Below are 93,175 nucleotides of genomic sequence, written 5' to 3'. Positions count from 1 at the left end.
CCGGCGGCGGCGGGGGCCGGAGCCTTGGTACCGCCGGTGGCTCCGGCGGGGGTCCCGTTGGTGGTGGCGGTGGAGTCGCCGAGCAGTCCTAGTGAAGTCGCGCCGAGTGTTACCGGTGCGGTGACCGGGGCGATGACCTGGGTGCCGGAGGCGATGCCGTCGTTCCCGCTGGTGCTGGTCCCGGCGGCGGCGGGGGCCGGAGCCTTGGTACCGCCGGTGGCTCCGGCGGGGGTCCCGTTGGTGGTGGCGGTGGAGTCGCCGAGCAGTCCTAGTGAGGTCGCGCCGAGTGTTACCGGTGCGGTGACCGGGGCGATGACCTGGGTGCCGGAAGCGATGCCGTCGTTCCCGCTGGTATGGTCTGCCGCGGACGCGACGGAGGTTCCGAGGGTCAGCAGGCCGCCGGCAAAGAGGGTGCCGAGCAGCCCTCTGCGCAAATTGGTATTCATGATGTCTTCTCCTGAAAATGTTGGGGTGGCGGGCCGCCAACGGCAGCCCGATAGGCCATGGCCCGCCCTGTTTCCGGGCAGGCGGGCACCAACTAGTCGGGAGAGGATCCTGGGTCGAAGGACACCGGTGGGGCGGCGCTGTGAAGCGGCTCGCCAGCCTGGCATCGTCCCAGCGGCGGACGAAGCTCGAAGGCTGTCGTTTCGCAAGCGAACCCCGCGCCCGGGCCGGCTGCGGCTGGGCCGCTGCCGGTCCCCGAACCCGGCCCTGCCGGGACAGCATCGGAGAGACCGTTGCCGGGCAGTTCGCCGTTTGGCTGAAGGGGAGATGCCGGGCTGGTCATAGCGGACGGCCGGGGGAGCGGATGCTGCGTCATGTGGAGCTGCAATCCGACTCGCGTCGCCGTCCCCGCGGCGACGTCGACTGCGCCGATTGGGCCGCCGTCGACGGCGGGATCTTGGGCAGGCAACAAGTCAGCCTGATCCGGTCCCGTGGACGTGGGCGGTGGGTCAGTGACGGGTGGCGCCGGCGGAAGGGACAGTGCGCCGCTCAGGGCATCGTCCAGCGGGTCCAGTACGGCCCCGGCGCCAGGCAACGGACCGGACGCGGCCGGAAGAACGATCCCGGCCGGCTCCGCCACCGCGGAGTCCACCAAGCCGGCCACCGGAGACGCCAAATCTGCCACCGGGTTAGCCGAAACAAGCTGGGACACGGGCACTGAGGCGACAAACTGCGCAACGGAGCCGGTGAGGCTGCCGGGTACCGGGGGCAACAGCCCGGGGCTGCTGCCCCCGGTACCCGGCAGTACAGCGCCGGGCGGCACTACCGGCGAGGAAGATATCGGTACGGGCATGGGAGAGGAGACCGTCGAAAAAGTCCAGGTCAGGCCGCCGGCCGACGAATCCGCGCCCGCACCGGTCTCGGCGCTCGCGGCAGTCGCGGAGAGTGCCAGCCACACCGCCGTCGAAGCGAAGGCCAGCAAGACGGGTCTCAACAGACGCGAGGCGCGTCCGGACTGTGGTTCGTGCTTCACGTGCAACACCCCCCAGGTGCGGCGCAGATACCGGGACGAATCGTCTGACAACTGCTGTCACCCTAATCACAGCAGCATCATGAAGTCTAGAGAATCGAAGCCAAATCGTAGATATAGATCGGCCTACTTATTCTCTGTTTTCCTAGGATTGAGTTCGTAAGGCCCGGAATTCCCTCGTGGGACCCCAAGAGCGGAAGGCTGCAGGGCTACGACCGCACCGAAAAGGATGATACTTTCGACGTCGAACTGACCGCGGACCACGCCAACGCTTCCGACTTCCATGCCCTCGTTATTCGAGGCGGCGTCGTGAACGATGACCATCTTGGGGGCGATATGGGAGCCCAAACTTTCGTCCGCGGCTTCTTCAAACAGCGCAAGCCGGTGGCCTCGATCTGCTTCACGCTGGCCAGACCGCTTAGCCGTTCTTTGGGCGGCCGCCCGCAGGCCGGGGCACCCTATGAAGGGCGCTTGATTTCCGGCAGGATATGCCGTGTAAGTGCGGCGGGGCTGGCACTCCTGTTCCGCCGCCTCCAGCTACCAAGGAGTCCCGGATATGACCACGCTCAACCCCTACCTTGGCTTTCGCGACAACGCGAGGGACGCCATGACCTTCTACCAGTCCGTATTTGGTGGAGAGCTAAACATGAGCACCTTCAGCGAGTTCAATGCCAGCGAGGATCCCGCCGAGCAGGACAAGATCATGCACGGCATACTGACCGGTGGAACGGGACTGGTGCTCATGGGGGCTGACACGCCCAACGGCATGGAATACACCGCTGGCAACAACTACTCCGTGTCCCTTAGCGGCGCCGACGAGGCCGAGCTTCGCGGCTACTGGGACAAGCTCTCCGACGGCGGCACCGTGACCGTGCCGCTGGAGAAAGCCCCGTGGGGCGACACCTTCGGCATGTGCAAGGACAAGTTCGGGGTGGACTGGCTCGTCAACATCACGCCCGCCGCCGGCTAACCGAGGTCCTCGGCGCTGAACGGCACTCGCGGAATTCCGTCAGTTCGACGGTTCCGTGCGCACCCGACGATGCCGGCCCAGCGTCAATCCGGCAGGGTGCCGTCGAGATGGCGGGCCGTCCCCGTTCGGGACTAGAGTCTGGCTATGAGCCATGATCCGGTGGAGACAAACCCCGGCTTCTACCGGGCTGCCGCCGGGACTGGCGAGCTGGTTGCCCGCGCAGACCCATTCCGGCAGAAATACCGGCGACACCGAGACACGAGCGATCTTCGTCGAACTTAGGGAATCGGGCGCGGAGCCATCGGCCGCGCCCGCGCCACTCGGACCGGCCGCCGGCTAGTCCCACCGACTGCTCCTGTTTCCGCGGTTCCCGGCACCAACGATCTTCCCTGGCGTCGAACCGGAAGGGAACCGCGGCGACGGCGGCCCGCTCCCGGGGCCAACCTCAGTATGCTTGCTACACGCCAATCAGAGGCGCCGAGCAGAATCGAGTTCCCCATGAGCAGCCCCGTGCGCATCGAGGTTGAGGCCGCAGGCAACCTGGGCCATGTCTTTGCCTCCCGCCGGACACCCGGCCGGACACCCGGCCGGACACCCGGCCAGGCGGAGGGACCCGCTGTCGTCCTAATCCATGGGATCGGCGCCTCGCACCGCTACCTTGAACGGCTCCACGGGGTCCTGGCTGAGTCCGTCGACACCTATTCGATCGACTTGCCGGGCTTCGGCGCCACGCCCCGGCCGCCGCAGACGCTCACCGTCGCGGAGCAGGCCACCTACCTCCTCGGCGCCCTTGAGCAGCTAGGAGTGCTGGAGTTCGTCGTCGTCGGCCATTCGATGGGCACGCAGTTCGCGGTCGAAGCCGCGCGGCAGCAGCCGCAGCGGATTCCGCACCTGGTCCTGATGGGCCCGGTGGTCAACGACCAGCGGCGCACCGTGGCGCAGCAGGCCTTGGCGCTGGGCCGCGACTGCTTGTTTTTCGAGAGTCCGTCCTCGAACGCCCTGGTTTTCAACGACTATCTCCGCTGCGGGCCGAGCTGGTACCTCAAGAACCTGCGGCTCATGATGGACTACAACATTGAAGAAATGATCGCCGGAGTCAGGGCACCCGTCCTGGTGCTGCGGGGCGAACACGATCCCGTGGCTCCGGCGGCCTGGTGTCGCCGGCTCGCTGCCCGGACAGCCACCGCCCAGTTCCTGGAAATCGAGGGGACCGGACACGTCGTCCAGCACAACCGCTCCGTCGAGGTGGCCGACTCCATCCTCGCCTTCGCTTTTGTCACGGCGGCCGGAAGCGAAGCGCCCCAGGATCTCAGCACGTGAGCACGATGTTCCAGGTCGCGGGCTGGTGGGCCCTGGACTACGTCTACGCCGTCGGCCGGCAACTGCGCAGTGCGGTCTCCCGGGTCAGCCCGGATGAGTTCCTTAGCGGCACCGGCCGGCCCGTCCTCGTTATTCCAGGCATCTTCGAAGACTGGCGCTTCATGCTCCCGCTGATCCGGAACCTGCATGAAGCGGGGCACCCGGTGCACGTCGTCACCGTGCTGCAACGCAACCGGCTTGCCGTCCCGAAGGCTGCGGCCCTGATTGCCGACTACCTCCGTGACCGGGATCTCACGGACACCCTGATTGTGGCCCACAGCAAGGGAGGTCTGATCGGCAAGTTTGCGATGACGTCGCTCGATCCGAAGCTGCGCATTGCCCAAATGGTGGCTGTCGCCTCGCCGTTCTCCGGCTCCCGCTACGCGGGCCTCATGCTACTCCCGAGCCTGCGGGCACTGTCGCCACGCGACGCCGTCACCCTGCAACTGTCCCGCGAACAGCGCATCAACGAGCGCATTACGTCCATCTACGGACTTTTCGATCCGCATATCCCGGAGGGTAGCGTGCTTCCGGGAGCCCGGAACGTGCAGTTGGACACCGGGGGCCACTTTCGGATCCTCGCCCATGGTGTCACGCTCCGCACAGTCCTCGCAGAAGCGGCCGCTCCGGCCAGGTAGCCCGTCCTTCATGTGCCGTCACGTCCCCCCGATGACTCCCGGCACGGCCCGACGTAGTCTTAGCGTTAACTTGGGGTTTTCGGACGGATTTTGCATGCCACAGCTCGACGTGAGGGAGTCTGCCTCCCCGCCATTGACCATCGCCGACGCCGCCGGAACCGAGGCGGACACGGTGCTTGCCCGTTTGGGCTCGGCACCGGGCGGCCTTGCCGCGGACGAAGCGGCGGAGCGGCTCGCCCAGCTGGGTCCGAACGCGGTTCGCACGCACGAGGCCAGCGGCTGGTCCGTGCTCGGGCGGCAGTTCCGCAGCCCCATCCTGATCCTGCTGCTCGTCACGGCCGCGCTCTCGCTCTCCCTGGGCGACGCCACCAACTCGATCGTGATCGGCGTGATCATGCTCGTCAGCGTGGGCCTGGGGTTCAGTAACGAATTCCGGGCGGAACGCGCGGCTGAGGCGCTGCATTCACGCGTCACGCACACCGTCGTCGTGCTCCGCGACGGGACCACCCGCGAGGTGGACGTGACCGCACTGGTGCCCGGCGACGTCGTGCAACTGGGGCTCGGTGCGATCATCCCGGCCGATCTTCGCGTGCTGACGGCCACGGACCTGCTCTGCGACGAGAGCATCCTGACCGGCGAGTCTCTACCGGTCGGCAAGGATCCCGCCCCGGTGGCGGGCGGCGCCGCGCTGGGTGACCTGACCTCCTGCCTGTTCATGGGAACCGTGATCCAGTCCGGCAACTGCACCGGGGTGGTAGTGGCCACCGGCGGCCAGGCGGAGTTCGGCCGGATCGCGCTCGGCCTGGGCGACCGGCAGCCGCAGACCGAATTCCAGCTCGGGCTCAAGCGCTTCTCCTTCCTCCTGCTTCAGGTCGCCATCGGACTGACCTCTCTCATCTTCATCGCAAACCTGCTCCTGCATCGCCCCCTGATCGAGTCGCTGCTGTTCTCCCTGGCCATCGCGGTGGGGATTACGCCGCAGCTGCTGCCCGCCGTCGTCAGCACGAGCCTGGCCACGGGCACCCGGCAGCTGGCCAAGCGCAAGGTGCTGGTCAAGCGGCTGGTCTGCATCGAGGACCTCGGCGACATGGACATCCTCGTAACTGATAAGACCGGGACGCTCACTGAAGGGCGGATCAGCTTTACCGCCGCCCTGCCGGTGACTGACGCCGTGTCCGCGGACGAGCTGCTCACCCTCGGCCTGCTCGCCACCGAGGCGGACTACACCGGTGCGAAGCGTTCCGTCCTGGGGCAGAACCCGCTGGACGCTGCGCTCTGGGAGTCGACGCAAGCCGCCGCGTTCGAACCCTCGCGTTACCAGCGGCTCGACGTCATCGATTTCGACCATCAGCGCCGGCGGACCAGCGTCCTGGTCCGCGACGCCGGCGGCCCCGCTCGGATCATCACCAAAGGCTCGCCGGAGGACGTCCTGGCGCTGTGCGGCGCCACGGCGGCCAGGGTGCAGGCCCTGCTGGACGAACAGTTCGACGCGGGTTCCCGCGTGGTGGCCGTCGCCACCCGGGCCGCCGCCGGAACGGAAGACATCTCGCCGGCCGACGAGAAGGATTTGACGCTGGCCGGCTTCCTGGTCTTCCTCGACCGGCCCAAGGCCAAAGCGAAGGAGTCCCTGGATCGGCTGAACGCGTTGGGCATCAAGGTCAAGATCGCCACCGGGGACAACGCCAAGGTGGCCGAGAAGGTTTGCGAGCAGCTGGGCGTATTGTCCGGCGGGACCATCACCGGCGTGGAAGCGGAGGCCATGTCCGACCCGGAGCTGAGCGCCGCCGCCCGAGAGGCCAGCATCTTCGCCCGCGTCTCGCCGGAGCAGAAGGCCAGGATTATCCGGCTGCTGCGCCAGAGCGGCGGAGCGGTCGGGTTCATGGGCGACGGCGTCAACGACGCACTCGCGCTGCACCAGGCGGACATCGGTATCTCCGTGGACAGCGCCACCGACGTCGCCAAGGACGCCGCCGACGTCGTGCTGCTGGACAAGGACCTCGGCGTGCTGGCCGACGGCGTGATGGAAGGGCGGCGGATCTTCGCCAACACCATCAAGTACGTCCTGATGGGCACCTCCAGCAACTTCGGCAACATGTTCAGCGCTGCGACGGCGTCCGTCGTGTTGAGTTTCCTGCCGATGCTGCCGGGACAGATCCTGCTCAACAACCTGCTCTACGACAGCGGCCAGCTGGCCATCCCGGGCGACCGGGTGGACAAGGAGCAATTGCTGGCACCGGCCCACTGGGACATCGCCTTCATCCGGCGCTTCATGTTTCTCTTCGGCCCCATCAGCTCGGTCTTCGACTTCGCTACGTTCGCCCTCATGCTGTTTGTCTTCAACGCCGTCCCGGGGGAGTTCCGGGCCGGCTGGTTCATCGAGTCGATCGCGACCCAGACGCTGATCATTTTCGTGATCCGGACCCGCCGGGTGCCGTTCCTGCGCAGCCGCCCGTCCCTCGGATTGCTGTGCGCCTCGCTGGGCGTAGTGGCCCTGGGCGTCTACCTTCCGTTGTCCCCGCTGGCCGGCGTCCTCGGCTTTGACCCGCTGCCGGTCCCCTTCTTCCTGGCCCTGCTGGGCATGACAGTGGTCTATCTGGTGCTGGTGGAGCTGGCCAAGCAATGGTTCTTCTCCCGTTCCGCCCAGCAGCAGGCCGCCGCGCCGGCACTCCCGGGGGTCCGACGGCGGGGAACGGACCACCACGTGGCCCGCCGTGCCGCCCGCTTCAGTTCCACGGGCTCCAGGACCCGGCATTCACGACGGGGTCCGCTGGTACCACGGCGGGGCAGGCCTGGCCGGCGCACGGCAAACCGGGTACAAGGGCCCTCACGTCCCCGGAACTCCTGACGGATAGTGGGAGGAGGCAGCCACCCGGTCCGATCCCCGGCCTGCGGAGCGCATCGCGGGACCGGACCGTGGGCGGCGCCCGACGGGAAGCCAAGACAATGAGCGTTTTTGAAGACAGGATCGACGCCGGACGGCAACTGGGACGGCGCCTTTCAGACCTCCGCGGCAAGGACGTCGTGGTCCTCGGCATCCCGCGCGGCGGAGTTCCGGTCGCGTTCGAGGTCGCCGCGGCCCTGGACGCACCCTTGGACGTGATCGTGGTGCGCAAACTCGGCCTCCCGTACCAGCCCGAACTCGCCATGGGGGCGATTGGCGAGGACGGCGCCAAGGTGTTGGAAAAGCAAGTGCTGGCGCAGGCCAGAGTAGGCGACAAGGAACTGGCGGCCGTCGAGGACCACGAACGGGCCGTGCTTGAGGACCGGGTGGCGCGGTTCCGGAAGGGCCGCGCCCGCCAGGACCTGACCGGGCGTATCGCGGTGATTGTCGACGACGGCATCGCCACCGGATCCACCGCCCGTGTAGCCTGCCGGATAGCCCGGAAATTGGGCGCCGCACGGGTGATCCTTGCCGTACCCGTCGGCCCGGCCGACACCCTGGCGAGCCTGAGCGAACCCGACGAGGTGGTCTGCCTGGCAACTCCCCGGGTCTTCTCCGCCGTCGGCTATCACTATCGTGACTTCTCGCCGACCGAGGACGATGAGGTGATCCAGCTTCTTGACGCTGCAGCCCGGCGCCTGAAGGATTCACCGCCGCCGGCGGGGTCAGCGACGGCCGCAGACGCCGTGGAATTCGACGAAGAGGTGGAGATCCCGTCCCGGAGCGTCCGGCTGCACGGCCACCTGCACCTGACAGTGCCGGCCCGCGGCGTTGTCCTCTTCGCCCACGGGAGCGGCAGCAGCCGGCACAGTCCGCGGAGCCGCCTCGTGGCCGGCCTGCTTCAGCGCGCCGGGCTGGGCACCCTGCTGCTTGACCTCCTTACGCCGGCGGAGGAACGCAACCGTGCCAACGTCTTCGACATCGAGTTACTGGCGCGCCGGCTCTCCTCGGCCGTCGCCTGGCTGGGCGGCCGAGAGGACACCGCCGGCAGCGCGATCGGCTGTTTAGGGGCGAGCACGGGGGCGGGTGCCGCGCTGTGGTCCGCGTCCGAACCCTCCGCCCGGATCGCCGCCGTAGTATCCCGCGGCGGACGTCCAGACCTGGCGGGCCCCAGGCTGTCCGCTGTCCGGGCGCCGACGCTGCTGATTGTGGGTAGCCTCGACTACGAGGTGCTGGAGCTCAACCGCAAGGCCAAGGCCATGATGCGATGTCCCAATCAGCTCGCTGTGGTCCAGGGCGCCGCCCACCTTTTCGAAGAACCCGGCACGCTGGCGGCGGCAGCCATTCTGGCCCGCGACTGGTTTATCGAATACCTGCTCCCCGCGACCGAACCGGGCCGTCAAGAACCGAGGAGTGCCGGCGGCTCTTGACCCCCGACGCCTCGGGGGACAAGATGAGAACGGTTCGTCTCGCGGCCAGAAACTGCAGATGCGAAGAAGTGTCCACGGTTTCCTCCGGCGCTCCGAGGTAACGGAAGGCATTGGCCCAGGGCCCAGCCGGGGTCCTCGTTCTCACAACCGGACAGCCCGCGTTTAGCGGTGCTCTTAGATCGAAGGAAAGGATATTGGCCATGAGTGAAACGCCGGAATCCAACGAGCGCCGCCACTCCGAGGCACCTGCCGAGGGCGAAGATACCGACGCCGACGAGACGCGATCGACGGGGCGGATCCACTCAGACGAGCCAGCGGAAGGCGCCTCGGAGAAGGACGGCACCGCCACGCCTTCCCAAAACGACGGGCCCTCACAAGGAACCCAGGATGACGAACCGGAGCAAGACCATTGATTAGCGAACGGGTCCCTGCGGCTAAGCGGAAGCGGCGCACGCCGAGGGCGCGCTGACCCCCTCCCGGCCGATCCCGTTACTCGCTGTGCCCCTGATCGCGGCTCATCTGGTCCGCCGCGGGAGGCGTCTCCCCTGGAGGCACGCCCCCGCCCGGTTCCAGTCCGGTGATCTTGCCATCGAGCGGATCCGGGTTGGCAGAGGCGCCAGAGTCGCCCGCTCCATCACCGCGCTGTGCCTTAAGACCCGGATTTCCGGCCTCGTCCGACGGCCGCGGCGGGTCGGGGTTGGCCGGGTCATTCTCAGGATGATAGGTGCTCATGGTGATACCTCCCGTGGTGTGACAACCTTGGACGTTAAGTAAGTATGCTGATAATTCTAGCGGTTTTGGCGACATCGGCGGCGGGTTGCCGAAATTCCGGAAGAAGCCGGTCCGGGTGAGTCGCTGCAGGGCGCGGGTGCACCGTCGCGTTGTCCGTTCTAGGGTGGGAACGGCAGCCGCCCGACCACCAAGGAGAGCCTGATGAGAATTGCAGTTACCGGAGGAAACGGAAAGCTCGGCAGGAACGTGGTGCGCCGGCTCGTCGACGACGGCCACCAGGTGACGAACCTGGACCAAACCGGCGAACGCGGGCCGGGGTTCACCCGCGTTGACCTGCGCGACTACGGACAGGTTGTGGACGTCATCCTCGGCCTGGACGACCGGCATAAGGGATTCGACGCAATCGTCCACCTGGCCGCAATTCCGGCCCCCGGACTCGCCCCCGACGCCGCGACCTTCGAGAACAACATGCAGGCCACCTACAACGTGTTCCAGGCGGCACGCCGGGCAGGCATCAAGAAGATTGTCTACGCCTCCAGTGAGACGGTGTTGGGACTGCCGTTCGACGTCGACCCTCCGTACCTCCCGGTGGACGAGGAGTACCCGGCCCGGCCGGAAAGCACCTATTCACTGGTCAAACACCTTGAAGAGCAGATGGCGATCCAGCTGACCCGCTGGGACCCGGAACTGAGCATCACCGGCCTGCGGTTCTCCAATGTGATGGACCCGGAGGATTACGAGGAGTTCCCGTCATTTGACGCCGACGCCAGGCTGCGCAAGTGGAATCTGTGGGGCTACATTGACGGCCGCGACGGCGCGCAGGCGGTGGCACGCGCGCTAGAGCACGGCCGACCCGGCTTCGAGGCTTTCATCATCGCCGGCCAGGACACCGTGATGAGCCGCTCCAGCAGTGAGCTTGCCGCCGAGGTGTTCCCCGACGTCAAGGTGGTGAAGGACCTCGGTGAGCACGAGACTCTGCTCTCGATCGACAAGGCCACGCGGCTCCTGGGCTACGCCCCGGAGCACAGCTGGCGCACCTACCACTCGAACCGGACGACGCCGACGGAAGACTAGAACGTCCACGGCCAATCCACCGACCACTGAGGAGTTCCATGCTGTATCGCACCCTGGGCAACAGCGGCGCCGTTGTCTCCAGCTATGCGCTGGGCACCATGACGTTCGGCGCTGAGGCCACCGAGGAGCAGTCCCGCGCCATCCTGGACGCCTTCTTTGACGCTGGCGGCAACTTCATCGACACTGCGGACGTCTACAGTTCGGGGGCCTCGGAGGAAATCGTTGGCCGGTGGCTGGCGGACCGGGCTGACGTCCGGGACCGGGCCGTGGTGGCCACGAAAGGACGGTTCCCGATGGGCGCGGCCCCCAACGACGTCGGCACCTCCCGCCGTCACCTGGTCAGGGCGCTGGATGATTCGCTGCGCAGGCTGGGCGTGGAACAGATCGACCTCTACCAGCTGCACGCGTGGGATCCGGTCACGCCCTTGGAAGAGTCCCTTCGGTTCCTGCACGACGCCGTCACCAGCGGCAAAATCGCCTACTACGGATTCTCCAACTTCCTGGGCTGGCAGCTGACCAAGGCGGTCCACGTGGCCAAGGCGCAGGGCTGGAGCGCCCCGGTCACACTCCAGCCGCAGTACAGCCTGCTGGTCCGAGAGATCGAGTCGGAGATTGTCCCGGCCTCGCTCGACGCCGGGATAGGACTGCTGCCGTGGTCCCCTTTGGGCGGCGGCTGGCTGTCCGGCAAGTACAACCGAGACCAGCCGCCCGCCGGCGCCACCCGCCTCGGCGAAAATCCGAACCGCGGGATGGAGGCGTGGGAGGCCCGCAACGGCGACCCGCGTACCTGGGACGTCATCGCGGAGGTTCAGGAAACGGCCGGGCGGCATGGTGTGAGCCCGTCCCAGGTGGCGTTGGCCTGGCTGGCGGACCGGCCGGCCGTCACCGCGGTGATCCTGGGCGCCCGGAGCGTCGAGCAGCTTGCGGACAACCTGGCGGCAACGGACCTTCGGCTTACCGCGGCGGAGACGGAACGGCTGACCGAGGTCAGCCAGCCGCGCGTCGGCGTCTATCCATACGGGCCGATGGCCCAGGAGCAGCGCGGCCGGAAGCTCGAGGGCGGCCGCTAACGGGCCGTCGCCGGGTCACGTCGCGCGCCCATCCGACGGCCCGGGATGGGCGCTAGCTCCCCCCGAGTTGCGGTGGCTGAGAGGCCGAGGAGACATCTTGGTGGCTGGACCAGATGTCCCCGATTTCCTCGGTGGACTGTTCCACGATCCGGCGCATCGCCGCATGGGCGGTGTTCATCTCGCCGCGCTGGATGGCGCTGGCCACGTCCACGTGCAGCTGGAGCGCCTCGTGCTGCGGCAGCTGCGGCATCAGGCCGTGCTCGGTCCGGCCCGTGAGGACCTCCGCGACGAGGTTGTGCAACTGCGAAAACATCGGGTTTCCGGAGGCGCGCAGCACGGCGGCGTGGAACTCGATGTCCAGCCGCAGGAACTCGTCCTGGTCGCTGCGCTGCCCCGCCGCCCACAGCCGCGCGGCCTGGGAGACCAGGTCGCTGGCGGCGTCCAGGGACGCCCGTTCGGCGGCCAGCCGTGCGGCCTGCGGCTCGATCGCGCCGCGGAGTTCGTTCAGGGCGCGTAGTTGGTCCACCCGCCGCGAGGAGGCCAGGCGCCAGCGGATCACCTGCGGGTCGTAAAGGTTCCAGGATTCCTCCGGCTGCACCACGGTGCCCAGCCGGCGCCGAGATTCCAGCATGCCCATCGAGGAAAGAACCCGTGTTGCCTCCCGCACGACGGAGCGCGACACGCCGTGCTGTGCCTCGAGCTTGTCCAGTCGCAGGATCGAGTGCGGTGCCAGGTTCCCCTCGGCAATAGCGAGCCCCAGGGTCTGGACGAGCGCGGAGTGCAGGTCAGCTGAAGACTCCGCCTTTGGGGTTTGCATAAATAAATCATACGGATGAGCGCAAGGGGGTTGTATATGTCTGCTTTATTTCTCTAAGATCACTCCAGAGCAGATGTAACGATGCATCCGCGGGCGGCTGGAGGATGATCCGGCCCTAAAGACAAGGGAGTCGTAATGAAGCGGCGTTCAATTGTGAAGTACGCGGCCGTGGCCGCCGCGCTGTCGCTCGGCGTCACCGCCTGTGGCGGCGGCAGCGGCAGCAGCGATGCCAAGACCTCCGGCACGGTCCGGGTCACGCTGGCCAACCATGTGTGGACCGACGGCATCAAGACGGCCATTCCTGAATTTGAAAAGGCCACCGGACTCAAGGTCGAGCTCACCCAGCTCGGCGAGGACCAGCTGTCCGACCAGTACAACGTCAAGCTCAATGCCGGCAGCGACGAAATCGACGTTATGATGTACCGCCCGCTCCAGGAAGGCAAGGCGTTCGCCAAGAACGGCTACCTCGCTGACCTGACCAGCAAGGTCTCCTCGGACTCGAACTGGGACTGGAAGGACTACCAGGACGGCCCCGTCAAGGCCAGCACCGTCGACGGCAAGGTCGTCGGCGTCCCGATCATCACTGAACGCGAAGTGCTGTACTACCGCAAGGACCTGCTGGCGGCTGCCGGCGTCCAGGTCCCCACGACCATGGATGAGCTTGAGGCCGCCGCCAAGAAGATCTCCGCGTCCAACCCGGATACCGCCGGCTTCGTGGCACGCACCGGCAAATCCGCCGCGGTAACCCAGTTCTCCAGCTTCCTCTACAGCTTCGGCGGCGACTTCACCGACGCCAGCGGCAAGTCCGCCGTCGGCAGCGACGCGGCGAAGAAGGCCTACGCCTTCTACGGCGGCCTGATCAAGAACTACGGCCCGAAGAACGTCAGCACCGACATGAGCTGGCCCGAGGCAATGGCAATCTTCACCCAGGGCAAGGCCGCCTTCTACACCGAGGCCGACTCGCTCTACAAGAACGCCACTGACCCGGCCAAATCCAAGGTTTCGGACAAGGTCGGATTCGCTGCACTGCCTGCCGGCCCGGCCGGTTCCAAGCCGTACAACATCCCGTCGTGGGGCCTGGCCGTCAACAAGGCGTCCAGCAACCAGGACAATGCCTGGAAGTTCATCCAGTGGGCCACCAGCAAGGACCGCACCCTGGCAGCGCAGAAGGCCGGCGTCCCCGGTCCGCGTGCCTCGGTCTGGGCCGACCCGGCCGGAACGTCGACCTACCCGAAGGACCTGGCCGAGGCCATCGCCGCCAGCGCCAAGTCCGGCGTGGGCCACGACCGTCCCGAGGTTGTCACCGTGGGCAAGGCCCGCGAGATCGTCGGCGCCCCGATCGTGGCCACCATCACCGGGGCCGACGCGTCGGCAGCGGCTGATACGGCCAACGAGGCGTTCCAGAAGTTCCTGGACAGCGAAAAGAAGTAGCGTCCCCGGCGCCCCACGCTTGCCGCAAACGGCCTGCCGCAAACGGCCTGCCGCAAACGGCCTGACGCAACACCAGCCCGGCGGGACGGCTGCCCGGCCGCCGTCCCGCCGCGGCCACGCTCTTACTTCACCCCCAAACTCTTTAGGTGAACCATGTCTGTACTGAACAACTCCCGCGGCGACACCGCCCGGGACGCCTCCCGCGGGGAATCCCGCGGCGCGTTCCGCACGCCCGGGCCGCGGAAGAATTTCTCCTCCTGGGCCAACCGGCACCGCAAGTGGCTTTTCGCCGCGCCGGCCATGATCTTCGTGGGTGTCCTGATCGTCTTCCCGCTGGCCTGGACGATCTACCTCAGCCTGACCGATTCACAGGGCTCGGTCCGCGCCGCGTCGGAGTTCGTCGGCCTGGAGAACTATCTGACGGTGCTTTCCGACGTCGAACGGTTCTGGCCTGCTGTCGGGCGCACGCTGACCTTCACCGGCGTCGCGCTGGTCTGCGAAGTTGTTCTGGGCATGGGCATCGCGCTGCTGTTGTGGCGGCCCTTCCGCGGCGAAAAGTGGGTGCGGGTGGCCATCCTGCTGCCCCTCGTCGCCACCCCCGTGGCGGTTGGCATGATGTGGCGGCTGATCTTTGACCCCAACATCGGCTTCGTCAACCAGCTGCTGGGCATGATCGGCATCCCGCCGCAGCCGTGGCTTTCCGGCCAGGACACCGCGCTGGGCACCACCATCTTCATGGACATCTGGCAGTGGACCCCCATGGTGGTGCTGATCCTGCTCGCCGGCCTGACCTCGCTCTCCGAGGAACCGGACGAGGCCGCCCGGATGGACGGCGCCAACGCCTTCCAGCGCTTCTTCTTCATCACCCTGCCGCTCATGATGCCTACGGTGATCGTCGCCATCCTGCTGCGCGGCATCGACGCCCTGAAGACCTTCGACATCCTCTACGCCACCAAAGGCAAGGGCGGCGGTTCCTTCCACGAGGTGGAGACGCTCAACGTCTACGCTTACGGGCTGAGCTTCGACTACAACCAGTACGGGCTGTCCTCCGCGGTGCTGATCCTGTTCTTCATGATCATCATCATCACCATGTGGCTGCTGACCATGCGCAAGAAAGCGGTAAGCAAATGACCGTCCTGAACCAAAGCACCGATTCCCGGACCTCCGCTGCGCCGGCGCCCGCCGCTCGCCGCCGCAAGCCGCTGGCCACCCGCGCCTACAAGGTCTTCCGGGTCGTCGCGCTGATCGCGGTGGTGCTGTTCCTGGTGGCCCCGCTGTTCTGGATGCTCCTGGCCTCCTTCAAGACCAACGTGGACATCTATGACACGGGAAAGTCGTTCCTCTTCACCCCCACCGGCGAGAACTACGCCAACGTGCTGCAGCGGAACAACTACTTCGTCTTCATCTTCAACAGCCTCTGGGTGGCGTTCGTCTCCACCGCGCTGTCGCTGGTCCTCGGCGTCCCGGCGGCCTACGCGATGAGCCGCTTCACCATGCACCGTTCGGCCCTGGTCGTCCTGATGGCCCGAGTCATTCCGGGCGTCTCGCTGCTGGTGCCCTGGTACTACGTCTTCTCCAACCTGAAGATGGTGGGTGGCTTCGAGGTTCTGATCCTCAGCCACATGTTCGTCGCGCTGCCGCTGATCGTCTACATCATGATGAGCTACTTCGATTCGATGCCGCTGGAGCTCGAGGAATCGGCCCAGGTGGACGGGCTCACGCCGATCGGCGCTTTCCGCCGGATCACCCTGCCGCTGTCGGTCGCCGGCATCGCCACCGCAGGCATCCTGTCCTTCATCTTCTCGTGGAACAACTTCATGTTCGCCCTGGTGCTCTCCGGATCCAAGACCAAGACCCTCCCGGTCGCGATCTTCGATTTCGTCTCCTACGCCAGCATCGACTGGGGCGGCCTGATGGCGGCCGCCACCGTGGTCACCATCCCGATTATGATCATCGCGCTGTTCACGCAGAAGTACATCGTCTCCGGCCTCACCGCCGGAGCGACCAAGGGCTAGGCCGCTAATGACACGCATCAGCAGGATTGAAACCTTCCTCGTCGCCCCGCGCTGGCTCTTCGTCCGCATCGAGACCGACAGCGGGATCGTCGGCTGGGGCGAGGCCAGCTGCGAGGGCCGCAGCGAAACCGTGCGCACCGCCGTCGACCAGCTCTCCGAGCTGCTGATCGGCAACGACGCGCTGCGGATCGAGGACCACTGGCAGGTCATGACCAAGGGCTCGTTCTACCGCGGCGGACCCATCCTGGCCAGTGCCGTCTCCGGGCTGGACCAGGCCCTGTGGGACATCGCGGGCAAACACTTCAACACCCCCGTGCACCAGCTCCTGGGCGGCCACGTCCGCGACCGGATCCGGATGTACGGCTGGGTGGGCGGCGACGAGCCTAACGAGGTGGCGGACCAGATCAGCGCGCAGCTGGAGGTCGGACTCACCGCGGTGAAGATGAACGCCAGCGGCCGGATGAGCCCGATTGCGTCGGTGGCCGAGCTCGACGGCGTCGTCCGCCGGGTCGCCGCCGCCCGCGAGGTCCTCGGGGACCACCGCGACGTCGCCGTCGACTTCCACGGCCGCTTCAGCCTGGCCAACGCCCGGCGCGTGGCGCCGCTGCTGGAACCGTACCGGCCGTTCTTCCTGGAAGAACCGGTGGTCCCGGAAAACACCCACCTGCTGCGCGAGTTCACCTCCTCGACCACGACGCCGGTCTCCACCGGCGAGCGTCTCTACAGCCGGCAGGAATTCCTGCCCGCGCTGCAGGCAGGCATCGCCGTGGCGCAGCCGGACCTTTCGCACGCCGGCGGCATCACCGAGGTCCGCAAGATCGCCTCGCTGGCCGAAATCTACGAGGTCCAGCTGGCCCCGCACTGCCCGCTCGGTCCGCTGGCGCTGGCCGCCTGCCTGCAGGTCGGCTTCGCCACACCCAACTTCCTGATCCAGGAACAAAGCATCGGCATCCACTACAACCAGGGCGCCGAAGTCCTGGACTACGTGCTGGACAAGACGCCGCTGAAATTTGTGGACGGACACATCGAACGCCTGACCGGCCCGGGCCTCGGCATCGAGATCGACGAGGCCGTGGTCCGCGCCGCAGACAAACGCGGCCATGCCTGGCGCGGACCCGTCTGGCGCCACTCCGACGGCGCCTTCGCAGAATGGTGAATGACATGACACCCGAACTGACCCCCGGCGTCCTGCTGGACGGCATCCGCGAGGCCCGCCTCGTGGCGATCGTCCGCGGCACCGACGGCGGGGCCGCCGCCAATGCCGCCCTCGCCGCGATGGAGGAAGGCTTCCGCTACGTCGAAATCGCCCTCACCACCCCGGACGCGCTGACGGCGATCCGTGCGGTCCGGGCCGCGGCCCCCGCCGGCTGTTTCGTGGGGGCGGGCACGGTCCTCACCGCGGCGGATGTAGCGGACGTGGCCGGGGCCGGCGGCCAGTTCATGGTGACGCCCTCGCTGGCAAGCTCCATCCAGGAATCCGCCCGCCTGGGAATCCCCATCCTCGCCGGGGCGCTGACACCCAGCGAGGCCTACGAGGCGATGAACCGGGGTGCCACCGCGGTGAAGCTCTTCCCCGCATCCATCGGCGGCCCCGGCTACCTCAAGGCACTCCGCGACCCCTTCCCGGGCATTCCGTTCATCGCGGTCGGCGGCGTGGGCCTGGACGGGGCTGCCGGGTACTGGGACGCCGGAGCGATCGCCGTCGGGCTCGGCGGGCCGCTGTTCGGCGACGCCGGCTCGGGCGGCGACCTTACCCCGATGCGCGAACGGGCCCGCGCTTTCAGTGAACTGGCCGCCGGTTTCGGCCGGCGGGCGGCCGTGGAGCCCCAGCGTTGAGCGTGGACCTGCTGACCCTGGGCGAATCGATGGTCTCGCTCCGGTCGGCGGGCCCGCTGTCCGCCGGCGGCAGCCTCGGCATGCACGTGGCCGGGGCGGAGTCCAACGTCGCCGTCGGCGTCGCCCGACTGGGCCACAGCGTCGCCTGGGCGGGGGTGGTGGGCGCGGACCCGCACGGTGAATTCATCCTGCGGCAGCTGCGGAGCGAGGGCATCGCGGTGCAGCACCGGGTGGACGCCCAGCGCGCCACCGGGGTGATGTTCCTCGAACGGCGCACGGCGGACATCAGCCGCGCCTACTACTACCGGGCCGGGTCCGCCGGCTCCACGATCAGCCGCGAGGACGTGGACCGGGCCTTCGCTGCCAGCCCCCGGGCCCTGCACCTGACCGGCATCACCGCGGCCCTCAGTCCGGAGGCCCGGCGGACCGTCGAATACGCGGCCGCGCGCGGCGCAGCCGAGGGGCTGGTGGTGTCCCTTGACGTCAATTACCGCAGCAAGCTGTGGTCCCGCGACGAGGCCCGCGCCGTCCTCACCCCGCTCGCCCGGCACGCCGTAGTCCTGATCGCGTCCGACGACGAACTCGGACTGGTCGCTGCCGGCACCGGGGCAGACGCCGCCGCCGGGAAGCCGGGGGCAGGCACGGACGCCGCCGAACTGGCGATGGCCGCCGATCTCCTGGACCGCGGCGTCCGGGAAGTCGTGGTCAAGCGCGGCGCCGCGGGCGCCGGGGTTCACACCGCCGCCGGCCGCTGGGAAGCCCCCGCCATTCGGGTGACCAGCATCGACACCGTCGGAGCCGGAGACGCGTTCACCGCCGGCTACCTTTCCGCGCTGCTCGACGGCGGCGACGTCGCCGCGCGACTGCAGCGCGGCACCCTCGCGGGCGCCTTCGCGGTCAGTACATCGGGCGATTGCGAGGGCCTGCCCAGCGCCGCGGAACTGGCGCTGCTGGCGGCAACCCCGGACGGAAGCACCCAGCGCTAAGCAGCCCCCGCACGACCCCGTATCCGACCGACGCAGAAAGCTGGACCAGACTGTGAAAATTATTGCCGCGGAAGTGTTCGTGACCAGCCCCTCCCGGAACTTCGTGACCCTCCGGATCACCACAGATGATGGTGTGACCGGTATCGGGGATGCCACGTTGAACGGCCGTGAACTGGCCGTCGCGGCGTACCTGAAGGAGCACGTCGCGCAGTTGCTGATCGGGAAGGATCCGCACCGGATCGAGGACACCTGGCAGTTCCTGTACCGCAGCTCCTATTGGCGCCGGGGTCCGGTGACGATGGCCGCGATCGCGGCGGTAGATATGGCGCTGTGGGACATCAAGGGGAAGCTGGCCGGGATGCCGGTGTACCAGCTGTTGGGCGGGGCGTCCCGGAACGGGCTGCGCGCCTACGGGCACGCCTCGGGCGCGGATCTGGAGTCGTTGTTTGATTCGGTCCGGGAGCACCTGGAGCTGGGCTACAAGTCGATCCGGATCCAGACCGCGATCCCGGGTATCAAGGCCGTGTACGGGGTCGCGGCGCAGGCGCAGGCCTCGGGGGAGCGGTACGACTACGAGCCCGCCGGCCGCGGCGCGTTTCCGCAGGAGGAGGACTGGGACACCCGGGCCTACCTGCGGCACCTGCCGACAGTGTTTGAGGCGGTCCGGAACGAGTTCGGCCCGGAGCTTCCGTTGCTCCATGACGGGCACCACCGGATGACGCCGATCCAGGCCGCGAAGCTGGGCAAGGCGCTGGAACCCTATGACTTGTTCTGGTTGGAGGACTGCACCCCGGCGGAGAACCAGGAGGCGCTGCGCCTGGTCCGGTCCCACACCACCACGCCGTTGGCGATCGGTGAAATTTTCAACACCGTGTATGACTTCCAGGCCCTGATCAAGGAGCAGCTGATCGATTACGTCCGGGCCGCGTCCACGCACTTCGGCGGGATCTCGCCGCTGAAGAAGGTGATGGACTTCGCCGCGCAGTACCAGGTGAAGTCCGGTTTCCACGGGCCCACGGATATTTCCCCGGTCGGGTTCGCCGCGCAGCTGCACGTGGGCCTGGCGATCCATAACTACGGGATCCAGGAATACATGCAGCACTCGGACGCGACCAACGAGGTCTTCGAGCAGTCCATGACGTTCGTGGACGGCTACCTGCACCCGGGCGAGGCCCCCGGCATCGGCGTCGAATTCAACGCCGAAGCCGCCGCCGCCTACCCGTACCAGCAGGCGTACCTGCCCTACAACCGCCTCGTCGACGGAACGGTCCACGACTGGTGAACGGCATCTGAACCGAAAAAAGGTCCCGGGCGGCGAGTCAGAGCTCAGCAGCCCGGGACCTGGCCTGTTAAGGCCCGGGCGTGTCAGCCCGGGCCCGCGGTGCGGCCGCCTAGTGGACGAGTTCCCGGGTCATCCCGAAGGGGACCTGGTCCGAGAGTGCCGCGGTGTAGCGGCCGGGCTGGTGCCGGGTCAGCAAGATGCCGTGGGTGCCCGTGAGCATGGCGACGCGCTGCAGTCCCAGGACCGCGTCGTTGATCCGGTCATCCAGCAGCCGGCGGCTGTCTACCCGGATCTCAATGCACTCGCTTGCCATCGTCATCGCACTGTCCTTCTGGAATGGGCTGCCGGGGCGCGCCCGGCTACCTCGAGAGTAATGTCTGATTTAAATGTGAGTCAACTCACCACGCGCGGGGACGCCCATCAATTGCGTTCGGATGAGGGTTTGTCGATCCGGCGCCCTGGACTGCGGGTCGAACGGCGCCGGAACCACGGTAATCTTCACGGAGGAAATATCAACCCACTGTGCAGAGGCGGACCCGGGCAATGGCTCACGACCAATCAGGAAAATCATCCGGCTGGTGGCGTGTCTTCCACGACAAGTTCGTGGTCGAAGAGCGCTTCATGAGTGTGGATGTGCGAAGGAATCTCTATCGGGTCGGCGTCGGGCTGATGGTCATCGGCGCCGTGTTGTTCACCTTTATCCTGATCAGCGTCCTTCAGCATGACGGCATCAGCGTAGTCGACGAGCCGGTGCGCTCCGGGCTCGTCGCGCTGCGGGGAGAGCCCGCGACGACCATCATGATCGTCTTGGCCATCGTCTTCGGGCCGATCGGGCTGCCGATCATCATCCTCGTGGTCACCGTTGCCTGGGGACTCCTGGCCAGGCACGCCTGGCGGCCAATAGTGCTTGCCAGCGCCATGCTGACCGGGGTCATCCTGGCGCAAATCATCGGCCGGACCGTGGGCCGGCAGCGGCCGCCGGTGGATCTCATGCTGTTCGGTGCGGACTCCACATTCTCCTTCCCCTCCGGGCACGTCCTCGGTGCGTGTGACTTCCTCCTGGTCACGACGTTCCTGGTGTTCTCACGCCGCAAGAACCCGACGGCCGCCGTCGTTGGCTTCGTGCTGGCGGGCGTCGGGATCTTTTTCGCCGCCGTGAGCCGGCTCTACCTCGGTTACCACTGGACCACCGACGCCCTCGCCTCGCTGTCCCTCTCCTTCGTGATTCTGGGCGCCGTGATATTGCTGGACACCTGGCGGACCGCCCGGATTCCTGGAGAAGGGGTTACCGGCAAACTTTCCAGGCAGGAAACCGGCACCGAGTAAGTGGCAGGCGTTCGACGCCGTCGGCACCGCGGGGCGGCACGGCCCGCCGCTAGGGCGATTGGCGTCGTTTGAGCTCCGCGCGGAGCCCGGCGTTGGCGGCCTCCAGTTCCAGCACCTTGGCCACCCCGGCGAGATTCAGGCCATCCTCGAGGAGTTCGCTGATCCGCCGCAGTATCGCCAGATCGGCATTGCTGTACTGGCGGGTTCCCCCGGCGGTCCTGTCCGGCGTGAGCAGGCCCCTCCGTTCGTAGAGCCGGATGTTCTGCTGCCCGGTCCCGACCAACTGGGCCACCACGGAAATAGCGTAGCGGCCCAACTCCTGCCCGCCTTCCGTCACGGTACTCCTTAGCTGTTCGTTGCAGGCCGACCCGATGCGCCCCGGTGGCTCCCCCGTTTTCTCTTGCATCAGTGTGGCACTGGTGCTATAAAAAATCTATATTTGCCACCACAGATAATGACTGGACTGCACAGGTAGAAGGTACTCAGCGCTCATGTACGAAGGAGGGGGAAATGGTGCTGATGCGTACGGACCCGTTCCGTGAACTGGACATGTTGACCCAGCAAGTATTGGAACCCCGGCAAGGCCTGCGACCACGCCGATGGACGCCCGGCAGGAGGACGATACCGGGTGCAAAGCAACCCAACAACAGCACAAGAAAGGGAGCGCAACCATGAGCGCGTGGCGGCGTTACGATTCGCACCTGATGCCTGCCTTCCACGAACGGTTCGAGGAGCGGTGGGGCGAGGGAACGGCACCGTTCCTTGACCCGGAAGCGCACGAAATGCCACTTCCTCGGGCCCAGTGGATCAACGCGGATACCGGCGCGGCGCTGGCGGTGGTGCCCATCTGGGTAGACGAGGACAGGCAACACCGCTCGTTTGGGGTATTTTACTTGCCGCCGGCGGGGGACATCTGGGTGCTCAGGCCCGGCTTCACCGATTACCTTGAACCTTCGGCGGACGAGGCGGATCAGCTCCCGAGTCTGAGGAACGACGCCTTCCATAAGGCCGTGGCCCACGCCAAGGAGTTCCTCTTCGGCCCGGAGGCGCCCAGGTACTGAAGCGCCCATTGTGGCGCAGGCACGCGCCGGGGCCTAAAATCGACCAACTACCAGCAACTGCATAGGGGATCCGCCACATGAACGCCTCCGCCCACGATCTGGCCGCCACGCTGCCGCCCGGCTTCACCATGGGCGTGGCCACCGCTGCCTTCCAGATCGAGGGGGCGCTGGACGAGGACGGGCGCGGGCCCTCAGGCTGGGATGTTTTTGCGGCAACGCCTGGCTCGATCGTCAATGACCACACCCCTGTCATCGCCTGCGACCACTACCACCGGATGCCCGAAGATGTGGCGCTAATGAAGGAACTGGGGATCGATTCGTACCGGTTCTCGCTGTCCTGGCCCCGCATCCAGCCCGGCGGAAGCGGCCCGGTGAATCCCAAGGGCCTGGACTTCTATGACCGGTTGATCGACCTGCTGCTGGCCAACGGAATCTCGCCGATGGCCACCCTCTACCACTGGGACACGCCGCTGGAGCTGGACGAGGCCGGCGGCTGGATGAACCGGGACACCGCTTACCGGCTGGGCGAATTCGCGGCCATCGCGGCCGCCGCCTACGGGGACCGGGTGACGCGCTGGGTGACCATCAACGAACCGGCCACGGTGAGTGTCAACGGCTACATGCTGGGCGTCCACTCCCCGGGGAAAGACCACATGCTCGATGCCCTCCCGAGCGTCCACCACCAACTGCTGGGCCACGGCCTGGCGATGCAGGCGTTGCGGGCCGCGAAGGTGCCCGGTGAAATCGGGCTCACGAACGTCTATTCGCCGATGGTTCCGGCCTCCGCCAACCCGCTGGACAAGGTCAGTGCGGGGCTCATGGACATGGCGCAGAACCGCATCTACGCGGACCCGGTGCTGCTGGGCAAGTACCCGGACGCGATCAGGGCCGTCACGTTCTTCTCCGCATTCAGCCCGTCCAGCGAAGACCTGGAGCTGATCTCGCAGCCCTTGGACTTCTATGGGCTGAATTACTACATGCCCACCCGCGTGGCCGCAGGGCCGGGCGAGGGCCCCGTGCCCAAGGGCATGGCCGAGGCCATGGGAAACGACCTGATCGGAGGCGGAGCCGGAACCCCGTTCCACATCCAGAGCTTCCCGGACACCGAGACCACGGCGTACGGCTGGCCGATTAAGCCGGACTATATGGCTGTTGCACTCGCGGAGATGGCCGAACGCTACCCGGAACTGCCGCCGGTTTACATCACCGAAGGCGGCGCAAGCTTCGAGGACCTCGAGATCCACGACGCCGACGGCCAGTTGATCGTCCCGGATGAACGCCGGGTGCGGTACATTGCCGAGCACCTCGAGGCCGCCATCGAGGCGACCTCGCCCGGCGGCGCCGCCGCATCGATCGATTTGCGCGGCTACTACGTGTGGTCGCTGCTGGACAACTTTGAATGGTCTGCCGGCTATAAGCAGCAGTTTGGCCTGCTGCACGTGGACCGGGACACGATGGTCCGTACGCCGAAGGCCTCCTACCACTGGCTGCGGGAACTCCTCGCGGCCCGGAACCGGCCCGAGTCCCCAGCTGCTGCGGAGGCGGCTGGTGCAGCGGCCGACGGCGCCACGGCGGTGGGCACCGGCGTCGAACCGCCCGCCGCCGAAGCCGGCACGGCAGCCCGAACCGAAACCCCGGCCGGCGGCTAGAGGATTTCCAGCTCCTGCAGGCCCTTGGCCATGCCGGCGCCGTCGGGCGAGTAGACCCACGGGACGGTAGAGCCGCTGTGATCGCCGCTCTCGGAATGGCCGCCGGCCAGCACGGACTCCCCGGCGGAGAGCTGGCGGATGCCGATCGCGGCCACCCGGGCGCCGTGCCGGCGGGAGAACTGCGAATAGATGGCCTCGTCATGCTGGCCATTGTCGCCGAACAGGAGCCACCGCATGTTGGGGAACTCCCGCGCCAACAGCTCCAGATTCCGGCGTTTGTGGTCCTGCCCGCTTCGGAACCAGCGGTCGTTGGTGAGACCCCAGTCAGTCAGGAGCAGGGTTCCGGACGGGTACATGTTGCGCGTGATGAAGCGTGCCAGCGTCGGGGCGGCGTTCCACGGCCCGGTGGACAGATAGATGACCGGCGCGTCGGGGTGTTCCACCAGCAGCCGGTCCAGCAGAACGGCCATGCCGGGGGTCGCCATCCTGGCCCGTTCGTTGAGCACGAAGGTGTTCCACAGAGCCAGGAACGGCCGGGGGAGGGCCGTGACCATAATTGTGTCGTCAATGTCGGAGACGATGCCGAGGGTAGTGTCCGGGCTGATGACGTAGATCATCGCCTGGGCCGGTTCGGTGCCTTCGGCCCGCAGCACCGCGCTGTGCCAGCCGGGCGTAAGGGACACCGGGACCACCGTGTCCACGATGCCGCCCCGGTCCGCGTGTACGCGGGTGGTGGTGCCGCCGATCTCGATGTCCACCTCCACGAACGGGATCGGCACGGATGTGAAGGCGCGCCAGCCGCGGACGTTCTGGTTCCCGTTCTGGGCCGCCTGCTCCGTCCGGCTGCCGGGAACCGGCCTGCTCGTGAGCAGCACGCGACCCAGCACGCGGACCCGCTCGGTGGAGCCGTAGCCCTGATAGGCGATGGTTTGCGGGCCGAACTTCCAACGCCGGGCTGCCTTCAGACGCAGGCGATTGACCGTGTCGGAGACCAGGTGGGCCAGCCGGAAGGCGTGGCTGCCCGTGACCTTCGTGTCCTGCGGTGGTTCCTGCGATGGTTCCTGCGACACCAATTCCATAGCCCCACTCTCCCACAGCGCCGTGGCCGGCCGGCGATTGCGTCAGCAGGTCAGGGCGTCGCCCGGCAGCTCGCGCGGCGTGGTGGCGGTGCGCAGGATGTTGCCGCCGCCACTCGGGGCGCCGTCGCCGGCCGGCGTCGTGCGGGCCGCTGTTTTGTGGCACTGTAGGACCCATGGCTCGCATCGAGGATTACGCAATAGTCGGCGACCTGCACACCGCCGCCTTGATCAGCACCGAAGGTTCCATCGACTGGCTCTGCCTTCCCCGGTTCGACTCACCGGCCTGCTTCAGCGCCCTGCTGGGCGGCCCGGAGGCGGGCCGTTGGCTGCTGGCGCCCGAGGCCGGCGGCGAATGCACCCGGCGGCGCTACCGCGAGGACAGCCTCATCCTTGAAACGGACTGGGAAACCCCCGACGGCGCGGTCACCGTCATCGATTTTATGTCCCCCCGCGACGGCGCGGCGGACATTGTGCGGATCGTGGTGGGGGTCCGCGGGGCGGTACGGATGCGCGGTGAACTGGGGCTGCGGTTCGACTACGGGCACATCGTTCCCTGGGTCCGCCACGACAACCACGGGATCCACGCCGTGGCCGGCCCCGACGCCGCTTACCTGGTCACCGACGTGCCGCTGCGCGGCGAACACATGCAGACCTCCAGCGATTTCACGGTTACGGCCGGACAGCGCATCCCGTTTGTGCTGACGTGGGCCCCCAGCCACCTTGGGCGGCCCCGCGCCGTGGACCCCGAGGTTGTCCTCACGGCGACCGAATCGTTCTGGCGGCAGTGGTCGGCCAAATGCACGGCGTCCGGCCCGTACCGCGACGCCGTAATGCGCTCGCTGATCACCCTCAAAGCCCTGACGTATGCCCCCACCGGCGGCTTAGTCGCCGCGGTCACCACCTCGCTGCCCGAGGAACTCGGCGGGGAACGAAACTGGGACTACCGTTATTGCTGGCTCCGGGACGCGACGCTGACACTGCAGGCCTTGCTCGCCTCGGGCTATTCGGAGGAGGCCGCGGCGTGGCGTCACTGGCTGCTGCGAGCCGTGGCCGGGGACCCCGCCGACCTGCAGATCATGTACGGACTGCACGGTGAGCGCCGGCTTCCGGAGATGACCCTCGACTGGCTGGCCGGCTATGAGGGTTCGACGCCCGTGCGGATCGGCAATGGCGCGGCCGGGCAGTTGCAACTCGACGTCTGGGGCGAGGTGCTGGACGGCCTGGCCTTGACCCGGACCTCGCTGCTCCGGCGAAAGGACGACTCCTGGGACGTCCAGGTGGCACTGATGGAACATCTGGAGACCGCCTGGGACAGCCCGGACAACGGTTTGTGGGAAATGCGCGGCCCGCGCCGCCATTTCACCCACTCCAAGGTGATGGCCTGGGTGGCCGCGGACCGGATGGTCAAGGGTGTCCGGGACTTCGGCCTCCCCGGCCCGGCGGACCGGTGGGAAGCCCTCCGCGACAAGATCCACGCGGACGTTATGGCCAACGGGTTCGACGTCGAACGCAACACTTTCGTGCAGTCCTACGGCCGGCCCGAACTCGACGCCAGTCTGCTGCTCATCCCGCGCGTGGGCTTCCTGGCCCCGGATGACCCGCGGGTCATCGGCACCATCGACGCTGTGCAGCGGGAACTCACCCGGGACGGCTTCCTGCTGCGTTACCGGCAGGAGCAAAGCGACGACGGGGTCCGGGGCGGAGAGGGCGTCTTCCTCGCGTGTTCCTTCTGGCTCGTGGACGCGCTGTTCGGAGCGGGCCGCCGTCGGGAAGCCAGGGAGTTGTTCGAACGGTTGCTGGCGCTGCGCAACGACGTCGGGCTCCTTAGCGAGGAGTGGGGGGTCGCCGAGGCGCGGCAACTGGGGAACACGCCCCAGGCGTTCAGCCACTTCGCCCTCGTGCACAGCGCGCTCAAACTGGAGGCGGACGGCTAGTAGGTCGCGCACCGGCAAGCCGCCGGACGCGTCCGCGCCGGGCCGGACTTTTGTCCAAGGCTTAGATAAGTATACTTACTAATACCCCGCATGGGGCAAAATTAAGGAGTATGCGATGGCTGGCTATTTCGAGCTCGTGGATGCGCCCGACGGCGGGTACCGGATCCGGATGATGGACGGTGCCGGTGCCCTGATAGCCATCTCGGTAACCTTCCCGACAAAGCGGGCGGCCGTTGCAGGCATTGCCCAGACCCGCGAAATCGCCGGAACGGGCCTGATTCGAGACCGCAGCGGCGACAGCCAGTCCGCGGTCATGTCCTCGCTGGCCAGACGGAGGAGCAGCGGCGGGGCGGGGCGAGGCTCGTCACTCACCGGAGGCACCCTGGCGGCGGTGAAGCGGACCCGTGCCCACATCTGAACCTGTGGCAGTGCAGCACCGGGCCGCTGTCCTCTTCGACGTCGACGGGACGCTGGTCGATTCTTCCTACATCCATACCCTCGCGTGGTGGCAGGCTTTCCGGCAGGCCGGCCATGACGTGCCGATGGCGAGCATCCACCGCTTGGTGGGCATGGGCGGGGACAAGATCCTCGACCGACTGTTGCCGGGGGACCGCGACACGGCCGCCGACGACACCATCATGATCTCCCATGCGGCCGTGTTCTCCACCTTCTGGCCGTCCCTGCGCCGGCTCGACGGCGCCCGGGAACTGCTGGCGCAGTGCTTCGACAGCGGACTGGCCGTGGCGCTCGCCTCCTCGGCCCGGGACCGCGACCTTGGAATGCTCCGCACCACGATCGGCGCGGATGCCTACATCCACGCCGCCACGAGCTCGGCCGATGCGAAGGAAAGCAAGCCCTCGCCGGACATCCTTGTCGCGGCCCTCAAGGCCGTCGGCGTTCCTGCCGGGAACGCCGTGTACGTCGGCGATTCCGTCTGGGACATTTATGCCGCCGGCGCGCTGGACATCCCGGCGATCGGCCTCACCTGCGGCGGCACCAGCGAAGCCGAACTCCGCGACGCCGGAGCCGCGGAAGTCTATGAAAGCCCGCGCGCCCTGCTCAACAGCCTCGGCGGCAGCGCCATCGGGAGGCTCGCCGCGCGCGTCCGCAGCAACTGACTGCCCGCTGGCGTCGTCCGCTGCGGTTTATGACGCCCGCAACCTCGCGGCCTCATGACGAAGGGAGTTTCCGCCAGAGCTTCAGGAACGCCCGCTCGGCGTCGGCAGCCAGGCTTTCCTCCCTGGCATGCAGCCGGCCGTAGCTGAAGCCGTTCTCCCCGCTGCGCAGCGCCCGGCCGCCCAGCTCGGCCAGCCGCGCCCGCGCCATGACACTGTCCTGGTGCCGGCCCAGGAGCTGCTGGATCTTGGCCGCCATCGCCGCCGTTTTCTTGGCGCGCCGGTGCTGCTTCCCGCCTGCCGTCTGTCCGGCCCCGGATCCCCTTGGAAATAAGACGGCGTACTCCGCGAACTCCGCGGAGTACCGCAGCCGCTTTGCGGCCTTCCGGACCTCGTGGAGGCCGGCGTCCCTGGCGGCGCCGCCGTCGTCTGCCGGAAGAGGAAGGGCGGCCACAGTGCGCCGGAGCCGGCGTTCGTCCCCGGCCATGAGCTGGCGGATCGTCGAGCCGGCGGCGCCTGCAGCTTTCGGCGAGAGCGGGGCGCCGGCGAACAACTTGTCCAGGGCCGCCAGCAAATCTGTGAAGCGCTCGCCCTCAAGCGCCTCGATGGCAGCTTCGAACCCCGCGGCCGCCAGGGCGTTGAGCTCCTCGTCGATCCGCTCGGCGGCCGGGCCAAAGCGCAGCGACTCGGGCTCCCGGGCGAGCAGCGAGGCCAGCCTGTCGTGGACCACCCCCGGGTCGCGGGCCGCCCCGAGCATCTCGGAGAGCCAGCGCAGTTCGGCGCGGACCGGGTCCACGGCGCCGTCATCGAAGAGCGGCCGGCCCGAAGCCAGCAGCGAGCGGAGGCGGCGCGACGCGACGCGCATGTGATGGATCTCCGCAGGCCGCCGGGCCCGGACTCCCGGCGCGTGCCGGCGCAATTCGGAAATCTGTTCCTCAAGATAGACCAGCAAGACCTGGCCCGCAGTGGTTGCCACGTTTCACTCTACGTCGTCGGAACGAGCCTGAGCAGTGCCGCGAGAACGCAATTTGCCGTGTTTTGCGGCGAATACTGCCTCGACATGTCGTACCGGCATAGGCTGGCCGGGAGCATATTCCAGCCGTCACACCAGGAGCCCCACATGTCGCACCAGCATCACCTTGGCCCGGTCGCCGTCGTCACCGGAGCGGGTTCCGGCATCGGGAGGGCGGTGGCCCGGCTTATGCTGACCGAAGGCTACCGGGTGGTGCTGGCCGGCCGGCGGGAGGCGCCGCTGCTGGAAACCGGGGCGGGCCACGCGCAGGCGCTCGCGGTCCCCTGCGACGTCACCAGGGACGACGACGTCGAGCGGCTTTTCGCCGTGGTGCTCGAACACTGGGGCCGCGTGGACGTGCTGTTCAATAATGCCGGCGTCGTCGGCCCCGCCGGCTCGGTGGACGAGATCAGCGTCGCGGACTGGGACGCCACGGTGGCGGTAAATCTGACCGGATCCCTGCTGTGCGCCGCAGCCGCCGTGCGGGCGATGAAGGCGCAGTCCCCGCAGGGCGGCCGGATTATCAACAACGGGTCCATCGCAGCGCACTCACCACGGCCGCGCACCGTCGCGTACACGGTCACCAAGCACGCCATCACCGGCCTGACCAAGAGCATCGACCTCGACGGACGCGGCTTCGGGATCAGCTGCGGGCAAATCGACATCGGCAACACCGCGACGGTTCTAATGGAAGAGCTCGGCGTGAGTGACGGAGCGTTGCAGGCCGACGGCAGCCGCCGGGTGGAACCGACGTTTCCGGTCGAGGACGCGGCCCGCGCCGTGCTGCTGATGGCCGGCATGCCCGCCTCCGCGAGTGTCGGATCGCTGGTGATCACGGCCGCCGGGATGCCGTTCATCGGCCGCGGCTAAAAAGTCTGCTGCCCGGGTGACAGGTGCCGCCGCTAGAGCGGCAGCAGCCCGGACAGGTCAGCACGCAGCCCGGAGGCGGCCACCCGGCCGGCATCGACCGCATCCGCCCAGCTGAGCCTGCCGGTGACCATCGCGAGCCAGGTGCCGGCGTCGCACTCGATCACGTTCGGCGGAGTGCCGCGGGTGTGTCGCGGGCCCTCGACGCACTGCGTGACCCCGAACGGCGGGACTCGGACCTCCACCGAATTGCCGGGAGCCCGGGCGGTGACCTCCTCGAGGGAGTAACGCACCGCCGTCGCGAGCGTAGTGCGGGACACCGGGACTGCGGCGTCCGGCGCTGCGACGTCCGGTGCCGGGTCGGTCGCGTCCCAGGCGGCGGCGTCCCGCCAGGCGGCCATCGCCGCGCGGCCCTCGTCCAGCGGGATCCGGCGCCGTGAAACTGCCACGGCCTAGTCCAGCAGTGCCGAGACGGCGTGGCCGAGGCGGATCTTGCCGACCGGGCGGCCGCCGCCCAGCACCGGGTCGACCACCTTTTCCAGCACGCTGGAGACCTCCGGGATCTCCACGGCCCCCGCGGCGGCGAGCAGGGTCAGGCCCACCAGCGTCGTGGCGCGGATGTTGCCGTCGAGGATCTTGATGGCCACCGAGACGCCCTGCGGGGTGGCCATCACCAGCACCCCCTCGGCGCCGATCTTGGCGATGATGCCGAGCTCGTCCATCACAATCGTGTTAGCCTGCCCCCGGCCCTGCACGGCCCACGGATAGTCAAGCATGGAGGTGGAGATCGTGGCGGCCCGGGCGTTGGAGTTGTTGTCGCCCGGAGCCTTGGCCAGCCGGGAGAAGGCGCGGGCCAGGCCGGTGAGGGACACGGCGGCCACGGGGGCGCCGCAGCCGTCGATGCCGAGGTGAGCGATCCGTTCGCCGCAATATTCCTCGATCACGGAGCGGATGCGCTGCTGCAGGGGATGGTTGGGCTCGAGGTAGCTGTGCGTGTCCCAGCCGTTTTCCGTGCAGGCCCAGAGAAACGCCGCATGCTTTCCCGAGCAGTTGAAGGCCAGCCGGGATTTTCCGCGTTCGGTCTGGACCAGCCAGGTCCGGGCCGTCTCGTCCTCGGGCCAGGCCGCAGGGCACTGCAGCTGGTCTTCCTTGACACCTGCGGCCTTGAGCATTCCCTCCACCACGTCCATGTGGTCGAGGGAACCGACATGGCTGCCGCAGGCTATCGCCACCTGCGCGCCGCGCAACGCAACGCCGGACTGCATCGAGGCGAGGGCCTGCAACGGCTTGAGCGTGGAGCGCGCGAAGATGGGGGTGGTGATGTCTCCGAGTTCAGTGACGACGTTGCCGTCCGCGGAAAGGACGACGGCGGAGCCGATGTGCCGGGACTCGACGAAGCCGCTGCGTTCAACGACTGCCAGCTCGACGGCGGACTCAACGGTGAAGGTGGCATGCGGGTTCAAGGGCATGCAGCAAGTCTAGGGTGCATTGCCGGTTCAGCCCGGTTACTCCACGGTGACCATCACCGACTGCCAGCCCGAGGCGCCGTCGGGCACCGGGTCGGCGCGCTTCTCCGTCTGGACCTCGCCGGTGCCGTCCGTAGCGCGGACCTTGATGTAGTGCGGTCCCGGGGTAGCCTCCCAGTCGAAGGACCACTGTCGCCAGGTCACCACCGAGGCCTCGGCAGAGAGCACTGCCGCGGTCCAGGGGCCGTTGTCGATCTGGACTTCCACCTTGGTGATGCCGCGGGTTTGTGCCCAGGCAGTGCCGCCGATCGCGACTCGGCCGGCCGGAACCCTGGCGAACGACTTGGGGACTTCCACCCGGGCCATGGTCTTGATCGGGCCGCGCTCGGACCAGCCGCGCTGGGTCCAGTAGGCCTTGTTGTCCGCGAACCGGGTGACTTCCAGGTCAACCACCCATTTGGTGGCGGACACGAAGCCGTACAGGCCGGGAACCACCATCCGCACCGGGTAACCGTGTTCAAGTGGCAGTGCTTCGCCGTTCATGCCAATTGCGAGCATGGCGTCGCGGTCGTCCTGGAGGACTTCCAGTGGCGTGGAGGCGCTGAAGCCGTCGACGGAGGTGGAGAGCACCATGTCCGCGCCCTGTTTCGGCCGGGCCATCTTGAGTACGTCACGGATGGGCATGCCCAGCCATTTGGCGTTGCCGGCCAGGTTGCCGCCGACGGGGTTGGAGACGCAGGTCAGGGAGACGTGCGATTCGATCAGTTTCGCGTCGAGCAAGTCCTGGAAGCTGAGCCGCACTTCCTGCTCGACCAGGCCGTGGACCCGCAGTTCCCAGTCCTGGGCGTTGATTTCCGGCACGCTGAGGGCTGTGTCGATCCGGTAGAAGTCCTTGTTCGGCGTCAGCCAGGGGGTGACGCCGGCAGCCTTGGACTGGACGCCGGCGGGCACCGGTGCGGCGGCCTTAGCCGGGGCCGGCAGTTTCAGGGCGTCGCGTGCCTGTGCCACGTTGCTGCGGGCGGCGCTCAGGAGCCGTCCGCCGGTGGCCGCGACTGCCGCTGCGGCCGCGGTGATGCCGGCGGCGGCGAAGAAGGAGCGGCGGGATGCGGCGGGGCGGTCCGGCTCTTCGGCTCCTCGGTCCGACGCAACCTCCGGCCATTTCCGCATCCGCCACAGCCTGGTGGTCAGGAGTCGGAGCACGATGAGGCCGGCCGCGGTGCCGATCAGCGAGGGGATGGCATCCAACGGTTTCACGCCGGCCCGAGTCACCACGCTGACCACGATCACCGTCCCCATCAGCAATACCCCTGCCACGCCCAGAGCCCACTTTCGGTAGGCGACGATGCCCAGCACACAGGCCAGGAGCAGGATGGTCACGGCCATTCCTACGAACAGGGCTGCCTTGTCATTCGTGCCGAAGGTGGCGACGGCGAAGTCCTTCATCCAGGGCGGGGTGAAGTCGATGAAGGTCGAGCCCAGGGCAATCAGCGGTGTCGCGCGGGCCGTGAAGAAGGCGCCCACCAACTCCGCAACGGCCAGCACGACGGCGGCCGAAACCACCCCGGCCAGCGCGGCAAGGGCCGTGGAAGCTGACCGCAGCGCGGACAGCTTCCTGGGCTGCATGGTGTTGCCGGGCTTCGGGGTGCTTAACGTCTTCATACAGAGTGTTCGGAGCGGCGGGGTCCCGGGATTGTCCGGTGGTTTGCCTGGCGCTTCGGGTGGGCTTCGCGGTGGACATGCTCTCCCCTGGGTGGCTGGGATGGGCATGTGGGCATGATGTCCAGTGGCTGCGGCGAGGACCGGGCATGTCCGGTGGGGAGTGGGCGAGACCTGCGGCGAGGACCGGGCAAGTCCCGCGGGTGGTCTCAGCTTAGGAGCCTGCCGGGTACACAAAGTACCCTTGGGAATTGTGAAGGTACTTGTCATCGGCCCCGGCGGCCGCGAACACGCCATTGTCCGCTCCCTGCTCGCCGACCCGAATGTTTCCGAGGTCCACGCGGCCCCGGGCAACGCCGGCATCGCCAAGCTGGTCCCCAGCTACCCCCTCGACGCGAACGACCCCGACGCCGTCGCCGCCTTGGCGACCAGGCTCGCCGTCGATCTCGTGGTGGTGGGACCTGAAGCTCCGCTTGCCGCCGGAGTGTCGGACGCTGTCCGCGACGCCGGGATCCCGGTGTTCGGGCCCAGCAAAGCCGCCGCGCAGCTGGAGGCCTCCAAGGCCTTCGCCAAGGAAGTGATGGCCGAGGCCGGAGTGCCCACGGCGATGGCGCGCGTGGCGTCCAACGCCGAGGAGGCAGCGGACGCCCTCGATACCTTCGGCGCCCCCTACGTAGTTAAGGATGACGGGCTGGCCGCCGGCAAGGGCGTCGTCGTCACCCACAACCGGGACGAGGCGCTGGCGCACGCCCAGAGCTGCTTCGACGCCGGCGGCACCGTAGTGATCGAGGAGTTCCTCGACGGCCCGGAGGTCTCCGTGTTCGTCCTGTGCGACGGCAGCAGCACCGTGGCGCTGTCCCCGGCCCAGGATTTCAAGCGCATCTTCGACAACGACGAGGGCCCCAACACCGGCGGCATGGGCGCCTACACCCCGCTGGACTGGGCCCCCGAAGGCCTAGTCCAGGAGGTCATCGACCGGGTCGCGCAACCCACCGTCAACCAGATGGCCCACCGCGGCACCCCGTTCGTCGGCGTGCTCTTCGTCGGCCTCGCCCTGACCTCCCGCGGCACCCGCGTCATCGAGTTCAACGTCCGCTTCGGCGACCCTGAGACCCAGGCCGTCCTGGCCCGGCTCAAGACACCCCTGGGCGGCCTGCTGATGGCCGCCGCGAAGGGCACACTGGACAAGGTCCAGCCGCTGCGCTGGTCCAAGGAGTCCGCGGTCGCCGTCGTCGTCGCCGCCGAAAACTATCCGGGCACACCCCGCACGGGGGACCGGATCCGCGGCCTCAAGAAGGCCGAAGCGATCGAGGGCGTGCACGTGATCCATGCCGGTACCAGGCTCGACGAGAACGGCAAGGTCGTCTCCGCGGGCGGCCGCGTCCTGGCCGTGGTGGCGCTCGGCACCGACCTCGTGGAGGCCCGCGAACGGGCGTACGACGGCGTCGAACTGGTCCGGTTCGACGGCGCCCAGTTCCGCACCGACATCGGCGGCAAGGCCTCCCGCGGCGAAATCAAGGTGACGGCGCCCGGCACAGCCGCTGCCGGCGCGAAAGCGAAGGCCTGACCGTGAACGCAAGCGAATCCGCACTGCCCGCCGGCGGCCTGGACACCGAAACACTGGACCTCCCGGGCTGGAAACACGTCTACTCCGGCAAGGTCCGCGACCTGTATATCCCGGCGGACGCCGCGATCACGGAACGCATCGGCCACGAGTGCGTCCTGGTGGTGGCCAGCGACCGGATCAGCGCCTACGACCACGTCCTGGCGAGCGAGATCCCGGACAAGGGCCGTATCCTCACCCAGCTGAGCCTGTGGTGGTTTGAACAGCTGGGCGTGCAGCACCACGTCCTCGCGGCCACGGTCGACGGCGGCGTTCCCGCCGCGGTCCAGGGCCGCGCCATGATCTGCAAGAAACTTGAGATGTTCCCGGTGGAATGCATCGCCCGCGGCTACCTGACCGGCTCAGGACTGGCCGAATACCGGGAGTCGGGCACGGTGTGCGGCATTCCACTGCCGCCGGGGCTAGTGGACGGGTCCAGACTCGACCAGGCCATCTTCACTCCCTCGGCAAAGGCTGAAGTGGGGGAGCACGACGAGAACATTACCTACGGCGCCGTCGTCGGGCTGGTCGGCGAGGAAAGTGCCGGCCGGCTACGCGAACTGACCCTGGAAATCTACACCAAGGCCGAGGAAATTGCCCGCGGCCGCGGAATTATCCTGGCCGACACCAAGGTGGAGTTCGGCCTCGATCCCGCAACCGGCGTCATCACCCTCGGCGACGAAGTCCTCACGCCGGACTCCTCGCGCTTCTGGGACGCCGCCACCTACCAGCCCGGCCAGGCGCAGCCGTCCTACGACAAGCAGTTCGTCCGTGACTGGCTGACCTCCGCGGAATCGGGTTGGGACAAGTCCTCCGACGCGAAGCCCCCGGCGTTACCGGCCGACGTCGTCGCCCGCACCCGCAGCCGCTACGTCGAAGCGTTCGAGTTACTCACCGGGCGCACCTTCGCCTAGCGGGCCCTGCGCCGCGGCCCGGCGCGGCTAACTGCCGGCGGCGCTAACTGCCGGCGGCAGCAGCGGCTTCGGCGCGGCGCTGGGCCAGCCGGATTTCCAGCACGGCGTCCATCGCCTGCTGGACCCGGTCCGAGGCCCCGGCGGCGCTGAACTCCTTCTGCGCTTCGTCCAGGTAGATCAGGGCCTCCTCGGCTTCGCCGGCAGCCTTGAGCGCCCGGCCCAACAGGAGGGCCACTTCGCCGGCTATGTGCTTGGCCAGCGAATCCCGTTCCGCGTGGATGTCGCGCAGCTTCTGCACGGCGCCGACGATGTCGCCGGTGAGGTAGAGCCAGCGGGCCCGGATAAAGGCGACTTCCAAGTGGTCCGTCTTGTTGCCGCCTACAATCGAGAGGGCCAGTTCGGCACGCTCGATCGAGGACAGGGTTTCCGGTTCGACGATTCCGGAGGACAGGCGGACCGCGGCGGTGGCCTTGTTGAACCTGGCCCAGAGGTCGATGTCGTTCGCGGGGGAGAGCAGTTTGGCGGCCTTCTCGTGGTGCTTGATGCCTTCCGCGTAGTCGTGGCGCATAAACGCGACGTTCCCGATGACCCAGGCCACTTCGCCGGCGAGCTGGGACATTGACTGATCGTTCATTTGCGCGTTCATGTCCTGGCAGTATTGCCAGGCTTCGTCCAACCGGCCGCTTTCCGCCAGGGCGCCGATCAGCGCGCGCAGCGCGCCGATGATGAGCGTGGAGCCCTTTGGCAACTGGTCGCAGAGCCGCACCGCTTCCTGGGCGTGTTCGACGGCGACCGCCAGTTGACCCTGGCCGTGGCACACAGCGGCCAGCATCTGGCGGGCCCTTACCCCCAGGCCGGCCGACTCGGCGGCCATCGGGTGGTCCAGCAGCCGCTGGACCAGGTCCTGGCATTCCTTAAGCTGCCCCTCCTTCATGAGGCATTCGGCCTGCATGTAGGTCATGTTCCACCAGGCGCTGGTGTTCTTTCCCTCGATCGCTATCCGGGCGGCCGTGGCAGCGTGGCTGGCGGCCAGCGGGTAGTCGCGAAGGTCCCAAGCCTGCCGGGCGTACAGCCCCGCCAGGACATACTCGGCGTCGCTGACCGAAACGGGCTGGCTCCAGGCCTCCAGCGCTTTTGGCGCGAGCTCAAGCCGGCGGGCGAGTTCCTCTATGACGTCCGCGGTCGGTTCACGGCGTCCGGTTTCGAGCAGCGAGATGTAGCTGGGCGAGTACTTGTCCCTGCCCAGTTCCGCCTGGGTGAGGCCGCGCTCCAGCCGTTCCGCTCGGAGTTTCTCCCCGAATCCGTTCCCCACGGGTTCCTCCTGATTCCGGACAGTCTTTGTACTAAATGCTTGACAGTCTCTGTGCAAGTAATTTTACAATGTATGTCAACAAGGGCTCGTGCTGGCTTTGTAACTATCCGACTCGTATTGAGGAACCCACATGTTTAAGAAGATTGCCGCCTCCGTCGCCCTGGCTGGCGCACTGGCGTTTTCCGCAACGGCTCCCGCAGTGCTGTCAGTAAGTGCCATCGGTAACTGGCCCGACCCCATGGGCACCAGCACCCAGGCGATCGGCAACTGGCCGGACCCGATGCGCTCGACCCAGGGCAGCCTTTCAGCGATCGGCAACTGGCCGGACCCGATGACCTATTCAACCAACATCGGTAACTGGCCCGACCCGATGTAAACAACGCGCCGATAAACAGTCCCGGGATCCGCGAGAGGTGTCCCGGGACTGTTTTTTGCGACCAACGCTCACCGATTGCTCCGTAACCGCCCTTCTCAGGGCTTAAAACGGCAGGTACGGAGCAGTCGCCGGGAGTTCGACCGGGGTATGACGCGGGCACGTGACAAAAAAGAGGGCCTTCCGACTGGAAGACCCTCTTTTGACTGGTCGAGGTCCTTGCACGTTACTCCAAGCATGGTTGCCACAAAATGGATCAGCTCACGACGATCGCAGCTGCCCTCGAGCGCATGGATGCTGGCCACACCAAGCCACGCCCGCTGCAAGCTAGTCCGAAGACACAGCGCTACCGGATCGCCGATCGCTTCAGTTCGGATGAACTCGCTCAGCTCGTTGCTCGCTACCAAGCTGGCGAAATGAGTACCACCTTGGCTCGCGAGTGCGGCATCGCCAAGTCGACCTTCCTGCGTCTGCTTGCGGAGCGTGGCGTAGATGCCAGACCTCGTGGTCTGACGCCGGCCAAAGAGAAGGAGATCCTCCGGCTCCGTCAGCAGGGGTTGATCATCCGCGACATCGCCAAGCGGGTCGGCTGCAGCTACGACAGTGCCCGGGAGTTCTTGTTATCAAGGGATGTGGTTCGGGGCGGGCATGAAATCAGCCGGTTGGAGTGAGTTCTCGGGGCTGCGAAGCATCACCATCAGATGAGAGATCGCTCGTGTTGTAGACGTGGTCACTGCCGAACATGCGCTCGGCACCGGCCACAGCTGCATCGCTGAGGTTGGATTGTGCAAGAACGGCCAGTCTGCGGGTTGGTCTTGAGCATGCCACGTAAAAGAGGTTCAGACTTCGCAGATATTGTGTCTTTGCTGTATCTCCAGCTAGGACGCTCTCAAATTTGTATTGATTCCAAAGCGCGTCGTCAACCACAACGAGCACGTTTTCATACTCCTCTCCCTTTACTCCGTGATTCGTTGAGAAGGGGGTTTCATCATTTAAATACTTCTCGAACTCGACAACTTGGGTGTATTCGGTTGCTCGAAGAGACTCCAAGAACTCACGGTCCTTGCCCGCCTTGACTTGGTCCTGCGGGTTTTCAAGCGACTGTTCGAGAGCAGAAAGTCGCTTGGGCTTCCGGAGTAGACTTCTACCGAATACGTAATCTAGCACCTGGCCTATTGAACCATTTTCGCGGAGCTCATTGAGTCGATCGATTGAGCCCGCGACGACTGACTTCTGGGAATGCCGTTCTATGCGAGTACCGGAAGCCGCATAGAGATCCAGGAATTTGCCAAAGTCACCTGACATGTAGGCGGAACACAAGAGCTCGATATCAGCAAACAACTGACCAAACTCGTCGTCCCGTGCCATCAGGTTGTCTGGCCCAAACGATGAGCGTTTTTGATAGATACCAAGCAATCCATCCCAGGCCTGTTGGCTAGCTATACCTTTTCGCGTCAGCATGAGAATCTTGGATGTTTCTCTTTCCCATCCTTTAGAGACTAGTCGATTCCAGACCTTTGTGAAGGTGTCGGAAGAATCTCCATTAGACGAGAAGAAGAGAGCCTCGCCGGTCGCATTCCAAAGACCAGGTGTCTGGAGCAGTTCGGGACGCAGCTTATTGAGAACCGAAATGACAGCAATAGGGCATCTGTAGTTCTCGGTTTTCTGTATAGTCAGCAGAGATGCATGCTCTACCTTCCCAACGCCGGTGTTGTAGATCTTTTGCATATGATCTCCAAACAACCCGATAGTTATTCTTCCATTTGCGTTTGCGGCCAAATAGTCAAGTAAAAGACTGATCGTTTTCGGACTCGTGTCTTGGTACTCGTCGACGAAGATGGTTGGAAACCTATCCGCAACCAGATGCGCGATCTTGGGATACTTCGAGAAAAGTCGCTCCGAGATGATAATTATGTCGTCGTGTCCGAGTTTTCCCTTCGCGTATTTGCGAGGGTATTGCCAGTAATCTATCCGCAGATCCGATAAATCGATTCCGGCATATTCTGCCTTTCCAGACTCCTTGGCGAGTAGATGAACTTCAGTTTTCAGTTCTGACTGGAACGGTTCAATAAGAGACCACAGGAACTCGTGAATCGTTGAGACTCGAACGAGTGGGTCGTTGTTGATGCGGCTCTTGATTTCGTTGACCGCCACGTTGGTGTACGTGATGCAAACGATCTGTTGGCCACTGGCAGCGAGCTCCCCGGCGGATAGGGCTATGAGCCGGGCTAGCGCATGGACAAGGGTACTTGTCTTTCCAGCGCCGGCACCAGCGTCTACCAAGAAGCTCTGGCGAGCTGCGATTTGCTCAAGGACTAGTTCGTTGACGTCAACCATTCCAGGCCTTCCGCAATGTACTTCGGCGTGTCCGACTCACCCAGGGTTACCACGTCGAATGCGAAGTCGGCTTTGCTCTCGATTTGGTCTGCAATGTTGTAAGAGTCTTCTCGAATCTCATCGGTGCTCATCCGACGGCTCTCGGTCTCAAACAGGTGTATGTTCGCAAGATTCTGCTGCGTTGAACTGAACTTTGCGGCGTTTGCGAGAATAAAGGATTCTTCGAAGCTGCGACCACATTTCAGGCCAGGTCCTTCCGGGACTTGGTAGGCGACTCGGATGTTTCCACTGGACTTGGATTCGGCGCTGGCGGCCAAGAGTTCGGAAATCTTGGATTTGCCTGGTAACCACGTTTTCAGCGTGTTGTTGCTTGTGATTGCGGCTTGCGTGCTAACTTCAGTCTTTTTGTGGCGACCCGTGTGTTCCACGGCATCAATATCCGTAATTACCAAAGTCGGAACTCCGATAAACTCAAGCAAACTCTTGAATTTCACCGCATAAGCACCACCTACTTCGATCACAGATATGTACTGGTGGATTAGTTCAGGCGCGCCGTTCTTGATCATCGATGGAAGAACGAGGCGCTCAGAGGTCCCCTCTATCAAGACTATTTTGTCGGCAAAGAACATGTCGCACCTGTGCAGTACAAGATATTGTTCCAAGAACTTTAGCGTGCTTACGGAAGCCTCGGCCTCCAACTCTTCTGCACTCTTTTCCTCTTTATCCTTGGCCTTCGCCGACGCTTTAGCTTTGGACTCGAGGTCTGCCTTGAACTTCCGCAGGTCCCTGACTTCGGCGCCCTGTGATGTCTTTTTGAGGTATCGGATGCACGAGAATCCGCTTTCGGCGATGATGTGCGAGGAATGTGTTGTCACGACGATCTGGACATTCCATCCGTCTTTCGATAGAACATAGTCTCGTATGTTCTTGATGAAAACTGCCTGCATCTGCGGGTGGAGGTGCGCCTCAGGCTCTTCAATAAAGAGAATTTGCATTCCAGCTCGCGGGGTTCGTTTTCGATACTCTTCGAAGAAGGCTACGAACTGAAGGATGATGAATATCAGTTTGGAATAGCCAAGTCCGTTGTGCGATTCGGGCAGCATGGCGTCTTCATGTGCGTACACGACGCGTGTATTGCCAGAAAGGAGATCCGCCGCGTTGAACTTCGATACGACTTGAAGCTCTTGTACCAGTGGGGTCGTGTTCACTCCGAAGCTCCGCAAGTCTGTGAAGACGCCATCGAAGAGGGTCTTATATTCTCCATCTAGCTGTTCAGCAAATGATCCAAGCACACCTTCCAGATTCTCGATAGATTGCTCGGTGTCGCTGATAGCCTTGTAATAGGCCTCGAATCCCCTTGATAATCCTTTACTTGTATCTTGCGATGTGTCGTCAAATTGGTTCTGCGCATATATGAACTCAGTTGTCACCGCATTGCGCGCCTGCGTACGGTCAATCTCCTTGTAGTTTCTTGCATCTTGTCTATCTACCGCTTGAAATAGCAGTGAGTATGCGCTTCCAAATTTCTTCCTGAGGAACTCAAGGAGCGTGAGCGTTGCCTTCTTGGTTTTCGCGGCTTGGAACTGCTTGAGTAGCTCGAGTGGCCGTGTGGGTTGAAGTTTGCACGAGATGACCGCGTCCTTACGTGTCGGATCGAGGTCCCGGATGAGCCCTGAAATAGGGGTCAGGAGGTCACTCTCTTCGTACTCGATCTCGATGCGCAGTTCAATCGACGGCAAATCAGCTACCGCTGCGGTTTCAGTCTCCAGGGCACTTTCGTCGAGACCCTGTTGTTTCTCATCCTGAGCAGCTAACCACTTTTTCTCTGCCTCGATAATCTGCTTCTGGGCGCTAAAACTGAAGTCGTCGAGAGTGAAGAGGTTGCGATCGGTGCCGAGGAACTTGTAGAAGATCTCTACTACAGAAGTCTTCCCACTATTATTTCGACCCACGATCATCGTGGCATCGGTTTCCAACTCCATTGATACCGATTCGAGCAATCGGAAGTTCTCGATTGATATTTTTGCTACTCTCACTTCATCCCCCAAATTTCTTCTGCCAAAGGTGCGGCATTTAGTTCGTCCCGACGCGCCCGCCAGTCGGGCAAAAATCCGTCCATAAGCTCTGTAAATCGCTCGTTATGGTTCCGTTCCAGAAGATGCGCCATCTCATGCACGACGATGTACTCCAGGCAGTTTGGGTGCTTCTTGCCGAGCTCCAGATTGAACCAGATGTGGGCGGACTCGCGGTTGCAGCTGCCCCATTTGGTCTTCATGCGGCGCACAGTCCACTTCGCCACATCGCGACCGATGATCGGCTGCCACTTGGCTATGAGTTCAGGGATCTCGTGCTTGAGAGAAGCGCGGTACCACTCATCCAGAGCTGCGCGACGATTGTCTGGAGTGCTGTCATCCGGGGCATGTATCGTCAATCGCTTGCCGGTGATATCAAACCGAATCCGACCCGGTTCGTTTACGACCTTGAGTCGGTATCGCTGGCCCCAAACATAGTGGGATTCTCCTGTGACCATTTCGCGTTCGGTCTGGCGCACGGCACTGCGAAGCTGCTCACGTTGTCTCTTGATCCACGGCAGTCGCTGCACGACAGCAAGCCTGATGGCATCGTCATCGAGTCGTTCAGGCGCCGCAACGCGCACCCGGCCGAGGGGAGGGTAGACGGCGATATGCAGGTTCTTGATGTTCTTGTAGATGACATCGACATCGATCCCGGAGACGGTGAGGTAAGCGCTAGCGGTACTCATTTCGGGCCTTTACCAAATCAAAGAGTTCATCGAAACGGTCGAAGTCAGCCGGTAGGACACGACGAATTGCTCGTGCCACTTCCTTCTCCTTGAACGTGTTGCCAACCCAACCGTGCGGTTTGCTCGTCATGATGGCGGTGTCGACCTGGATCGGAGTGGCTTGATCTGCCCAGCCGAAGTCGACGATGGCACGCTGCGCGCCGTTTGATGCCCAAGCAGGGTAGACAGTGTCAGACTCTTTTGAGCCGACCTTCTTGGCGTGGGCGATCAACTGCTCAAGATATTCCTTGTAATCGATGGCACCCTTGCGGCGTTGCTCGATGATGGCGTCAAGCAGGCTGGACATGCTGTCGTAGTACTTCGGATTCATCGCGTTCTCATCGATGATGACCTTGCGGATGTTGTTCGCGATGGTTTCGGCGACAGCTTCAGGATCCTTTTTGATCCCGGCAGGGAGCTTGTCGACCGCAGCCGCTCCTTGTTCAACGATCAGGTCGACTAGCCCAACGTTCTGGAAGTCAGCGACGACTTCGGATGCATCGGCCCGGATGTAAGTATCGAGCAGGAATCGCATACCTGCTTCATATTGTTTGAAGTCCACATTCTCGCCAGCACCGAGTTTCACTTCATCACGTACGGCGACGTAGTGGGTCACTTCCTTGGCAATAGCTGCGGTTTCACTCGCGCTGTATCCAGCCTCCGCCATGTCGTTTGCGATTGCTCCGTAGGTACGAACTAATGCGGCCACGGATTTGTAGAGTTCGACGCGCCTGGCTTCGTTGTTCTTGATCTGCTGGGCGTTGCCCTGTTCGATGGCGCAGAAGTAGCGCTGGTACTGAAGTGTTCCCTGGGGTGGTTCGACCGCTTCGCAGAGCGCGCGGATGCGTTCGAGGGCTTCGTCGAGGTCTTCACGTGCTTGTTGGACGCGGTCTTTGAGCAACCCCTCGATGTCGGACTTCTCGTAACCGTCGAGAGCCCCAGACGTGTAGTCCGTGATGGCGTCTTCCAGGGAGTTGAAGAGGTCCTGATAGTCAACGATGTAGCCGTAATCCTTGTCGTCACCGTCGAGACGGTTGACGCGACAGATGGCTTGGAAGAGTCCGTGATCGCGCATCTTCTTGTCGATGTACAGGTAAGTTGCCGCTGGTGCGTCGAAGCCAGTCAGCAGCTTGTCGACAACGATCAGAAGGCGCATCTGACCGGGCTCGTTGATGAAGCGGTCTTTGACTTCCTTCTCGAATTGCTCGATCTTCGTCACCGCTTGGTCAGCCGGTTCATCGAAGTGATCTGCCAGCATTTGCCGGTAGATGTCGTATTGGCGCAGTTTTTCCGTCGCACCGTGGCCAGAATCTTCTTTAGATATGTCGCTGGCCTGAGGGACGTAGCTCGTGACGATGGCGCACTTGCCCTTGAATCCGGCCTGGCAGAACATCTCGTAGAACTTGCACGCTTGATAGATGCTGGATCCAACGAGCATGGCATTGCCCTGGTTGTCCATGAGACGCGGCTTCGTCTCCATGTCGAGCAGGATGTCGTTAACGATCTGCTTGGATCGCGGCTCGGAGCTGACGACTTTTTGCATCGTGCCCCAACGCTTCTTGAGTTCAGCCTTGGAAAGATCAGTCATGCCCTTGGTCTTTGCCTCGAACCACTGATCGATTTTGGCCGACGAGATGAGATCTTGGTCGATGTTGCGGGCCTCGTAACGCAGGTCGAGCACGACGCCGTCTTCGACCGCTTCGTTGAACTTGTACGTGTGGATGAAGCTTCCGAAAGTCTCAATGCTGGTTGCTTTGTCGGCTTTGAGCAGCGGAGTACCGGTGAAACCGATGAACATTGCCCCAGGCAGCAATTGCTTCATGGCCTTGTGCATTTTGCCCGACTGGGTGCGGTGGGCTTCGTCGACGAAGACGAATAGATTGCCCTTAGCTGAGAAGCCTGCTGGAATCTTGGAGTTCAGCTCGGCAATGAAGTCGCCGTCGCCGTCATTCGGAGCTTGATCGTCGTCGCTGCTGCGGAACTTGTGAACGAGCGAACACATCAGCCATGGGTCGTTGCTGTTTAGGGATCCGATAAGATCGGCGCCGCTCTTCGTGCGGTAGATATCCTCGTTGACACCGCTGAAGACTCGCTTTATCTGATCGTCCAGCTCAGTACGGTCGGTGATAATGAGGACTCGCGCCTGGCTGTCGCCGCGAGTCTGATGTTCGCGGATCCACTTAGCCAGCCACACCATTGTGAGGGATTTACCCGAACCTTGGGTGTGCCAGATAATGCCGCCTTCGCGCTTGGCGATGCGCTCCTGGGCGGCCTTGACGCCGAAGAACTGGTTGTGACGGCAAGTCTTCTTCGTACCGCCGTCAAACACCATGAAGTCGTGGATAATCTCCAGGAATCGGCTTTTTGAACACATCTGGACGAGCGCACGATCGAGCGGTTCCTCGATGTCGGACGGCTCTTTCCATTCAAGCCAGTACTTCTCAGCCGTGTCGATGACTCCGTAGCGCAGTCCCTCGACATCATTGCCGGCCATGACCAGCTGCACCGTGCTAAAGAACGGACGGATGAAGTCCTTCTTCTGGTTGCCGATATTCTGGCGGATACCTTCGGAGACAGCGACCTTTGAGCGCTTGAGTTCGATGACGCCGAGCGCCATGCCGTTGACGTAGAGAACGACATCCGGTCGCTTGTTGTGCTCACCCTTGATCGATACTTCTTCGGCGACAACGAAGTGGTTTGCCTCGGGGTTGTGCCAGTCCACTAGCCAGACCGTCTCGGTCTGTTCGCCGATACCGGGCTTAACCTTCACGCCGTAGCGTAGAAGGTTGTAGACCTCGTGGTTAGCTTCGTAGAGGTTGCGGCCGCCGCCCAGCGACGCGGTCTTCTTGAACTGCTCAACGGCTTTGTTGATCAGATTGGCGGCGTAGCCACGGACCTGTAGATTCTGCTCAAGCAGGCTGACTTCGATGTGCGAATTGTTTTCGCGATACTCCCAGTTGCCCAGGTACTCGTATCCAAGTTCATTTTGGAACAGGTCGACAACACGGTCCTGTGTCTTGCGTTCAATCTGTCCAACTGTGCTCATGATTCATTTCCCCCAAAATTACTTTCAACATCCTGATTCTGCCAGCTTCCGAAGCTTATGCCCGTTCCTGGAATGCGCCATTCGACTCGGCCGTTTGCCGCTCTCCCAGCTACGATTGCCGCCGCCGCGGATGGGCTGCGGAACACGATGTCTTGGGCAAAGACCGCGGTGTCTTCTCCGTCCTGAACAAGCTGCCCGCTCTTGAGGAGCTCGTCATGGAGAAGTTCGTAATTGCTTGAATTCTCGGTGAAGGAGAGTCGGGCCATTGAACCCTTCCTTATCGTGAACTCGCCATCGACTTCTTGCGCCATTGCTCGGATGCCGTACTTCTTGACGAACATCTCGAAGATCGGCGAGATGGAAGGATCGGTCGGAGCTACTACATCTGTGGGGCCTGATGGCTGTCTGGTTGTCGTCGTCGTTCGAAAGATGTTGACGCCCAGCACAGGTAGGACGATCTTGGCCTGCGTCACAAAATACTCCATGTCCGAGACATCGGACTCTGGAAGTGGCAGCAGTGGGGGTGCAGTGCCGTTGGTTAGACGCGAACGGTTAGCCTCTATCGCCAATGAGATGAACCGTGACTCCAAATAGCGGGCGTGCGCTTTGGTTAGGTTCGTGTCCTTGCTGGTGAGGACGATCGCCCGATCCCAGAAGTCTTTTCCACCCTGATCTTCATTGCGAGAGTGATGATAGAGACGCTTGGCGACATCATCACCTTCGCCGATGTAAGCGAGCGATCCACCCATACTTTCTGGATCGTCTCCAAGAAGAATATAGATGCCCGTCCGTGACGCTTCGGGGCGTTTCAACAGAGCACCAAGGTCTGATCGTGGGGCAGCAGCAACGTGACCAGTCCAGTTCATGATTTCAGCTGTCAGAAGGCCGCCTGGCGTACCATCTGCCAGGAAGAGTCGAACCGATTTGCCGACACTCATGCCTTAGCCTCAGCGAACTGCGGAAGGTCGCGATCAGCCAACATTTCTTGCAACATGCCTTCCTTGACAGACCTCAATTTGAGTAGCCGCGTGCGAAGGACTTCAATCTCTGAGTCGACATCGGAGAGAAAAGCGCCAATGGCCGTCTGCTCCGTCACGCCGGGGACCTTGAATGTTAGGGCTCGAACATCCCCGCTTGAGACTGCCGGGTAGTTCGATCCCGCAATGATTCGCTCGATTTGAGCTGTGGCTAAGTGACTCATGAGGATATTGAACAAGAAGTCTGGATCAGATTTGCTAGTGTTCGCACGAATTACAGCAAAGCCCGTGGATGCAATGGGCCGAGGCAGTCCACCGCGATACAACATGTGCGACTGAAGATTAGGGCGAACCGTGCCAAACAGTACGTCCATCTTGCGAACAATTCGACGAGCACGTGATGGTGCGTGCTGGAATGTTATGCGAGAGGAGCCGAGTAGCGCTCCACGACTAACATCCTCTAGTGAGATGTAGTCCAAAGGTTCGTTTGGATCTGTATCAGATGACAGCGCTTCGGGGTCGACGGTCGCCAGCTTGTCCAGCGAGTGACTCTCCCAGTCCCCGGTGAATCCTAGTAGTCGGGTCTCGCCGGTCAGCAGTTGTTGCATAAGGCCTTGCTTGACCGACTGCTTCTTGGCAATCAATCGTTCTAACGAGGTAACGAGGCAATCAGCATCCCGGATAGCTGCGGCAACTTTTGTTTGTGTTTCTATCGAGGGCAATGAGACGTCAAGGTCTGCGAGCGATCGAGCGCTGATGTGAACAACCGCATCACCTTGGCCTCGGGATGCTTTTTGTCGAGCGACGGTCGGTGTGTTCAATAACGTTGCCAAATATACTGGGTCCTGGCCATGGCCTCTCAGAATAATCGTGTCGCCACCCACTACGGCTTCGGCATTTCCAACCCAAGCCGTGCACTTTCCGATGTCGGCCTTCGTCTCGCCTGAGCCCGCGAACACGATATCGCCGTAGCGGAGCCTAACAGCCGAACTCGCAATTTCTGCGGACACGTGAGAGACAAGACGATCGGTGTAGTCGTCGAACTTCGTGTAGATCTCGCCATAGCGTAAGCACAATGTACCCGTACTCTGGACATCGGTGCGCCTGATACCTTGGCCCTTCAGAAAGGCTCCTGACCTTCCCAGCTTTGTAACCGTTGTCAGCGACGTGGTCATCGGATTCCGATCTCAGCAAGGTGTTCGGCGACCTTCGCACTAAGTTGCTGGAGCTCCGATTCAAGGTCACCGACCGTCTCGTCATATCGCTCACCGAGTTCTCTGATGCGGGCAACGAGGGTGTGGGTCAGTTTGGTAATTTCGCTCGTGATTCCGGCAGCGATCGCCTTCTGCCACTTGTCGTCAAGAACAAGTTCCTGGATTTCAATTTCAGAGAGCTTTCCGTAATGGGCAAGCGTTGCAGCGTCGAGCTTGGCCTGAGCATCCTTGGCAAGCTTCTTGGCTGATGCTTCGCGGTTGTAGAGACCGACCAGATGTTCGAGCGCGGCGATCTCGTCAGCATCTGCGTGCTCTCGCTTGGCATCTTTGAGGCGGGAACTTGCGAGTACCTTGCTGATCTTTCCGTCGTCCATAGCCCCGGAGAGGAGACCTTCCTCGACACAGTGTTCCTCGGTGTACTCCTCAATTTCTAGAGCAGCTTGCTCGGCGAGCGAAGTGAGATTGTCGATGAAGGACTGATCTTTGGCGAAGTAGCGGTCGACTATGAGTGCGGGTGGAATGAGATCCGTCTTGTACTTGGCGCTACCGCGGCCCGAACCTATAACGAGATCTGGGGTTTCTGTGATCTTCCGGTCTTTGTCCTCGATGGCTACGCGGGGCCTTGCGGCATTGAGCCAGCCTTCGTTCATGATGAGGAAGACGTCGTCGTGCATGGTGCTGTGCCAAAAGGTCATTAGCTGCTCGTAGACGTCGTACTCGTCAAGCAGCGGAGTGTCTTTGAAGCGAGCGAGGAGATCATCACCAATACGGGCGATCAAATCGTTGGGCTTCGAGTTCTCGTCTATGGCTTCCAGTGAAGCTCGGTGGGCGGAAAACCATTCGGCGACCTGCGCATTCTCTCTCGCTGAGAACTCAGCAAATTCTGACGAGTCTAGGATGGCCTGCTGCACCCCGGAGATGTTAACGGCCAGTTGGCTGTAGCCACTTCGAGGTGTGCTCGTGAATAGAGATTGGCGAAGTGTCGGAAAAGCCCTCCAGCTTGCCTCCAATGCATCTATGTCGCGGTCCGGGATACCTCCGTGAAAATGGGCATGGAGATCCTGGACGTCTTCCGGCTCAGACGAATCAATATAGCGCGGAATGTTTAGGTTGAAATCGTTGGCAGCGTTGCTGACCTCGCTCATAGGGACCATGCGCGAATAACGCTCGACTTCCTGTTGCCGAGTGAAGACGTCGAAAATCTTGTGCATGTCCTGGGATCGAAGGCGGTTCTTGTTGCCATCTTTCAGGAAACCCTTGGATGCGTCGATCATGAAGACGCCGGTTCGGCTTTGGGCGTTTTCCTTGTCGAGCACGATGATGCAGGCCGGGATACCGGTGCCATAGAACAAGTTAGCAGGTAGGCCGATAATGCCCTTGATGAAGCCACGCTTGAGGAGCTGCTTGCGGATGGCGCCTTCAGCGTTGCCGCGGAACAGGACGCCGTGGGGAAGGATGACAGCGGCTTTACCGGTGCTCTTCATTGATTTCAGGATGTGGAGAAGAAACGCGTAGTCGCCATTCTTTTCAGGGGGTGTGCCATATTCAAATCGCCCGAAGTCGTTCTCAAGACCGTTGCTCCAGCTTTTGATGGAAAACGGGGGGTTGGCGACGATGAAATCGAAAGTATCCAGGCTATTGCCATTGCTGAACTGCGGGCTCGTGATCGTATCCCCTTTGCGGATGTCAGCGATCTCGTTGCCGTGCAGGATCATGTTCATCTTGGACAGTGCCCATGTGGCGTTATCCTTCTCCTGCCCGTAGATGCTTAGGCCATGGCGGGACTCAGCGGCAACCTTCAGAAGAAGAGATCCCGACCCGCATGTTGGGTCATAGACAGTGGCTGATCGAGGAGTCTCGGTAGTGACGCCGATCAGCTTGGCTAGTACACGTGAGACCTCAGCCGGCGTGTAGAACTGACCCTTGGACTTGCCGGACTCGGTGGCGAAATGACGCATGAGATATTCGTAAGCATCGCCCAGTAGGTCGTCGCCCTCAGCACGCGAACCGCGGAAGTCGAGTTCCTGGAAGATAGTAACCAGCTTCGAGAGTCGGTCCTGCATCTCCTTGCCCTTGCCGAGCTTTTCCTCATCATTGAAGTCGGCCAGGTCAATGACCTTTTGCAGGTCATTGGCCTCGGCGAGGTTGGCAATGATCTTGTTGATCTTGTCGCCGATCTCCTTATCACCCTTGACGGCGACCATCTCATCGAAGGATCCGGCTGTAGGCACATCAATAAGAGAGTTGGGGTCTGTCTTCGCCTTGTCGGAGACGTATTTCACGAACAGCATAGTCAGGATGTAGTCCTTGTACTGGCTGGCGTCCATCCCGCCACGCAGCTCGTCACAGCTCTTCCAAAGCGAGCTGTAGAGATCTGATTTCTTGAGCGCCACGGTGCGTACCCCTTGTGTTGATCCTGATTCAGTCGAAGTTGTCATGCGGCAGTCTCCAGCCACACGACGGCAGCCACTTTAGTGTTGATTTCAATCTACCGGGGAGCTGCGACAAATCATGTGAGGTCGGGCTGTGCCAGGTGGGTTTGCGGGTGGGGAGAGCCCTCAACCACGGCCCGCTAACTGGCCTAAAGTATACCACAATCGGCATATATCTTATAGGTCCCTGAGGCTCTCGACTACTGTCTTATCGCCACGAGGTCGATGGTTGCGATCGTGCGATAGATGGCGAAGCGGAACGTCGAAGCCATGGGGGAGCTTGGCGTGGTTTTCGAGCGTGACGGTGCGCAAAGATGCGCCCCGTCCTTCAATGGACGCTCAGCTGGACGTTATCGGTCAGCTCACCCGTCGCAGTGTCCGCAGCTTCAACAACTACTGGCGCAAAATGATTACTCTCAATAGGCGGCCACGGACTAGGAAGGAGGAGCCCGGCCACGCTTAGAACTAAAGGGCCAGGCATTTCAGGGGTGGTCGCCGTCTCCGTCGGAGCTTCCGCTGTCACTTCCCCCGTCGGTATCTCCCTCGCCACCGCGAAGAAGCGCCCGAATGGCAAGGTTGCCTCGGATGAGTTCCATGGTGTCTCCTGCGTGCTTGACCCCGGTGGCTGCGCTCAGTCTATGTGTTTGGGCCAGTACCAAACAATGCCGCCAGCACGGCCCAACGTGACGTCCTCCCATTTCGCCTGAACACGGTCGTGACTCGGAGTGAGATTTTCGCCTCGGGCGTGGGCTTGGCGGATGTTCTGAGGCGGAACATTGTCGATACGCCAGATTTCTTCTGGGACCTCCGGCGGACTGAAGCGGACGCCGATTGAAAGCTTCCCGATTGGCACGGTTGGAGTCAGCTGCACATGATGTACGGCACCCGGTCGCCACTGATCCTCATAAGTGAGTCGGTGGGTGAGCAGCCAGGCAACTTCGAGGGGTACCCCACGTTGGAGCGGTGGGAAAGCAATCACAATGTGGTAGCGGTATCCGGGGACGCCATTCTCATCGTAGGCGCGGAGGTTCTCGATCGTGAGCTGGCCTTGTCCGACGTTCTGGACTTCCGGCATCGCCCCACCCGGGGTGCGGTCAGTGTACGTCTGTCGAAACTCCGTGAGGGCGGGAACCGTCGATCGGATCGTGCGCCTGCGGATGACCGTGCGGATCTGCCCCTCGGCGCTGGCGGGATAGACGTAGTCATCCTGCGCATCGACAATCTCGTAGGTCCAGGGGGTTTTTGAGCCGACTGTAGCGACCGGAGCTTGCGGGCTCTCGAGCATCTCGACCACGATGCCGGCGACGCCCGCGAGAACATCCTCGCGTTCGACTCGCCTCACATCCCGGTAGCTGTCTCTGAACTGATGGATACCCTCGGGAGGCTTCCTTCCTGGTGGAACATACACACGGTAGGTGCGTGCAAGTGCCAGCCGGCGTTCATCCGAAGTGAGGTATCGGGCCTCCCCAAGCCCCAACAACAGCGTGGCACGAAGCTTGAGAAGCTCAGAGGGCTCCAAAGCAAGTGTGGCGATCCTGCCCTGGTAAAGCTCAAGAACATATGACGAGATGTCTTTCCTGCTCTGTGCGCTGACAGCACCCTCAATGAACTGGACATCGAGCAGGCGCCCGTTGCCGAGGTCCACCGCTGTCTTCGGACGGTTCGACACGTGCAGGCCATTCCTAGTACTCGCGCCAAGGAAGTCGATAATTCGTGCTTTCAGCTGGTTCTCGTTGTCGGCGTCCCTCATATGCCTCCTTTGCCGTGCATTATGCGACTCCCTTTTACCGCAGTCAAGGTCTCCGCAATAGATCGCAAGCGCTTGCTGTTGCGCGGCACGACTCCGCGACAGCGCAACAGCAGCCCTGTGTTTCCGTCGCTCCGTCAGCTTCAGCCTTAGTTACAGGACCGCAAAGGCGGCCTCTCGCAACATTCAGAAAGGCAAGGATATGTCCGATCTAATTCCCCGTCCGAGCGGGAAGGTGACACCCTTCAGCAGCCCAGAGGGCTTCTCACGCTCCGAAGGTAAGTCGCTCCAGCGGCGTCAGAACGCCGAGGTGGCCAATGGCCTCGTGACGGCGACGCGTGTCCAGGCCGCCGGCTATGTCGCCGCAACAGGTATGCACCTGACCGGCATGTTGAGCCGGGAAGCGCAGTTTCAGTCCGACGGCGACCCGCGCACATCGGAGCGGCTCAACTACATCGCAGATTCCTTCGCCGAGTACGCGGCGTGGGAAGTGCGCCGATTCCAGCGGTAGCGGGGGCCGGCCATGAAGCACGAATTTGTAAATCCACTGAAGCCCATTGGCTACATGGAGCCCGAAGTGCTGCAGCACGAGGCCGCTGTCCGTCTCTTTATCGGGCGGGTTGCGACACTGGTGGATGAGCTGGACTCCGCAGCGAGGACCGTCAAAGCTGACTCGCCAGCGACAGCGCGGCATCTGCGCCTGGTTGCGCAGCAGATGTCGGCCATGGCTCTGACGGCGCTGGAAACCTGGCCGAAGGGACCGCGGCGGTCATGACTGCCATCTACTGGATTGCCATCATGATCACCTGCGCAGCTTCCATTGCTGCCGCATACCTGGTCGTTGCTGACTATTGGCGCGGCCGGACGCCCCATTCTCGGGATCAGATCTTCGGCATCACCGAGGATGCTCGCGAAACGGTAAGCCGCCTCGATGCGGCCTATCAACAAGCCCTGCGGGACATGCGCCGCCGCCAATAGCGGCTGGCCCCTAAGTTCACCAGATCGGCACTCCCCGATTCAAACATGCCTCTAGAAAGGGGTTATTTGTCATGCCCGAATCCTTTACCTCAACGGAGCTGGTCGCAGCGCAAAAGCGACTCTCTGACTACGTCCTTGACCAGGCCCACCAGATTGAGCGCCGTCTGTACTTCGGATGGGAGCCGGCCGGTGACGCGCCGGACAAGTACAAGGATCTGTGCGAAGCCTTTGCCGCCTCGCAGAACGATGGACGCCCGCTACCTGTCTCCAACGAGAACAGCAGCAGCGTGGTTTTCGGTTCACCAGACGTCAATGTGGCCTACCGCTACGTTCACGATGTTGCCCACGTTGAGCAGGGGTTGAGCTTTTCGTCGCCCGATGAATTCGTGTTGGCGCGCTGGCTGATGCGGCGCTTCGAACGCGCAGGCTTCAGCCGGAATGATCTCGAATGGCATCTCTTCGAAGCTGACGCGGTAGGCCAAGTCATGTTCTATGCCGTCACGAAGCAGTACGTGGGGGACCAGCTGCAGTTTGCACTTGACTGCGTGCGGCACGGTTTGAACACCGGCATTTACTTGGAGATGGAGCGCCATCGGTGAGCGTCGATCCTGGTCCCAGGTCCTGGTTTGAGCGGGCGATTGGAGCATGCATGTCCGTCCTGCTGGCCGTTGTGGCCCTCTACTGCGCGACTCAAGTGCTGCAATCGATCCTGCCGTTTCTGATCGCCTGCGTCGGTGTCGCTGCCATCATCTGGGCGGTATGGGCAGTCATCCAATATCGCCGAGATAGGTACTAAATCCATCGCCGCAGCGCGGCAACTACAGCTCTTCCAGTCGGTGTTGTGGTTTGCGCAAAAACGCTTGAACGTTCAACATATTGAACGCATACTAAGCCTCAGACATCGTTCAATACGTTGAACGTTTGCCGCAAATCACAACACCGAAGGAAGGAGGGAATCAACTATGTCTACTAGCAACAAACGTCCGAGTCGTAGCCGCCAGGGGCGACCACGAAGGGACGGCCGGATCATCGTCAGGGGAGTCGAGCGCGATCGTCCTGACCTCCGTAAGCTGAGTCGCGCCGTCATCGCCATGGCTCAGGCTGACGCTGAGCGGGAAGCCCAAATTCAGCACGAGCAGAAAGACGTCAAGGGCGCTGCGGAGGACGCGAGCGATGAATAATTCCGCTCCTATCCTTCGACAATTGGTGTGGCAGGAGATTTTCTGGCCCCGCCCACTCGACGACGAGCAGGCCATCAACCTGCTGCGGGTATGGAGCTCGCAGAGCCACGCACCGCAAATCATTCTGGAAGCCCGATCGGATAAACACGGCATCCGCTACATTGTCGGCACGCAGCGACGCCATGCATCGGCGGTCCGCCGCGACATCGAACGTCTGGTCGTTGGGGCTATCGTTGTCGCCGATGATGCTGGCCGGCTACCCGCCCAGTCCGCCCGCCGGGTTTCCGTCAACACGCCTGCGCAACCTCTGGAGCCTCGGCATCCGGAAGGGTCAACACGAGCTCTCTTGGCCAGCCTGACGGCGGTCCGCGGAAATGAAAACCTGGTGGTCCAGATCATATTGGGGCCGAGGTTCATACCTCAGCTGGCTCCTCATGCTGTTGCCCAAGTCGATCAGGGAATCATCTCGCTTATCCTCACTGGCGTGCAGCCGGAGCGGCGTCGGGCGATCAGCCGGCGAATCGAAGAAAAGCAAGGCAACCATGGGTTCGCGACCTATGTTCGAGTAGGAGTCAGTGCCTCCGAGGAAGATCGTCGGCGCGCCCTAATCGGCGGTGTGGTCAATGCCTTCCGCTCGATGGTGGCACCGGGGCTCCGCTTTCGTGTCCACTTTGATCAGACCCATAAGCTGAACAATCCTAGTCCTGAGTGGCCATGGTTCGCGGCCGGCCAGCGACTGTCCGCGGTCGAAGTGGGCATGCTCAGTGCTTGGCCGGTTGGCGAGGGTACGGCTGCCTATCCGGGGCAGCCGCCGGCTCATCCGCGGCAGATCCGGCCGTCGTTTACGGCGTCGGACGCAGATCGCATTGTGGGTCGGGCAACGGCGCCCGGTGCTGGCAACGCCCGGCTGGGCTTAGCACCAGAGGATAGCTGCCACCATTTGTGGACAATGGGACCGACCGGCGTGGGCAAGAGCTCCATGCTCCTCTCACTCATCATCGGAGACATGAAAGCTGGGCGCAGCTGTGTCGTCGTCGAGCCCAAAGATCTGATTGGCGATGTACTAAAGCACGTTCCTCCGGAGCGTCAGGGTGACGTCATCGTGCTGGATCCGCTGGATGACGTGCCTGTGGGGATCAATCCATTTGATGGTCACGGGCGGAGCCCGGCTCTCATCGCTGATCAGCTGTTCGGTACGTTCCATGCGCTTTATGGCGACCAGCTCGGGCCCCGAAGCTCGGACATTCTGCGGCACTCCCTCCTGGCTCTCGCTCAGCGGGAGGACGCCAGCTTGGCCATGCTGCCCATTCTGCTCAATAACAGAAAGTTTCGGCAGTCGGTCATCCGCCAGATCGCGGGCGATGATCCATTTTCAGCTGGACCTTTCTGGCACTGGTACGACCAACTATCCCCGGAGGCCAGTGCGCAGGTGACAGCACCGCTGATGAATAAGCTGCGTCCATTGCTTGATCCGCATCTTCGTCACGTTTTGGCACAACCCACTCCACATTTCAATCTTCGACAGGTGCTGACGGAGCGGAAGATTCTGCTCGTCCCACTCCAGAAAGGGGTGCTCGGACCCAAGGCCGCTCAACTATTAGGAGCCATGGTCGTCGCGGAACTGTGGCAGGCAATCCAGGAGCGCGCCAGCATTGCAGCCATGAACCGCCATCCGGTCATGATCTACCTCGATGAGGTGCAGGAGTACCTGCGTCTACCGACCGATATAGGCGATGCGCTGGCAACTTCGCGCAGTCTTGGCGCTGGGTTCCATGTGGCGCACCAGTACCTCGACCAATTGCCCCAAAGCATGCGCACGGCGTTCGAGGCCAACTGTCGGTCCCGGGTCTTCTTTCAACTCGCATCCAGGGACGCCAGGGCGGCCGCCGCCATGGCACCTGGTCTTGAACCGGAAGACTTCATGGCGTTGCCCTCGCGTCACATCTACGCGCAGCTCGTCCGCAAGAGCGCGGTGACTGACTGGGCGTCCGGCGTCACTTTAGACATCCCGAAGCAGACCTCGTCACCGGACAAGATCCGGGCCCTGAGCCGCAGCCAGTTCGGTCAATCAAAAGACGTCATCGAACGTGGGCTTCGAAGCATTCTGACTCCTTCTCCTGAAACCGGTGCAGCTGATGGTCGCCGCAGAAGGAGCCTGTCATGACTGTCGAGCGGACTCTACCGACCGGCTACCCGCCCGCGTCGAAGCTAGCGGATGCATCTGCGCAGGTCAGCGACGAATTAGCACCAATTGGGGCGCCGAATACCGGTGCTGTGCCTAGCACCGGAGCCCATACTGGCCCGCGGATAAGTCGGCGCCGATTGAACGATATTGAAGGCCGGCTCAGTGAACGCGATCGAGCTGTCCTGTCGTCTGTGGCCCGCTATCGATTCTTGACGGCACGTCACATTGAAACCTTGCATTTTGCAGAGCACGCGACGGCAGAATCGGGTGCTCGAACCTGCCGCCGAGTCTTGGCAAGACTACGAAGCCATCGAATTTTGGGCGTCCTAAATCGGCGGATCGGTGGTGTCCGGGCGGGTTCGGAGGGGCTGGTCTACTTCATCGATACAGCCGGCGAACGCATTCAACGGAACCAGGAGTCTAGTCGCCGACGTAAGCACTTCGACGAGCCATCGTCACGATTCCTTGATCACACTCTGGCCATAGCCGACGTTGCTATCAGCATCATCGCCGCTGCATCCGAGTCGGGTGCAGAGGTCGTGAAGCTGGCCCCGGAAGGCGAGGCTCGTCGCCACTACACGGATCGACTTGGTGTCGGTCAAGTGCTTCGACCAGACCTGTATGTTGAGCTCGCTGCCCATCCCGGGGATCAGGATGTTGAGGCGTACTTCGTTGAAGTGGATCTTGGTCACGAGAGCCTGCCTACCGTCCTCGGCAAGTGCCTGTTATACGAGGAATATCTCGAAACCGGCATCGAACAGCGTGAGTTCGGCGGATTTCCAAAGGTCATCTGGGCTATGGATGCCTACCGCCCAAACGTGGCCGAGCGCCGCCGCCAAGCATTTCTGGCGGCAGTGCAACGGAACGCGAGGGTGAGCCCTGGGCTCTACGGCATCAGTGCCTTGGAGGAGGCTGCGGCTCAGCTTGTCCGGGAGGTTCGCCATGACTGAGCCGGTCAATGTGTTGTACGTCGGGGACGCTTTGGACCAGCTCCGAAAGCTCCCGGCCGGATCGGTGGATATGTGCCTGACGAGCCCACCGTACTTCCGATTGCGTGACTATGACGCCGACGGTCAGATGGGGCTCGAAGCAGATGTGGGGGCGTGGGCTGGCCTGATTCGGGCCGTTGCACGCGAGATTGACCGCGTACTAGTCCCGACCGGCACTTTCTGGCTTAATCTCGGCGATACGTACGCCAACCATCCCCGCCAAGGCGCGCCGTCCAAGAGCCTGCTTCTGGCGCCGGAACGCGTAGCTCAGCTGCTGCAGGAAGATGGGTGGATAGTCCGCAACAAGATCATCTGGGCCAAGCCGAACCCCATGCCAACCAGCGTGCGCGACCGGCTGACAGCGGCCCACGAGGTGATTTACCTGTTCGCGAAGCAGGAACGCTACTACTTCGACCTCGACGCCATCCGCGTGCCGCATCTGTCGAAGCCTGGTCGCCCGCCTCGTGTCTCATCGCGACGTCCCGCCAAGGAAGGATGGCGGGGGCCCAATGCCGATTCGACGACCGGTCTCGCGGCCATGAAAGCTCGTGGAATTGTCGGCCATCCGCTCGGCAAGAACCCTGGGGACGTGTGGACAATCGCCACAGCGGCTGGCAAGGGCAGCCACCACGCCACATTTCCTGAGCCGCTTGCAAGCCGATGTATTCAAGCCGGCACCCCCGAAGCACGCTGCGCCATCTGCCGCGCCCCTTGGCGACGACCAATCCGCAGGCTAGGGCAGACCGCCACGCGGCTGGCACTTCAAGCGAGCTGCAGTCATAAAGGGGATCCAGAGCCCGGCATCGTCCTCGACCCCTTTATCGGCAGTGGCTCGACCGCCGTAGTCGCTGAATCACTCGGCCGTAACTGGTTAGGTATAGAGCTAAACCCCACCTTTGCCTGGGAAGCGCAAGAGCGGATCACGGTAGCTCGTCCGCGTTCGCCACCAAACGGATAGCACTCCGACAGCTCGTCGGTGCGCTGCGGCCGGTGACGAGGATTCCATTCCGGAATCTCGCCGGTCGCACAATCCGAGGAGTTGTCATGACGACACCCACGACTGGCGGGGACCGCCAGAATCCGGCAGGAGTGAAGACTCTTGCTATCCGACTCGAACCGGACGTCCACACCCAGCTGACGCTCATTGCGCAGCTGCGGGGAAGCACTATCACCGACGAGATCAGAAAGGCCTTGATGGCGCACATCGCCAGCATCAAGGAAAACACTGATCTGGCATCTCAAGCCGAATTCGCCATCGCGGAAATCGACCGAGAAGCTGCTGCCCGGCGCGAGGCTATCGCTCATCTGTTCGGCAACGATCAGGAAGCGGCCAAGCCCCGCACGGCACGCGGACGCTAGTTCGAGCACCACCGGCAGGGACGGCGTGAGCAGCGCTCTATCGAGCGCCTCCGCTGTCCTTGCCGCCCGTCCATCCGCATAAACGAAAGGAGGACATATGAACCACGAACAATTACCCGAGCCCACGCCAGAACGAGACAGGGGCACTGCCCCCGCCATCTACGTCGCATCGCTGGCTGACTACAACAATGGGAGACTGCTCGGCACCTGGATAGACGCCACCATAGGCGCAGACGTCATTTACGAGCAGATCCACGCCATGCTGGCGCAATCTCGTGAACCCGCGCCGGAAGAATGGGCCATCCATGACTACGAAGGCTTCGGCGGTAAACAGCTCAGTGAATTCGAACGTATCGAGGAAGTCGCTGCACTGGCCGAAGGCATCGCCAAATATGGTCCCGCCTTCGCCGCATGGGTGGATTACTCCGGCCTAGACGCCGAAGATTGGCGCTACTTCGAGGAGGCCTACCTTGGCGAATACCCCACGCTGGAGGCGTACGCCGAGCGGATCATCGATGATATGGGATGGCAGCAGGAAGTTGACGCGCACCTGCCAGAGTCACTCAAGCCGTACGCCAAGATTGACGCGGAAGCGATGGGTGAGGACTTGCGACTCAACGGTGAGATTTACGTGATCGAATCTGACTCCGGAATCTACGTCTTCAATAGCCGTATTTGACCTTCCGGAATATTAGGAAGGCCTTCCTGCCTTGACGAAATTTCTGTTGTGGAATTCGCTTAAATCGTTGAAGGAATTGAACGATCGATTCATAATACAAACAGAAATTGGAGACAGAACAAATGCAGGAAAAAGACATTCAAGGCTTAGCCGAAACAATCCGGAAGCAGCGGCAGAAGCTGGGTCTTTCCGCGAGCGAAGTCGCCCGACAAGCAGGGGTCGCGAAGGGAACGATCACCCGGCTAGAGCTGGGGCAGATTGCCAATCCCCGCATGGACAATCTTCGCGCCATCGCCGACGTTCTCCAGCTTCCACTGACCGACATCCTGGCCGAATCGAGCATGCTGCGCGGCTCCGACCTACCAACGCTCAATCCTTACCTGCGCACGAAATTCAAAGGCATGCCGGACAGCGCAGTCCGTGAGATTGAAGAGCACTTTCGCGATGTCGCCGCCCGGCACGGCATCAATATAAACACCGGCCCCGCCCCCGGCGAGGACGAATAACCAACGACTTCTCAGAGAAAGGAGAAAGCCATGACCAACGAACATATCACTACATATATCGAACGGAGCGTCCTGGCTACTCTCCGTGCGCTCATCCCGAACCGAGAGGTTCGTTCCCACTCTGAGGCAAAGCAAGTAGCCGAGCACCAAGCCATCCGACTCTTGGAGCTGCACGGCATCGAGGACGGGCCAGTGCCAGTTGAATTCATCGCCGACCTGCCCAAGATTGAAATTGAGATGGTCGACGCTCCGGTCTCAGGGGCTAGCTTCTGGAACGGGAGCAATTGGATCATCCAGCTGAACAAGCATGAGAGTTACAGCCGTCAGCGGTTCACGCTTGCCCACGAGTACAAGCACATCATCGACCACAACCGTGCCGACGCTTTGTATATCGGAAGTCGTGACGCATCTCCCGCTGAACAGGCGGAACAAGCTGCTGACTACTTCGCCGGATGCCTACTCGTTCCGAAAAAGCTTCTCAAGCGCGCCTACTACGGTGGCATGCAGCGAACGGCTGATCTCGCAGCGCACTTTCAAGTATCCGAAGCTGCGATGACCGTGCGACTGCGCCAAACAGGCATCGCCGAGCCCGTCCCGCGTTGCACACCCCAAAGTACGCCGTTCTCCCGTTCATGGCAGTACCGCACGAATCACCGCACCCAAACACAAGGAGTATGACTATGACCATCGAGGAAATCGAGGCATTGAAACCGCGTAAGGCAGTTCTGTATCTACGGGTATCGAGCAAGAAGCAGACCCAAACAGCTGTTGATATCGATAAGGACGGGAACTCCATCGCGACGCAGCGTGACATCTGCGGGCAGAAGGCCGAAGCGGTCAACGCCGACATCGTGGAGGAATTCGTGGAGCCCGGTGTGTCGGCCCAAACGATCGAGAAGCGACCCGTTTTCCAGGCTCTGCTGAAATTCCTGCAGGATAACCGCGACGTTGACTATGTCATCGTGTATGCCCGCTCGCGTGCGTTTCGTAACTTCACCGATGCGGCCATCACGCGGCGACATCTCGACAAGCTGGGCGTGCGCTTACTTTCCGCCCGAGAGGACTTCGGTGAGGGCACGTACGCGGAAGCGATGGAAGCCGTCACCGACATCATGAACCAGGTGCAGAACCAGCTCAGCGGTGAAGACATCCGGATCAAGATGCGCAACAAGGCTATCAACGGCGGCACAGTCGGTAAGGCCAAGATTGGGTACCTCAACATCCGCAAGGATATCGACGGGCGCATGATCAACAGCGTCGGGCTCGATGAAACGAGAGCGCCGCTCGTGCTCAAGGCCTTTGAGCTGTACGCCACCGGGAAATACTCCATCGAGCGGCTGGAAGCGACGATGGCGGACCTCGGTTTGTCGAGCCGTCGGACAGCTCGATACCCGGAGAAGCCAGTCTCCGCCAGCCGGCTGCATCAGATGCTCAAAGATCCGTACTACGTCGGTTACGTCGTCTACAAGGGCGATGCCTATCCGGGACGCCACGAGCCGATCATCGGGCAAGACCTTTTCGATGAGGTCCAGGAGATCATGAGCTTGCGCAGCGGATCGGGCACCAGGGATCGCATTCACAATCACTACCTCAAGGGCATGCTCTACTGCGGTAAGTGCTTCAGGCTTGGCCGGGAGAGTCGCGTCGTTTACACCCAAGCGAAAGGGCGCGGGGGAACTATGCATGAGTACTTCTTCTGCCGTGCCCGCCAGGAAGGCCAGTGCGACCTTCCGTATCTACCGGCCTATCTCATCGAGGACAGTGTGGCCGAATCCTACGGTCGGCTTGTGCTGGACAAGGACTTCGAGGTGGACATTCGCGCCAGACTCGAAGAGGCGCTTGTTGGCGAGCAACAGGACATAAAGGCCATGTACGCGAAGTACAGGAATCAGCTCAAAGAAGTTGAGGCCAAGGAGAGTCGGCTCGTTGACATTGCGGCGGACGGCATGCTGCCGCAGTCGAAGGTCCGGGAGAAAATGCATGAGCTGCGCGTCCAACGTTCCCGCATCGAAGACAGCCTGGCGAACATCGGCGAGCAGATCGCGGTGGGGGGTCAGCTTCTTGTCAAGGCGATTGATCAGATCACCGACCCGAAGTCATACTACGAGAAGGCAACAGATAAGGTCCGGCGCCTACTCAACGAATCCTTTTATCACCGTTTCTTTGTAGACCAGGAAGGATCCGTAGGCACGGACCTGAATCAACCCTTTGTCGACATCTTCGCGGCCCAGGTGGCCTACCGGTCGATCAAGCCCGCGTTGGCGATGTCCGGCCATGGATCGACCCAATCGTCCGAGCAAGGGGCCATTTTGGGCGTTTCAGGCGTACTTTCCACCCAGTTCCCGGATACCAAAAATGGCGCCGATTTCTCGACGCCATCTCTGTTGTGTCAACTAAAGTCGATCTATTTGAACCATGGTTCAAATAAAGCGACTCTGGTCGGGATGACAGGATTTGAACCTGCGACCTCGTCGTCCCGAACGACGCGCGCTACCAAGCTGCGCCACATCCCGATCCGTTACTTCAAAAGCAACTTCACAAGAGTATCCGATTCCGGCCTCGGATGCGAATTCGGGGCCGGAATCGGCGAACCCGGATACGACGCCACCGCACGGCCGGACGAGGACGAACTCAGACCAGCGAGTCTTTCCATGCCCCGTGCAGCGTGGCGAAACGCCCGCCGCCGCCGATGAGCTCCGCCGGTGTGCCGTCCTCCACCACCCTGCCGTCATGGACCACCAGCACACGGTCTGCGGTCTCCACGGTGGAGAGCCGGTGCGCGATGATCAGCGCTGTGCGGCCCGCTGCTCCAGAGCCTGAGCCGGAGCCGGAGCCGCGCAGCAGGCTCGCCAGTCCGGCCTGGACCAGGCGCTCGGACGGGATATCCAGCGAGGAGGTGGCCTCGTCGAGGATCAGGACGGCAGGCCTGGCCAGGAAGGCCCGGGCGAAGCTGATCAGCTGGCGCTGCCCGGCCGAGACGCGGCCGCCGCGTTTGTTGACGTCGGTGTCGTAGCCGTCCGGCAACGCCGTGATGAACCCGTCGGCGCCCACGGCCTTGGCGGCGTCCTCGATCTCCTGCCGGGAGGCCCCGGGTCGGCCCAGAGCAATGTTGTCCGCCACCGAGCCGCTGAAAAGGAAGGCTTCCTGCGTGACCATGACAATGTTCCGGCGGAGGTCCGCCGTCGTGAGCTGGCGCAGGTCCACGCCGTCGAGCGTCAGCGAGCCGGACGAAACGTCGTAGAAGCGGGCGATCAGCTTGGCCAGCGTCGACTTCCCGGCGCCTGTCTGCCCCACCAGGGCGACCGTCTGGCCGGCGGGGATCTGCAGGTCCATGGCCGGGATGACGACCGGGCCGTCGCCGTAACGGAACTCGACGTTCCGGAAATCGATGCGGCCCTTCGCCTCGCGCAGGGGGACCGGGTCGACCGGCGGCCGGACGGTGGGAACTTCCTCCAGCAACCCGGAGACTTTCTCCAGCGCCGCCTGAGCACTCTGGAAAGAGTTGTAGAACATCGCCATCTGGTCCACCGGCTGGAAGAAGCGCTTGGCGGAGAGGATCAGCGCCAGCATCACCCCCACGGCGAGCTCGCCGTTGAGCACCCGGAAGCCGCCGGAGAGCAGTACGACGGCGACGCAGACGTTCCCGATCAGCACCAGGCCGGGCTGGAATATGCCGTTGAGGTTGATGGAGCGGACGGTGACCTTGCGGTAGTCCTCGGAGAGCTCCGCGAAGCGCTCGGCGTTCTGGCGCTCCTTGCGGAAGGCCTTGACGGCACGGATGCCGGTCATGGTCTCGATGAAGTGCACAATCAGCCGGGCCGAGACCACGCGGGATTCGCGGAACGCGATCTGGGAGTGCTTCTGATACCAGCGGGCCAGCAAATACATCGGCACGCCGGCGGCGAGCACCAGCAGCCCGCTGCTCCAGTCCAGGGCGAACACCGTGACGGCGGTGAAAAACATGAAAACTATCCCGGACGCGAGCGAGCTGACCCCGGAATCGAGCAGGTCGCGGAGGGCTTCGAGATCCGAGGTCTGCCGGGCGATGATGCGGCCCGAGGTGTATTTCTCGTGGAACTCCAGGCTCAGCCGCTGGGTCTGCCGGAAAACCCGGACGCGAAGGTCCAGCAGCATGGCCTGGCTCAGGCGCGCCGTCGAGGTCACGTACACGGCGGTGAGCCCCGCCGTCGAGACGGCCGCGGCAAGGTACGCGACGCCGGCAAGGACGAGCGGGACGTTGTCGCCCGCGCGCAGGGACGGCAGGGCGTGGTCGATACCGAAGGCGATCAGCGCCGGGCCGGCCACGCGGGCGGCCTGCGAGAGCACGACGGCGGCGATGGTCAGCCAGAAGCGCAGGCGGACGGGATGGATCAGCGAACCGAGCAGCGCCAGGGAGCGGCGGCGGACGGCCCTGCTCTCGGACTTGGACAGGTGTGCGTTGTCCTCGTTGGAGGTGCCGAAGGTGCCAGTGCTCATCGGGACACCTCCTCGGCCTCGAGCGCGGACAGCTCGGAGTCCAGATCCCGGGGCTCCGGATCCAGGCTGGCGATGACGTAGCGGTAGTGGCTGTTCTCGGCGAGAAGTGCGCTGTGGGTGCCGACGGCGGCGATCCGGCCGTCCTGGAGCAGGGCCACCCGGTCGGCCAGGGCCACGGTGGAGGGCCGGTGAGCGACGATCAGGGTGGTGGTGTCGGCGAGCACCACGCGCAGCCTGGCCTCGACGAGTTCCTCGGTGTTGACGTCCAGCGCGGACAGCGGATCGTCCAGGACCAGTACCTTCGGCTGCGCGGCCACGGCACGGGCCAGGGCGATGCGCTGCCGCTGGCCGCCGGACAGGCTCAGGCCCTCCTCGCCGATCAGCGTGTCCAGACCCTGCGGCAGCGAGTAGGCAAAGTGGGCCTGAGCCGTGTCCAACGCCTCGGCCAGGATCTGCTCCCGGCGCTCCGCCGGCTCGTTCCCCGGCACGCCAAGCAGCACGTTGTCCCGGACGGAACTGGAAAACAGTATGGTGTCCTCGAAGGCCACGGCGACAATGCTCCGCAGCTCCTCCACGCTGAAGTCGCGCAGGTCCACGCCGTCGATCGTGACCGAGCCCGCAGTGACGTCGAACAGGCGCGGCACGAGCTGCAGCAGGGCGCTCTTGCCGCTGCCGGTGATGCCCACCAGGGCCATTGTCTCGCCGGGGCGGATGTCCAGGCAGATGTCCTTGAGGATCGGCTTTTCCGGTACGTCCTCGAAGGCGAAGATGACGTTGTGGAAGCCCAGAGCGCCCTTGAGAGGTGCGGGGCGGTGCGGCTCCGGCGGGCTCGTGATGGTGTTGACCGAGTCGATCACTTCGAAATGCCGGTCCACCGCGGTCTTGGCGGTGAGCGCCATGGCGAGCAGCATGCCGCAGGCCTCCACCGGCGCGGCGATGACGGCCGCGGTGGCGAAGAACGCCACCAGCGAGCCGATGCTCAGTTGGCCGCCGGCCGTCAGCATGACGCCGACGACGAGGCCGGCGCCGAGGGCCAGCTCCGGCAGCAGCGTGACGACCAGGCTGAAGCCGGCCAGGTGCTTGGCCTTCGCGATCTCGGTAAGACGCAGCTCCTGGGCCTGTTCGTTGAAGTTTTCCAGCGCCTCTTGGCTGCGGCCGAAGGCCTTGAGTACGCGGATGCCGTGCACGGATTCCTCGACCGTGGTGGCGAGGTCCCCGGCCTGGTCCTGGCTACGGCGGGCCACCTTGCCGAACCGGGTGCGGAAACGGAAGCCGTAAAGCATGATCGGCACGGCGGCGGCCAGGAAGATCAGCGCCAGCTGCCAGCTCATTGAGAACATCACGACGACGCCGATCACCACGGTCAGCGTGGTGACCACGAGCATGATGGCGCCGAACGCCATCCAGCGGCGGAGGAAGTTCAGGTCCGTCATGGCGCGTGAGAGCAGCTGCCCGGAACCCCAGCGGTCATGGAAGGAAACTGTGAGGTCCTGCAGATGGCCGTAGAGCGAGACCCGCATCCGGGTTTCCACCGCGGTGGCCGGGTTGATGACGAACTGGCGGCGCAGCGCCACGAGCCCGGCCTCGGCGATGCCCAGTACCAGAATCACCGCTGAAGCGACCCAGACCGCCTGGCTGCTCCCGCCGGGGCCCAGCCAGTTGTTGACGAGCACCCGCAGCACCTGGGGGACGGCTAGGGCGACGATGCTGGCCAGTAAGGCGCACAGCAGGCCCATGACCAGCCGCGGCATGATCGGCCTGACGTGCGGATAAAGGCGACTGATGGAAGAGAAGAACGGGATCTGCTTAGCCATGACTGCTTCTTAGCTGCAACTGCGAAATGGATGACGCATCAGTATGTAGTTTCCTATAGCAACTACCCTAGGGCATAGGGTGACCCGATTCACAGGCGGTCGGGCTGTTTTGGAATCCGGCCGCGGGACATGCCCGTTCTTCAGCCCGGCCGACGTGGGACATGCTCGTTCTTCAGTCCGGCCCACATGGGACATGCTCACTCCTCGGCGCGAGGATTGGGCATCACCCCATCATGTCCACCCGCGGAACCCGGGGGAGGGCATGTCCGGTAGTGCGGAGTGCGGAATGCGGGTGCTCGGGCCACTCGGGAGTGGGCACGCGGGCGCGGGCGGTCAGGCTCAGGGCGGGCGGTGAGCGTGAGTAGGACGGCCTCGGGCTTGCAGGCGATCCGGACAGGGGCGAAGCGGGAGGTGCCGATTCCGCCGGAGACGTTGACCGGCGTCGTCCGTCCGTTGCTTTCCCAGTCGTGCAGGCCCTTGGCCCGCCAGGTGGGGAGGTCGCAGTTGGACACGAGCGCCCCGTAGCCCGGCACGCAGATCTGTCCGCCATGGGTGTGCCCGGCCAGCAGAAGGTCCGCGGCATCCTCGGTGAAGTGGTCCAGTACGCGCTGGTAGGGGGCATGGGCGACGGCGATCCGCAGATGCGGTACGGAATCCTGACCCCTGGTTCCGCGCGGCCAGCCGGCGTACCGTTCGAGGCGCAGATGCGGATCGTCCACGCCGGAGAAGTCCATTCGCAGCCCCTTGAGCGCAAGGGACTGGCAGCGGTTGGTGAGGTCCAGCCAGCCCGCCATCCCGAAGCCGGACCGGAGCCGGGGCCAGTCGAGCGCCACGGGACTCTTCGGCCGTTTGGAGGGGCTGAAGAAGTAGGATGCGGGGTTCTTGAATTTGGGTGCGTAGTAGTCGTTTGACCCGGGAACGAAGACGCCGGGAAACTCCAGCAGCGGACCCAGGGCTTCGAGGACCGGCCCCACAGCATTGGGGTGGCTGAGATTGTCTCCGGTGTTGACCACCAGGTCCGGGCTCAGCTCTGCCAGGGAGGCGAGCCAGGCGGCCTTGCGGCGTTGTCCAGGCACGAAGTGGATGTCGCTCAGGTGCAGCAGGCGGAGCGGCCCGAAACCGGGTGGCAGGATCCGGAGGGTTTCTTCCCGCAGGACGAACTGGTTCTTCTCCCACAAACCGTAGCCGGTCGCAGCGGCGCCCGCGGCTACCCCCGCTGCTCCGGCCACGGCAAAGCCGCGCCCGATACTCCGCGCGCGGCTTGCCAGCGAGTTACCCGCGGTCATCGGCTACCCCTGTCATGGAGTTTTGACAGGGGACGGGGTGCCTTTGTCCACGGCAGCCGGCGCAGGGCTGTCACTGGGTGCCGGTACCGGTGCCGGTGCCGACGTTGGCGGTGCCGACGGTGCCGGCGCTGCAGGCGCCGCTGGCGTCGTCGCCCTTGGTGCCGGAGGAGCGGTGAAGGGACCCGAGACCATGTTTGACGGCGGCGCCGGAAACGGGTTGGTCCCGTATGCCGGGGCAACCTGGGCCATGAAGTTGGAGAACGCAGGCCCGGCGATCATGTAACCGTCGATGCCCTTATAGAACTGGCCATTGAAGGTGATGTTCTGGCCCGAGCGGCCCTGGTCACCCAGCGCGTCGCCGAACCAGGACGCGGTGGCCAGGCCGCTGGTGTGGCCCACCACCCAAGTGGAGCCGTTGTTGTTCGAAGTACCGGTCTTGCCCGCGATCGGGAAGCTGGTCCGGGTGGAAATGCGGGGCCGGATGAGCGATCCCGAGCCCTTGTTTAGGACTTCCTGGAGCGCGTAGTTCACGCCGCGCGCCACCTCGGGCTTGAGGGCGTCCCGGCAGTTGGTGGCCTGGGCCGGGAGCTGGGCGCCGGTCGCATCGGTCACGGAGGTGATCGCGATCGGCTCGCAGTACTTGCCGTCGTTGGCGAAGGTGGCGAAGGCGCTGGCCATGGTCAGCGGCGACGTCTGGGTGGAGCCCAGCAGGTTGGCGGTCGTGAACATGTTGATCTTCGGGTTCGCCTCAATGATCTTTCCGTCCTTGTCCACGGCGGGCAGGCCGGAGTGCAGACCGACGGCGTCGACGGTCTTCTGGATGCCGCAAAAATCCAGTTGGGCAGCGGACGCGAAGGTGATGGTGTTGATGGAGTTGTAGAGACCCTCGAGCACGGTCAGGGGACGGTACCAGGTTTCTTCGGCGTTCTGCAGGTCGTCGGCCGCGCCGAGGCCTTTCTCCGCGGTGTTGTACGCGCCGGTGGTAACGCCGCAGGAGTTTCGCCAGGGGAAGTTCAACGGGTACCTCCGCACGGCGCCGTTGAGTACCGTGTTCATCGACTTGCCCTCGTTGAGCCATTCCGCGAAGGTGAAGGGCTTCATGGTCGAGCCCGGCTGGGCGCCGCCGAGGCCGCCCAGGTCGTTGCCCCTCTCGTCGAGCTTGTCGACGCTGAAGTTGATCTGGGTGTTGAACTTGCCCTCGCCGGGCAACCAGACGGTGTTTTGGGCCATGTTGGTGATCTTGCCGGTTCCGGGCTGGACCGAGACCAGAGCCGCGCCCCACTTGTCCGGGTTCGCCCCGGCCGAGGCATCCACCTGCGCCTGGGCAACTGCCTGCGCCTTGGGGTCCAGCGTGGTTTTGATGGTCAGACCGCCGCGGACGATCTTCCGCATGCGGGTGGCCTCGTCCGCGCCGTACGCCGGGTTGTTCTGCAGCAGGTGCAGAACATAGTCGCAGAAGTACGGCGCCGTCGCCGCGTACTGGCAGCCCTGCTTGGCCTGAGTCACCTTGGTTTCCACCGGAGTGGCGACGGCGGCGTCATAATCCTGCTGCTTGATCTTGCCCTGGTTTAGCATCGCCTTAAGCACCAGGTCCCGGCGGACCTTGGCGTTGTCCGGGTGGGTGATCGGGTCGTAGAAGGTCGGGCTGTTGACCAGGCCGGCCAGCAGCGCGGCCTGTGGCAGGGAAAGGTCCTTGGCGGTGGTGCTGAAGAAGAACTTCGATGCCGCCTCGATGCCGTAGGCGTCGCGGTTGAAGAAAACGATGTTTAGGTAGCCCTCTAGGATCTGCTCCTTGGTGAACTTCTTCTCCAGGGCGATCGCGAGCTTCATTTCCCGCAGTTTGTCCCCGACGCCCTTGTTGACCCCGTTGAGGAGGATCTGGTCGTTCTTGCCCGCGGCCTCCAGCGAGGAGTTGATCACATTGTTGACGTACTGCTGCGTGATGGTCGACGCGCCCTGCTTGTTGCCGCGGGCGGTGCTGACGAGGGCGCGCAGAATGCCGGTGGTGTCCACGCCGCCGTGCTCGTAGAAGCGGCTGTCCTCGATGGAGATGACGGCGTCCTTCACGTACGGCGACATCTGGTCCAGTGACACCCGGGTACGGTTCTCCGAGAAGATGCTGGCGATCACGCTGCCGTCGGCGGCCAGGATTGTGGTCGACTGGCTCGGCGGATCGACCTGCAGCTCGGCCGGCAGGGTCTCAAAGAATTTGATTGACCCGCTGGCCGTGTTGCCGGAGAGGGCGGCGGCCGGGACCAGCAGTCCCGCCACGAGCACACCACAAATGGCGCTCACGCCAAGGAAGAGAATGAGCTTTCCGAGGGTGGTGGCCGTGTCGAATAAAGGGTTCTTGCCAGTCGCCATGTTTTCCACTTTACCGGCAAGGACTAGGCTTCACTTCATGACCAAATGGGAGTACGCCACGATTCCGCTCATTATCCACGCGACCAAGCAGATTCTGGATCAGTGGGGCGACGACGGCTGGGAGCTTGTCCAGGTTGTTCCGGGCCCCGACGGAAACGGCCTCGTTGCCTACCTGAAGCGGGAGAAGAACTAGCCATGAGCACCCCCGAAGCATCCGTTTCAGCCGCGGCCGCGAGCCCCGCCAGCAGTGCCGACACTGCCCCCGGTGTCGACATAAATGCCGCCTCCACCGGCGCGTCGTCCGCCGTCGAACAGCGCCTCGCGGAGCTCGGACTGACTCTTCCCGCAGTTGCCGCCCCGGTGGCCGCATACGTCCCCGCCGTCATCTCCGGCAACCATGTCTACACCGCCGGCCAGCTGCCCTTCATCGACGGCAAGCTCGAAGCCACGGGCAAGGTCTCGTCCGGGGCCGAAGGCGCCTCGGATGAGCCGACGGTGTCCCCGGAAGCAGCCAAACGCTACGCCGAGGTCTGCGCCGTCAACGCTCTGGCCGCCGTGAAAAGCGTGATCGGCGACCTGGACCGCATCACGCGGATAGTTAAAGTGGTCGGCTTTGTCTCCTCCGATCCCACGTTCACCGGCCAGCCCGGTGTGATCAACGGCGCCTCCGAGCTCCTGGGCAAGGTCCTCGGAGACGCCGGGCAGCACGCACGTTCCGCCGTCGGCGTTTCGGTGCTCCCGCTCGACTCGCCTGTCGAGGTCGAACTAATAGCTGAATTCACCTAGAGGGCCGGTCGTTTCCATTGCCACACCTAGCACGACGCCTGTTTGTGCTCCCCCCGGATCTAGAGGGAGCAGCCCGCAGCTGGCTTGAAAACGGCGAGCGGACCCCGCGAGCCCCCCGCCACGCCTCGTCCGTGATCCTGCTGCGGGATTCGCCCACCGGTCTGGAAACCTGGCTGGGCTACCGGCCCGGCACCTCGCCCCTGGGCGTGCTCGCCTTTCCGGGCGGATCGCTGGAGGAGTCCGACGACGCCGCCATCGGCTGGCTGGGCCCCACGCCGCAGCATTGGGCCGAGAAGCTGGGGTCATCCGACGTCGGGCTGGTACGCCGGCACGTGGTGGGTGCAATCCGTGAGCTCTTCGAAGAGACCGGAATTCTGCTGGCCGGCCCGGACTTGTCCAGCACAGTGGAGGGAACCACATCGGCCGAGTGGATGCGCGCCCGGGAAGCCGTGGCCGATCAGGAGAAATCGTTCGCCGACGTGCTGGCCAGGCGGGGGCTCTTGTTGCGGACCGACCTGCTCAAACCGCTGGTGAACTGGCTCAGCCCGGACTTTTCACACCGACGTTTTAACACCAGGTATTTTGCCGCGACCGTGCCGATGAACCAGCAGCCCTCGATGCTGGCCAGCAAGGGCGTGTGGGCGCGCTGGGTCTGCGTCCGCAACGTGGTCGCCGAACGCGACACCACGGCCTTGGGCGACGAAGTGGGCCAGCCGAACACCGTGGGACTGAAACTTGGCCAACTCCTGGTGCCGGGCTCCGAGATCATGCTGGAGAAAATGGCCGCCGCGAACGGTTGCATCGCCTACCTCAGCCACAAGCGCACCGCGCATCCTTACCAGCCGACCCTGGTGGAGGAGGGCGGCCAGCTCATGCTGCAGGTCGAGGCCGCCAAGACCGTGGCCGCAAAGACCGTGGCCGGGGAACCCCCGCGGCTGCGGTAGGCCCAGTCCTGCGGCCTGCCGCTGGACATGCCCTTGGGCGCTCGCAGCCATTGGACATGCTCTCCGCTCGCCCTGACCGGCCATCGGACATGCCCTCCGTTCGCCGGCGGCAGTGGACATAGCGTGTATATGCCCATTCCTCGCCGGGGAGACTGGACATGTCCGGGGCCCAGTGGCGCGAAGGATGGGCATGCTCGCAGCGTCGGAGACTTGGCGGCCGGAGTGGTTTGAGGCCCCCGATGCCCGACTGCACACCACCAACCCGCGTGAGTTCCCGGTCCCGACGCCACCAACCCGCGTGAGTTCCCGGTCCCGACGCCACCAACCCGCCGCCAGCGTAACCACCGAAGGCCGGTCCGTAGTGACGGGCCGGCCTTTGGTGGTTAGTAACGCTTAGCGCGAGCGCTGGCGGAGCCGCTGCATGTCGAGGATGACGACGGCCCGGGCCTCCAGCCGTAGCCAGCCGCGCTGGACGAATTCGGCGAGGGCCTTGTTGACCGTCTCGCGGGAAGCGCCCACAAGTTGGGCCAACTCTTCCTGCGTGAGTTCGTGGGCCACGAGGACGCCATCGGTCGCGGGGCGGCCGAAGCGGTCGGCCAGGTCAAGCAGCGCCTTGGCCACGCGGCCCGGGACGTCGGAGAAGACCAGGTCGGAGAGCGAGTCGTTGGTGCGGCGCAGACGCCGGGCGAGGGCCTGCAGCAACTGGGCCGAGACCTCCGGGCGGGTCCGCAGGAGCGCGTTGAGGCTCTCGTTCCTCAGGCCGGCCAGCCGGGTTTCGGAGACGGCGGTGGCCGTGGCGGTGCGCGGGCTGGGATCGAACAGCGCCATTTCGCCGAAGAGTTCGCCCGGGCCGAGAATGGCGAGCAGGGACTCGCGGCCGTCGGGGGACGTGCGGCCGAGCTTCACTTTGCCGGAGACGATGAAGTAGAGCTGGTCACCCTGGTCGCCTTCCCGGAAAACCGAGGCTCCGCGTGAGAGGTCCACTTCGGTGAGTTCGTCCGTCAACAGACGGAACGCCTCGTCGTCGAGCGTGGCGAAAAGGGGTGCGCGGCGCAGTACCTCGATATCCATGAAAAACTCCTGACTTGCTGTGTCGGCTGGGGCGCTTCAGCCATTGTTTCAGAATTTTGCCGCTTCTGTGACGTAGTTGGCACCATAACGCGCGAAACGCCGCCGGAACACGCCGCAGCAGCACGCCGCCGGAACACGCCGCAGCAGCAGGCCCAGCAGTCCGACGCAGCTGCACGCCGCCGGAGCCGGCCGACGTTCAGCCTCGGCGTCGGACCCCGCTGCAGGCAGCCGTCAAACTGTCGGCCCGCGCCGGTAGAATGTGGGTCTGACAAGTGTTTAAGGAGCCCCGTGTTCGGCTTGACCATCTTGGATCTCGCGTTGATCCTGACGCTGCTGTCCTACCTGATCTACGGCTTGCGCAACGGCTTCCTGGTGACGCTCGGCGGGATCGCAGGGTTCGCTGCCGGCGCAGTGGCCGCCTTCCTGTCCGTGCCGATCGTCAGCAAGCTGGTCGATAACCCCACCTGGCGGCTCACCGCGATCATCGCCGCGGCAGTGGTGCTCATGATGTTGGGGCATGGGCTGGGCACCGCGATCGGACGACGCCTCCGGAGCGTGGTCAAGATCAGTCCGCTCCGGCTGGCCGACCGGGTGGCGGGCGGCGGGGTCAACGTCGCCGTGTCCGCCCTCGTCATGTCCATGCTTGCCTTCAGCATCAGCGCCCTCGGCGTCCCTTTTGTTTCCCAGCAGCTTGCCGACTCCAGAGTGATCGGATTCATCGACGGCGTCACGCCCACCCCGCTGAAGACATCCATGGCGCAATTGCGCTCTGCCGTCATCGGTGACGGGATTCCCACCCTGTTCGAAGGCGTCGGCGATCAGCCCGTCCCGGTTCCGGATGCCAGCACCGACACCCCGGCGCTGAACAAGGCGGCCGCTTCGGTGCTGAAAATCACCGGTACCGCGTACCAGTGCGGACAGAACCAGACCGGTACCGGCTTTGTGGTTTCGCCCGGACGGGTGGTCACCAACGCCCACGTGGTGGCCGGCGTCCCGGAACCCGTCGTCGAGGTTCCGGGCGGGGGAGCCCTCCCGGGCCGGGTCGTCTACTTCGACAGCCGCCACGACCTTGCTGTTCTGGCCGTCAACGGGCTGCCCTCCGCCCCTCTGCCGCTGAGCGCCAACCTTTCCTCCGGCAGCCCGGCGGCGTTTGCGGGCTACCCGCACGGTGGCCCGTTCCAGTCAAAACCCGCCGCGGTTCGGGACATCACCACCGTCCTGGTCCCCGACATCTACGGCAATAACGCCGCTGCCGAGGACGTCTACCGGATCGCCGGCGACGTCCAGCCGGGGAACTCCGGCGGACCACTGCTCACCGTAGACGGGCAGGTGGCGGGCGTGGTGTTCGCCAAATCCACGTCCGAGAACTCGCTCGGCTTCGCCATCACCATGAACGACCTCGGCCCGGTGGCCTCGCAGGCCCCGGGGCTGGGCGACGCCGTCTCACCCGGGCAGTGCATCAAGAAGTAAGCGCCTAGTTCCGGCCGGCGTGCAGTTCGGCGAGATATTCGACGGCGAAACGGTACCCGAGGATGCCCGCGCCAGCGATCACGGCCTCGCTGATGTCCGACAGGTAGGAGTGGTGCCGGAACGCTTCCCTGGCGTGGACGTTGGTGATATGGACCTCGACGGCGGGCAGCTCCACCGCCGTGATCGCATCCCGAATCGCCACCGAGGTGTGCGTATAGGCGCCCGCGTTCAGAACGATCCCGAGTGCCTTCCCGCGGGCAGCGTGGATCGCGTCCACGAGGGCACCCTCATGGTTGGACTGGAAGCACTCGACGTCGAGTCCGTGCGCCGCGGCGGCGTCCCTGGCGAGCTGCTCGACGTCGGCCAGCGTAGCCGTGCCGTACTTTTCAGGCTCCCGGGTGCCCAGCAGATTCAGGTTGGGCCCGTTGAGGACCAGGATGGTGCCGCGCCGGGCATCCGAGGGGGTGGCTTCGCTCATGCCTGCCAATGTATCGCGTCTGTCCCGGTCGGCATGCCGCTGTATCCTGCGAAGTCGTTCAATCTTGGCCAGGCCGGCGGCGGACAGGAGTCACCGAACCTGTCGCGAGCCGTTCTATCCTCCGCAGCGCCAGGGCGCAGACCGGAAGATAGGCAGCCGCCCACCACGGGACGCTGAAGGTCACGAGGCAGCCGCCGTCCTGTGGAGTCACCCGGTGACCGGTGGCCCGGATTCCCGCAACCGACCACGACCAGGAGCGTCCGGGTTCAAACGCTGTGACGACATACGGCAGGGCCACACCCAGGACGGTGCGGACCTTGCCTCGGCTGCCGAACGTGAGTTCTGTGCCGGAGGCCTCGCCCGCGGCCGGCGTGACGCCGGTGATTGACGGTCCCCAAGCAGGCCACTGGCGCCTGTCTGTCAGCAGCCCCCACACCACGTCGGCGGACGTGCCAACCCGGCGCGTAACGGAGAACTTCATCGGGTCCGGCCGAGGATCGCGCCAGCGGCCCGGTGGCCGCTGACGAGGGCGCCCTGGATGGAAGCTGTCTCCCGGTAGTCGCCGCACACGATGAGTCCGGACGTGCCTGTCTGGGGCAGACGGGCCCGCAGCGGCGGTGGCTGGACGGGCAGGGCCCTCCGGACCTCCTGCCGCGCCACCAGTTCCCAGCCGGCCGTGGAGGTGCCGAAAATCTCCCCGGCGTGGCGGACGACGTCTTCGTCAGTCGGAACCGGCCGGCCGGGGCCCAGCAAGGCAGAGGTCTGGACCAGGTGACGGCCGGCGGGCGCGTAGCTCGGTGCCGCGTTTGAGATGACGGCCGCGTTGATCAGCGGTCCGCCGGGGCGGGTGCGGCCGTCAAGGTAGATCATGTGCGCGTCGCTGGGCGATGAGTCGGAGGCGAACCAGTGCGTGAGCACACCCTTCATCGCTGGCGCGTCGCCTCCGGCGAGCCTGGCGGCGCCGACCGGATCTGCGGCCAGAACGACGTGTCGGGCCCGGATCGCGGATCCTGCGGCGGTGACCAACGTCGCCTCACCGTCCGGCGCGATCGACTCTACCCGGGTCGAGGTGCGGACCGGGCCGGCAAGGCCGTCGGCCAACTGCTGCGGGAGCGCCTGCATACCCTCGCGCGGCAGTCCCGGAACCCCGGTCGCGAAGACGCGGAGCAGTTGCTGGGCGAAGTCGTTGGAGCTGCTGCCCTCATCCTCCAGCAACACGCCGGCGAAAAACCGGTCAACGACCGTGCGGATTTCGCCGGAGCAGCCGGCACGGTCGAGGGCCTCGCGCAACGCCACATCCGCGCCGTGCGGCCGCCGGTGACCGGCAATGGCCGGAACGGCCCACCGCAGCAGGCCCGCCAGGGATCGGGGGCCGAGGAGCCCGCTGCGCAAGGTCTGCAGGGTGAGGGCCGCCTCGCGCAGCGGGTGGGCGAGCACCGTAAGGGAATCCTCCCGCCGGACCCTGATGCCGGCGCCGAAGGCCTGCAGCCCGAGGGCCGCGACGTCGACCCACCGGCGGACCGCGGGATATGCGGGATTCAGCACCTGAAAACCGCGGTCCACGAGGAAACCGTCGATCCGGTCAGTCCGGATCCTGCCTCCAACAGCGTCGGAGGCTTCCCACAACAGCACCTCGCGCCCGGCGTCCTCCAGTTCCCGGGCGCACTGCAACCCGGCGAGGCCGGCGCCGATCACCAAAACCTCACACGAATCTGTCACCGCTGTGTCCCGCGCAGCCGAACCGGATCGCTCACTACTTCTTGAGCGACTGCGCGATCTGCGCCATCACGGTGTTGTCGGCCAGGGTGCTGGCATCGCCCACCTCGCGGCCTTCCGCGACGTCCTTAAGCAGGCGGCGCATGATTTTGCCGGAGCGGGTCTTGGGCAGTTCCGGGACGATCAGGATGGTCTTGGGCTTGGCGATCGGGCCGATCTCCTTGCCCACATGGTTGCGGAGCTCCTGGACCATCGCCTCGCCCGAGTCAACCGCGTCCCCGCGCAGGATGACGAACGCCACGACTGCCTGGCCGGTGGTCTCGTCCGCCGCACCCACAACGGCGGCTTCCGCCACGGCAGAGTGGGACACGAGCGCGGATTCGATCTCGGCGGTGGAGAGCCGGTGACCGGAGATGTTCATGACATCGTCCACCCGGCCGAGCAGCCAGATGTCACCATCCTCGTCCCGCTTGGCGCCGTCCCCGGCGAAGTACATCGTCTCGAAACGCGACCAGTATGTTTCCTTGAAGCGTTCCGGATCGCCCCAGATGCCGCGCAGCATGGCCGGCCACGGTTCGCGGATCACGAGGAAGCCGCCGTGGCCATTGGGCACGGACTCGCCGGCCTCATCGACGACATCCACGGCGATGCCGGGCAGCGGGACCTGCGCGGAGCCCGGCTTGGTGGCCGTCACACCGGGCAGCGGAGCGATCATCTGCGCGCCGGTCTCGGTCTGCCACCAGGTGTCCACGATCGGGGCCGGGTGATCCTTCTTCTCCCCGTGTGCTCCGGCGTTGGCGCCAATGACCTCCCGGTACCACATCCACGCTTCGGGGTTGATGGGTTCGCCCACCGAGCCCAGGACCCGGATGGAGGACAGGTCGGACTTCGCCGGGATCTCCTTCCCCCATTTCATGAAGGTGCGGATCGCGGTGGGGGCGGTGTAGAGGATGGAGACCTTGTATTTCTCAATGATCTCCCACCAGCGGCCCTGGTGCGGGAAATCCGGGGTGCCTTCATAAATGACCTGGGTTGCCCCGTTGATCAGCGGCGCGTAGGCGACGTAGGAGTGCCCGGTGATCCAGCCGACGTCGGCGGTGCACCAGTAGACGTCCGTCTCCGGGTGCAGGTCGAAGACCGCCTTGTGGGTGTAGGCGCCCTGCGTGAGGTAGCCGCCGGTGGTGTGCAGGATGCCCTTGGGCTTGCCGGTGGTGCCTGAGGTGTACAGGATGAACAGCGGGTGTTCGGAGTCGTGGCCGACGGCGGTGTGCTCCGCGGAGGCGACCTCGACGGTATCGGACCACCAGTGGTCCCGGCCGTCGTGCCAGTCCACGTCCTGGCCGTTGCGTTTGACCACGACGACGTTCTGGACAGTGTGGCCCTCACCGTCCCCCTCGTGGGCCAGCGCCTCGTCAACGGCGTGCTTAAGCGAACTGGGCTTCCCGCGCCGGTAGGTGCCGTCGGCCGTGACCACAAGCTTTGCCTCGGCGTCGTCGATCCGGGAACGGAGCGCCTCGGCGGAGAAACCGCCAAAGACCACCGAGTGGATGGCACCGATCCGGGCGCAGGCCAGCAGGGTAATGACGGCCTCGGGGATCATCGGCAGGTACACGGCGACGCGGTCGCCCTTGGCGACGCCGAGGGATTCGAAGGCGTTGGCTGCCTTCTTGACCTCGTCGGTGAGCTGCGCGTAGGTGTAGCTGCGGGTGTCGCCGGGCTCGCCCTCGAAGTAGATGGCGACACGGTCCCCGTTGCCGGCCTCGACGTGCCGGTCCAAGGCGTTATACGCGGCATTGATTTTGCCGCCGACGAACCATTTGGCAAACGGTGCGTTGGACCAGTCCAGCGTTTCGGTGAAGTCCGTGCTCCAGTTCAGCAGCCCGCGGGCCTGCTTGGCCCAAAAGGCCGGCCGGTCGGCGTCGGCCTCGGCGTAGTCGGCAGCGGTGACCACAGCGTTCGCGGCGAACTCCGCCGAGGGAGCGAACTTGCGGTTCTCCTGCGACAGGTTTTCGAAGGCATCGCCCTGCGGGGGCGTCGTCGCGGTGGGGCCTGGTGCCTGCTGGGACATGGTGAACCTCATCATTCATCGATCCGTGTTGCACGGACGTCCGATTTCGCCGCTGTACCGGGCCGCATTCGCGGCGTCGGGTAACGGCTGGTCACGGGCGTACCGCAAAGAGCTGTATCGAAGTACACCCTAACCCCCGGCTCGGACAGAACGTGCGCCGCGTCACAAAGGGAGCCGTGAGCGGTGTTTATTAAGCGCCGAATGGTGGTCGATAAAATCCGGACCGGTCTGGTGGAGCGGCGCCGGAACAACGACACTGGTTCCACGACTCGTATTGACTTGGGGGAGCATGTGAGACTTTGGGACCAAATGCCGCACAACCCGTGGCCGCGGGGAATGGCCATCCGGGTGGACGCCACACCGCACCATCTGGCAGTCCTGCTGTTCATCCGGCATGCCTGGGGTATCGCCGCCGACGCCGATGTTCCCCGGCTGGACCCCTTGCCTGCGGTTGGCGGCTCCGCGATTCCTGACACGGCGCCGCGGGCCGAGTGGGACGCCCGCTGGCGGCGGGCCTGGGTGCGGGCGTGGGACTGGTATTCCGTGCAGGAGCCCGATCCGACCGTCCACCCGACGCCGGGCTACATCCGGGCTGTATCGCGGCCCGGGCAGGATCTGGATCCCCTGATCCCGCCCTTCTGGCAGGCCGACTATGGCTGGGAGGGAATCGACCCGCACGCCTATAACGCCTGGGAGCAGCGATGCAGCCCGGACGCGTTCGCTGTGCCGCGCAGGAGAGCTGCGGCCTCGCCGGAGGCCCAAAGTTTGCCTGCGCTGACCGCCGCCTGGCAGGGCGGAGTGGACAGTGTCATTGTGCTCCCCTACGAGGGGTACTTTGCGCGCCGCGTCACGTCCCGGCATCTGGCCGTCTCGGCCGCCACCCGGGACGACCCGGGGGCTTACAGTCGCGCCTTGCGGACTGCCGTAGGCGACGGCTGGCCGCAGTGAACTGGCACGTGGTGGATCCGCCCCGGCGCCAACGCCAGGGGCGAAGGCCCCGGATCCGGGCCGTGGCAACCGCCCGCGCTGTGGCGGCCGCCGCGCTCGCCGTCGTCGTCGGGATGCTGACCGCCTGCGCCGGCCCGTCCAGCGCGGCTGACCGCAGCTATCGGGGCATGATCTCGACGCCGTCTGTTTCGCGGATTGCGCCGCCGGGTGCGCCGCCGGGTGCGCCGCCGGCGCCGCCGGGTGCCCCGCCGGGTGCTACTCCCGCGCCGAGTGCCCCGCCGGGTGCGCCGCCCGGCGCCACTCCCGCGCCGCGACTGAAGCTGGGAACACCGGTGGCGGGGTGGGTCGACAGGCCTCGGAGGTTCGGCGTCACCCTGTGGGGGAGTTCCAGCTGCCCGGCCGTCCCGACCAGGATTGAAGCCACGGCGCCGGACCGGGTGGCTATCCGCCTCGAAGCGTCCGCGCAGAACCCGTGCACCGCCGACCTGGCGCCGACCACGCACGAATTCAGCGTCCCGGCCGGCGCGGGCACGCTCCCGCTGACAATCACACTGGTTTATGCGGAGGGCGAAGGATCCACCACACTGGTGCTGGAGTGACGGCCGGTCAGCTAGTGATCACTCCCGCACTTGACTAGGCTGAGATGGAGTTGTGACATCCGATGGGGGCGACGGGACCGCTGGCGGTCCTGTCTTGCCTGCCGTTAGGCGGCACTGTCCGGAGTGCGGCCAAGCTAAGGAGAACAGAATGAACGAGCAAAGCAACGGGCAGCTCCACGCGCCCTCCCGAAACGAAAGTCCGTCGGGGACGGCGCAGGCCCACGGGGGCGGGGAACAGCCACGCTTCACCGTGGATAAGCCGAATGTGAAGAACAACGAAGCAGTCCTGGGGCCGTTCACCGTCCGCGACCTCACCGTCTTCGGCTCCACCCTGATTCTCTTCATCGCCTCCCTGATCCCCATGTTCGCCATCCGGTACAACCTTTGGAACCTGGGCAGCCTGTTCTTCCTGGGCCTGGGTGTCCTGCTCCCGCTGATCGTCGCCGCCCTCTTTGTGGCACGCCGGGTCAGCCCGGGCACGAAGCTCCGGATCGGTTCCCTCTCGATTGACCAGTTCGCCTCCGTCGTGGCGTCCTTTAGCCTGGCGTTCTTCTTCCTGGCGGCCGCCGGAGCGTTCGTGCCGAGCATGTTGCTGGGCCTCGTGGGCGCGCTGGGGCTTTTCACCGCCACCGTGCTTGCGCGGCTGGTCCCGGCCCTCGCCGGTGATTTCCTGCACCGCGCCGAAACGCCGGCCCATGTCGTGGCGCGGGAAGCCGCGGAACCGGTCCGCAAGCCCCGCGCGCCCAAGGCGGCCAGGGCTTCGGGCGAAGCTAAGCCTGCCAAGGTGGGCGGCAGCCCGCTGGCCGGTTGGGCCAAGCGTGTGGTCCCCGGAAAGCAGTCAGGCACTGCCCAGTCCGCTCCCCGCGGCTACGAATCCCACGGGGCACCAGCGGTTGCCGGCGGTGCCGCCGGCGCCGCTGCGGGGGACGTTTCCGGCACGGACTACGTCCGCCCGGCGGCTGACGAGCCGGCCACTCAGGCGCACGGCGTAGTTCCTACCGCCTCCCCGGCCCCGACGCCGACGGCGGCCTACGCTCCGGCCGCCGGCGCCGGTGTGGCGGCTCCTCGCGCCGAACAGACCCGTGGGTCTGCCACAGCAGCACCCGCCGCAGCGGCTGCCTCGGCAGCAGAACCGGCCGCGCCAGCCGCCGGCCCGGAAGAAACCCAGGCGTCCGGCGTTCCTGTGGGGGCCGCAGCATCCCCGGCCCAACGCCACGAGGCTCCCACCGCACTCACCCCAAGGGTCCGCTCACAGGAGCCGATCGGTGCCACTGTGGACCCTGCGAGCCGGCCCGAGACCGCCGCCCCGCAGCCTGCCTATGAGGCTTTCTGGTTCGCAGTGGCGCAGCCCCGCACCGCGGTGGACGAGCACACCGGTGCCCCAGCGTTCGTCGTCGAACCCGGCGGCTGGGTCCTGGCCCTTGAAGATCGCGGCCACGAGTTCCTGGTCCAGCACACGGATGGCCGCGTCGGCGTCCTCCGTGACCTCAGCAACATCGAACGCGGCTAGCCGGACCGTGGCCACCGAGCCCGGCAGGGCGAAACGCGGCAGTAACGTCCCCAGCCGGAGAACCCTCCGCCCGGAACCCGTCCCGCGGGCCGGCGGCGAGACCCTGCTGGGGCTCAAGCGCCGCGCCCGCCGGATCAACAAGGCGCTGGCAGAGCAATACCCGTACGCGCACGCCGAGCTGGATTTCCGTAGCCCGTTCGAGCTGCTGGTGGCCACGGTTCTCTCGGCGCAGACCACTGACGTGCTGGTCAACCAGATCACCCCGCTGCTCTTCGCCCGCTATCCGGATGCCCGGAGCATGGCGGAGGCCGGGGCCGCCGCACTGGAAGCCATCATCAAACCGACCGGGTTCTTCCGCGCCAAAACGCGGAATCTGATGGCGCTGTGCAACAAGCTCGTCGACGACTACGACGGCGTGGTACCCGGCCGGCTCGAAGACCTGGTGAAGTTGCCCGGCGTCGGACGGAAGACCGCCAACGTCGTCCTCGGCAACGCCTTCGGAGTCCCGGGCATCACCGTGGACACCCACTTCGGCCGGCTGGCCCGCCGCTTCGGTTGGACGGATTCGGTCGATCCCGTCCGGGTAGAGTCGGACGTCGCCGAGCTGTTTGAGCCGAAGGACTGGACCATGCTCTCGCACCGGGTCGTGTTCCACGGCCGGCGCGTCTGCCATTCCCGCAAGCCGGCCTGCGGGGCCTGCGCGGTGGCGACCTGGTGCCCCAGCTACGGCGACGGTGAGACGGATTCGCAGAAGGCCCGGAAGCTGCTGAAATACGAACTGGCCCCGGGTCAGGAGGAACTGCTCGCGAAGCTGCTGGCGGAAACCCACCGCGCTGCGGAAATCCGGATGGAATCGCAAAGAAGGCCGCAATGACCGCCCGCCAGGACCTGATCAACCACGTGGCCGCGGTGGAGGCCGGCACGGCGCCGGCACCGGATCCGCGCTGGCGCGAACTGGTGGTGGAGCCGGGCGTACATGTGCGCCGCGCCGCCGTGCTGATGCTGTTCGGGTCGCTGGACGATGTTCCCGCGACGTCGGTGAAGCTGCTGGCGCCGGCGGACCTGGACGTGCTGCTGCTCCAGCGCGCGCAGACCCTGGACGACCACCCGGGACAGGTGGCCTTCCCCGGAGGTGGCATCGACCCCGGGGAATCCGTCACCGCAGCCGCGCTGCGCGAGGCCGAAGAAGAAACCGGCCTGGACCCGCAGGGTGTGGAGGTCCTCGGCGTCATGCCTGAATTGGCCCTGCCGCGCGGGAACTTCCTGGTCACCCCGGTCCTCGGCTGGTGGGCCGCGCAGTCGCCCGTCCGGGTGGTGGACTACGGCGAATCCTCACAGGTGTTCCGGGTGCCCGTCCGGGACCTGCTGGATCCGGACAACCGGGTCTTGGCGACGGTCAGCCGCGCCGGCCAGACTTTCCAGAGCCCGGCGTTCACAGTCAACGGCGTGGTGGTGTGGGGCTTCACCGGGATGATCCTCAACCAGCTGTTCGACCAGCTGGGCTGGTCCGTCCCGTGGGACCGCACCCGGCTCCACGGGATCGACGCGTAACGGGCCAGCGTCTCAGGTTCGGCGTCTCAGGTTTGGGAGTGGTCCACCACCAGCCCGGTCGCGGCGTTTTCGCGCACCGCGGTGATCCCTGCGGCCGCGCCGCTGATGGTCTCAAAAGGCGGTGAAACTGCCAGTACAGTCCCGTCCGGTGCCGTCAGCCTGAAGTGGTACGACTCTTCTCCGGTTGTTGTAATCTCGAATGTGCCAGCCACTCTGCTGCCTCCCGAATTCCTTGCGCCGTTGAATCTGCTCCGGCGGACGAACGGAGTCGCCGCGGGGCTTTTTGAGCGTATCGGGGCCCGATGAGGGTGCGCAACGCTACTGACGGGTACGTTACTTCGGGCGCCCGGGGCGGTCCCGGCCGGCAGCGGCGGCGGCTATTTTGCCTTGTCGTAAGAATCGGCGACGGCGATGCTCACCGGGAAATCCACCGGGATCCTGCCGAACAGCAGCTCCTTGGCGGCGGCCGCAGATTCCTCGATGGCCCGGCGGCAGGCATCGACGGCTTCCACCGGGCAGTGGACCATCACTTCATCGTGCAGGAAGAAGACCAGCTCCCCGGCGGGGGTACCGGCCGAGCGCAGGGTGCGCAGCCGCCGTCGGAGTTCCGCCAGCCAGCACGCGGCCCAGTCGGCGGCAGAGCCCTGCACCACGAAGTTCCGTGTGAACCTCCCGCGCGAGCGGGCCAGCGCATCGGCCCGGCGTTGTTCCTCCGCGGTGGCGGACTGCTGGCTGCGGTGCCACTGGTCGGACGGCGGCGGGCTGCTGCGGCCCAGCCGGGAGGTGACGGTTTTCCCTGCCTCGCCGTCGCGCGCGGCTTGCTCCACGAACCCGACGGCGCGCGGATAGGTGCGGGCCAGCTGCGGCATCAGCCGCCCTGATTCGCCCGTGGTGGCGCCGTAGATGGCGCCCAGCAGCGCAACCTTGGCCTTGGCCCGGTCGCCGCCGAAGCCCTGCGCGGCGATTCCGGCGTAGAGGTCTTTGCCGCGGGCGGCCTCCGCCATCCTGGAATCCTGGGCCAGCGCCACCAGGACGCGCGGTTCCAGCTGCGACGCGTCGGCGACGATCAGCTTGTGGCCCGGGTCGGCGTGTACGGCACCGCGGATCTGGCGCGGAATTTGCAGCGCCCCGCCGCCGCGCGAGGCCCAGCGCCCGGATACCACGCCCCCCACCACATACTCCGGCTTGAACCGGCCGTCCTTGACCCAGGCGTCCAGCCACGCCCAGCCGTTGGCGGCGTGCAGCCGGGCGAGTTTCTTGTAGGCGAGCAGCGGTTCGATGGCCGGGTGGCTGGACTCCTTGAGCTCCCACTGGCGGGTGGACTTCACCTCGATGCCGTTGCGGTGCAGGGCACGCATCAGTTCCTGCGGGGAATCAGGGTTCAGCCCCGGGGATTGCAGCAGGCGGCGCAGTTCGGTGTTGAGGGCCTCCAGTTTGGCTGGGCGTCGGCCTTGGTGCGGCCGCGGCCCGAGGTTGTCCGTGAGGATCTGCTCGTGCAGCTCCTCACGCCAGGGCACCCCCGTGCGCTGCATTTCGGCGGCGATCATGGCACCGGCGGACTCGGCGGCGAGGAGCAGCTGGAGCCGTTGCTTTCGCCGGTCGCTGCCGGGGCTGATGCCGGCGAGGGCTTCCTGCTGTGCGGCGTATTCGGCGCGGAGCTCCTCGGGCGAATGGTGCGGCGCCGCGCGCAGACCGGGGTCATCGAACAAAGCGCCCTGGTCCGTTGGCGGGGGCGGCGGCTGCAGCGCCCGTGGGGGTTGCTCGACGTCGTCGTCCTGGGTCAGCTTCTCCGCGTTCCGGGCGTAGTCGGTGTGCGCAGTGAACTCCGAGTGCGCCAGGATGGCGCCGCACAGGGTGAGGTCGTAACAGCGTTCCAGCTCGACGCCGGCGGCCAGCAGGGCCGGGTACCACTCCTGCGTCCGGTGCCAGATCCAGCGCGGGCGCCGCAGCTCTAGTTCGCGCACGACGGCGGGCAGCTCGGCCGAACGGATCAGGCGCGGGTCGGGGGCGGCGGGATCTGGTGCGCCGTGGGGCGTGAGTCGGTGGAGGGCTGCGCCGTCGGCGTGGGCGGCGAGCAGCAGATGCATAGGCTCAATTCTGCCCTGTTGATCGGTCTATGGTGGCCAGCTGCCCGAATGCGCCCCGTTGTCCACATAGCCGGCGACAGCGGTTCCGTCCCGCGGCCGGCACGCCGACAGTGGTGGCATGAGCAGGCACCAACTACCCGCGCCGGTGACCCCGGAACCCGTGTCCCCAGCCGGCCCCCAATCCGGGCCTCTTGCGGGTTCGTGGCTTCCCGGCGAAGCGGCGGAGACGTTGCTCGTCACCGGTTCCGAGGTCCTGCGGGGCGAGGTGGAACGCATCGTCGCCGCGGCCGGGCGGCAGCTGAGCCTGGTCCGGGATGTTTCGGAGGCGGCGCCGTACTGGGACTTAGCCGGCGCGGTACTGGTCGGCAGCGACGTGCCGGAGCTGCCCTACCGGCGCCGCGCCCCGGCCGTGCTCGTGGGGCTGAGCGGCGAAGGCGACAGCCTGTGGCAGTTGGCCGCCGCCATGGGGGCCGAACGCGTGGCGGTCCTGCCCGAAGGCGGCCCATGGCTGGCCGAGTACCTCAGCCGCTCGAACGCGCCCAACCCAGGCGGCCACGTCCTGGGCGTGACCGGTGGCTGCGGCGGGGCCGGGGCAACGACCGCCGCGATCTGGCTGGCCCAGTCCGCCGCGGGCCTCGGCGCCCGCGTGCTCCTGATCGACGGCGACCCCTGGGGCGGCGGCCTCGAACTGGCCCTCGCCGCCGAAGACGCCCCCGGGCTCCGCTGGCCTGACCTCGCCGAGGCCAGCGGCAGCATCGACCCGGACCAGCTCCGCGAGGCCCTGCCCGAAGCCGGCGGCTTCTCCTTCCTGTCCTGGCCGGGCAACCGGGAGCAGCGGCCTAAGGCCGTCGACGCGGCCGCAGTGGCCGGTGTGCTTGACGCCGCGAGGCGCTGCTACGAGCTGGTCCTGCTGGACATCGGCCGCGGCCGCGAGGCACTGCGTTCCTTCGCGTGGGAGTGCGACCGCGTTCTCCTCGTCCTGCCGGCCCAGCTCCGTGCAGCAGTGGCATCGGCCCGCCTGGTGCAGGAGCTTCCGCCCGTGGACACCGCGCTGGTGATCCGGGCGAAACCCGGGGCAGCGTTGGACATCCGGCTCATTTCCGAGGCCGTGGGACTACCCGTGCAGGGCATCATGCCCGAGGTCCGCGGCACAGCCGCCGCCACGGAACTCGGCCGCCTGCTGGACACCGGCGGACGACGCAGCGTGCAGCGCTTCACCGAAACCATCCTTGACTTCACCGCGGATGACTACCCGTGAACCCGCAAGGGGTGCCGGACCCGCGGGAACCGCCGTATCCGGGCAGCCCGGGGACGCGCCGGCAACTGCGCGGCGCCCAAATACGCGTGGATCCGCGGCTGCTCGAGGCGGTCCGTGAATCCGTTATGGCGGACGCCGGTCCGGTCACTGCGTCCCGGGTGGCCGCGGCGGTGCAGGCTAGCGGCCGGGTGCTCGGCACCGCCGGCGCACTGGCCGCCGTCGAAAGTATCAGCGCCGAACTGAACGGGCTGGGCCCGCTGCAGCCGCTTACCCGGGACCCACTCGTGACGGACATCTTCGTCAACGGCCCGGACTCTGTCTGGCTGGACCGCGGCCGCGGGCTGGAACGTGCCGCCGTTGCTTTTGCCGGCGAGGGCCAGATCCGCGCGCTGGCAGCCCGCCTCGTGGCCGCCGGCGGGCGCCGGCTGGACGACTCTTCGCCCTGCGTAGATGTCAGGCTCGACGGCGGGTACCGGGTCCACGCCGTCCTGCCGCCCATTTCCACGGCCGGCACCCTGCTGAGCGTGCGGATCAGACGCGCGGCCGTGTTCTCCCTGGCGGAGCTGGGCCGCGGCGGCATGTTCGGCCCGTTGGTGCAGGACGTCCTGGAGCGGATGGTGGCGAGCCGCCTGAGTTTCCTCGTCAGCGGCGCGACCGGCTCGGGAAAGACGACGCTGCTCGCCACTTTGCTGGGGTTGTGCCAGCCGGGGGAGCGGTTGGTCCTGATCGAGGACGCCTCTGAGCTGAATCCCCTTCATCCGCATGTGGTGTCCCTCGAGTCGCGCCACAGCAATCTCGAAGGCGGAGGCTCCGTCGATCTTGGCGAGCTGGTCCGGCAGGCTCTCCGGATGCGGCCGGACAGGCTGGTGGTGGGGGAGTGCCGCGGCGCGGAGGTACGGGAGCTGCTCGCCGCGATGAACACCGGGCACACCGGGGCAGGCGGGACGATCCACGCCAATACCGCCGCCGCGGTCCCGGCCCGGCTGACCGCTCTCGGGGCGCTCGCGGGAATGGGACCGGACGCTGTCCGTCTCCAGGCCGCCAGTGCCCTGGACGTCGTGGTCCATTTGGAACGGACCCGGTTTGGCCGGCAGGTGGCGTCCATCGGGCTGGTCGGTGAAAACGGGTCCGGCCTGGCCGTAACGGCGGCCCTGGAAACGTTCGGCGGCGAGGTTCGCACCGGCCCCGCATGGCCGGAGCTGGCGCCCAAGCTGGGCCTGGACCCGTCAGAGGTGCCCGGGATCGCCTCCACTGTCCGGCCCCTTACGGCGTCCGGCTCGCCATGACGGCTGCCCTGACCGGGATCCTGGCCCTGGCGCTGTGGTTGGCACTCGCCCCGCCGCGTGCCTCCCGCCGGCGCATTCGGCGGATCCTCTCCGTGCGGCCGCGGGGAAACCCCCGCGGACCTGCTGGCGCCGGACAGGGCGGCCGGGTGGGGCTCTGGTCGTCGCGGCGCCGGCGGGGCTCAGCCTCGTCCGAGGTCCCCATGACCGTGCTGGTGCAGCAGTTGGCCGCCCTGCTAAAAGGCGGCCGGTCACCGGCACGGCTGTGGGAGGAACTTTGGCTGCTCTACGTGGACCAGCAGCCGCCGGGCAACCCTCCGGACTACTCTTCGGGCGGCCCGTCGGATCGCCCGTCGGGCCGCCCGTCCCGGGGTGCCGGGCGGCGCAACAGCGGGGCGGGACGTACCGAGGCCCTGGGTGCGGCGTCGCGGGAGATCCTGGCCGCTGCCCGGGCGGCGGCCCAGAGGGGAACCCCGGTGGCCGCGGCCATCCGGAAGCGAGCCTCCCCGCAACCCGGCACACGCGCACCCCGGGGCGGCGAGCACAGGGAAGGGGCGGTCTGGGTGGAACTTGCGGCGTGCTTCGACGTGGCCGAAGCCAGCGGCTGTCCGCTCGCCGACGTCCTCACCCGGTTCGCCGCCCACCTTGAGGCCGAGGACGACGCCGCGGCCGCCCGGCAGACTGCCCTCGCCGGGCCAAGGGCCACCGTCCAGATCCTGACCTGGCTGCCCTTTCTGGGGCTCGGGCTCGGGGTGTTGCTGGGCGTGAATCCCTCGACCATCCTGTTCGGCACACCCTTCGGCCCGGCCGCACTCGGCGCCGGAATTGCCCTCACTGCGGTGGGCCGGATCTGGTCGGCGCAGCTCGTCCGGGCGGCCGCCGGGCGGCGCCCGTGATCCCGCAACCCAGTGGCCTCGCGGTGGCCGCATTTCTGGCCGCCGCCGTGGTCGTGGCGCTCGCAGACCACGGCCGGGCGGCCCGGCGCTGGAAACGGCTGGGCGGCCGGCCCAGCGGGACGGCCACACGCGGCAAGGGCAGCGGCAGCCACCATCCGGTGGACCCCGACGTCGGACTGCGGGACCCGGTCCTGATGTTGGAACTGATCGGTGCCATGTTGGACGCCGGGTCCGGGCTGGGCCGCTCTCTGGAACTGGTTGCCCTGCACGCCGCCCCAGGGCTCGCCCGACCGCTGGGTCCGGTCGTCTCCGCCCTGGCGATCGGCGCCGACTGGGAGACCGCTTGGCGCAGCACCCACGCCCTCCCCGCCCAGCTCCTCACCCTCCGGGACGCCCTGGGCTTCGCCGCGCTGACCGGCGTGCCGTCGTCGTCCATCCTGTACGCGCAGGCCGCCCGGCTGCGCCGCGAGCATTTCCGGGCCGCCGAGCGGCGCGCCGCGGCGTTGGGCGTTAAACTCGTCATCCCCCTGGGGCTCTGCTCGCTACCCGCCTTCGTGTGCCTGGGCATTGTGCCGGCGTTGCTTGCGATGCTGCCCACGGGCCCTTGACAGGCGGCCGACAGGCAGTCGGACGACCGATGACGGGCGCTGCGACTCTTCCTCCACAGCCCGACTTATCCACTTGGCCCGGCAGCTCTCTTACCGGCGCGGACCGGAGCACGCAGATTGGAAACAGCCGGTGGCTGCGCCGGAATCTCCCGAGAGGAATGCTCATGACCTACCATCCAAACGCCCCCGCCGGCCCGGGCCCCGCATCCGCCGAGACCGGCACTGCGGAGCTCCGTGAAATCTATCCGGGCGCCCGGCAAGCCCCGCCGGTCCGGGTCCACCACAGTGCCGGCCGCTGGCAGAAAGAGTTGCGCAGCTCCGAGGCGGGGATGGCCACCGCTGAATATGCCATCGCTACGCTGGCCGCCGTCGGGTTTGCCGGCCTGCTCGTGCTGATCATGCGCAGCGACGAGGTCCGGGGATTCCTGCTGAACCTGATCCGCACGGCCCTGGCGTTGCCGTGACGCGCGCGCCGCGGGATTCCGCCGCCGGCCGGGTCGGGCGCCCGGGGACATGCCGAGGCGCTGTGACGGCCGAGTTCGCCGTCGCGCTGCCCGCTGTCCTGCTGGTGCTGGGCCTGTTGCTGGCCGGCTCCGCCGCCGGGATAACGCAACTCCGGCTCGAGGAAGCTGCGCGGTCCGGCGCCAGGGCGTTGGCCCGCGGCGAGGACGCCGCCTCGGTGGGCGGAATTGTCCGGCGACTCGCGGGGGATTCAGTGCGGGCAACGGTGGCTGCAGACGGCGGATGGCTCAGCGTCACGGTGTCCGGCACGGTCAGCGGATCTGTAGGTCCGCTGATCCCATGGACTCTCACCGCGAGGGCGTGGGCGCGGAGTGAATCCTCTAACGCGCGGGTGGCGTCTGCTCCCGGGACTGCGCCTCTGGCCTTCGGCCGGGCGGCATGATGCCGGCGCCGGCGCAGAACCCGGAACTGGGCGCGGGCACTGTTCTCGCGCTTGGCCTGGGGCTGGTGCTTCTGCTGGCGATGACCACGGTGGTGCTGCTGGGCCAGGCCGCAGTGATGGCGTCAAAGGCCGCGACTGCCGCGGATCTTGCAGCGCTCGCCGCCGCGGACGCCGCCCGTGGACTCGCTGTTGGCGAGCCATGTACTGTGGCCGCGAACGTAGCGGGCCGGCACGACGCGCTACTAGTGGACTGCGTGGTCGAATCCGGCGGCACCGTCCGGGTCCGGACGGAACTCCGCTTCCGCAGTGCCTTCGGTGCGTCCTTTGGGCGCGCCCGGGCCGGCCCTCCGCCTCCTTTGGATGCGGGACCGTCGACGGACCCGGGCCGTTGACCCGCCGTGCGAACGGTAAGCGGCCGAAGGTAGGGCGTTTGCCGGATCAACCCGATCGGCTGGTGACCTGGCCGCCGGCCGCAGTGCCCAGCTCCACGGCGGGGCCGCCCATCAGGTCCGTGGCGTCGGTCAGCAGCATCTCGATCAGCGTGACGGCGGCGTCCTTGTCCAGCGGGTTGTTCTTGTTGCCGCATTTGGGGGACTGCACGCAGGAGGGGCAGCCGGACTCGCATTCGCAGGCCTTGATGGCGTCGCGGGTCGCGGACAGCCATACCCTGGCCTTGTCGTAGCCGCGTTCGGCGAAGCCTGCCCCGCCGGGGTGGCCGTCGTAGACGAAGATCGTCGGCACGCCGGTGTCGGCGTGGATGGCGGTCGACACCCCGCCGATGTCCCACCTGTCGCTGGACGCTACTAGCGGCAGCAACCCGATGGCGGCGTGCTCGGCCGCATGCAAGGCGCCCGGAAACTGCGCTTCGATCAGTCCCGCATCGGTCAGGGATCGGTTGTCCATCACGAACCAGACCGCCTTGGTGAACAAGTCCCGGGCGCCCAGTTCCAGTGGTTCCTCGCCGAGGATGTCGTTAGAAATCAGGGCCTTGCGCTGAAAGGAGACCACCTGGGTCGTCACTTTTACGTCGCCGAAGTGCACCGCGACGTCTCCCCACTGCGTCGTGCGGAGTGTCTCCAGCACCTCGATCTGGGTCACGTCGCGCGCTGTGGTGTAGTAGTCGGGGTTGGCCCGCCGCACCACGACGCAGTGCTCGTCTTCGTTCAGGTCCTCGACGACGTAGCTCTCGCCCTGGTGGACGTAGACGGCGCCAGTGTGTGCCTGGTAATGGGTCTGGGGCGAATCCATGGTGCCGAGCAGGGAACCGGTGTCGGCGTCCACAATGCTCACCGGACCGCCGCCGTCGGCCCGCAGGTTCACCATTGCCGCGGCGCTCTGGGGGTGGGTCCAGAACCACCCCGCCGGGCGTTTGCGCAGGTAGCCCTGGCCGACCAGCTGGTCCAGCAGTTTCTCCGCTGTCGGGCCGAACAACCCAAGCTCCGCATACCCCAGCGGCAGCTCGGCCGCGGCGGCACACAGGTGCGGTCCGAGCACATACGGATTGGAGGGGTCGAAGACCGTGGCCTCCACCGAGACGTCGAAGATCGCCCCAGGGTGGTTCACCAGGTAGGTGTCGAGGGGATCGTCGCTCGCCACGAAGGCAGCAATGGCATCCTGTCCAGCACGGCCCGCCCGCCCTATCTGCTGGAACAGCGACGCCCGGGTTCCCGGCCAGCCGGCCACCAGGACCGCATCGAGGCCGGAGATGTCAATGCCAAGTTCAAGCGCGGAGGTGCTGGATACGCCGAGCAGCTCGCCCGATCGCAACGCCTTTTCCAAGGCCCGCCTTTCCTCCGGAAGGTACCCCGAGCGGTAGGCCGCCACCCGTTGCGGCAGGCTGGGGTCCACCTCGTCCAGGAGGCGTTTAGTGATGGACGCGATCGTCTCGGCTCCGCGCCGGGATTTGATGAACGCGATGGTCCGGACCCGGGACGCGACCAGGTTGGCCAGCAGGTCCGAAGTTTCAGCCACGGCGGTCCGGCGCTGCTGGGCTCCGTTTTCGCCGCGCTGTTCCGTCAGGGACGGTTCCCAGAAGGCCACGGTGGTGGCACCGTGCGGCGAGCAGTCCTCGGACACGGCCCGGACCGGAGCGCCGATCAGCCGGCCGAAGGACGCTTCCGGGTCGGATGCGGTGGCCGAGGCGGCGATGAACACGGGACCGGGATGCTCGGCGCCGGGGCCGTAGTAGGCGCAGATCCGTCGCAGCCGCCGCATCAGGTTGGCCACGTGCGAGCCGAACACGCCACGGTAACTGTGGGCCTCGTCCACGATCACGTAGCGCAACCGGCGGAAGAATCGGGCCCACCAGGCGTGGTTGGGCAGGATGCCGAAGTGCAGCATGTCCGGGTTGGCGAGAATGACGTTGGCGTGGTCCCGGATCCAGCGCCGGGAGGCCGGGTCGGTGTCGCCGTCGTAGGTTTCCGCACGGACGGTGGGAAGCCTGAGCGAGCGGATGGCGGCGAGCTGGTCGGCTGCCAGGGCTTTGGTGGGCGAGAGATACAGGGCCACGGCGCCGTCGTCGTGGATCTTGCCCGGGTCGGCCGCCACGCGCAGCTCGGATCGGTGGACCGCGTCCAGCGCCGGCAGCTGGTAGGCCAGGGACTTTCCGGAGGCGGTGCCGGTGGCAATCACCACGTGTTCGCCTGCGTGGGCGAACTCGGCGGCCTGCACCTGGTGGCGGTACGGCTCGTGGACGCCGAGCGTGCCGTACGCCTTTACCAGATCCGGGTGGACCCACTCCGGCCACGGCCCGTTGACGGCCTTCCGCGCTGGAATCATCCGCACGTGCCGCAGCTGCTCCGGGTCCGGGCCGCGGCCCAGCAACGGGATCAGGGACTCATGTGGATTCACTCCAACATTGTTTCACCCGGGCTCAAATCGCCTGGTGACCTGCATTTGGTGGCCCGGCTGGGCGGCCGCCACCACGTTGCCCGGCCCGGGCAAAGGCGGGCCTCACCCCACGGAAAGGTCGGCGCCCTCGTCCGAGGAGGAAAGCATGAGCACATGGCACACCAAGGTCCAGCCAAGATGCGAGTACAGGTGCTGGCCGTCCAGCGAGGCCAGCAGGAGGCCGCCTTCGACGTCGTGTTCGAACGTCTGCGCGGCCAGCGCCCGCATGATGAAGCTGCCGAGTCCCCGCCGCTGGAACCCGGGTTCGGTCACGATCTTGTCGAACACGGCAGTGTGGTCGGCGACGAACACCTGTCCGCTGGCGGCAACCTCTTCGCCGGCGTAGACGACGGCGTGGTGGACGCCGCCCGCGGTCG

87 protein-coding genes, 1 tRNA gene and 3 pseudogenes (1 of these 91 cut by a window edge) are annotated in these 93,175 nt (G+C 65.2%); 56 read left to right on the top strand and 35 right to left on the bottom strand.

Going from position 1 to position 93,175, the window contains the following annotated elements:
• Positions 1 to 446: pseudogene (locus ABIB14_RS06830) on the bottom strand (cell wall anchor protein); the annotation flags it as partial.
• A gap of 92 nt (positions 447 to 538) precedes the next feature.
• Positions 539 to 1,477 carry a hypothetical protein gene (locus ABIB14_RS06825; protein ID WP_354235121.1) on the bottom strand — a complete coding sequence of 313 codons (939 nt, stop codon included), beginning with the start codon at positions 1,475 to 1,477 and terminating at the stop codon, positions 539 to 541.
• 117 nt (positions 1,478 to 1,594) lie between these two features.
• Between ABIB14_RS06825 and ABIB14_RS06820 the strand changes: the two are divergent.
• The 7 genes and pseudogenes from ABIB14_RS06820 to ABIB14_RS06790 form a co-directional block, all read left to right on the top strand.
• Positions 1,595 to 1,864: pseudogene (locus ABIB14_RS06820) on the top strand (hypothetical protein); the annotation flags it as partial.
• A gap of 166 nt (positions 1,865 to 2,030) precedes the next feature.
• On the top strand, positions 2,031 to 2,444 hold the full coding sequence (locus ABIB14_RS06815; protein ID WP_354235120.1) for a VOC family protein: 414 nt from the start codon (positions 2,031 to 2,033) through the stop codon (positions 2,442 to 2,444).
• Between the two features lie 498 nt (positions 2,445 to 2,942).
• Positions 2,943 to 3,764: an alpha/beta fold hydrolase gene (locus ABIB14_RS06810; RefSeq protein WP_354235119.1), complete on the top strand. Its 822-nt coding sequence runs from the start codon at positions 2,943 to 2,945 to the stop codon at positions 3,762 to 3,764.
• A 5-nt stretch (positions 3,765 to 3,769) separates the two neighbouring features.
• On the top strand, positions 3,770 to 4,441 hold the full coding sequence (locus ABIB14_RS06805) for an esterase/lipase family protein (protein ID WP_354235132.1): 672 nt from the start codon (positions 3,770 to 3,772) through the stop codon (positions 4,439 to 4,441).
• 94 nt (positions 4,442 to 4,535) lie between these two features.
• Positions 4,536 to 7,286, top strand: coding sequence for a magnesium-translocating P-type ATPase (gene mgtA / locus ABIB14_RS06800; protein ID WP_354235118.1), 2,751 nt, complete (start codon positions 4,536 to 4,538; stop codon positions 7,284 to 7,286).
• Positions 7,287 to 7,384: 98 nt separating this feature from the next.
• Positions 7,385 to 8,752: a phosphoribosyltransferase family protein gene (locus ABIB14_RS06795; protein ID WP_354235117.1), complete on the top strand. Its 1,368-nt coding sequence runs from the start codon at positions 7,385 to 7,387 to the stop codon at positions 8,750 to 8,752.
• Positions 8,753 to 8,952: 200 nt separating this feature from the next.
• Entirely contained in the window at positions 8,953 to 9,165 is a 213-nt protein-coding gene (locus ABIB14_RS06790; protein ID WP_354235116.1) for a hypothetical protein, read from the top strand.
• Positions 9,166 to 9,241: 76 nt separating this feature from the next.
• On the opposite strand, the gene ABIB14_RS06785 is transcribed toward ABIB14_RS06790, so the two are convergent.
• Positions 9,242 to 9,484: a DUF6480 family protein gene (locus tag ABIB14_RS06785; protein WP_354235115.1), complete on the bottom strand. Its 243-nt coding sequence runs from the start codon at positions 9,482 to 9,484 to the stop codon at positions 9,242 to 9,244.
• Between the two features lie 201 nt (positions 9,485 to 9,685).
• Between ABIB14_RS06785 and ABIB14_RS06780 the strand changes: the two genes are divergently transcribed.
• Complete coding sequence (locus tag ABIB14_RS06780; RefSeq protein ID WP_354235114.1) at positions 9,686 to 10,558, top strand: NAD-dependent epimerase/dehydratase family protein; 873 nt, start codon at positions 9,686 to 9,688, stop codon at positions 10,556 to 10,558.
• A gap of 38 nt (positions 10,559 to 10,596) precedes the next feature.
• On the top strand, positions 10,597 to 11,628 hold the full coding sequence (locus ABIB14_RS06775) for an aldo/keto reductase (protein ID WP_354235113.1): 1,032 nt from the start codon (positions 10,597 to 10,599) through the stop codon (positions 11,626 to 11,628).
• A 52-nt stretch (positions 11,629 to 11,680) separates the two neighbouring features.
• Here the strand turns inward: ABIB14_RS06775 and ABIB14_RS06770 are convergent, their stop codons facing one another.
• Positions 11,681 to 12,445 (bottom strand): FadR/GntR family transcriptional regulator, encoded by a 765-nt coding sequence (locus ABIB14_RS06770; protein ID WP_354235112.1) that lies wholly within the window; start codon positions 12,443 to 12,445, stop codon positions 11,681 to 11,683.
• A 135-nt stretch (positions 12,446 to 12,580) separates the two neighbouring features.
• Between ABIB14_RS06770 and ABIB14_RS06765 the strand changes: the two genes are divergently transcribed.
• From ABIB14_RS06765 to manD, 7 genes are all read left to right on the top strand, one after another.
• Complete coding sequence (locus ABIB14_RS06765; protein WP_354235111.1) at positions 12,581 to 13,876, top strand: ABC transporter substrate-binding protein; 1,296 nt, start codon at positions 12,581 to 12,583, stop codon at positions 13,874 to 13,876.
• A gap of 153 nt (positions 13,877 to 14,029) precedes the next feature.
• Positions 14,030 to 15,007 carry a carbohydrate ABC transporter permease gene (locus ABIB14_RS06760; RefSeq protein ID WP_354235110.1) on the top strand — a complete coding sequence of 326 codons (978 nt, stop codon included), beginning with the start codon at positions 14,030 to 14,032 and terminating at the stop codon, positions 15,005 to 15,007.
• Entirely contained in the window at positions 15,004 to 15,891 is an 888-nt protein-coding gene (locus ABIB14_RS06755; protein ID WP_354235109.1) for a carbohydrate ABC transporter permease, read from the top strand. The genes ABIB14_RS06760 and ABIB14_RS06755 overlap by 4 nt, the downstream gene beginning before the upstream one ends.
• 7 nt (positions 15,892 to 15,898) lie before the next feature.
• Positions 15,899 to 17,047 (top strand): galactonate dehydratase, encoded by a 1,149-nt coding sequence (dgoD, locus tag ABIB14_RS06750; protein WP_354235108.1) that lies wholly within the window; start codon positions 15,899 to 15,901, stop codon positions 17,045 to 17,047.
• Between the two features lie 5 nt (positions 17,048 to 17,052).
• Positions 17,053 to 17,727, top strand: a complete 675-nt coding sequence (locus tag ABIB14_RS06745) for a bifunctional 4-hydroxy-2-oxoglutarate aldolase/2-dehydro-3-deoxy-phosphogluconate aldolase (protein WP_354235107.1) — start codon at positions 17,053 to 17,055, stop codon at positions 17,725 to 17,727.
• A 2-nt stretch (positions 17,728 to 17,729) separates the two neighbouring features.
• Positions 17,730 to 18,713 carry a sugar kinase gene (locus ABIB14_RS06740; RefSeq protein WP_354235131.1) on the top strand — a complete coding sequence of 328 codons (984 nt, stop codon included), beginning with the start codon at positions 17,730 to 17,732 and terminating at the stop codon, positions 18,711 to 18,713.
• Between the two features lie 52 nt (positions 18,714 to 18,765).
• Positions 18,766 to 19,995: a D-mannonate dehydratase ManD gene (manD, locus tag ABIB14_RS06735; protein WP_354235105.1), complete on the top strand. Its 1,230-nt coding sequence runs from the start codon at positions 18,766 to 18,768 to the stop codon at positions 19,993 to 19,995.
• A gap of 109 nt (positions 19,996 to 20,104) precedes the next feature.
• On the opposite strand, the gene ABIB14_RS06730 is transcribed toward manD, so the two are convergent.
• Positions 20,105 to 20,314, bottom strand: a complete 210-nt coding sequence (locus tag ABIB14_RS06730; protein WP_354235103.1) for a hypothetical protein — start codon at positions 20,312 to 20,314, stop codon at positions 20,105 to 20,107.
• 224 nt (positions 20,315 to 20,538) lie between these two features.
• Here ABIB14_RS06730 and ABIB14_RS06725 point away from each other — a divergent pair, with 224 nt between their 5' ends.
• Entirely contained in the window at positions 20,539 to 21,321 is a 783-nt protein-coding gene (locus tag ABIB14_RS06725; protein ID WP_354235101.1) for a phosphatase PAP2 family protein, read from the top strand.
• 49 nt (positions 21,322 to 21,370) lie between these two features.
• Here the strand turns inward: ABIB14_RS06725 and ABIB14_RS06720 are convergent, their stop codons facing one another.
• Complete coding sequence (locus ABIB14_RS06720) at positions 21,371 to 21,658, bottom strand: MerR family transcriptional regulator (protein WP_354235098.1); 288 nt, start codon at positions 21,656 to 21,658, stop codon at positions 21,371 to 21,373.
• Between the two features lie 334 nt (positions 21,659 to 21,992).
• On the opposite strand from ABIB14_RS06720, the gene ABIB14_RS06715 reads away from it, so the two are divergent.
• Both ABIB14_RS06715 and ABIB14_RS06710 read left to right on the top strand, forming a co-directional pair.
• Positions 21,993 to 22,382, top strand: a complete 390-nt coding sequence (locus tag ABIB14_RS06715; RefSeq protein WP_354235097.1) for a hypothetical protein — start codon at positions 21,993 to 21,995, stop codon at positions 22,380 to 22,382.
• A 77-nt stretch (positions 22,383 to 22,459) separates the two neighbouring features.
• Positions 22,460 to 24,031, top strand: a complete 1,572-nt coding sequence (locus ABIB14_RS06710) for a glycoside hydrolase family 1 protein (protein ID WP_354235095.1) — start codon at positions 22,460 to 22,462, stop codon at positions 24,029 to 24,031.
• Here the strand turns inward: ABIB14_RS06710 and ABIB14_RS06705 are convergent.
• On the bottom strand, positions 24,028 to 25,110 hold the full coding sequence (locus ABIB14_RS06705; protein ID WP_354235094.1) for an App1 family protein phosphatidate phosphatase: 1,083 nt from the start codon (positions 25,108 to 25,110) through the stop codon (positions 24,028 to 24,030). The genes ABIB14_RS06710 and ABIB14_RS06705 overlap by 4 nt on opposite strands.
• Before the next feature lie 173 nt (positions 25,111 to 25,283).
• Between ABIB14_RS06705 and ABIB14_RS06700 the strand changes: the two genes are divergently transcribed.
• The 3 genes from ABIB14_RS06700 to ABIB14_RS06690 all read left to right on the top strand — a co-directional run bounded on the left by ABIB14_RS06700 (position 25,284) and on the right by ABIB14_RS06690 (position 28,162).
• Positions 25,284 to 27,044 carry a glycoside hydrolase family 15 protein gene (locus ABIB14_RS06700; protein ID WP_354235092.1) on the top strand — a complete coding sequence of 587 codons (1,761 nt, stop codon included), beginning with the start codon at positions 25,284 to 25,286 and terminating at the stop codon, positions 27,042 to 27,044.
• A 115-nt stretch (positions 27,045 to 27,159) separates the two neighbouring features.
• A complete protein-coding gene (locus ABIB14_RS06695; RefSeq protein WP_354235090.1) occupies positions 27,160 to 27,462 on the top strand; it encodes a YegP family protein in 303 nt (100 codons plus the stop codon).
• Entirely contained in the window at positions 27,449 to 28,162 is a 714-nt protein-coding gene (locus ABIB14_RS06690; protein WP_354235088.1) for an HAD family hydrolase, read from the top strand. Before ABIB14_RS06695 ends, ABIB14_RS06690 begins: the two co-directional genes overlap by 14 nt.
• A gap of 52 nt (positions 28,163 to 28,214) precedes the next feature.
• Here the strand turns inward: ABIB14_RS06690 and ABIB14_RS06685 are convergent, their stop codons facing one another.
• A complete protein-coding gene (locus ABIB14_RS06685) occupies positions 28,215 to 29,135 on the bottom strand; it encodes a CHAD domain-containing protein (RefSeq protein ID WP_354235086.1) in 921 nt (306 codons plus the stop codon).
• Positions 29,136 to 29,279: 144 nt separating this feature from the next.
• Here ABIB14_RS06685 and ABIB14_RS06680 point away from each other — a divergent pair, with 144 nt between their 5' ends.
• A complete protein-coding gene (locus ABIB14_RS06680) occupies positions 29,280 to 30,041 on the top strand; it encodes an SDR family oxidoreductase (RefSeq protein WP_354235084.1) in 762 nt (253 codons plus the stop codon).
• A gap of 32 nt (positions 30,042 to 30,073) precedes the next feature.
• On the opposite strand, the gene ABIB14_RS06675 is transcribed toward ABIB14_RS06680, so the two are convergent.
• From ABIB14_RS06675 to ABIB14_RS06665, 3 genes are read right to left on the bottom strand one after another with little or no spacing between them, the layout of a single operon-like run.
• Positions 30,074 to 30,487: a sterol carrier family protein gene (locus tag ABIB14_RS06675; protein ID WP_354235082.1), complete on the bottom strand. Its 414-nt coding sequence runs from the start codon at positions 30,485 to 30,487 to the stop codon at positions 30,074 to 30,076.
• A 3-nt stretch (positions 30,488 to 30,490) separates the two neighbouring features.
• Positions 30,491 to 31,507 (bottom strand): asparaginase, encoded by a 1,017-nt coding sequence (locus tag ABIB14_RS06670; protein ID WP_354235080.1) that lies wholly within the window; start codon positions 31,505 to 31,507, stop codon positions 30,491 to 30,493.
• Between the two features lie 36 nt (positions 31,508 to 31,543).
• Entirely contained in the window at positions 31,544 to 33,127 is a 1,584-nt protein-coding gene (locus tag ABIB14_RS06665) for a molybdopterin-dependent oxidoreductase (RefSeq protein WP_354235130.1), read from the bottom strand.
• 286 nt (positions 33,128 to 33,413) lie between these two features.
• Between ABIB14_RS06665 and purD the strand changes: the two genes are divergently transcribed.
• A complete protein-coding gene (gene purD / locus ABIB14_RS06660) occupies positions 33,414 to 34,727 on the top strand; it encodes a phosphoribosylamine--glycine ligase (protein ID WP_354235078.1) in 1,314 nt (437 codons plus the stop codon).
• A gap of 2 nt (positions 34,728 to 34,729) precedes the next feature.
• Positions 34,730 to 35,677 carry a phosphoribosylaminoimidazolesuccinocarboxamide synthase gene (locus ABIB14_RS06655; RefSeq protein ID WP_354235076.1) on the top strand — a complete coding sequence of 316 codons (948 nt, stop codon included), beginning with the start codon at positions 34,730 to 34,732 and terminating at the stop codon, positions 35,675 to 35,677.
• A 43-nt stretch (positions 35,678 to 35,720) separates the two neighbouring features.
• On the opposite strand, the gene ABIB14_RS06650 is transcribed toward ABIB14_RS06655, so the two are convergent.
• Entirely contained in the window at positions 35,721 to 36,989 is a 1,269-nt protein-coding gene (locus ABIB14_RS06650) for a helix-turn-helix domain-containing protein (RefSeq protein WP_354235074.1), read from the bottom strand.
• A 130-nt stretch (positions 36,990 to 37,119) separates the two neighbouring features.
• Between ABIB14_RS06650 and ABIB14_RS06645 the strand changes: the two genes are divergently transcribed.
• Entirely contained in the window at positions 37,120 to 37,365 is a 246-nt protein-coding gene (locus ABIB14_RS06645) for a hypothetical protein (protein ID WP_354235072.1), read from the top strand.
• Positions 37,366 to 37,613: 248 nt separating this feature from the next.
• The gene (locus ABIB14_RS06640) at positions 37,614 to 38,033 is read left to right on the top strand and encodes a helix-turn-helix domain-containing protein (protein ID WP_354235070.1); all 420 of its coding nucleotides are present in this window, start codon (positions 37,614 to 37,616) and stop codon (positions 38,031 to 38,033) included.
• Here ABIB14_RS06640 and ABIB14_RS06635 read toward each other — a convergent pair.
• The 8 genes from ABIB14_RS06635 to ABIB14_RS06600 all read right to left on the bottom strand — a co-directional run bounded on the left by ABIB14_RS06635 (position 38,017) and on the right by ABIB14_RS06600 (position 51,918).
• Positions 38,017 to 39,699: a UvrD-helicase domain-containing protein gene (locus tag ABIB14_RS06635; RefSeq protein WP_354235068.1), complete on the bottom strand. Its 1,683-nt coding sequence runs from the start codon at positions 39,697 to 39,699 to the stop codon at positions 38,017 to 38,019. The genes ABIB14_RS06640 and ABIB14_RS06635 overlap by 17 nt on opposite strands.
• Entirely contained in the window at positions 39,678 to 41,735 is a 2,058-nt protein-coding gene (locus ABIB14_RS06630) for an ATP-dependent nuclease (RefSeq protein WP_354235066.1), read from the bottom strand. The genes ABIB14_RS06635 and ABIB14_RS06630 overlap by 22 nt, the downstream gene beginning before the upstream one ends.
• On the bottom strand, positions 41,732 to 42,460 hold the full coding sequence (locus ABIB14_RS06625; protein ID WP_354235064.1) for a M48 family metallopeptidase: 729 nt from the start codon (positions 42,458 to 42,460) through the stop codon (positions 41,732 to 41,734). The genes ABIB14_RS06630 and ABIB14_RS06625 overlap by 4 nt, the downstream gene beginning before the upstream one ends.
• Positions 42,447 to 45,545, bottom strand: a complete 3,099-nt coding sequence (locus ABIB14_RS06620) for a type I restriction endonuclease subunit R (protein ID WP_354235062.1) — start codon at positions 45,543 to 45,545, stop codon at positions 42,447 to 42,449. Before ABIB14_RS06620 ends, ABIB14_RS06625 begins: the two co-directional genes overlap by 14 nt.
• On the bottom strand, positions 45,542 to 46,483 hold the full coding sequence (locus tag ABIB14_RS06615; protein WP_354235060.1) for a GIY-YIG nuclease family protein: 942 nt from the start codon (positions 46,481 to 46,483) through the stop codon (positions 45,542 to 45,544). The genes ABIB14_RS06620 and ABIB14_RS06615 overlap by 4 nt, the downstream gene beginning before the upstream one ends.
• Entirely contained in the window at positions 46,480 to 47,697 is a 1,218-nt protein-coding gene (locus tag ABIB14_RS06610) for a restriction endonuclease subunit S (RefSeq protein WP_354235058.1), read from the bottom strand. The genes ABIB14_RS06615 and ABIB14_RS06610 overlap by 4 nt, the downstream gene beginning before the upstream one ends.
• Positions 47,694 to 50,174 (bottom strand): type I restriction-modification system subunit M, encoded by a 2,481-nt coding sequence (locus ABIB14_RS06605; protein WP_354235056.1) that lies wholly within the window; start codon positions 50,172 to 50,174, stop codon positions 47,694 to 47,696. Before ABIB14_RS06605 ends, ABIB14_RS06610 begins: the two co-directional genes overlap by 4 nt.
• Before the next feature lie 625 nt (positions 50,175 to 50,799).
• A complete protein-coding gene (locus ABIB14_RS06600; RefSeq protein ID WP_354235054.1) occupies positions 50,800 to 51,918 on the bottom strand; it encodes a hypothetical protein in 1,119 nt (372 codons plus the stop codon).
• A gap of 199 nt (positions 51,919 to 52,117) precedes the next feature.
• Here ABIB14_RS06600 and ABIB14_RS06595 point away from each other — a divergent pair, with 199 nt between their 5' ends.
• From ABIB14_RS06595 to ABIB14_RS06535, 13 genes and pseudogenes are all read left to right on the top strand, one after another.
• Positions 52,118 to 52,426 carry a hypothetical protein gene (locus ABIB14_RS06595; RefSeq protein WP_354235052.1) on the top strand — a complete coding sequence of 103 codons (309 nt, stop codon included), beginning with the start codon at positions 52,118 to 52,120 and terminating at the stop codon, positions 52,424 to 52,426.
• A 12-nt stretch (positions 52,427 to 52,438) separates the two neighbouring features.
• On the top strand, positions 52,439 to 52,690 hold the full coding sequence (locus ABIB14_RS06590) for a hypothetical protein (RefSeq protein WP_354235050.1): 252 nt from the start codon (positions 52,439 to 52,441) through the stop codon (positions 52,688 to 52,690).
• Complete coding sequence (locus ABIB14_RS06585) at positions 52,687 to 52,893, top strand: hypothetical protein (protein WP_354235048.1); 207 nt, start codon at positions 52,687 to 52,689, stop codon at positions 52,891 to 52,893. Before ABIB14_RS06590 ends, ABIB14_RS06585 begins: the two co-directional genes overlap by 4 nt.
• A 71-nt stretch (positions 52,894 to 52,964) precedes the next feature.
• The gene (locus tag ABIB14_RS06580) at positions 52,965 to 53,492 is read left to right on the top strand and encodes a hypothetical protein (protein ID WP_354235046.1); all 528 of its coding nucleotides are present in this window, start codon (positions 52,965 to 52,967) and stop codon (positions 53,490 to 53,492) included.
• A gap of 50 nt (positions 53,493 to 53,542) precedes the next feature.
• The gene (locus ABIB14_RS06575) at positions 53,543 to 53,689 is read left to right on the top strand and encodes a hypothetical protein (protein WP_354235044.1); all 147 of its coding nucleotides are present in this window, start codon (positions 53,543 to 53,545) and stop codon (positions 53,687 to 53,689) included.
• Between the two features lie 410 nt (positions 53,690 to 54,099).
• A complete protein-coding gene (locus tag ABIB14_RS06570) occupies positions 54,100 to 56,238 on the top strand; it encodes a type IV secretory system conjugative DNA transfer family protein (RefSeq protein WP_354235129.1) in 2,139 nt (712 codons plus the stop codon).
• A gap of 158 nt (positions 56,239 to 56,396) precedes the next feature.
• Complete coding sequence (locus ABIB14_RS06565; RefSeq protein ID WP_354235042.1) at positions 56,397 to 57,209, top strand: replication-relaxation family protein; 813 nt, start codon at positions 56,397 to 56,399, stop codon at positions 57,207 to 57,209.
• Positions 57,202 to 58,206 (top strand): DNA-methyltransferase, encoded by a 1,005-nt coding sequence (locus tag ABIB14_RS06560; RefSeq protein ID WP_354235040.1) that lies wholly within the window; start codon positions 57,202 to 57,204, stop codon positions 58,204 to 58,206. The genes ABIB14_RS06565 and ABIB14_RS06560 overlap by 8 nt, the downstream gene beginning before the upstream one ends.
• A gap of 86 nt (positions 58,207 to 58,292) precedes the next feature.
• Positions 58,293 to 58,607 (top strand): YlcI/YnfO family protein, encoded by a 315-nt coding sequence (locus ABIB14_RS06555; protein ID WP_354235038.1) that lies wholly within the window; start codon positions 58,293 to 58,295, stop codon positions 58,605 to 58,607.
• 97 nt (positions 58,608 to 58,704) lie between these two features.
• Positions 58,705 to 59,286: an antirestriction protein ArdA gene (locus ABIB14_RS06550; protein WP_354235036.1), complete on the top strand. Its 582-nt coding sequence runs from the start codon at positions 58,705 to 58,707 to the stop codon at positions 59,284 to 59,286.
• A 107-nt stretch (positions 59,287 to 59,393) separates the two neighbouring features.
• Positions 59,394 to 59,792 carry a helix-turn-helix domain-containing protein gene (locus tag ABIB14_RS06545; RefSeq protein ID WP_354235034.1) on the top strand — a complete coding sequence of 133 codons (399 nt, stop codon included), beginning with the start codon at positions 59,394 to 59,396 and terminating at the stop codon, positions 59,790 to 59,792.
• Positions 59,793 to 59,822: 30 nt separating this feature from the next.
• Positions 59,823 to 60,470 carry an ImmA/IrrE family metallo-endopeptidase gene (locus ABIB14_RS06540; protein WP_354235032.1) on the top strand — a complete coding sequence of 216 codons (648 nt, stop codon included), beginning with the start codon at positions 59,823 to 59,825 and terminating at the stop codon, positions 60,468 to 60,470.
• A pseudogene (locus tag ABIB14_RS06535) lies at positions 60,425 to 61,279 on the top strand (recombinase family protein); the annotation flags it as partial. The gene ABIB14_RS06540 and the pseudogene ABIB14_RS06535, both read left to right, overlap by 46 nt.
• 249 nt (positions 61,280 to 61,528) lie before the next feature.
• Here the strand turns inward: ABIB14_RS06535 and ABIB14_RS06530 are convergent.
• From ABIB14_RS06530 to ABIB14_RS06505, 6 genes are all read right to left on the bottom strand, one after another.
• Complete coding sequence (locus ABIB14_RS06530; protein WP_354235030.1) at positions 61,529 to 61,774, bottom strand: hypothetical protein; 246 nt, start codon at positions 61,772 to 61,774, stop codon at positions 61,529 to 61,531.
• Positions 61,775 to 62,228: 454 nt separating this feature from the next.
• A tRNA-Pro gene (locus ABIB14_RS06525) sits at positions 62,229 to 62,305 on the bottom strand.
• Between the two features lie 118 nt (positions 62,306 to 62,423).
• Positions 62,424 to 64,268: an ABC transporter ATP-binding protein gene (locus ABIB14_RS06520; protein WP_354235029.1), complete on the bottom strand. Its 1,845-nt coding sequence runs from the start codon at positions 64,266 to 64,268 to the stop codon at positions 62,424 to 62,426.
• Positions 64,265 to 66,082 (bottom strand): ABC transporter ATP-binding protein, encoded by a 1,818-nt coding sequence (locus tag ABIB14_RS06515; protein WP_354235027.1) that lies wholly within the window; start codon positions 66,080 to 66,082, stop codon positions 64,265 to 64,267. The genes ABIB14_RS06520 and ABIB14_RS06515 overlap by 4 nt, the downstream gene beginning before the upstream one ends.
• A 197-nt stretch (positions 66,083 to 66,279) precedes the next feature.
• A complete protein-coding gene (locus tag ABIB14_RS06510) occupies positions 66,280 to 67,368 on the bottom strand; it encodes a metallophosphoesterase (protein ID WP_354235025.1) in 1,089 nt (362 codons plus the stop codon).
• A 12-nt stretch (positions 67,369 to 67,380) separates the two neighbouring features.
• Positions 67,381 to 69,732, bottom strand: a complete 2,352-nt coding sequence (locus ABIB14_RS06505; protein ID WP_354235023.1) for a transglycosylase domain-containing protein — start codon at positions 69,730 to 69,732, stop codon at positions 67,381 to 67,383.
• 37 nt (positions 69,733 to 69,769) lie between these two features.
• On the opposite strand from ABIB14_RS06505, the gene sp36 reads away from it, so the two are divergent.
• From sp36 to ABIB14_RS06490, 3 genes are read left to right on the top strand one after another with little or no spacing between them, the layout of a single operon-like run.
• Positions 69,770 to 69,925: a Sp36 family protein gene (gene sp36 / locus ABIB14_RS06500; protein WP_175321496.1), complete on the top strand. Its 156-nt coding sequence runs from the start codon at positions 69,770 to 69,772 to the stop codon at positions 69,923 to 69,925.
• Positions 69,926 to 69,927: 2 nt separating this feature from the next.
• Positions 69,928 to 70,518 carry a RidA family protein gene (locus ABIB14_RS06495; protein WP_354235021.1) on the top strand — a complete coding sequence of 197 codons (591 nt, stop codon included), beginning with the start codon at positions 69,928 to 69,930 and terminating at the stop codon, positions 70,516 to 70,518.
• A gap of 17 nt (positions 70,519 to 70,535) precedes the next feature.
• A complete protein-coding gene (locus ABIB14_RS06490) occupies positions 70,536 to 71,462 on the top strand; it encodes an NUDIX hydrolase (protein WP_354235019.1) in 927 nt (308 codons plus the stop codon).
• Positions 71,463 to 71,855: 393 nt separating this feature from the next.
• On the opposite strand, the gene ABIB14_RS06485 is transcribed toward ABIB14_RS06490, so the two are convergent.
• Positions 71,856 to 72,533 carry a Crp/Fnr family transcriptional regulator gene (locus ABIB14_RS06485; RefSeq protein WP_214961308.1) on the bottom strand — a complete coding sequence of 226 codons (678 nt, stop codon included), beginning with the start codon at positions 72,531 to 72,533 and terminating at the stop codon, positions 71,856 to 71,858.
• 288 nt (positions 72,534 to 72,821) lie between these two features.
• On the opposite strand from ABIB14_RS06485, the gene ABIB14_RS06480 reads away from it, so the two are divergent.
• Entirely contained in the window at positions 72,822 to 74,003 is a 1,182-nt protein-coding gene (locus ABIB14_RS06480) for a MarP family serine protease (protein WP_354235017.1), read from the top strand.
• A gap of 4 nt (positions 74,004 to 74,007) precedes the next feature.
• On the opposite strand, the gene aroQ is transcribed toward ABIB14_RS06480, so the two are convergent.
• From aroQ to acs, 4 genes are read right to left on the bottom strand one after another with little or no spacing between them, the layout of a single operon-like run.
• Positions 74,008 to 74,481: a type II 3-dehydroquinate dehydratase gene (gene aroQ / locus ABIB14_RS06475; RefSeq protein ID WP_354235015.1), complete on the bottom strand. Its 474-nt coding sequence runs from the start codon at positions 74,479 to 74,481 to the stop codon at positions 74,008 to 74,010.
• 58 nt (positions 74,482 to 74,539) lie between these two features.
• The gene (locus tag ABIB14_RS06470) at positions 74,540 to 74,962 is read right to left on the bottom strand and encodes an SRPBCC family protein (protein ID WP_354235014.1); all 423 of its coding nucleotides are present in this window, start codon (positions 74,960 to 74,962) and stop codon (positions 74,540 to 74,542) included.
• On the bottom strand, positions 74,959 to 76,200 hold the full coding sequence (locus tag ABIB14_RS06465) for a flavin monoamine oxidase family protein (RefSeq protein WP_354235012.1): 1,242 nt from the start codon (positions 76,198 to 76,200) through the stop codon (positions 74,959 to 74,961). Before ABIB14_RS06465 ends, ABIB14_RS06470 begins: the two co-directional genes overlap by 4 nt.
• A 34-nt stretch (positions 76,201 to 76,234) precedes the next feature.
• Positions 76,235 to 78,265, bottom strand: coding sequence for an acetate--CoA ligase (gene acs, locus ABIB14_RS06460; protein ID WP_354235128.1), 2,031 nt, complete (start codon positions 78,263 to 78,265; stop codon positions 76,235 to 76,237).
• A gap of 201 nt (positions 78,266 to 78,466) precedes the next feature.
• On the opposite strand from acs, the gene ABIB14_RS06455 reads away from it, so the two are divergent.
• The 5 genes from ABIB14_RS06455 to ABIB14_RS06435 all read left to right on the top strand — a co-directional run bounded on the left by ABIB14_RS06455 (position 78,467) and on the right by ABIB14_RS06435 (position 82,873).
• Entirely contained in the window at positions 78,467 to 79,213 is a 747-nt protein-coding gene (locus ABIB14_RS06455; RefSeq protein ID WP_354235010.1) for a hypothetical protein, read from the top strand.
• A gap of 62 nt (positions 79,214 to 79,275) precedes the next feature.
• Positions 79,276 to 79,812 carry a hypothetical protein gene (locus tag ABIB14_RS06450; RefSeq protein WP_354235009.1) on the top strand — a complete coding sequence of 179 codons (537 nt, stop codon included), beginning with the start codon at positions 79,276 to 79,278 and terminating at the stop codon, positions 79,810 to 79,812.
• A 148-nt stretch (positions 79,813 to 79,960) separates the two neighbouring features.
• Positions 79,961 to 81,322 carry a hypothetical protein gene (locus ABIB14_RS06445; protein WP_354235008.1) on the top strand — a complete coding sequence of 454 codons (1,362 nt, stop codon included), beginning with the start codon at positions 79,961 to 79,963 and terminating at the stop codon, positions 81,320 to 81,322.
• Positions 81,294 to 82,196, top strand: a complete 903-nt coding sequence (nth, locus tag ABIB14_RS06440; RefSeq protein WP_502909620.1) for an endonuclease III — start codon at positions 81,294 to 81,296, stop codon at positions 82,194 to 82,196. Before ABIB14_RS06445 ends, nth begins: the two co-directional genes overlap by 29 nt.
• Positions 82,193 to 82,873 (top strand): NUDIX hydrolase, encoded by a 681-nt coding sequence (locus ABIB14_RS06435; protein WP_354235007.1) that lies wholly within the window; start codon positions 82,193 to 82,195, stop codon positions 82,871 to 82,873. The genes nth and ABIB14_RS06435 overlap by 4 nt, the downstream gene beginning before the upstream one ends.
• 26 nt (positions 82,874 to 82,899) lie before the next feature.
• Here the strand turns inward: ABIB14_RS06435 and ABIB14_RS06430 are convergent, their stop codons facing one another.
• Together ABIB14_RS06430 and ABIB14_RS06425 are read right to left on the bottom strand one after the other, a co-directional pair.
• A complete protein-coding gene (locus tag ABIB14_RS06430) occupies positions 82,900 to 83,085 on the bottom strand; it encodes a YegP family protein (protein WP_354235005.1) in 186 nt (61 codons plus the stop codon).
• 165 nt (positions 83,086 to 83,250) lie between these two features.
• Complete coding sequence (locus tag ABIB14_RS06425) at positions 83,251 to 84,960, bottom strand: bifunctional 3'-5' exonuclease/DNA polymerase (RefSeq protein WP_354235004.1); 1,710 nt, start codon at positions 84,958 to 84,960, stop codon at positions 83,251 to 83,253.
• A 118-nt stretch (positions 84,961 to 85,078) separates the two neighbouring features.
• Here ABIB14_RS06425 and ssd point away from each other — a divergent pair, with 118 nt between their 5' ends.
• The 7 genes from ssd (at position 85,079) to ABIB14_RS06390 (ending at position 90,301) form a co-directional block, all read left to right on the top strand.
• On the top strand, positions 85,079 to 86,218 hold the full coding sequence (gene ssd, locus ABIB14_RS06420; RefSeq protein ID WP_354235003.1) for a septum site-determining protein Ssd: 1,140 nt from the start codon (positions 85,079 to 85,081) through the stop codon (positions 86,216 to 86,218).
• On the top strand, positions 86,215 to 87,504 hold the full coding sequence (locus ABIB14_RS06415) for a TadA family conjugal transfer-associated ATPase (RefSeq protein ID WP_502909619.1): 1,290 nt from the start codon (positions 86,215 to 86,217) through the stop codon (positions 87,502 to 87,504). The genes ssd and ABIB14_RS06415 overlap by 4 nt, the downstream gene beginning before the upstream one ends.
• A complete protein-coding gene (locus ABIB14_RS06410; RefSeq protein ID WP_354235002.1) occupies positions 87,501 to 88,397 on the top strand; it encodes a hypothetical protein in 897 nt (298 codons plus the stop codon). Before ABIB14_RS06415 ends, ABIB14_RS06410 begins: the two co-directional genes overlap by 4 nt.
• Positions 88,397 to 89,005 (top strand): type II secretion system F family protein, encoded by a 609-nt coding sequence (locus tag ABIB14_RS06405; protein WP_502909623.1) that lies wholly within the window; start codon positions 88,397 to 88,399, stop codon positions 89,003 to 89,005. Before ABIB14_RS06410 ends, ABIB14_RS06405 begins: the two co-directional genes overlap by 1 nt.
• A gap of 164 nt (positions 89,006 to 89,169) precedes the next feature.
• Positions 89,170 to 89,469, top strand: a complete 300-nt coding sequence (locus tag ABIB14_RS06400) for a DUF4244 domain-containing protein (RefSeq protein WP_354234999.1) — start codon at positions 89,170 to 89,172, stop codon at positions 89,467 to 89,469.
• Positions 89,470 to 89,531: 62 nt separating this feature from the next.
• Positions 89,532 to 89,909: a TadE family type IV pilus minor pilin gene (locus ABIB14_RS06395; RefSeq protein ID WP_354234997.1), complete on the top strand. Its 378-nt coding sequence runs from the start codon at positions 89,532 to 89,534 to the stop codon at positions 89,907 to 89,909.
• Complete coding sequence (locus ABIB14_RS06390; RefSeq protein WP_354234996.1) at positions 89,906 to 90,301, top strand: Rv3654c family TadE-like protein; 396 nt, start codon at positions 89,906 to 89,908, stop codon at positions 90,299 to 90,301. The genes ABIB14_RS06395 and ABIB14_RS06390 overlap by 4 nt, the downstream gene beginning before the upstream one ends.
• A gap of 46 nt (positions 90,302 to 90,347) precedes the next feature.
• On the opposite strand, the gene ABIB14_RS06385 is transcribed toward ABIB14_RS06390, so the two are convergent.
• Positions 90,348 to 92,759 (bottom strand): DEAD/DEAH box helicase, encoded by a 2,412-nt coding sequence (locus ABIB14_RS06385; RefSeq protein ID WP_354234994.1) that lies wholly within the window; start codon positions 92,757 to 92,759, stop codon positions 90,348 to 90,350.
• 102 nt (positions 92,760 to 92,861) lie between these two features.
• A protein-coding gene (locus tag ABIB14_RS06380) for a GNAT family N-acetyltransferase (RefSeq protein ID WP_354234992.1) crosses the window boundary here: on the bottom strand, positions 92,862 to 93,175 show its 3' end. Its footprint extends 379 nt past the window's final position; only the last 314 of its 693 coding nucleotides appear in the window; its start codon lies off the right edge, out of view — the gene reads right to left on this strand; its stop codon occupies positions 92,862 to 92,864.

Source organism: Arthrobacter sp. UYEF3 (assembly GCF_040546245.1).
Taxonomy (GTDB): Bacteria; Actinomycetota; Actinomycetes; order Actinomycetales; family Micrococcaceae; genus Arthrobacter.
The sequence above is the reverse complement of the archived record's forward strand: the minus strand, read 5'-3'. Positions and strand labels throughout refer to the sequence as shown.

Excerpts from the sequence above, each read along its gene's own strand:
- ABIB14_RS06780 (WP_354235114.1), top strand. The coding sequence starts at position 9,686 with ATGAGAATTGCAGTTACCGGAGGAAACGGAAAGCTCGGCAGGAACGTG.
- ABIB14_RS06595 (WP_354235052.1), top strand. The coding sequence starts at position 52,118 with ATGTCCGATCTAATTCCCCGTCCGAGCGGGAAGGTGACACCCTTCAGC.
- ABIB14_RS06715 (WP_354235097.1), top strand. The coding sequence starts at position 21,993 with ATGAGCGCGTGGCGGCGTTACGATTCGCACCTGATGCCTGCCTTCCAC.
- ABIB14_RS06575 (WP_354235044.1), top strand. The coding sequence starts at position 53,543 with ATGTCCGTCCTGCTGGCCGTTGTGGCCCTCTACTGCGCGACTCAAGTG.
- ABIB14_RS06600 (WP_354235054.1), bottom strand. The coding sequence starts at position 51,918 with ATGAGGGACGCCGACAACGAGAACCAGCTGAAAGCACGAATTATCGAC.
- ABIB14_RS06455 (WP_354235010.1), top strand. The coding sequence starts at position 78,467 with ATGGTGGTCGATAAAATCCGGACCGGTCTGGTGGAGCGGCGCCGGAAC.
- ABIB14_RS06390 (WP_354234996.1), top strand. The coding sequence starts at position 89,906 with ATGATGCCGGCGCCGGCGCAGAACCCGGAACTGGGCGCGGGCACTGTT.
- ABIB14_RS06745 (WP_354235107.1), top strand. The coding sequence starts at position 17,053 with ATGACACCCGAACTGACCCCCGGCGTCCTGCTGGACGGCATCCGCGAG.
- ABIB14_RS06770 (WP_354235112.1), bottom strand. The coding sequence starts at position 12,445 with ATGCAAACCCCAAAGGCGGAGTCTTCAGCTGACCTGCACTCCGCGCTC.
- ABIB14_RS06550 (WP_354235036.1), top strand. The coding sequence starts at position 58,705 with ATGAACCACGAACAATTACCCGAGCCCACGCCAGAACGAGACAGGGGC.
- ABIB14_RS06435 (WP_354235007.1), top strand. The coding sequence starts at position 82,193 with ATGACCGCCCGCCAGGACCTGATCAACCACGTGGCCGCGGTGGAGGCC.
- ABIB14_RS06625 (WP_354235064.1), bottom strand. The coding sequence starts at position 42,460 with ATGAGTACCGCTAGCGCTTACCTCACCGTCTCCGGGATCGATGTCGAT.
- ABIB14_RS06445 (WP_354235008.1), top strand. The coding sequence starts at position 79,961 with ATGAACGAGCAAAGCAACGGGCAGCTCCACGCGCCCTCCCGAAACGAA.
- ABIB14_RS06515 (WP_354235027.1), bottom strand. The coding sequence starts at position 66,082 with ATGGCTAAGCAGATCCCGTTCTTCTCTTCCATCAGTCGCCTTTATCCG.
- ABIB14_RS06730 (WP_354235103.1), bottom strand. The coding sequence starts at position 20,314 with ATGACGATGGCAAGCGAGTGCATTGAGATCCGGGTAGACAGCCGCCGG.
- mgtA (WP_354235118.1), top strand. The coding sequence starts at position 4,536 with ATGCCACAGCTCGACGTGAGGGAGTCTGCCTCCCCGCCATTGACCATC.
- sp36 (WP_175321496.1), top strand. The coding sequence starts at position 69,770 with ATGACCAAATGGGAGTACGCCACGATTCCGCTCATTATCCACGCGACC.
- ABIB14_RS06790 (WP_354235116.1), top strand. The coding sequence starts at position 8,953 with ATGAGTGAAACGCCGGAATCCAACGAGCGCCGCCACTCCGAGGCACCT.
- ABIB14_RS06555 (WP_354235038.1), top strand. The coding sequence starts at position 58,293 with ATGACGACACCCACGACTGGCGGGGACCGCCAGAATCCGGCAGGAGTG.
- ABIB14_RS06665 (WP_354235130.1), bottom strand. The coding sequence starts at position 33,127 with ATGCAGCCCAGGAAGCTGTCCGCGCTGCGGTCAGCTTCCACGGCCCTT.
- ABIB14_RS06765 (WP_354235111.1), top strand. The coding sequence starts at position 12,581 with ATGAAGCGGCGTTCAATTGTGAAGTACGCGGCCGTGGCCGCCGCGCTG.
- ABIB14_RS06605 (WP_354235056.1), bottom strand. The coding sequence starts at position 50,174 with ATGACAACTTCGACTGAATCAGGATCAACACAAGGGGTACGCACCGTG.
- acs (WP_354235128.1), bottom strand. The coding sequence starts at position 78,265 with ATGTCCCAGCAGGCACCAGGCCCCACCGCGACGACGCCCCCGCAGGGC.
- ABIB14_RS06810 (WP_354235119.1), top strand. The coding sequence starts at position 2,943 with ATGAGCAGCCCCGTGCGCATCGAGGTTGAGGCCGCAGGCAACCTGGGC.
- ABIB14_RS06590 (WP_354235050.1), top strand. The coding sequence starts at position 52,439 with ATGAAGCACGAATTTGTAAATCCACTGAAGCCCATTGGCTACATGGAG.
- ABIB14_RS06725 (WP_354235101.1), top strand. The coding sequence starts at position 20,539 with ATGGCTCACGACCAATCAGGAAAATCATCCGGCTGGTGGCGTGTCTTC.
- ABIB14_RS06785 (WP_354235115.1), bottom strand. The coding sequence starts at position 9,484 with ATGAGCACCTATCATCCTGAGAATGACCCGGCCAACCCCGACCCGCCG.
- ABIB14_RS06520 (WP_354235029.1), bottom strand. The coding sequence starts at position 64,268 with ATGAGCACTGGCACCTTCGGCACCTCCAACGAGGACAACGCACACCTG.
- ABIB14_RS06495 (WP_354235021.1), top strand. The coding sequence starts at position 69,928 with ATGAGCACCCCCGAAGCATCCGTTTCAGCCGCGGCCGCGAGCCCCGCC.
- ssd (WP_354235003.1), top strand. The coding sequence starts at position 85,079 with ATGAGCAGGCACCAACTACCCGCGCCGGTGACCCCGGAACCCGTGTCC.
- ABIB14_RS06695 (WP_354235090.1), top strand. The coding sequence starts at position 27,160 with ATGGCTGGCTATTTCGAGCTCGTGGATGCGCCCGACGGCGGGTACCGG.
- ABIB14_RS06635 (WP_354235068.1), bottom strand. The coding sequence starts at position 39,699 with ATGGTTGACGTCAACGAACTAGTCCTTGAGCAAATCGCAGCTCGCCAG.
- aroQ (WP_354235015.1), bottom strand. The coding sequence starts at position 74,481 with ATGAGCGAAGCCACCCCCTCGGATGCCCGGCGCGGCACCATCCTGGTC.
- ABIB14_RS06670 (WP_354235080.1), bottom strand. The coding sequence starts at position 31,507 with ATGCCCTTGAACCCGCATGCCACCTTCACCGTTGAGTCCGCCGTCGAG.
- ABIB14_RS06645 (WP_354235072.1), top strand. The coding sequence starts at position 37,120 with ATGTTTAAGAAGATTGCCGCCTCCGTCGCCCTGGCTGGCGCACTGGCG.
- ABIB14_RS06505 (WP_354235023.1), bottom strand. The coding sequence starts at position 69,732 with ATGGCGACTGGCAAGAACCCTTTATTCGACACGGCCACCACCCTCGGA.
- ABIB14_RS06680 (WP_354235084.1), top strand. The coding sequence starts at position 29,280 with ATGTCGCACCAGCATCACCTTGGCCCGGTCGCCGTCGTCACCGGAGCG.
- ABIB14_RS06425 (WP_354235004.1), bottom strand. The coding sequence starts at position 84,960 with ATGCATCTGCTGCTCGCCGCCCACGCCGACGGCGCAGCCCTCCACCGA.
- ABIB14_RS06560 (WP_354235040.1), top strand. The coding sequence starts at position 57,202 with ATGACTGAGCCGGTCAATGTGTTGTACGTCGGGGACGCTTTGGACCAG.
- ABIB14_RS06775 (WP_354235113.1), top strand. The coding sequence starts at position 10,597 with ATGCTGTATCGCACCCTGGGCAACAGCGGCGCCGTTGTCTCCAGCTAT.
- ABIB14_RS06815 (WP_354235120.1), top strand. The coding sequence starts at position 2,031 with ATGACCACGCTCAACCCCTACCTTGGCTTTCGCGACAACGCGAGGGAC.
- ABIB14_RS06705 (WP_354235094.1), bottom strand. The coding sequence starts at position 25,110 with ATGGAATTGGTGTCGCAGGAACCATCGCAGGAACCACCGCAGGACACG.
- ABIB14_RS06805 (WP_354235132.1), top strand. The coding sequence starts at position 3,770 with ATGTTCCAGGTCGCGGGCTGGTGGGCCCTGGACTACGTCTACGCCGTC.
- ABIB14_RS06795 (WP_354235117.1), top strand. The coding sequence starts at position 7,385 with ATGAGCGTTTTTGAAGACAGGATCGACGCCGGACGGCAACTGGGACGG.
- ABIB14_RS06620 (WP_354235062.1), bottom strand. The coding sequence starts at position 45,545 with ATGAGCACAGTTGGACAGATTGAACGCAAGACACAGGACCGTGTTGTC.
- ABIB14_RS06585 (WP_354235048.1), top strand. The coding sequence starts at position 52,687 with ATGACTGCCATCTACTGGATTGCCATCATGATCACCTGCGCAGCTTCC.
- ABIB14_RS06710 (WP_354235095.1), top strand. The coding sequence starts at position 22,460 with ATGAACGCCTCCGCCCACGATCTGGCCGCCACGCTGCCGCCCGGCTTC.
- ABIB14_RS06410 (WP_354235002.1), top strand. The coding sequence starts at position 87,501 with ATGACGGCTGCCCTGACCGGGATCCTGGCCCTGGCGCTGTGGTTGGCA.
- ABIB14_RS06485 (WP_214961308.1), bottom strand. The coding sequence starts at position 72,533 with ATGGATATCGAGGTACTGCGCCGCGCACCCCTTTTCGCCACGCTCGAC.
- ABIB14_RS06530 (WP_354235030.1), bottom strand. The coding sequence starts at position 61,774 with ATGCATTTTCTCCCGGACCTTCGACTGCGGCAGCATGCCGTCCGCCGC.
- ABIB14_RS06470 (WP_354235014.1), bottom strand. The coding sequence starts at position 74,962 with ATGAAGTTCTCCGTTACGCGCCGGGTTGGCACGTCCGCCGACGTGGTG.
- ABIB14_RS06510 (WP_354235025.1), bottom strand. The coding sequence starts at position 67,368 with ATGACCGCGGGTAACTCGCTGGCAAGCCGCGCGCGGAGTATCGGGCGC.
- ABIB14_RS06760 (WP_354235110.1), top strand. The coding sequence starts at position 14,030 with ATGTCTGTACTGAACAACTCCCGCGGCGACACCGCCCGGGACGCCTCC.
- ABIB14_RS06540 (WP_354235032.1), top strand. The coding sequence starts at position 59,823 with ATGACCAACGAACATATCACTACATATATCGAACGGAGCGTCCTGGCT.
- ABIB14_RS06700 (WP_354235092.1), top strand. The coding sequence starts at position 25,284 with ATGGCTCGCATCGAGGATTACGCAATAGTCGGCGACCTGCACACCGCC.
- ABIB14_RS06640 (WP_354235070.1), top strand. The coding sequence starts at position 37,614 with ATGGATCAGCTCACGACGATCGCAGCTGCCCTCGAGCGCATGGATGCT.
- ABIB14_RS06580 (WP_354235046.1), top strand. The coding sequence starts at position 52,965 with ATGCCCGAATCCTTTACCTCAACGGAGCTGGTCGCAGCGCAAAAGCGA.
- ABIB14_RS06400 (WP_354234999.1), top strand. The coding sequence starts at position 89,170 with ATGACCTACCATCCAAACGCCCCCGCCGGCCCGGGCCCCGCATCCGCC.
- ABIB14_RS06615 (WP_354235060.1), bottom strand. The coding sequence starts at position 46,483 with ATGAGTGTCGGCAAATCGGTTCGACTCTTCCTGGCAGATGGTACGCCA.
- ABIB14_RS06755 (WP_354235109.1), top strand. The coding sequence starts at position 15,004 with ATGACCGTCCTGAACCAAAGCACCGATTCCCGGACCTCCGCTGCGCCG.
- dgoD (WP_354235108.1), top strand. The coding sequence starts at position 15,899 with ATGACACGCATCAGCAGGATTGAAACCTTCCTCGTCGCCCCGCGCTGG.
- ABIB14_RS06610 (WP_354235058.1), bottom strand. The coding sequence starts at position 47,697 with ATGACCACGTCGCTGACAACGGTTACAAAGCTGGGAAGGTCAGGAGCC.